The organism is Duganella sp. HH101 (genome assembly GCF_001758795.1).
GTDB lineage: Bacteria > Pseudomonadota > Gammaproteobacteria > Burkholderiales > Burkholderiaceae_D > Rugamonas > Rugamonas rivuli.
On sequence record NZ_LRON01000011.1, the window covers coordinates 55,124 to 166,483 of the forward strand.

The window sequence follows — 111,360 nt, forward strand, 5'->3', positions numbered from 1 at the left end:
CACGAGTCCAGCTGGACGGTGCGCGGGCCGCTGCGCTTCCTGCACGTCTACTTCCTGCCCGAGCATTTCACGCGGCGCGCGGTGGTGGAGCTGGACCGCGAGCCGCGCGAGATCACGCTGGCCGACCGCACCTACTTCGAGCATGAACGCATCGGCAAGCTGTGCGCCGGTCTGGCGGATATGTCGTGGGACGGCGCGGACGGCCAGCTGCGCGCCAACGAGGTGGCGCACGAGACCTTGAGCCACCTGCTGCTGTCGCAATCGATGCCCCAGCACCAGCAACGCGTGCGGGGCGGACTCGCGCCGGTGGTGCGGCGGCGGCTTGCCGACTACATCGAGGCGAACCTTGGACAGAATATCTCGCTGGGCATGCTGGCGCAGCTGGCGTGCATGTCGGAGTACCACCTGGCGCGGATGTTCAGGATCTCGTTCGGCATGCCGCCGTCGGCGTGGATCGCGGCGCGTCGCGTGGAGCATGCGCGGCTGCTGTTGAAGACCACCGACCAGCCCTTGCAGCAGATCGCCGACGCCTGCGGCTACGCGGACCTGAGCCACTTCAGCCACCGCTTCCGCGACAGCGTGGGTGCGCCGCCCAGCCGCTACCGCAGCATCGTCGCCTAGGCCAGCGCGTAGTCCGCGTAGCCATCCGGACGTATCAGCAATGCACGCGGCCCGGCCGCCATTAGCTCCGCTTGCGAAGCGCCCAAGTCCGGCGACGGCGCAAGCGCCGCGCTGGCGGTGCGCAGCCTGCCGGGGCAAGCCACCGCATGCGGGGCGTCTTCGCGCAGGCGCAGATACAGCCACTCGCCTTGATGCAGAAGACCATGCAGGCTGCCGCCGTCGGCCAGCGTCATCTCGGGGATGCGGCGGCCGCTCCACTCGGGCAGCACCGGCGCGGGCGGCTCGCTCAACGCGGCGCCGTAACCTATGCCCAGGCCGGAGATTTGCAGCGCCAGTTTCAGGTTGACCTCGGGCTGCGTCAGCAAACCGCTGATCTCCGCGCGCAGGGCCAGGCCGCGCTGGTCGAAAGACGTCAGCAGCGCCGTCTGCGCCATCGTGTTGCGGAACAATTGGGCGCCGAGCGGATGGCGTTCGTTGTGATAGCTGTCCAGCAGCCCTTGCGGCGCCTGGCCCCTCACCACGGCCGCCATTTTCCATCCGAGATTGAAGGCGTCCTGCATGCCGACGTTCATGCCCTGACCGCCGGCCGGCATGTGGATGTGCGCGGCGTCGCCGGCCAGGAAGATCCGGCCCTGGCGGTATTGCGCCGCGTGCCGCGTCTCGTCGGAGAAGCGCGACAGCCAGCGTGCTTGCGAGGGCAGGTAGTCGCAGCCGGCGATGCGCCGCGCGCCGTCGGCCAGTTCCTCCAGCGTTACCGGTTCGGCGACAGGCACGTCGCGGCGGCGCGCGTCCAGCACGATCAGGCGGTGATACACGCCGTCGCCCAACGGCACGATCATCAGCACACCCTCCTGGTTCACCTTCATCAGCGCGGGCGCCGGCAACGGCGCGCGCAGCTGCACGTCGCCCAGCATCGTGGTGGTGCCGGCTTCCACGCCGTCGAAGGCGATGCCGGCTTGCCGCCGCACCGCGCTGCGCGCGCCGTCGCAGCCGGCGAGGTAGGCGCCGCTGAAGGTGAAGCGCTGCCCGCCCGCGGTTCCGGATGCGTGGACACCCGCGTCGTCCTGCCACGTTTTGTCGACCGTGGCGTCGCGCTGCACGCGCACGCCCAGTTCGCGTGCGCGCTCCTCCAGCAGTTGTTCCGTCAGCGATTGCGGTATCACCAGCTGAAACGGATAGCCGCTATCGAGCGCGGAAAAATTCAGCATCGTCTCCAGCGCGCCGTAGTGGCCGACGCCGAAAGGCCGTCCGCGCTCAAGGAAGCGCGGGGCCAGGCCGCGCAGGCCCAGCGTCTCGATGGTGCGGGCGTGCATGCCGAGGGCCAGTGCCGAGGGCGCGCGAGTCGCGTACCGGTTCGCTGCGGCGTTCCAGCAGTACCACGTCCACCCCGACCAGCCGCAGTTCGCAGGCCAGCAGCAATCCCACCGGGCCGGCGCCCACGACGATGACATCGGTATCTGATTTCATTTTTTCTCCAATCTAACGGTGTTAGGTATAGTAAACTAACATCGTTAGACTTGAATGCAAAGGATTTTTTGATGGCCATACAAAAAGAGCAAGTCGTCGCCAAGGCGCTGGAACTGCTGGACGAGGCGGGGTTGGACGGCTTGACCATGCGTCGCCTGGCCGATGCGATGGAGATCAAGGCGGCCTCGCTGTACTGGCACTTCGCCAACAAGCAGGTGCTGCTCGATGCGATGGCCGATGCGCTGGTGGCGGAGGTGGCGCTTGATCCGGGCGGGCCGGGGCGGCCTTGGCGCGAGCGGGTGGCCGAGGTGGCCGGCGAAATGCGCGGCGCGCTGCTGGCGCGGCGCGACGGCGCCCGCGTGTACGCCGGCACCTATGTGACGACCGAGAATGTGCTGCGGGTTGGCGACGCGCTCATGGCGCCGCTGCGCGAGGCCGGCGCCGGCACGCGGCTGGCGTCGTGGGGCGCCTTCAGCGTGCTGTATTTTTTGCTGGGCTTTGTGATGGAGGAAAGCGGCCTGGCGCGGAACGCCATGCCGGCGGCCGAACTGGATCAACGCGCCGAGGCGTTCCAGGCGGCGGCGCTGGCCAGGTTTTCCCACCTGGCCGCGGCGCGCGAGGACATTTTCAATCCCGACTTCGAAGCGCGCTTCCGCTTCGGTTTGGATCTGCTGCTCGACGGTTTGGCGGTGCGCCTGGCGGCGGGGGAGTAGCCCCTAGCTTGCCGGACGTTCGAACGAGAAGCCGGGCGCGTACAGGTGGTAGCCGTCGAAGTCCTGCTTGCCGATGTCCGCGCCGTGGCTGCGCGCGATGGCGTAGGCCATGCTGAAGTGGAAGTAGAAATTGGGCAGGATGTAGAGGTTCAGATATTCGTCGGCGGGCAGTGCGATGTCGGCGAAGCCGGCGCGGTCGCGGCACAGGCGGTCGGCCGGGCCTTCGAACTGCTGCGGCGGGATCGCGGCGATGTAGGCGATGGTGTCGTCGATCTGCTGCGCCAGCGCGGCAAAGGACACCTCGGCGCCATCGAAACTGACCGGCGGCAGGCCCGCCAGCGGGCAGCAGCCGCGCAGCGCGAAATTGCAGGTGGCCCGTACCTGCGAGGCAAACGGCAGCATCTCCGCATGCAGTCGCGCGGTGAGGATTTCCGGCTTTACTTTCGCCTTGTCGATGATCGCCGCCAACTGGCCGAGATAGCGATTAAAAATAGTCGGTGCAAGCATGTTTTTCTCTTTCAGGTTCTTCACGGGAGCACGGGGATGGTATCCTAAAATCCGCCTGAGTCCACCCACGGAGCCTTTTCCATGCCTGTATTTACCCAAGATCAGCTTGTCGTCGAGGCCAGCCCGGTGCAGGGTTCTCCCGAACCGAATCAAACGCTGTGGATCAGCGAGACCGGGGAGCTGACGCAGTTCGGCGCGTTCATCGAAGTCCTGCAGCCTGGGTGCAGATCTTCTATCAAGCATTGGCACAGCGCTGAAGACGAGATAGTGTATGTGCTGGCCGGCGAGATCACCGTGGTCGAGGGCGCATCCGAGATACGCATGCGGGCTGGCGACGTCGCGACCTTCTGCGCGGGAGTCCCGGTTGGCCACTATCTGGAAAACCGGAGTTCCATCCCAACGCGTTGCCTGGTCGTCGGCACCCGGGCGGCGGTCGATCGGATCACTTACCCGGAGCACGATCGGGTTTGCCTGAGGGACCGTTCGCTGCCTGACGACATATGGACCGACCTGGATGGCCGGCCCTCATCCAGCCCGTACTAGTAGCTCTGCATGCGCAGCGGGCTAGGCATCAACAAACAAAAATCCTACGATAAGGATGCAGTGATGACAAAGCGATCCAGGAAATTTGCACAACTAGTTGGCGAAAAAATTTCCAGCGTCGAGCTGATCGGCGATTGTTTGATTTACTCTCCACCCCATCATATCGTCCGGGGTTTTTCGTTAGAGCGCACTTTGGATAAGGACGAATTCTATATGTGGAATATCGTTGTGCCATTATTTTGCGCGAGCATGACGAATATGACCCTCAACTACAGCAATCGATTTTCTTTAGCCGAAGATAGAAATCAGCAAAAAATTAATATCTGCACGGATGAAAAGGAACTTTCGGGTTTAGTTGCGCAAAGATTGAACGAGAAAATTATTCCTGCCTGGGCCGAAATGTTCAGCGTCAAGAACTTCTTACGCGAGTTCGATCCGCGAGGTGACTGTGGTCGCATAAACATGGCCCTCGATCTGGCGATTGCTCATTGTCTGGGCGGCAGTGCAAGAATTGGCAAAGAGAAGCTTGAGAAAGTTCTCGAATTCGAAACGGAGTCACCAATTGCGCCACAAGTGCGGGAAGAGGCCGCAGGCTTACTTAACGCCTTGGAAAAAGGTAACGGTCCTTTTCAGGATGCGATCACGGTGATTGAAAATGCAAACATAATGAAGCACTTTCCATCCCTGACGCGAATACACGCTATTCCATCTCGCTGATCATGGCGACGATCTCGTCGCCGTAGGACGCCAGCTTCTTCTCGCCGACGCCGGAGATGCCGCGCAGGTCCGACAGCGTGGTCGGACGCGCCTTGGCGATCTCGCGCAGCGTGGCGTCGTTGAAGATGATGTAGGCCGCCACGTCGTGCGCGCGCGCCGTCTCCACCCGCCACCAGCGCAGCTTGTCGAAGATGGCCTGCTCGCGCGGCGACAGGTCGCTCTCCACGTAACCCTTAGACGCCTTGCTCGGACTCTTCTGCTTGACCGGCTTCTGGTACTGGCGCAGCTGCACCTTCTGCCCGCCCTTCAGCACCGGACGCGCCGCATCGGTCAGCTTGAGCGAGCTGTATTGTTCATGGTCGACCGTCACCAGTCCCAGCGCGATCACCTGGCGCAGGATGGCGCGCCACTCGGCCTCGCTGCGGTCGGCGCCGATGCCGAACACCGACAGCGAATCGTGATGCCAGGTCTTGATGCGGTCCGTCTCCACCCCGCGCAGCACTTCGATCACATGGCCGGCCGCGAAGCGCTGGTCGACGCGGTACACCGCCGACAGCAGCTTCTGCACCGGCACCGTGCCGTCGAAGGACACCGGCGGGATCAAACAGGTGTCGCAGTTGCCGCAAGGGCCGGAGGCTTCGCCGAAATAGTCGAGCAGGCGCACGCGCCGGCAGCTCAGCGTTTCGCACAGGCCCAGCATCGCATCGAGCTTGTTGCCCAGCACCCGCTTGAAGGTCTCGTCGGCTTCCGATTCGTCGATCATCCGCCGCTGCAGCACCACGTCCTGCAGGCCGTAGGCCATCCAGGCGCTGGACGGCTCGCCGTCGCGGCCGGCGCGGCCGGTCTCCTGGTAGTAGCCCTCGATACTCTTGGGCAGGTCCAGGTGGCAGACGAAGCGCACATTCGGTTTGTCGATGCCCATGCCGAAGGCGATGGTGGCGCACATGACGATGTTCTCTTCGCGCAGGAACTTGGCCTGGTTGGCCGCGCGCTTGGCGTGGTCCATGCCGGCGTGGTAGGCCATGGCGCGCACGCCGTTCTCGTTGAGGAACTCCGCCGTCTCCTCGACCTTCTTGCGCGACAGGCAGTAGACGATGCCGCAGTCGCCGCCATGCTCGGTGGTGATGAAGTCCAGTAGCTGCTTGCGGCCGTTGGCCTTCTCGACGATCTGGTAGCGGATGTTGGGGCGGTCGAACGAGGACACGAACTGCATCGCATCGCCCAGCTGCAGGCGGTGGATGATCTCGGCGCGGGTCTGCGGATCGGCGGTCGCGGTCAGCGCGATGCGCGGCACGTTGGGGAACTGCTCGTGCAGCACCGACAGCTTGATGTACTCCGGCCGGAAGTCATGCCCCCATTGCGATACGCAGTGCGCCTCGTCGATGGCGAACAGCGCGATCTTCGACGCCTGGAACAGGTTCAGGCAGCGCTCCGTCATCAGGCGCTCGGGCGCCACGTAGACCAGGTCGATCTCGCCGGTGCGCACCAGGCGCTCGATGCGGCTGGCTTCTTCGTAAGTCTGGGTGGAGTTGAGGAAGGCGGCGCGCACGCCCACTTCGGCCAGCGCGTCCACCTGGTCCTGCATCAGCGCGATCAGCGGCGAGACCACCACGCCGACGCCGTCGCGCACCAGCGCGGGGATCTGATAGCACAGCGACTTGCCGCCGCCGGTGGGCATCAGGACCAGCGCGTCGCCGCCACCGCTGACATGGCCGACGATCTCCGCCTGCTGGCCGCGGAAGGCTGGGTAGCCGAACACGGTCTGCAGCAGTTGAAGGGCGCGCTCGTTATTTTCCTGATGATCCATTGCTACTACTCGATTCCGACGACAAAACTACAAAAAGGTTTAATCGGCCCAGACGATGACGCCGGAGTAACCGGTGACAAGCACCATCAGGCCGAAGGCGATGCGATACCACGCGAACGCGGTGAAGGTGTGCGAGCTGATGTAGCGCAGCAGCCAGCGCACGCACAGGAAGGCCGAGACGAAGGCCGCCACGGTGCCGATGGAGAACAGCGGCAGGTCGGAGGCCGACAGCAGCGCGCGTTCCTTGTACAGCGAATACACGGTGGCGCCCAGCAGCGTGGGGATCGCCAGGAAGAACGAGAACTCGGTCGCGACCTTGCGCGAGAAGCCGAAGATCATGCTGCCCATGATGGTGGCGCCGGAGCGGCTGGTGCCCGGGATCAGCGCGAACGCCTGGGCGATGCCGATCTTGAGCGCGTCCTTCGGCGTGATGTCGTCGACCGAATTGATGCGGGCCATGGCCGGATTGTCTTTTTCGCGCTTTTCCACCCACAGGATGACGAAGCCGCCGACGATGAAGGCCAGCGCCACCGGCACCGGCGCGAACAGCTTGGCCTTGATGGCTTTGCTGAACAGCACGCCCAGCACGGCGGCCGGCAGGAAGGCGATCAGCACGTTGAGCGCGAAGCGCTGCTGTTTCGGGTCGCCCAGGCCGGTCAGCACGGCGGCGATGCGCGCGCGGTACTCCCAGCAGACGGCGAAGATGGCGCCCGCCTGGATGACGATCTCGAACACTTTCATTTTTTCTTCCAGGCCATGGAAGCCCAGCAGGTGTTCCGCCAGAATCAGGTGGCCGGTCGAGGAGATCGGCAGAAATTCGGTGAAACCTTCTACCAGGCCCATGATCAGGGCTTTGAGTGCGAGAACGATATCCATGAGGTAAGTAATGAGTTGGTGGGAGTGGGGCCTCACGTGGAGCGCCGGGGTCGAAGCTTACCATGTTCGCGGCCTCCGATTCTGAATCTGACTCAAGGGTAATGGGCTTTTCCCCGCCGGGACAAAAAAAACGCCCCGGAACGGGGCGTTGGAAGAAGACCTGCGTACTGCGTCGGGTGCGATTACCAGCTGGCCTTGAGCGTGTACTTGCCGCTGGTGGCGCCGGTGCCGCCGCTGTAATAGATGACCTTGGCGTACAGCGTGCCGGCGGTGCCGTAGCTGACGCTGTCGGCCGAGCCCGTGCCGTTGGTGCTGGACGCCACCTTGGTGCCGGCGCTGTTGTACAGCTCCAGGTCGTAGTCCGAGCTGGCGTTCGGCGCCAGCGTGACGGTCAGCGTTTTGCCGGCCGGCAGCACGATCTTGTAGTAGTCGACGTCGGACGAGGCGCTGAACGTGCCGTTGACCGTGGTGCCGGCGGTGCTGACGGCCTGCGCGGTGGCGGTGGTGTTGTTGCTCTCCACTTCGTTGATGGTCGGGCCGCTGACCACCGACGACAGGATGTTCTGCGCCTCGAACTTGGCCTGGAAGGTGTTGGCGTAGCTCAGGTCCGACGGGTACAGCGCCTTGGCCGCGTTGACGATGGCGGTGGCCATGGCCGGCATCTTGATGTTGCTGCCCAGGCCGAAGTGCGCCTCCAGGATGATCTGGTCGATATTGGCGCGCGGCTTGCCGGCGGCGATCAGCTCCACCATGGACTGGTACAGCGGCGCCGACCACAGTTCGTCGGACTGGAAGGTGATGCCGTTCTCGGTCACGGACTGGTGCGCGCCGTAGGTCTTGGCGGCGTTGTACTTGACGTTGGTGCGGTTCAGCAGGCGGCCGCCCCAGCAGGCGCCGTGGCCGTCCCAGCTGAACGCCCATTCCGGATGGTAGATCTTGCCGTTCGGCGTGCTGTAGGAGTAGGACGCGGCCCAGTAGTCGCCGAAACCTTCGCCCATGGCGCCGGTGTCGCCGCCGCTCCAGCTCGAATTGATGTTGGCCTGGATGCCGTGGCCGTATTCGTGCAGGATGACGTCGGCGTCTTCGCTGTCGTTGACGCAGCCGTGGCCGAAGGCCAGGTAGTCCGAGCCGGCGGCGCCGCCGCTGTAGTGCGAGTTGTCGTCGCCGTTGACGCCGTCGGTGTCGACGTCCAGCGGACGGTTGATGATGGACTTGGTGCCGGTGAAGCCCAGCGACTGGATGTAGCGCTGGCTCTGGTCCAGGTGGAAGTAGACGTTGGTGTCGTCGAAGGCGTTGCTGCCGCGCTTGGCCGTCCACACGCCGTTGGTGGTGGTGCTGGGCGCGGTGGCCGGGGATTCGATGTTCTTGATGTTGACGAACGGGCCGCTCAGCTTGTACACGCCGCCGGTCACGGTCAGGTCGCGCAGCGTCTTGGTCGAGTAGGCGGCGTCGAAGGCGGAGGCGGGCGAGGTGTCGGTCAGCGCGTCGGTGTTGAGCACGGTGCGCGGATCGGGATCGAAGGCGTAGCCGGAACCGTTGATGCCGGACGGCGTGGCCAGCGCCACGGCGGCCGATTGCGCACTCAGCTGCGAGCGCGAGTTCTGGCTGCTGTTCACGGCCTTGGTGGCGGCGGTGCGGTCCAGCACGGGGCCGGCCGACGCGGCACGCGCGGCCAGCGAACGCTCGCCCTTGCGCGGCAGCGAGGTGGAGTAGGAATCGATGACCGCGCCGTCATGCGCGTTCAGGTATTGCACGAAGCCGCCGGTCGGCATTTGCGCCTCGATGCGCACCTTGCGGGCCAGTTGCACGCCGTCCTTGGTCGGCACCCACACCAGTTCGGTCGATGGCGTGGCCACCAGCGGATGCTGCACCTTCATATTGGTCCAGGCTTTGTCCAGTGCCTGGTCTTCGCTGATCTGGGCCTGGTTGTACAACTGGTTGACGGCGCTGGCGTCGACCTTGTCGGAGATGTAGCGGGTTTCGTTGAAGATCTTTTGCAGCTGGCCGTTCTTGCCGATCGAGATGATGATCTCGGCCCGGTCCACCGGCAGGCCGCGCAGCATTTGCTGGTAGTGGTAGTGCTTGCCGGTCAGGGATTCCTGCACCTTGACCAGGCCCAGGTTGCTCAGCGAGGCGGGCAGGCCGAAGCGGGCGGCGTTCTGGCGCAGCACGTCGTCGGCCGAGGTGGCCGCGGTGCCGGAGAATACCGTCAGGTTTTCAACCGAGTAGCTGCCGGCGTGCGCGGTACCCGCGTAGGCCAGGACGATCAGGGAAGCAAGTAGTGGGCGGGCAAATTGGCGCATGCTGCATGGACTCCTTTAAATGGGATGTAGTTTGGATGCGAGCCTTGTGGGTGCCAAACGAGTATAGCCACGCCTTTTTGCCATTTGTAAAATCAGGCGTTTTTAGACACTTTGTGTGATTCTGTTAAAAATGAGACATAGCGGCGGCGCGCGGGCGGCGCTAAGATGGAGCCCAAATACCCAACGAAAGGCAAGCGATGCAACGACTGTTTTCCCTGCTGCTGCCGCTCGCGCTGGCATCCGGCTGCGCGCTGGCGCAAGCGCCCAGGGCGATCGAGGATGTGGAGCCGGAGGTGACGCAGCAGGTGGCGGCGGCCGTCGCGAAGATGGCGGTCGATCCGGCGGCCGAGGGCGCGGCGCTGCTGCGCGCCTGCGCGGCCCAGGCCGCGCCGCCGCTGGAGCTGCTGCGGCGCACCGTCGACGGCGAAGAGCGCACCTATCTGTACCGCACCCAATGCGGCAAGCCGCTGCTGGTGTCGGCCACCTATGGCAAGAACGGCGCGATCAAGCGCCTGCAACTGAAAGCTGAATAAGCCGCCCCGTCGGGTAGAATCGATATCCAGGCAGCCACCAGGAGCGATCGCCGGAGGTTCTGCTGTTACCGCAAGAGCCCATCTATCAGCATAGGGAGTAGAGCTTGTTACAGCTTGACAGCCAAATCGTTTCGGATATCGCGGCGCTTGAAGCGATTTACGGAACGCCTGCCGCAGCGTCGATAAAAAAAGAAGTGGCATACATTCATCCGCACTATCGAAAATTCATCGAGGCGGCGCCGTTTGCCCTGCTGGCAACATGCGGATCGGACGGTCTCGATGTGTCTCCCCGAGGCGACCCCGCTGGTTTTGTCCGGGTCCACGACGAACATACCTTGCTCCTTCCCGATCGTCGCGGGAACAATCGAATAGACAGCCTGCGGAACGTCCTGCATGATTCCCGGGTCTCTCTCATCTTTTTGATCCCGGGGATTGGAGAAACGTTGCGGGTCAATGGTACTGCATCGATTCAAGTCGCTCCGGGTTTGCTGTCAGCCTTCAGTATCGACGGCAAATCGCCGCTTTCCGTATTGGTCGTGAAAGTCAACGCGGTGTTCTTCCAGTGCTCGCGCGCGATACTTCGTTCGCATCTCTGGGACCCGTCCAGGCATCGGGATCGTGGGGATTTGCCGAGCCCTGGAACGATCTTGGCGGATTTGAGCAGCGACGAAATTGATGGCCTAAAATATGATGCCGATTTGCCCCGGCGTTTATCAACAACTCTTTATTGATCTCAACCATAAAAAAGCCCTCCATCCGCGCGGGGAAGCCGCGTGGATGGAGGGCGTGAGAGCGACCTGATGGCAGGGTCGCGAGGGAGATGCGACTATTAGAACGTCATGTCCAGGCGCGCGCCGAAGTAGCGCTGATAGTCGCGCGGCGGCAGCCATTCGGTGGTGTTGACCACCAGCGGCGTATTGGGCGCCTTGCTGCTCCAGTTGCTGTTGGCATAGCCGTTGTTCAGCCCCGCCGCGTAGCGCTTGTCGAACAGGTTGTTGACCAGGAAGGTGAACTTGTAGCGGTCCTGCTTGTCCTTCACGCCGAAGCTCAGGTTGGTGATGCTGTAGGCGCCCTGTATCGTCATCGGATCCTGGCTCAGCGAGAACTGCGTGCGGCTCTGGTAGCGCGTGGTGGCCGCGACGAAGCCGTTGAAGCTCTGCGACGGCAACACCAGGTCGTATTGGCCGCCCAGGTTGACCTTGACCTTGGGCGCATTAGGCAAGGTCTTGCCCGCCAGATCCTGGACGTTGGTGTTGTTGTACTTCGGACTGTTGACGCAGCCGGGGCCGGGAATGGTGCCCGTTCCGGTGGCGTTCAGCACGTTGTAGCACGGGCCGTTCTCGAACGACTGCACGGTGGCCTTGGTGTAGGCGAAGCTGCCGTTCAGTTGCAGCTCGCGCGTCACGCGCACGCTGCCTTCCAGCTCCACGCCCTCCGTGCGCAGGCCGCCGATGCTGTTCAGGCCGGTGCGATAGGTGCCGTCGGCATCGAAGAAGCTCGACGATTGCTGGAAGTTCTTGAAGTTGGTGCGGAACAGCGCCAGGCTGAACATGGCGCGGTTGTCCAGCAGGCTTTGCTTCAGGCCGATCTCGTAGCTGCGCGCCGTCTCAGGCTTGACGGCCGGCAGCTTGGCGGTGGCCGACGTGAAGCCGGACGTCAGGTCGTAGGCCACGCCCTTGTGGCCGGTCGACGCCATGCCGTAGACCATGCTGTCCTTGTCGATGCGGTGCTCCAGGCCCAGCTTGCCGGTGAAGCTCTTGTCGTTGTCTTCCTTGTGATAGTACTCGGTCAGCGCGTGCGCCTGCGGCGGCACCGTGTAGCGGCGGAAGTTGTAGCCGGTGTCTTCATCGTTGTAGCGGCCGCCCACGATCAGGCTGGTGTTCGGCACGAAGTCCCACGAACCCTGTCCGTAGATGGCCTTGCTGATATTCCACGCGTCGGCGCCGTAGGACGTGCCGTAGGCCTGGATCAGCGGCGCCTTGGTCAGCTCGCGGTTCAGCCAGTTCTTGCCGTACCACAGGCCGGCCACGTAGCGTACCGCGCCCTTGTCCGGCGAGGTCAGGCGCAGCTCCTGCGTGGTCGAATGCACATCGAACGAGCCGTACTGGAACAGGCCGCCGTGCATGCCGGTCGGCTGGCCGTTCGGCAGCAGCAGGAAGGGCAGGATGTCGATGTCGGTGTTGTCGTTGTCCTGGTAATCGTCCATGTGGTAGCGGCCGTAGGACGAGATCGAGCTCAGCGTGTGGCCGGCCAGCGGGCCGTTCGGATCGAAGGCCCAGTCCAGCTTGACGCCGGTGCCGACGTCGTGGAACTTGCCGCCGGTCGGGTAATCGTTGCGCACGTCGCGGTTGCCCGGGCCGATGTTGATGCCGGCCAGTACCAGCGAGGCCGGCAGCTGCGGCGCGTTGCGGTAGATGCCGCCCGGCGACATATAGCTGTAGGCGTTGGAGCAGCAGAACTTCTCGGTGCGGTTGTAGTGCGGCGTCAGGGTGACGGTCAGCTGCTCGGTCGGGGTCCACTCCAGTTTTCCGCTGAGGTTGTCGCCCTTGCTGCCGTTCAGGTGGCCGCCGGTGGTCAGGTCGTTGAGCGTGCCCTGGTAGCTGGTCTTGCTGGCAGCCAGGCGCAGGCGCAGCGTGTCCGACACGGCGCCGCCGACGCTGAAGCCGGCCCGCCATTCATGGTCGTCGGTGAGATAGGTGCTGACGGTGGTCTTGAGCGGGCCGCCGATCGGCTTGGTGGTGATGTTGAGCGCGCCCGCGATGGAGCTCTTGCCGAACAGCGTGGACTGCGGCCCCTTCAGCACCTCGATGCGGTAGACGTCGGCCAGGTCCTTGAAGGCGCCCGCCTGCATGCCCTGCGGGATATCGTCGACGATGACCGAGACGTCGGCCTCGACGCCGATGCCCAGCGAGAAGGTGCCGATGCCGCGCATATTGATGCTGAAGTTGCCCGGCTGGCTGCCGTAGGACAGCGTCAGCGCCGGCGACAGCGAGGGGATATCCTCCAGGTCGCGCACGTTGGAGCGTTGCAGCACGGCGTCGCCGAGCACGGTGATCGAGGCCGGCACGTCCTGCAGGTTCTGGGCGCGCTTGTTGGCGGTGACGACCACCGATTCGAGCTTGCCGCTGTCTACCGGCGCGGCCTGCTGCGCAGAGGCTGCGCCCAGCCCGAACAGGGCGATGGCGACTGCGGCCGTGATGGGCCGCAGCGTGAGGTTGTGAGTGTTCATCGTGTCTCCAATTATTATTAAGTGCTTTGTGGAATCGCTTCCACTTATGATGAAAAAATACGCCGGCAATCGCGCGGATCGCCGGCGGTGCTGCGCCTACTTTGAACTGACCTTCAACGGCGCCTTCAGCTTCTGCGCGTAGTTGCGCACGTAGGCCTGCCACGCCGCGCCGTCGGCGAAATCGCCGCTCTTGTTCCAGCCCGCGCCGAAGTAGTAGACGAAGGGCTGGCCCGGTTGGTTGGGCTGCACTGTGCCCAGCGCCAGCTGCTGCTTGTCGGCGACGGTGAAGCCGCTGGCGCCGGCCGGCAGGATCACGCCGCAGCCGGTGATGCCGTCGTCGCCATGCTGCGGCTCCCAGTAGCTGGACCAGCCGCCGGCGGCGTCGGTCACGTAGTCGCCCTGGCCGTCGCGCTGCACGATGCCCACGCCCACCGTCAGCGGGCCTTTGCCGCTGGCGCTGTAGCGGCTCTCGACGCGGGTCATGTTGGAGCCGGCGTCGATGGAGAAGCGCTTCACTTCGGAGACCATGCGGCCATTGCCCGCATCCCATTTGCCGAATGTGAGTTCGAACACGGAGCGCAGCGGACCGTCGGCCAGCACCTTCCAGCTCTGGAAGTTGGATGAGTTGTGCAGGGCGTTGTCTGCGTAAATGGTGGTGCCGCCGCAGCCGCGGTTCTGGCCCACGTGGTAGTAGTCCAGGCCTTCGCCTGCGTCCTTGTGATAGGCGCCGTTCTTGTACCACTTGTCCACCACCGGGTAGCGCACCTTCTTGACCCACACGTCCACGCCGCTGCTGATCAGGTGCTCCTTCGGATCCTTGATGATGGCCGGACCGTAGACGCGGTGCACGGTGCGGTCGCTTTCCCACGCGAAGTCGTCCAGGCGTTCCGGCACGAAGCGCGCGTGCGTCTTGACGTCGGCCGGCGGCGTCGCCGCCAGGCGTTCGGCCGGCAGCACCAGGTAGCGGCGCGTGTCGCCGGCCGGCACGTTCACGGAGAACAGCAGCTGCTTGCCGCCGATGACTTGCGAATTCAGGATCGCCGATGTGGCGGCGTCCATCACCACCGGCGCCTTGATGCCGCCAGCGAGCTTGACTTCCACCAGCTCATCGCCGCGCAGGCCGTCGGTGCCGTTGGCCACGGCGACGGTCTGCGGCTTGGCCTTGTCCAGCACCGCCATGCGATACACCTCGCTGCCGGCCAGCAGGAAGCCGCCGACGCCATACACTTCGGTGGCGTCGTTGTCGAAGGATTTTGGATCCTGGCCGATAGGCTGCACGTGGGTCAGTTTGCCGTCCGCCTGCACGTTGGCCACCAGTGCGCTCCACACCTTTTGCACGGCGGGCTTGTAGGTCTTGGCGTCGAGCAGTCCCTGGTTGACGCCCCAGGCGAAGGCGTAGGCATACAGCGCCGAGCCGCTTGATTCCTTCAACGGATAGCTGGCCGGGTCCAGCAGGCTGGCGCGCCACAGGCCGTCCGGTTGTTGAAGCGTCAGCAGCTTGGCCGACATCTCCTTGTACTGCTGCTCGAAGCGCGGACGGGCAGGGTGATTGGCCGGCAGGTATTGCAGCATGCGTACCAGGCCGCCCATCACCCAGCCGTTGCCGCGTCCCCAGTAGACCTTCTCGCCGTTGGCTTCGCGCTTGTCGAAGTATTTGCTGTCTCTGAAGTAGAGGTGGGCTTCCTTGTCGTACAGGTAGTCCGACGTCACCCACCATTCGCTGACGGCGAAGTCCAGGTAGCGCTGGTCGCCGGTGACGGACCACAGGCGCAGCCAGGTCGGTGGACCCATGAACAGCGCGTCGCACCACGACCAGCGGTCCTGGTTGCCCTTGACGGTGAAGTCCAGCGTGCCGGTGCGGCGGTTGGCCAGGATGTCGTCGAAGCTGGCGCGCATGGCGGCGATCATCTTCGGATCGCGCAATTGCAGATACAGCTCGGCGTAGGTCTGGCCGATGATGTGATCGTCCGCGTGGTAGTGGTTGGGTCCCAGCTTCCATTCGTTCTTGTCGCCGACCGCAATCATGGCGTCGCGGTATTTGCGGTCGCCCGAGATGCCCACCAGCGCCATGAAGCCGGTATCGCCTACCGCCTGCGTCCAGTCGTCGGTGCGGTGCTTGCTTGGGTTGGCGAGCTGCCAGTCCGCCACGCGCTCCATTACGCTCAATACCGCTTTCGGATTGATGGCGGCCGATACTTCCGCGGCGAAGACTGATGATGCGGGCAGCGCCGCCGCGAAGGCGGCCAGCACGGCGGCGTGCAGATACGTTGGGTTCATGTGGGCGTCTCGTTTATATTTTTTGAGGTTGGGGCATTATTTGTACATCGGTCCTGCGGTGACGAACGGGCCGCCCTGGTAGATGGTGGGCGCATCGCCCGCCGCAGGGTAGGCCGCGCTGTCGGGGAAGTTGCCGGCGAACTGGCTGGAGCTGTGCTTCGGCACATAGCCCAGGTGCGAGGCGTGCTTGTTGTCCCACCATTTGGTCGGATTGTCCGAGGTGCCGAAGGTGATGGTATGGCCCACGCGCGGCGTGAACAGCGAGCAGCGGATCAGTTCCACCAGGTCGTCGTAGGCCAGGTAGGTGATCATCATGCGGCTGTTCTTCGGCTCCGGGAAGGAGGAGCCGATGCGCAGGCAGACGGTCTCCGTGCCGAAGCGGTCGTAGTAGTAGCGCGACAGCGCTTCGCCGAAGGCCTTGGAGACGCCGTAGAAACCGTCGGGACGCAGCGGCATGGTCGCGTCAACCAGCTCCGTGGTTTCGTAGTAGCCCACCACGTGGCTGGAGCTGGCGTAGATCACGCGCTTGACACCGCACTTGTGCACCGCTTCGTACAGGTGGTGCAGGCCGAGGATGTTGGCGTTCATGATGGGTTCGAATTTGTCTTCGACCGAGATGCCGCCAAAATGCAGTACGGCGTCCACGCCTTCCATCATGTTCAGCACGAAGTCGCGGTCGCCCAGGTCGCCGATGACGATCTCCTCGCCGTCGCGCGCCGGGCCGAGGTCCTTGACGTCGTTCAGGCGGACCACGTCGGCCCAGGCCTTGGCGCGTTCGCGCAGGATGGTGCCCAGGCCGCCGCCGGCGCCGGTCAGGAGGATGCGTTTGAAGGGTTTTGCGCTAGAAGTATTGGTCATTTGATGTTTTGTAGTTAAACGTTTAATCGCAAGTATAGCGAATATATTTTCGAGGTCAATCGCTTTCGCATCAATGTAGATATGGTGTGTGGCGGATTTGGCGTGCTAAGATCGACGCGGATGGCACGCTAAAATAAAAACCGATTGACTGGATTGATGAAAAAACCGATACCCACCATCCGCGATGTGGCCGCCGCCGCAGGCGTTTCCACCGCCACCGTGTCCAAGTTCGTCAACGGCGCCCAGCGTTTTTCGCCGGGTGTGGAGGCGACCATCACGCGGGTCATCGCGGACCTGGGCTATCGTTCCAATCCGCTGGCGGCGTCGATGATCACGGGCCGCACCAAGAGTATCGGCCTGTCGGTGCTGGATGTCGCCAATCCGCACTTCACCAGCGTGGTCAAGGGCGCCAACCGCGTGGCGCAGGAACACGGCTACACCCTGCTGCTGGTCGATACCGAGGAAAACCCGGACCGCGAACGCCCCCTGCTGGAGGCGCTGAGCCGCCGTGTGGACGGCTTGATCGTCATCTCGCGCATACCGGAATCGGAGATGGACTGGATGGTGGCGCTGGAGAAGCCGATGGTGTTCTTCGGCCGCCTGGCCGGCCACGACATCCCCTGGGTGGCGGGCGACGATCACCGGGGCGCCTGCATGCTGACGCGCCACCTCGTGGCGCTGGGCCACCGCAGGATCGCCTACCTGGGCTTTTCCAAATCGCGCCGCGATGAGGAGCGCCTGGCCGGCATCCGCGAGTGCCTGTCCGCGCATGGAGTGCCGCTGGTCGTGCATGATGCGGCCGCGCCGTCGGCGTTGGAAGGAGAGCGTGTGTGCTCGTCCATCATGCTCGGCTCCGAACCTCCCGATGCGCTGATCTGCTACAACGACCTGATGGCGCTGGGCTTCATGAAAGCCGCGCAGACGCTGGGCTTCCGGCTGCCGGCCGACATCTCCGTGGCGGGCTTCGACAACATCCAGTTCGGCGCCTACACCTCGCCGCCGCTCACCACGGTCGACCTGCAAAGCGAACGCCTGGGCGCGGCCGCGATGGAGCAGCTGATCGGGCAGGTCGAAGGCAAGCCGGCGCCCGCCTTCAGCATGATCGAGCCGCAGTTGATACTGCGCGGCTCCACAGCCGCCCGCAACCCCCGCAGCGTTTAGAGCGATTTTTTCACGCGAAGCTTTACGTCCAAAGAAAAATCACATAACATAGGTTAAACGTTTTCCAAAACAATTCAAGCCCGAGACCTCCGCCCCATGATTTCAACCCGATTCCGCCTGTCTGCGATCGCGCTGGCCGCCCTGCTGGCTGGCGGCGCTGCGGCGCAAACCGCCGCCACCGCGCCGATGAACCGCATCGTGCAGGACAACGCCTATCAGCAGCTGGACTACTTCTTCAAGAAGCTGGTCGCGGAAAAGGAAGCCATCGTCATCGACGGCTACGCGCCGTTCAAGGCGGGCGACAAATTCTTGCCGGGTAAAGTGGCGGCGGGCCTGGGCCATGTGCTGCTCAACAGCGCCAAGGATGATCCGGCGCTGCCGCAGCAGCTGCGCGACTATCGCGACATCGCCGATATGACGGTCGGCATGGACAACCACACCTGGGGCATTTACTACTACATCGGCACGCTGGTCAAACTGAAGGAAGCGGGCCTGCTGGAACAGGCGGTCAGTCCGGCCACGCTGGAGAAGCTGCGCAAGCAGCTGGACTGGCGCACCTTCGTCACGGTGCCGCAGTACGACTTGATCAACCTGCCGACCAACTACTACGGCGTGGCGTTCAGCATCGCGCGCCTGCGCATGCTGATGGGCTGGGAGGACGACAGCGGCAGCAAGATCCTGCTCGATAAAATGCTCACGCATTACAAGAAGTACTCGGGCAAGTTCGGCTTCTCCGACGAGACCGACGGCGAAGGGCGCTTCGACCGTTACAGCATCCTGCTGATCGCCGAAATCTGCGAGCGCTTCCTGGAGACCGGCCTGCAACCGACACCCGAGCTGAAAGGCTTGCTGCGCAAGGCGGCCGACATCGCGCTTAACGTCAGCAATACCGCCGGCGACGGCTTCAGTTTCGGCCGCAGTCTCGGCCCGTATGGCGAGACGGCGCTGGTCGAGATCCTGTCCGTGTCCGCCTATCTGGACGTGCTGACGGCGGAAGAGAAGCAGTACGCATATGCCTTCTCTTCGCGCGTGGCCGCACGCTACATGGACTTCTGGTACGACCCGGCGATGCACTCGCTGGACATGTGGGGCAAGGGCCGCCGCACCGACGCCTATCGCGGCAAGCACCGCATCCTGGGCGAGAACTTCTCGCTGCTGCACCAGCTGATCTACACCAATGACACCTGGAACAAGGCCGGCATGAAGGATGCGCCGCCCAAGGCCGACCTGCAAGCGTGGCTGGACAGGACGCGGCCGCAGTTCAGCACCACCACCTTCGCGCAGGGCGAGTACGACCGCGCGTTGACCGTTTTCCGCGACGGCAAGCACGTCGTCAGCCTGAACATCATCAACGGCGGCATCAGTCAGCATGACAACAGCCCGTACTACCCGCTGCCGTTCGCACCGGGCATCGTGTCCGGCATCGCCGACAGCGGCAGCGCGCATCCGCAGCTGCTGCCCAAGTTCACCATGGCCGACGGCGCGCAGCTGATCGGCACGGCGTGGATCAAGGACATCAAGACCAGCCAGGCCGGCCAGCGCTATACCGTCAGCTACCGGCAGGATGAACTGGACCGCCTGGGCAAGAAAGGGCCGGTCAAGGATGGCCGCATCAAGCTGCAGACCACCTACACGCTGGAGCACGGCCAGCTTACGCGCAACGACGTCTACACGCCGGTCGGCACGCAGGAGGTGGAGAAGATCACGCTGGAATTCGCATCCTTCTCGGAGCAGCCTTCCATCGACGGCGGCACCGTCACCTTCGCCAAGGGAGACGTGAACGAATACAGCGTCGCCGGCCTTCAGCAATGCCAGGTGGCGCCGACCAACGGCAGCAAGGACTACATGGCGCCGTATGGAGCGATGAAGACGCTTGTCACCTGCAGCACCGGCAAGCTGACGATGAAGGAACCGCTGACCATCAAGTGGATCATCAAGTACCACTAAGGACAACATGCCGCACTTAAAAATCGAATACACCGCCAATCTCGACACGCACGCCGACATCGGCGAATTGTGCAAGACGTTGTCGCACACGCTGGTGACGCTGAAGGACGACCAGGGCGCACCGGTGTTCCCTCTGCTGGGCACACGCGTGCTAGCCTATCCCGCAGCGTATTACGCGGTGGCGGACGGCGAGCAGGGGCGCGCTTTCGTCTACATGAACATGCGTATCACGCCGGGCCGCAGCGATGCACTGGTGAAGGCGGTCGGCGATGCCGTGCTGGCCGCCGCACAAGCGCATCTGGCGCAGGCGCTGGACAAGCTGCCGCTGCGCCTCACGCTGCAAATCGATGCGACACCGCCTGGATACGAAGGCAAATTCAGTAGTTAATAAAATCTTGGAGACCTGAATGCGTAGTGTGTTGAAGCTCTTATTGGTATCGGGCTGCCTGTCCGCCCTGGCGGCGGCGTGGGCGCAGGATGACCAGGCCCCGGGCCAGGCAATGGTGGTGCCAGCCGCAGGCGGCCGCGCCGCGCCGACGGTAATGACGAAGCAGCCGCCCACGCTGCACAACATCTACGGCCGTACGCATCTGCTGCTGGACGGCCGCTGGAACTACATCGTCGATCCCTATGAGGCGGGCTACTACAACTACCGCCACCAGCCGTTCGACCAATCCGCCACCGGCTCCGGCGGCTTCTACGACGACCGCAAACCCAAGGACAAGACCGAATCCGTCGAATACAGCTTCGACGGCTCGCCGACGCTGGCCATCCCCGGCGACTGGAATTCGCAGAACGCCAAGCTTGAGACCTACGAAGGCACGGTCTGGATGCGCCAGCAGTTCCGGGCCGCGCCCAAGGACGGCAAGCGCTACTTCCTCTACTTCGGCGCCGTCAACTACGAAGCCCACGTCTACCTGAACGGCAAGAAGGTCGGCAGCCATAAAGGCGGCTTCACGCCGTTCCAGTTCGAAGTCACGGGCCGCCTGCTGAACGGCCAGAACACGGTCATCGTCAAGGCCGACAACACCCGCCACCAGGACGACATCCCGACGCTGAACACCGACTGGTGGAACTACGGCGGCATCACCCGCGACGTGCTGCTGGCCGAAACGCCGGACACCTACATCGCCGACTACCAGATCCAGCTGGCCAAGGGCGACATGGGCCGCATCGAAGGCTATGTGCAGATGACCGGCGCGCAGCGCTCGCAGGACGTGACGATCACCATCCCCGAGGCGGGCGTCAAGGCCACCGTGCACACCGGCGCCGATGGCCGTGCAGCGGTCAGCATCCCGCTGGCGAAAACCAAGATGCGCTACTGGTCGCCGGAAGATCCCAAGCTTTACACCGTCACCATCGCCGCCGCCACCGACAAGCTCAATGACCGCATCGGCTTCCGCACCATCGAAACGCGCGGACAGGATCTGCTGTTGAATGGGAAGTCGGTGTTCCTGCGCGGGATCTCGCTGCACGACGAAAACCCATTGATACCGGGCCGCCTGCGCGGTGAGGGCGACATGCGCATGATGCTGCAATGGGCCAAGGACATGAACTGCAACTACGTCCGCCTGGCGCACTACCCGCACAGCGAAGAGATGATCAAGCTGGCCGACGAGATGGGCATCCTGGTCTGGGCCGAGGTGCCGGTGTACTGGACCATCTCGTGGGAGAAGCCGGAAGTCTACGCCAACGCCAGCCAGCAGCTGACCGATCTGGTGACGCGCGACCGGAACCGGGCCAGCGTCATCATCTGGTCGATCGGGAACGAGACGCCGGTCAGCGAGGCGCGCAATGTCTTCATGGGCAAGCTGGCCGATACCGTGCGCACGCTGGACCGCACACGCCTGGTCGGCGCCGCGCTGGAAGTGCACCGCAAGGGCGACGAGGTGACGGTGGAAGATCCGCTGGCCGACAAGATCGACCTCGCCAGCTTTAACGAGTATGCCGGCTGGTACTGGTCCAACAACAAGGAGATGATGAAGTTCTCCTTCAAGGTCAATTACAACAAGCCGGTGATCATTACCGAATTCGGCGCCGACGCGCTGGGCGGCCTGCACGCGGACGACGACACCCGCTGGAGCGAGGAGTATCAAGACCTGCTGTACAAGAACCAGTTCAAGCTGCTGGACGCGATCCCCGGCCTGCGCGGCATGACGCCCTGGGTGCTGACCGACTTCCGCTCGCCGCGCCGCCCGCACCCGTACTACCAGGACTTCTGGAACCGCAAGGGCCTGATCTCGGAGACCGGCAAGAAAAAACTGGCCTTCTACACGATGAAGGCTTACTACGACCAAAAACAGCAGCAATACAAATGACCATGAAGAAGACCACACTCGCCCTGGCAGCAGCCTTGCTGCTGCCATTGATGGCCCACGCACAGGACGCGCAGATCGACCGCAAGGTCGCCGCGTTGATGAAGCAGATGACGGTGGCCGAGAAGGTCGGCCAGCTGCACCAGCTGTCCGGCCGCCTGTTCACAGGTCCGACCAGCAGCGACTACGCCGCCAAGCTGGCCGATATCCGTCTCGGCAAGGTCGGCTCCATGCTCAACATTAAAGGCGTGGCCGACACGCGGGAGATCCAGGCGTTGGCGCTGCAATCGCGGCTGCACATTCCGCTGCTGTTCGGCCAGGACGTGATCCACGGCTACCACACCGTGTTCCCCGTTCCGCTGGGCGAGTCGGCATCGTGGGACATGGAGGCGATCGAGCAGTCGGCCCACATCGCCGCGCGCGAGGCCGCGGCAGCAGGCATCCACTGGACCTTCGCGCCGATGGTGGACATCGCCCGCGATCCGCGCTGGGGCCGCGTGATGGAAGGCGCGGGCGAGGACACCTTCCTCGGCTCCGCCATCGCGCGCGCGCGCGTGCACGGCTTCCAGGGCAAGCAGCTCGGCGCCACGGATTCCGTGATGGCCACCGCCAAGCACTTCGCCGCCTACGGTGCGGCCGTGGCGGGCCGCGACTACAACGCGGTCGACATGAGCAACCAGCAGCTGTTCGAAGTCTACCTGCCGCCGTTCAAGGCCGCGCTGGACGCGGGCGCCGCGACCTTCATGAACTCCTTCAACACGCTGAACGGCATACCCGCCACCGGCAATCTGTTCTTGCAGCGCGATATCCTGAAGGGCAGTTGGAACTTCAAGGGCTTCGTCGTCAGCGACTGGGGTTCGGTGCGCGAGATGGTCCCGCATGGCTATGCCGCCGACCTGGCCGACGCGTCGGTCAAGGCCATCAACGCCGGCAGCGACATGGACATGGAGAGCTACGCCCACATCAAGCACCTTGAGGATGCCGTCAAATCCGGCAAGGTGAAAATGAAGACGCTGGACGATGCCGTCTACCGCATCCTGTACAAGAAGTTCGAGCTTGGCCTGTTCGACGATCCATACCGCTACTCGGTCGCCGCGCGCGAGAAGGCCGTGCTGGCCGACCCGTCGCACCGCGCCGCCGCCTTGGATGTGGCGCAGAAATCCCTGGTGCTGCTGAAGAATGCCGCCAAGACTTTGCCTCTGTCGCGCGCCGCGCAGAAGATCGCCGTCATCGGGCCGCTGGCCGATGCTAAGCGCGACCTTGAAGGCGGCTGGGTAGTGGAGGGCGACCGCGCCCCCGTGGTCAGCATCCTTGAAGGCATACGCAGCCACGCCGGCAAGGCGGAGGTCAGCTATGCCGAGGCTTGCGGCGCCGGTTGCACCGGCACCGAAGGCTTTGACGACGCCGTCGCCGCAGCAACCCGCGCGGACGTGGTGGTGCTGGTCGTCGGCGAGACCTGGGACTTGAGCGGCGAAGCCAAGTCGCGCACCGACATCACGCTGCCCGGCCATCAGGAACAGCTGTTCGCGGCGCTGAAGGCGACCGGCAAGCCGGTCGTGGTGGTGATGCTGGCCGGCCGTCCGCTGGTGTTCAACACCATCGCCGACCAGGCGGACGCCATCGTCTATGCATGGTTCCCCGGCAGCGAGGGCGGCAACGCGGTCGCCAACGTGCTGTTCGGCGACTACAACCCGTCGGGCAAGCTGCCGATCACCTTCCCGCGCAGCGTCGGCCAGATTCCGCTGTCCTATGCGCAGTACAGCACCGGCCGGCCAGTCACCGACGAGAAGAACGTGGTCTACAAATCGGCCTACATCGATTCCGTTAACACGCCGCGCTACGCCTTCGGCCATGGCCTCAGCTACACCGATTTCAAGTACTCCGGCCTGACGATCAGCAGCAAGGCGATGGCGCCGTCGCAACAGGTAACGCTGTCGTTCGACCTGGCCAACACCGGCAAGGCCGAGGGCACCGAGATCGTGCAGCTCTACCTGCGGGACCTGGTCGCCTCGGTGGTGCGGCCGGTGAAGGAGCTGAAGGGTTTTCAGAAAGTCCACTTGCTGCCGGGCGAGCAGCGCCGCGTGAGCTTCACGATAGACCGCGAACTGCTGTCGTTCTTTAACAGCCAGCTGGTCTGGGGCGCGGAGGCCGGCGACTTCAAACTGATGGTCGGCAGCGCCTCCGACGATATCCGCCTTGAGGGCGCAGTCACGCTGCTGCCATCCAAATAACCAGAACCACCGGACACCGAACCATGACCACCACTCGTCAATCCAGCGCCACGCCCGTCGTCACCGCCATGCGCGTGATCCCGGTCGCAGGGCAGGACAGCATGCTGCTCAACCTGAGCGGGGCACACGCGCCTTACTTCACCCGCAACCTGCTGATCCTGACCGACAGCGCAGGCAACCAGGGCGTGGGTGAAGTGCCCGGCGGCGAAGCGATACGCGCCACGCTGGAGGATGCGCAACAGCTGATCGTCGGCCAGCCGGTCGGCCGGTACAACGCGGTGCTGAACAAGGTGCGCACGGCTTTCGCGGACCGCGACAGCGGCGGGCGCGGTTTGCAGACCTTCGACCTGCGCATCGCGATCCACGCTGTTACCGCTATCGAGTGCGCGCTGCTGGACCTGCTGGGCCAGTACCTGGACGTGCCGCTGGCCGCGCTATTGGGCGACGGTCAGCAGCGCGCGCAGGTGCCGATGCTGGGCTACCTGTTCTTCATCGGCGACCGCACCCGTACCAATCTGCCCTACGCCAGCGACCCGGGCGCGGCGGACAAGTGGTCGCGCCTGCGCCATGAGCCGGCGATGGATGCGGCGGCCGTGGTGGCGCTGGCCGAAGCGGCCTATGAACGCTATGGCTTCAAGGACTTCAAGCTGAAAGGCGGCGTGCTGCGCGGCGAGGATGAAATCGAGGCCGTCACCGCGCTGGCCGAACGCTTTCCCGACGCGCGCGTGACGCTCGATCCGAACGGCGGCTGGCTGCTCAAGGACGCCATCCGCCTGTGCCGCGACCAGGGCCACGTGCTGGCCTACGCCGAAGACCCATGCGGCGCGGAGAACGGCTACTCGGGCCGCGAGGTGATGGCGGAATTCCGCCGCGCCACCGGCCTGCCCACCGCCACCAATATGATCGCCACCGACTGGCGCGAGCTGGGTCACGCGATTCAGTTGCAGTCGGTGGATATTCCGCTGGCCGATCCGCATTTCTGGACCATGCAGGGTTCGGTGCGCGTGGCGCAGCTGTGCCATGAGTGGGGCCTGACCTGGGGCTCGCATTCGAACAACCACTTCGACGTGTCGCTGGCGATGTTCACGCACGTCGCCGCCGCCGCGCCGGGCAAGATCACCGCCATCGATACGCACTGGATCTGGCAGGACGGCCAGCGGCTGACCAAGGCGCCGTTGCAGATCAAGGGCGGCATGGTCGAGGTGCCGGCCAAGGCCGGCCTGGGCGTGGAGCTGGACATGGACGAAGTCGAGGCGGCGCATCAGCGCTACCTCGACATGGGCCTGGGCGCGCGTAACGACGCGGTGGCGATGCAGTTCCTTGTTCCCGGCTGGAGCTTCGACGCCAAGCGTCCTTGCCTGGTGCGTTAAAGCCGTCACTCCAGCGAGCGCTGCATCTCCTCGATCTCGTCCTTCAGCCAGGCGCGCAGGCGGGCGATCTTGGTCGTGCCTTCCTTGCCTGGGCTGACCACCAGCCGGTAGCCGCGCTTGTAAGGCGCGCTGAAGCAGACGATCCGTTTCAAGGCGCCGGTACGCAGGTCTTCGTAGGCGATCGCGTACGAAACAAGGCTGATGCCCTGTCCCGCCAGCGCCGCCTGCGCCAGCACGGCGAAATTGCTGTAGCTGCGCGAGAAATCGTACTGGCCTTTCAGGGCGCTGTTCTGCCGCAGCAGCTGTATCCATTCCTCGTTGCTGTGCTCATGCAGCAGCGGGAAGCGCTGCAAATCGGCCAGCGTCAGCGCCTCCTGGCCGGGCGCCAGCAACGACGGGCTGTACACCGCCACCAGCCGTTCGCGGAACAGCACTTCCGGATCGCCGTCCTCGATGGGGTGGAAGCGCAGCGCGGCGTCCGTGCTGCCGTCTTCCAGGTTGGCCAGGCGGTCGCTGGAATCGATGCGGATATCCAGCTCGGGGTACAGCTTGGTGAAGCGGTGGATGCGCGGCACCAGCCATTTGATCGCCAGCGAATGGGTGGTGGAGATGCGCAGGATTTTTTCCTCGTCGCCGTCCTGCAGCGCCGCCACCTTGGTGCGCAGATCGCCCAGCGCGCGGGCCACCGTCGCCGCCAGTTCCTGTCCCTTGTCGGTCAGCGTGATGTGGCGCGGGTGGCGCACGAACAGTTCGAAACCGACCGTCTCCTCCAGCTGCTTGACCTGCAGGCTGATCGCCGCCGGCGTTTTGTGCAGCTCCTGCGCGGCCAGTTTGAAACTGCCCCAGCGGGCGGCGCAATCGAAGTCGATCAGACCGGAAAGTGAGCGCAGCGGTTTGTTCATGTCTGGCTTAGGCTAAGTTTTTCTTATGCATTAATCGAATATTACTCGTTTGATCACGAGCGCATGCGGGAGGAAAATATACCTCATACGCTGATAAAACTCCATGAGCAAGAATTTATCGATATCGGCGCCACATTCGACAGGGGGTAGCCATGATCCAGATTCAGACCGTTCTTCAGCCATGCGTTGGCAAACCGGCGGCGCCATGCCCGGCGCCGGCGCCCAAGTTTTCGGCGGAGTTGATGCGCATGCTGGCGCAGCTGGTGATGTTGCGCTGAGCCGGCGGCGCAGTGGTGCAACGGCTACGCAACAGCTGTCAAAGACGGCAGCAGGTTTGTACAAGTTGCTCCGCATTCGGCATTTACGCGGGCGGCGGCGGCGTGACAATCGGTGTTCCACATAAAAAAATCGGGAGACACCATGACCTTGTTACGCATCTCGGCGGCGCTCGCAGCGCTGCTGGCTACCGGCGCCGCCAGCGCCGACAATATCTCGCTGCGCCTGGCTTATGCCGACGGCCGCAGCGGCGCCGTGTTCAGCGCGCGCCATGCTGAAATCGGCGACTTCGCCCTGACGCCCGACGTGCGCGGCGAGTCGGCGGGCGCGCAGTGGCGGGTGGTGGCGCGCGATGCGCAGGGCGCCATCCTGCACCAGGTCACGGTGGCTGGTGCGCAGCAGCGCCATGTCGAGGCATTCAATCCGGCGACCGGCGCCATCGACATATCCGCAACCGTGCGCCAGGCCAGTGGCACCTTCGAAGTGTCGCTGCCCTTCGACAGCGCCACCGCCAGCGTCGAGGTGGTGCCGGTGCAGGCAGCGTCGGCGCGGGGCGGCAAGAGCGCCACCGTCGCCGCCGCCGCCATCGCCCCCGCGGCGCTGGCGCGCTTCGACCGCGCCACGCTGGTCAAGCTGGCGGCCTCCTCGCGCAGCGCGCGTGCCGCCGCGGTGGCATCGACCACCAACGCGACCACCATCCTCAGTACCGGCCCGGCCGCCACGCGCATGGATTATGTGTTCATCGGCGACGGCTACACCGCTGCGGAGATGGGCAAGTGGCACACGGACGCGAAAAAAGTCATCGACGGCTTCCTGGCTGATCCGCTGTTCGCGGCCAACCGCAACGCCTTGAACATACGGCGGGTGGACGTGGTGAGCAACCAGTCCGGCGTGGATGAACCGGACAAGGGCATCTACCGTGACACCGCGCTGGACGCCGCCTTCAACTGCTACAACATCGACCGCCTGCTGTGCGTGGATACGGACAAGGTGCACGACGTGGTCGGCTCGGTGCTGGCGCCGGACGAGCGCGACGTGATCGTCGTCGTCGCCAACTCCACCCGCTACGGCGGTTCGGGCGGCGAGGTCGCCACGCTGTCGATGGCGACGCAGTCGATCGAGATCGCGCTGCACGAGATCGGACACACGGCGTTTTCGCTGGCCGACGAATACGACTACGGCACCTGCAGCCTGGATGGCGAGCCGGGCGAACCCGATGTGACGATGAACGCCACGCGCACTGTCAAATGGCGCGGCCTGATCTCGGGCAGCACGCCAGTGCCGACCGCCGCCGGCGTTTATCCGAACGGCACGGTGGGCGTGTTCCAGGGCGCGCAGTACTGCACCAGCGGCAAGTACCGGCCGACGGAGAACTCGCGCATGCGCACGCTGGGCTATCCGTGGCATGCGGTCAACGAGGGCGCGGCGCGCAAGGTGTTCGCGCAGTACAGCGGCGGCGGATCGGGCGTGACGCAAACCGGCACCGTCGCGGCGGGCGGCAGCATCAACATACCGAATGTGAACCCAGGCTGGATACGGGCGGCGGCGGGCAATATCAGCCTGCAGTTGAACGGCAAGGCCGGCACCAGTTATCAGCTCTACCTGTATCAGTACGGCGATAGCGGCTGGGTGCAGGTGGCGTCCAGCGCGGGCGGGACATCGAGCCCGGCTATCTCGTACAGCGCCGACGCCGGCTACTATTACGCGATGGCCACGGCAGTCTCCGGCGGCGCGTACACGCTGACCTACAGCTATACCAGGCCTTAGCCGGGAGCGGTGGCGCGTTCCAGGTCGGCCAGCCACACCATGGCCGACTCGCGGCTCGTGCCGCACATCTCGGCCGATGGTTGCAGGCCGCCGCAGAAGGCCGGGCGCTCGGGGCGGCCAAAGATCTTGCAGCGCATGTCGTCGGCCAGCTGGATGCAGCGCACGCCCGCCGGTTTTCCGTCGGGCATACCGGGTATCGGGCTGGTGATGGAGGGCGCCGTGCAGCATGCGCCACAGTTCGGACGGCAGTCCAGGGCTGGGATGGTTTTCATAGGGGCGTTATTTTACGCCCCTTTTTCTCCACCCAGCCATTTTGCGATCGACGCCGCCACCCATGGGCCGTCGTCCAGCGGCAGGTCGTGGCCGGCGTCGGGATGCAGCGCCAGCGGCGCCTCCCACGCCTGCGCCAGCCGCAGAGAGCAACGGTGGTCGACCAGCTGGTCGCCGGCGCTGGCCAGTATCAGCAGCGGCACGGCCGGCCGCGCCGCCGGTGCGCGGAAGCGGGCGGCGGACCACAGCTGGCGCAGCGCGTTGGCGCGCGTGACGGGATACTCGCGCTGGTAATCCTGCCAGCGCTGCAGCAGGCCCGCGCGTTCGGCGGCGTCGCCGGCGCGGCTGGTCAGGCGCAGGATCAGGCGCTCCTGGTTTTCCATGCCGCCGCACAGTATCTGCTTGACGATGGACGGATAGTTCTGCCAGCGCAGCCGCTGGTGGAAGCGGCTGTACGGCCGCATGCTGGTATTGATCAGCGCGCAGCGCTCCACCTCGTCCGGATAGCGGCTGCACCATTCCACCGCCGCCATGCCGCCCAGCGACAACGCCAGCAGCGAGTAGGGCGGCTCGATGCCGCGCGCGCGCAGCTCGCGCCGGCAGTACTCCACCATCTGCGCGACCTGCGTGGCGCTGCGCACGGCGTGGCGTTCGCCGTTGCCCGGCAGGTCGGGCGTGACGATGGCGGCTCCGCACGCGCGGCGCGGCCGGGCAGGACGCCCCAGCTGACGCTGTTCGCGCATCAGGCCGCGCAGCAGTATCCAGTTGCTCATGCGTCGTACCACTGCGCCAGCGCGCGGCGGTGGTGGACCTTGCGCGCCATCCCTTCCGGCATCCAGCGTCCGTGGCTGCTGGCCGCGCGCATCAGGAAGTCGAACCAGATCAGGTGGCGCCGCAGCACCCGTTGCAGGCGGTGCTTGGCGGTCGGGTTGAAGATGGCGATACGGTCGAAGATCTGGCGCGGATTCTTCTTCACCCACAGCCACGAGCCCATCTCCAGCGTCAGCGGCAGGAACACGCGCTCGCTGTAGCTGGTGCCGTTCAAGTACAGGTAGTCCCACAGGTCGCCGTGGGTGCGGTACTGGCGGCTCTGCGGCTCGAACACATAGTTGTGGTTGGGGTAGCTCTGGCTGAACAGCTGCTCCAGCGCGCCGATGTCGGCCAGGTGCGGTATCGGCGCCGTGGTGTGCGCGTGCGGGAACCAGATGCGGTCGCGCAGGCCGAAGCCCGAGTGGCAGTCGAGCGCCATGCTGAACTGGCGCGTCAGCAGCTCGCGTTCGACCAGCTCGCATACCGCCTGGCTTTCCGCTTCCATCGGCGCGCCGGCGCGGCCGCGGTACCAGGGCAGGTGGTGGCTGAAGCGCTGGCCGCCCAGCATGAACGGCACCTTGTCGACGGCGCTCAGCGGCGCGTTGCGCATCAGGTCCACGCCCTGCGGGTTGCAGCGCGTGGCCTGCCACATGCCGCCCGGATTCACCAAGGGCATGAACACCAGCCGCATCGATTCGAGCTGCTGGTGCAGCGTGCTGTCCCAGCGCAGCCGCGCCAGCAGGCTTTCCATGAAGGACAGGATGACCTGGGTGCCGATGCGCTCCAGGCCGTGGATGCCGCCGAAGAAGCCCAGCGCCGGCACGTCCGGGCTGGGGTTGCCGAGCGCGATGGAGTACACCGGGAATTCGCGGCCGTCCATCGCCACCGTGCAGGAGGTGCCCACTTCCAGATGCCGCCCGCCTTCGTCGATCAGGCGTTTCAGGGTGATCAGTTCGGGCAGGTTCTTCTCGGGCATGGAGGCGGACGCAGAAAGAGGTGATCGACAGTGTAGCCCACTCGCTGCCGCTTGGCGATTCGTATCAGTGTTAAGTATCTGTTAATGTTATGCTTCGGGCACTTCATCGTAAGAACCCAAGGGAGACAGAGTTGAAAGCAGCTGCAGTTATTCGCCACACCATCTTCGGCGCCGCGCTGGCGCTGAGCGTCGCCGCCGCGATGGCGCAGAACGGCGTATCCAACCACACGCCGTCCGAGAAGATCTCGGTCGGCACCATGTCCATCCTGGCCGCGCCGGTGGTCAGCGTGGCCGCTTCGGGCAACGGCGATTCCGGCCCGGTCGCCGGTTCGGCGGCGGTGGTCATCGGCGGCGCCTACGTCGTCAGCGGCGTGGCGCAGAGCGTGGCGGGCGGGGTCGAGATCGTGCTGACGTCGGTCGGCTCGGCGGCCAAGCTGTCGGTCAAGCTGGCCGGCAAGACGGTCGATGCGATCGGCCTGTCGGTGGGCACGACGGTGCAGGTGGTGTCGGAAACCACCGGCACGCTGCTGGTCGCCTCCGGCAAGGTGCTGGCCTTCATTCCCAACGCACTGGGCGAGGCGCTGTTGTCGCAAAAACGCCTGCCGCCGCAATGAGCGTGCGGGCGCTATTGGGCGCGGCGGGCCTGGTCGCCACGCTGGCCGCCGCGCCGGCGCATGCCGGCCGCTCCTGCGAAGAGCATCCGCTGACGCAGGCGTCGCTGAGCGAGGCGCTGACCACCGGCCAGGCCTTGCAGACAGCGCTGGACGCCAGCGGCAGCGATGTGGTGCTGATCGCGCGCCAGGGACAGGATTTGTCGAAGTACGGCTTGAAGTACAGCCACGCCGGCCTGGCGTTCCGCAGCGCGCCGGAGCAGCCGTGGCGCGTATATGAATTGCTCAACGAGTGCGGCAGCGCCGATTCCGCGCTGTGGGTCGACGGCCTGGCGAACTTCTTCCTGGAGAAACCGTTCACGCTCGATGCGCTGATGATCGTGCCGCCGCCGAAGGTGGCCGCCAAGCTGGGCGAGGTGCTGCGCGATCCGGCCGCGCTGCACGGCTTGCACGGCAGCCGCTACAGCATGGTCGCCTATCCATTCTCGACCAAGTACCAGAACTCCAACCAGTGGGTGCTGGAGCTGCTGGCGTCGGCCGAGGCCAGCGACTTCCGCATCCGCACGCGCGAGCAGGCGCAGTCGTGGCTGAAGATGGCCGGCTACACGCCGACCGAGATGCACATCGGCCCGCTGACGCGCTTGGGCGGGCGCGTGTTCAAGGCCAATATCGCCTTCGACGACCATCCGAGCGCGCTGCGTTTTTCCGACCGCATCAACGCCGTCACGGTCGATTCGATGCTGGCCTTCTTGCGCGCGCGCGACGAGGGCTGGAAAGTGCAGGAGCTCAAAGGGCGCCGCTGACCCCATACAGCTCGCGGCACACCAGCACGATCTGCTCGCGCAGCCAGCGCTGGGCCGGATGGGCGTCGTTGCGGCGGTGCCAGTGCAGCACGAACGGCACCGGCGCCAGTTCCAGCTCCGGCAGCGGCAGCACCGCCAGCGCGCCAGCCAGGCCGCTGGCCCGCACCACGCCCTCCATCAGCGTGGCCAGCAGGTCGCTGCCGGCGACGATGGCCGGCGCCGCGTACATCTGCGGCAGCGTGACGGCGATCTTGCGCCGGCGCTGCCACTGCGCCAGCTTGACATCGACATGGCCGACGCCATCGCCCTCCGGCGACACCAGCAGGTGCTGGCAGCTCAGGAAGCGCTCCAGCGTCATCTTTTTCCTGGCCAGCGGATGGCCTTTGCGGGCCACGCAGACAAAGCGCTCCTCGAACAGCGGCAAGGTGGGAATGCGCGGCGTGCTGCCGCCCGGCACGCCGACGGCCGCATCGGCCTCGCCGGCGTCGAGCAGCGCCAGCGCATCCTCGCGCGCGGCATAGGCCTTGATGCGCAGCGTGACGCCGGGAGCCTGCCGCGCCAGCCGCGCCAGCAAGGCTGGCAGCACGGAGAAGGCCGGATGATCGGACAGCGCCAGCGTGAAGCGCACCGTGGCGCGCGCCGGATCGAAGCCCTGCGTGAACTCCAGCGTGCGCTGGATGCTGGCCAGCGCCTCGCCCAGCGGCGCCGCCAGTTCCAGCGCGCGCGGCGTCGGCTGCAGGCCGGCCGCGCTGCGCACGAACAGCTCGTCCTTTAGCAGCAGGCGCAGCCGCGCCAGTGCCGCGCTCATCGCGGGCTGGGTGCGGCCGATGCGCACGCCTGCGCGCGTGACGTTGCGCTCGCAGATCAGAGCGTCGAAGGCCACCAGCAGGTTGAGGTCTATGCCATGTAAATCCATGCCGTGGATGATACTGTATATCCATTATCGATTGGACTTGCGTTGCGGGGGATTGCTACAGTGGCCGCGTCACTCACCGAAATAGAAAGCCCATCATGACCATGCAGGACAACGGCCTGACCCAGGCCCAGCAGCAAGCCATCGAAACGCTGTACCGCGCCTTCAATGAGCGCAACCCCGACCTGCTCGACCAGGCACTGGCGCCGGACTGGCAGGACACTCCACTGGGGCCGGATCAGCAGCCCGGCCTGGCCGGCATGAAGCCGGTCGTCGCGATGTTCGGCGCCGCCTTCCCGGACGTGCATATCGCCATCCAGGACATCTTCGGCCGCGACGGCCGCGCCGCCGTGCGCGCGCAGATCACCGGCACCCATCGCGGCGAGTTTTTCGGCATCGCCCCTACCAATCAGCCTATTGCAATTGCCATCCATGAGTTTCATTATCTGGGGGCGGACCGCATTACCCACACCTGGCACCTGGAAGACTGGTTTGGCATGCTGAACCAGGTGGGCGCCTGGCCACCTGCTCATTAACTTTTTCAAGGAATTTCATGACCACTATTGCGATCGTTTATTTCAGCGGCTACGGCCACACCGTCAAACAGGCCGAGGCCGTGCAACAGGGCGCGGCTGGCGTCGCCGGCGCCGAGGTGCAGGTCTACCGCATCGACCAGAACGGCGACCTGCCCGACGATGCGCTGGCCGCCATCGGCAAGGCCGACGCCATCATCTACGGCAGCCCGACCTATATGGGCGGCCCGGCCTGGCAGTTCAAGAAATTCGCCGACAAGTCGTCCGCCGTCTGGTTCGGCCAGGGCTGGAAGAACAAGGTCGCCGCCGGCTTCACCAATTCGGCCTCGGTCAACGGCGACAAGTTCTCGACCATCCAGTACTTCTGGACGCTGGCCATGCAGCACAGCCAGGTCTGGGTAGGTACCGGCCTGATGCCGTCGAATAAAAAGGAACACGGCCCGTCCGACGTCAACTGGACCGCGGGCTTTGCCGGCGCGCTGTCGATCTCGCCGTCCGACGCCTCGGCCGACGAAGCCCCGCGCAGCGGCGACCTGGAAACCGCCCGCCTGCTGGGCAAGCGGGTGGCGGAGATGGCTGCGCGCCTGGCCTGATCAATCCGACGCGTTGCCTTTCTTGGCTGGCGCCTGCTGGCCAAGCTTGCTGGCGCGATTTTGTTCCTCGCGGGCGACCATGATGGCCGCTGCGCGGGCAATCTTGCCCGTTTGCTCCAAGGCATGACGCAAGGTCTGCTTGGACCGCTGGGCGTAAAGCTGCGCCAGTTGCTGAGGGTTTTTTTCAGGAAGAGGCATCTGGCGCTCCATCTCGTTGGAAATCGAATAAATCAAATATAACAGATTAAATAATTGAAGCGGGCTATTTTCCCCATTGTTGTATAGCTGCATCTTGCGTTCATCCTGCTCGTCCTCGGGCGGATGCTTTCCCCTTGATTTGAATTAATCAAATTATTCAAATATCCTTTAAATTCGGTATAATTGTTTAAATCCCGTCTGGTACGGGCGCTAGGCAGCTGAATGGGAGGATTCCATGCAATCACTTCACTACGGGGCGGACACTGCGGACATTTCGCCGGGATGGCTGGGGCAGCTGCGCTGCCGCTGTGCGGCCGCCAAGGAGGCTTTCATGCATGGCTGGCGTGCGCAATTGCCACCACCTGCGCCGCCGCCCGCGGCGATGGCGATGGCTGTGGCCGGTCCGGCGGGGGCGGGCGGGCAGGAGAGTCGCCGCGCTCCTCCCGCCGATGATTATCTGACGCGCTGCTATCCGAAGGACGAGGCGGCACGACTGCTGGGGCGGATGGTCGAGCGCGCGCGCCGCCATCGGCAGCTGCTATCGGTCGTCGTGCTGCAAGTGGTGGCGCCGGCCGTGCCCAACGGCGCTGATGGCGGCCTGCTCAATGATATCTCCGGCTTCATGTTGCAGCGGCTGCGCTGCATCGATGTGGTGGCGCGCTGGGAAAAGACGACCTTTGCCGTTTTTCTGCCCGGCTTGCCCGCCGACCTGGCCTGCCAGGTCGCGCATCGCCTGCAGCATTATCTGGAAGCCGGCGACCGCGCTGTTTCCTGCACGATAGGCGTGGGCGACACCTCGGGCGCCATCAGTGCCACCGAACTGGCGCCGATGGCGCGCCAGATCCTGTTCCAGGCGGGCCGGCGTCGGCCGCCTTTGGCTTGACGCTGGCCCGGCTTGCGCTTATATTAATGACTTATAAGTAAGTTAAATTGAGTACGCCCATGCAAGCCCCTCAAGATACCAAGCCACGCTGGGAGCGGCGCAAGGATGCGCGGCCGCAGGAATTGCTGGCGGCGGCGCTGGACCAGTTCGTCGAGCGCGGCTATGCCGCCACGCGCCTGGAAGACGTGGCCAGGCGCGCCGGCGTGTCCAAGGGCACGCTGTACCTTTATTTCGCCAACAAGGAAGAACTGTTCAAGGCCGTGGTGCGCGAGAACATCGTGCACGCCATCGGCGAGGCCGAACAGGACGCGGCCGTGTTCGACGGCCCCAGCGCCGTGCTGCTGCGCACCATCCTGATGAAGTGGTGGAACCAGATTTGCGCCACCCAGCTGGCCGGCATCACCAAGCTGATGCTCGCCGAAGGCAACAATTTCCCGGAGTTGGCGCAGTTTTACAACGAGGAGGTGGTCGCGCGCGGCAACGGCCTGATCGCCAGCGTGGTGGTGCGCGGCATCGGGCGCGGCGAGTTCCGCCCGGTCGATCCGGCCGTGATGACCCAGGTGCTGGTGGCCCCGGTGCTGATGCTGATGATGTGGACCCACTCCTTCATGCCGACCTGCGAGATGCCGCCCATCGACCCGCAAGCCTTCATGGAGACGCTGATCGGCGTCACGCTGAGCGGCCTGGAAGTGGCCCAGCCGTGAGCCGCCGGCCGCGCCGTTTGCGTCAAACTTGCCAATTTGGTAGGTTCATCCCCCTTAAACTGCAGACTGTCGCAATTTCCCGCGAACCCACCGTCATATCGTTAATATGTGCCTCGATGCCAGTTCAACGATAAAATGACGGATTATTTAATCCGACCAGAGTCATAAGATGAATATCGAACAAGCCCGCTTCAACATGATCGAACAGCAAATCCGCCCTTGGGACGTCCTGGACACGAGTGTGCTGGATCTGCTGATGGTGGTGAAACGTGAGAATTTCGTGCCGGCCGTGCACAAGGCGCTGGCGTTTGCGGATACCGAAATCCCGCTGCCGGGCGGCGTTTCCATGCTGAACCCGAAGGTGGAGGCCCGCCTGCTGCAAGACGTCAACGTCAAGAAGCATGAGAGCGTGCTGGAAATCGGCGTCGGCTCCGGCTACCTGGCGGCGCTGCTGGCGCACAAGGGCCGTCACGTGACGGCGGTGGAAGTGTCGGCGGAGCTGAAAGCGCTGGCTGAAAAGAATTTCGCCGACAACGGCATCACCAACGTGACCGTGGAACTGGGCGATGGCGCCCAAGGCTGGAGCAACGGCGCGCCATTCGACGTGATCGTGGTGACGGGTTCGCTGCCGGAACTGCCGCCGGCGCTGTTGCAACAATTGAAAGTGGGCGGCCGTCTGGCGGTCATCATCGGCCAGTCGCCGGCGATGAAGGCGCAGCTGATCACCCGCACCGGCGAAGCCGGCTACGATACGCGCACCTTGTTCGAGACCGACGTCAAGCCGCTGTCCTCGGCCGTGCAGCCGTCGCAGTTCAAGTTTTAAGCGGGGCGGACCAGCATGCAGCAGATCACCGCTCTGGAACTGGCCGACTGGCTGGCGGACGATGCACGGCCCAGCCCGATGTTGCTGGACGTGCGGGAAAACTGGGAATTCGAGACCTGCCGTATCGAGGGCTCGGTGCAGATCCCGATGAATACCATACCGGCGCGCATCGACGACCTGGATGAGGATGCGGCCATCGTCTGCATCTGCCATCACGGCGCGCGCAGCCTGCAGGTGGCGGCCTTCCTGGAGCGTAACGGCTTCGGCAAGATGGTCAACCTGACCGGCGGCATCCACGCCTGGGCGCTGCAAGTCGACAGCACGATGGCCAAGTATTAAGTGCCGCGGCGCTAGAAACGAGCGCGGCGCTAAGGTAGTGTGTTTTTGATTTGATCAACTTTTTTGATGACTCCAACGGAGAATGCAATGCAGAGACCCCTTATCGCCGTGCTGATCACCAGCGCCTTCTTGACGCTCAACGCACAGGCGGCCGACCTGATCCAGGTATATCAGCAAGCGCTGGCCAACGACGCCACGTACGCCAGCGCCCGCTCGTCGCTGGCCGCCGGTCAGGAACGGATTACCCAGGGGCGCTCCGGCCTGCTGCCTGTCATTGCCGCCAGCGGCAGTAGTGTCCTCAACAGAGGCGACTCGACGACGACGGTTGGTGGCACCTACCTGCCCAAGGCGGATGTCGACACCAACGTCAATTCCTACTCCGTGCAACTGACCCAGCCGCTGTTCAACTGGGCCAGCTGGCAGACCTACCAGCAGAGCAAGCTGGCGCAGGCCACCGCCGAAGCCACCTTCGCCCAGGCCCAGCAAGACCTGATCACCCGCGTGGCGCAAGCCTATTTCGATGTGCTGACGGCGCAGGACAACCTGACCTCGACCCAGGCGCAGAAAGTGGCGACCACCGAACAGCTGGCCTCGGCCAAGCGCAACTTCGAAGTCGGCACCCAGACCATCACCGACACCCACGAAGCCCAGGCCGCCTACGACCTGGTGGTGGCGCAGGAATTCGCCGCGATCAACGACCTGGACAACAAGCGCACCGCGCTGCAAGTGATCGTCGGCCAGGCGCCTGGCGAACTGGCGCCGCTGCGCACCGGCGTGACGATCAGCGCGCCGTCGCCGGCCGCCGTCGAGCCGTGGGTCAGCTCGGCCGAGAGCCAGAACTACGCCGTGGTCGCCGCCAAGCTGAACGTGGAAATCGCCAAGCGTGAAATCGAACGCAACCGCGCCAACCATATGCCGACCGCCAACCTGACCGCGACCTCCTCGCACCAGACGACGACCAGCACCCAGCGCGCCAACAACAATGCCATCGGCATCAGCTTGAACGTGCCTATCTTCAACGGCTTTGCCGTCACCAGCAAGGTGCGCGAAACCATCGCCCTGGAAGACAAGGCCCGCAACGACCTGGAAGCGACCAAGCGCGCCGCCTCGCAGAACGCCCGTTCGGCCTACCTGGGCATGAACAGCGGCCTGGCGCAGGTCAAGGCGCTGGAAGCGGCCGAGGTGTCGAGCAAGTCCTCGCTGGATTCGAACAAGCTGGGCTACCAGGTCGGCGTACGTATCAACATCGACGTGCTCAATGCCCAGAAGCTGCTGTACTCGACCCAGAAAGACCTGTCGAAAGCGCGCTACGACACCATCATGAACGGCCTGCGCCTGAAGTCGGCGGCCGGTTCGCTGAAGGAAGAAGACCTGGCGCCGATCAACGCGCTGCTGGTGCACTGATACAGCAAGCCATCAAAAAACGCCGGCTGGTCCGGCGTTTTTTTTCGTCTCATCGGCGGCCTCGTGCGGGGCCGTCGCCGCTGTTACAGGCCGGCGCCCTGGCCGTCGAAGCTGCGTTCGATCAGCTCGATCTTGTAGCCGTCCGGGTCGGTGACGAAGGCGATCACCGTCGAACCGCCCTTGACCGGGCCCGGCTCGCGCGTGACGGCGCCGCCGTTGGCCTTGACGGCCGCGCAGGCGCTATGGATGTCGTCGGCGGAAATGGCGATGTGGCCGTAGGCCGTGCCCAGCTCGTAGCTGGTCTGGCCGTAGTTGTAGGTCAGCTCCAGCTCGGCGTGCTCCGGGTTGGAGCCGTAGCCGAGGAAAGCCAGCGTGTACTGGTACTCGGGGTTGTCGCTGGTGCGCAGCAACTTCATGCCGAGTACCTTGGTGTAGAAATCGATCGAGCGCTGGAGGTCGCCGACCCGCAGCATGGTGTGCAGAATACGCATCGTGGTCTTTCGTGGGAACGGATAAACCAGAATTCTATGCGTTTTGCCGCAACCCTGCTCAGCTCTCCAGCCGCGCGTCCAGCGTGATGTGGGTGTTGAGCAGCTTGGAGACGGGGCAGTTGTCCTTGGCCTTGCGGGCCGCCTCCTCGAACTTCTGCTGGTCGGCGCCGGCGATCCTGGCCACCAGGTTCAGGTGCACCTCGGTGATGGCGAAGCTGCCGTCCACCTTGTCCAGCGTGACGGTGGCCGTGGTGCTGAGGTTTTGCGCCGTCAGGCCTGCCTCGGCCAGGATGCCGGACAGCGCCATCGTGAAGCAGCCCGCGTGGGCCGCGCCGATCAGTTCTTCCGGATTGGTGCCGGGGCCGTCTTCAAAGCGCGAATGAAAGCCGTACTCGACCCCGTCGAGCACGCCGCTTTGCGTGGATATCTTGCCGCCGCCGTCTTTCAGACCGCCGCTCCATACTGCCGAACCTGTGTGTTTGCTGCTCATGATGGTCACTCCTTATTTGCTTGCGGTTGTGGTAGCGGAAGGCGCCACGCGCCAGATGATGTTGCCGACGTCGTCCGCCACCAGCAGCGCGCCTTGTCGATCGACCGCCACGCCGACCGGACGCCCATGCGCCTTGCCGGAGTTGTCGAGGAAGCCGAACAGGAAATCTTGCGGCGGGCCGGACGGCTTGCCGCCGGCGAAAGGCACGAACACCACCTTGTAGCCGCTGTGCGGCTTGCGGTTCCACGAACCGTGCTGGCCGATGAACGCGCCGCCCTGGTAAGCCTGCGGGAACAGCCGGCCGTCGTAGAACGCCAGCCCCAGCGAGGCGGTGTGGCCGCCCAGCGCGTAGTCGGGCGCGATCGCTGTGGCCACCAGTTCCGGCTTTTGCGGCGAGACGCGGCTGTCGACATGCTGGCCGTAGTAGCTGTACGGCCAGCCGTAGAAGCCGCCTTCCTTCACCGAGGTCATGTAGTCCGGCACCAGGTCGTTGCCCAGCTCGTCCCGCTCATTGACCGTGGTCCACAGGGTTTTGCTGTGCGGCTCCCAGCCCATGCCGTTGGCGTTGCGCAGGCCGGTCGCGTACAAACGCGACTTGCTGGTGGCGAGCTCCAGCTGCCAGATCGCGGCGCGGCCGGTTTCGGCGTCGAGGCCGTTCTCGCCGACGTTGCTGTTGGAGCCGACCGTGACATACAGGTACTTGCCGTCCGGGCTGGCGATGACGTTCTTGGTCCAGTGGTGGTTGATGGTGCCGGCCGGCAGGTCCATCACCTTGACGCCGGGCGCGCTGATCGTGGTCGCGCCCTCCTGGTAGGGGAAGCGCAGGATGGCGTCGGTGTCGGCCACATACAGGTTGTTGCCGACCAGCGCCATGCCGAACGGCGAATTCAGCCCCTTGATGAAGACGGTCTGGCTTTGCGCCGCGCCGTTGGCGTCCAGCCCGCGCAGCAGCGTGATGCGATTGGCCGACGGCGTGACGGCGCCGGCCTTCTTCATCTCGTACTGCATGATCTTGCCCTTGATGCCCTTGCTGTCGTCCGGCTTGGGCGGGGCGTTGGTCTCGGCCACCAGCACGTCGCCGTTGGGCAGCGGGTACACCCAGCGTGGATGGTCGAGGCCGCGCGCATAGGCGGTGACGTGGAAGCCGGGCGCGGCGCGCGGCTGGTCCTGGCCTTTCCAGGCTTCGGCCGGCGCCACATTGACGGTCGGGATCAGCGTGCGCTGCGGTTCCGGCAGCGCGGCGCTGGGGCCGTAGCCGGCCGGATAGGTCTGGGCGTATACCGTTGGCGAGGCCAGCAGGGCGGCGATGGCCGCGTGGATGGGTTTCATGGTGGCCCGGTCAGTCGCGTTTGTTGCCGGGTTGCGGCTGGGCGGTGGCGGGCGCGGACCCCGGGGCGCGGGTTTTTTCCACGCCGGGCTGGTTGTGCAGGTCGGTGTCGACCAAGCCCCGCTCGATGTCGCTGGCGGCCTGCTTCATGACGTTGCGCGGCTTGGCATCCTGTGCGTCCGGCGCTTCGTCGCGCTCGTGCGGCATGCGCTTGACGCCGTCGTTCTCCACCTTGGCGTCCGTATTGACGTGCGCGTCTTTCATGGCGTTCTCCTGATGCTGTGGTTGAAAGCCATCTTAACCAGTTGTTTTTTACTCGGTCGCCACATTGAATTTTGACAACTATCAGCTGAAGTCGTTTATCATTTCCACACTTTTTCCACGCCTTAAACGATCAGGAAGTTTGCATGAGCACTGCTGTGAATCTGGAACACGACGCCCACGCGGCGCCGGCCAATTGCCCGAACTGCGAGGCGGTGGTCAGTGGCCACTTCTGCTCGAACTGCGGCCAGGAAGCCATCCTGCACCATGCCAGCACGCGCGAGTTCCTGCACGAGTTCGTCGGCCACTACGTGGCGCTGGAAGGCAAGCTGTGGGGCACGGTGATGCGCCTGCTGTTCCGCCCCGGCGCGCTGACGCTGGAATACATCCGCGGCCGCCGCGTGCGTTTCGTGCAGCCGCTGCGCCTGTACCTCACGCTGAGTTTGCTGTTCTTCGCGATCATGAAGTTCAGCGGCGGCTTCTCGCTCAATACCCAGGACAACGACAAGCCCGAGACGGCGGTCGCCTCGTCGGCGGCCGACATCGCCCGCAACGCCGCCAAGGTGCAGGAGAAAGCCAGCGAAAAAATCAAGCCGCTGACGCCGGAGGAGGTGCGCGGCAAGACCGCCGCCGAAGCGGCGATCGACGACATGCAAAAGGATTTCAAGCTGGAGGAATCGTCCGCCGCCATCGGCGAAGCCGAGCGCAAAATCAAGCGCAACGAGAAGCGCAAGGAAAAGGCCGGAGAAAAGGCCGATGGCACGGAGGATGGCGACAATAGTAACTTCGACTTCAACGTGCTGGGCAAGGATAGCGACATCCTCAACCGCTGGCCGGCGCTTAAACACAAATGGCAGGCTTTCGAAGACCTGCCGGGCAGCGAGAAGGGCAAGGTCTTCACCGAAGGCTTCTACCACTACGCGCCGTACGCGATCTTCTGCCTTATGCCGGTGTTCGCGCTGTTCCTCAAGGTGTTGTACCTGGGTTCGGGCAAGCGCTTCGGCGAGCACCTGCTGTTCGCGCTGCACACCAATGCCTTCGCCTTCTTCATCTACAGCGTGATCCTGCTGGTGCCGTCCGCCTTCGCCGGTTTCGTGCTGTGGTGCTGGCTGCTGGGCTACCTGCCGTGGGCGATGCGGCGCGTGTACGGCGGCAGCCGCTGGGGCGTGTTCTTCCGCTGGGGCACGCTGATGACCTTCTACTCGATGGCGGTCGGCCTGGCGATCCTGCTGTCGATGCTGGGCGGGATCATGAGCGTCGGCGCCCACTGAGGTCCTTGCAGTCTGGCCGCCCGCACACTATACTGCGCAAAATACTGTTTAAATGTACAGTTGTGAGGCGGACGGGTGATAGCAGAAGCCTGCGTTATGGGTTACTCTGCTGCGTGTCGCCGACCTCACCCTTTTGCCGAGATTTTTATGACCGCCACGCACGCCGTTTATCAAACCATCGCACTGGTCGTGCGCCAGAATACCGACGGCATCGCCGAATCGGTGCGCAGCGTGGTCGATTTCCTGCAGCAGGACGGCTACACGGCGGTGTTTGAAGAGCAGACCGCCGCCCATCTCGGCTTCGAGATGGACCATGTGCGGGTGATGAGCGCCACCGAAATCGGCGCCCACTGCGACGCCGCCATCGTCATGGGCGGCGACGGCACCATGCTGGGCATCGCGCGCCAGCTGGCGCCGTTCGACGTGCCGCTGATCGGCATCAACCAGGGCCGCCTGGGCTTCATGACCGACATCCCGCTCGACGCCATGCTCGACGTGCTGCCCAAGATCCTGGCGGGCCGCTACAAGGCCGAGCGCCGCACGCTGCTCGAAGGGCGCGTGATGCGCAACGACGAAACCATCCACGTCGGCCTGGCCGTCAACGATGTCGTGGTCTCGCGCGGCGCCGGCGCCGGCATGGCCGAGCTGCGCGTCGACGTCGACGGCCACTTCATGTACAACCAGCGCTCCGACGGCTTGATCATCTCGACGCCCACCGGCTCCACCGCCTACGCGCTGTCGGCCGGCGGGCCGCTGCTGCACCCCAGCCTGGGCGGCGTGGTGCTGGTGCCGATCGCGCCGCACGCGCTGTCGAACCGGCCCATTGTGCTGCCCGAGTCCAGCGAGATCGTGGTGGAGATCGTGCGCGGGCGCGACATCAGCGTCAACTTCGACATGCAGACCTTCGCCAGCCTGCAGGCGCAGGACCGCATCGTCATCCAGCGCTCGCCGCACTCGATCACCTTCCTGCATCCGGAAGGCTGGAGCTACTACAACACGCTGCGCGAAAAGCTGCACTGGAATGAATATCCTTCCGGCGAAGGCAAACTCAATTAACCTCACCAGGCCTCCATGCTCCGTACTCTGTCCATCCGCGATTTCGTCATCGTCGACACCATCGAACTGGAATTCTCCGCAGGCTTCACCGTCTTCACCGGCGAGACCGGCGCCGGCAAATCGATCCTGATCGACGCGCTGACGCTGGCGCTGGGCGGCCGGGGCGACGCCAGCGTGGTGCGCGAGGGCGCGGCCAAGGCCGACATCACGGCCGATTTCGCGCTCAGCGAGCAGGCGCGCGACTGGCTGGCCGCCAACGAGTTCGCGGTGGAGGAGGGCGGCGCGCTGCTGCGCCGCGTGATCGACAACGCCGGCCGCAGCAAGGCCTACATCAACGGCATCGCGGCGACGGCGGCGCAGCTGCGCGAGCTCGGCGACATGCTGGTCGACATCCACGGCCAGCACGCGCACCAGTCGCTGATGAAGACCGAGGCGCAGCGCGTGCTGCTCGACGGCCAGGCCGGCGCGGGCGGCGATGTCAAGGCGGTGTCGCTGGCATACAAGGCCTGGCGCGCGCTGGCGCGGCAGCTGGAGGAGTTCGAGACCAACGCCGCCAACGTGCTGTACGAGCGCGAGCGCCTGGAGTGGCAGGTCAACGAGCTGGAAAAGCTGGCCGTCAAGCCGGGCGAGTGGGCCGAGATCACCAATGAGCAGAGCCGCCTGTCGCACGCCGCCAGTTTGCTGGAGGGCGCGCAGGAGGCGCTGGCCGTGATCTCGGAGGCGGAGGACCATCCCATCCTGTCGCAGCTGTCGTCGCTCAACCAGAAGCTGGGCAAGCTGGCCGGCATCGACACCGGCCTGCAGGCCATCGTCGACCTGATCGAACCGGCGCGCATCCAGCTGCAGGAGGCGGTGTATGCGCTCAACGATTACCTCGACCGCGTCGACCTCGACCCGGCGCGCCTGCGCACGGTCGAGGCGCGCATGGACGCGATCCACTCGGCGGCGCGCAAGTTCCGCATCACCGAGGAGCAGCTGCCGGAGGAGCATGCGAAGCTGGCCGAACGCCTGTCGCAGATCGCCGACGCCAGCGACATCGAAGGCTTGCGCAAGCAGGAGGCAAAGCTCAAGGCGGCGTACATGGAGCAGGCGCAGCGCCTGTCCGCCACGCGCGCCGTCGCGGCTCGCCAGCTGAGCGACGCCGTCACCCGCGCGATGCAGGAACTGAACATGACGGGCGGCCGTTTCGAGGTCGCGCTCAACGCCGGCGAGCCGGGCGCGCATGGCCTGGAGCAGGTGGAGTTCCTGGTGGCCGGCCACGCGGGCGTGGTGCCGCGCTCGCTGGCCAAGGTGGCATCCGGCGGCGAGCTGGCGCGCATCTCGCTGGCGATCTCGGTGATCACATCGAACGCCACCACCACGCCGACGCTGATCTTCGATGAAGTGGACAGCGGCATCGGCGGCGGCGTGGCCGAAGTCGTGGGGCGTTTGCTGCGCCGCCTGGGCCAGGAGCGCCAGGTGCTGTGCGTGACGCACTTGCCGCAGGTGGCCAGCCAGGCCGGCCAGCACTTCCAGGTGGCCAAGGGCACGCTGGACAACGGCAAGACCGCCTCGCGCATCGACGTGCTCGACGCCAAGGCCCGCGTCGAAGAAGTGGCGCGCATGCTGGGCGGCCTGGAAATCACCGCCACCACGCGCAAGCACGCTCGCGAACTGCTGGCCTCCTGATACTTTGCAGACGATGCAAGCATCCTCATGGCAGCGATTCTGGTTGTGGATACGGAACGCTGGCGTGTCTGAAACGCATCCTCAGCGGGTTGCGGCGAAATCCCGTGCAATTGCGCAGTTCAAGAATTTTCGTAGTGCGGCTTTGTCGGGGCCGGTGTTCCTGAACGGGGAGACCGCTGAGATTCTTCATCAAGAGGAGTCGTACAGTGTTGATGAAGGCGAGCTCGTGGGCTATGTCTTGACGCTATTCCTTCTGACGCCGGAAGGGCATCATTTTCTGTTTATGTCCAATGAGGCAGACCGTCCCTTTTTAAAGTACTTGGCTCCTGACCGGGCTCGGTTGGTTTTAAAGGACAAATACAAAGCAGGAGGGGCAACTGATGCTTGATTGGCTATGCCGCGTGGCCAGCCACTGAACGCTGGTCGCCGCAAACATGCGTGGGAGCTGCTCGCCTCTTGATACGTCTCAGCCGAGGTGTGGGCTGGCCGGCATAAAAAAGCGCTATGATATCCATCGCATGCCGAAAGGGTGGATATATGCCAGCCATTACTGTTCTTGATGTGCCTGAAGAAACGCACCGTGCGCTGACAGCGCGCGCGTCGCAGCATGGGCGCAGCACCGAAGCGGAGCTGCTCGACATTCTTGAGCAAGCATTGCATCCCGGCGCACCCTTGAAAATCGGCGCGCAACTGGCGGCTTTTGGAAAATCATTTGGTGGGATTGAACTGATCATAGTTCGTGACCAGGCTCCGCTCAAACCGGCGGATTATGAATGATTATTCTCGATACCAATGTCGTATCGGAGCCGATGAAGCTAAGCGGCAGTCCAGCTGTGCAGGCGTGGCTAGATCGGCAGGCCCCACAAAACCTCTATTTGACCGCAACGAGTCTGGCCGAGCTACTGGTCGGAATTGAAATTCTTCATGATGGAAAGCGCAAGAGACAGCTTGCTGCAGCACTGATTGCATTGATGGACAAATTATTTGGTGCACGAATATTGCCCTTCGATCAGGCAGCAGCCGTTACTTACGCCTCGCTGATCACGCGCGCTCGTGTAGCGGGGCGAGTCATGTCTTTCGCTGACGGCCAAATAGCCGCGATTGCTGTGTCGAGGCACTTTGCGGTGGCGACGCGGGATACGGCGCCGTTTGCCAGCGTCGGTCTTGCAGTAACTAACCCTTGGACAGCCTGAGTGACACGCGCGGTGCCGCATCCGGCGATTTCCAAGCATCGCCGCGCCAGGCTAACTATAATGGCATGTTGTCCTATCCACACTGCCATCGGCCTCCATGACCTTCTTAAAAGAACCTCCCCACAAGCACGGCACCGTCGGCCGTAGCGCCATCGTGCTGGTCAACCTGGGCACGCCCGACGCGCCCACCCGCTCGGCGGTGCGCCGCTATCTGAAGGAGTTCCTGTCCGATCCGCGCGTGGTGGAAATTCCGCGCGCCGTCTGGTGGTTCATCCTCAACCTGATCATCCTGCCGTTCCGCTCCGGCCAGTCGGCGAAGAAATACGCGTCGATCTGGACCCGCGAAGGCTCGCCGCTGAAGGTGCACACGGCCGCCCAGGCCCAGCTGCTGCGCGGCGCGCTCGGCGAACGCGGCCACCACAACTTCACCGTCGCCATGGCGATGCGCTACGGCTCGCCGTCGCTGCCCGAGGTGCTGAGCAAGCTCAAGGCCGACGGCGTCGAACGCATCGCCGTGCTGCCCGCCTATCCGCAGTATTCCGGCACCACCACCGGCTCGATCTACGACGCCGTGTTCGACCACTACGGCACGGTGCGCAACATTCCCGAGCTGCGCTTCGTGCGCAACTACCACGACCACGAAGCCTACATCCGCGCGCTGCGCCTGTCGGTGCAGGCGCACTGGGACGCCCACGGCCGCCCGGACAAGCTGGTGCTGAGCTTCCACGGCGTGCCCAAGCGCACCCTGATGCTGGGCGACCCCTACCACTGCGAATGCCTGAAAACCGCGCGCCTGCTGGCCGCCGCCCTGAAGCTGACGCCGGATCAATACATCGTCACCTTCCAGTCGCGCTTCGGCAAGGCCGAGTGGCTGCAGCCGTACACGGCGCCCACGGTGGCCCAGCTGGCCCGCGACGGCGTCAAGCGGGTGGACGTGCTGTGCCCCGGCTTCATCAGCGATTGCCTGGAAACGCTGGAAGAGATCTCGATGGAGGTCCGCCACGACTTCGAACAGGCCGGCGGCCGGGAGTTCCACTACATCCCTTGCCTGAACGAATCGCCAGCCTGGATCGCCGCGATGGCGGAAATTGCGGAGCAGCACATGATCGGCTGGCCGACCCAGATGCCTGCCGCCCAGCACGAGGAAGTGAAGGCCGATGCGGAAATCGGCCGCGCAGCCGCCCTCAAACTCGGCGCCGCCGACTGAAAAGAGACAAGCGCGCCACACTTACCGTAATCAGCACTTGCGGGTGACGAGTGCCAGCCTGTTAAAATAGCCGGCTGATGGGATCGGCGGCATAGCATATCCATGCCGTCGCCAAGACGATATACACCAGGATGGATGCTGCGATCAGTGGCAACTTCATGATGAATGCGCTCCCTGAAACGGTTGTCTTTAATACAGCTTAGACGCTGCCGCGCCAAATAGTAGAGCCTGCACACACGAAGTTTTGTAACGCGTGTTACATGAGCTCGCTTGTGGGGCGGCGCACGGCAGGGCTGATTAAATGATGGGCAGAATACCCCTTGAAAACGTAGGTTATCGCCCCATTTGCAACCGGTGCAGTAAGAAAGTAATGTCAAACAAACACGATAGTAGGAGTCTATAGATGCAAGATCAGGAAAACCAAGCCGTACCTAATCCAGAGACGGACGCAGCGCCGGCCGCGCCATCGACTCCTGACCAGCAGCCATCCCTGGAGGAGCAGCTGTCGGCCACCGAAGCGAAACTGGCCGAGATGCACGACGCTTTCATGCGCGCCAAAGCCGACGGTGAAAACATCCGCCGCCGCGCCCAGGAAGACGTGGCCAAGGCCCACAAGTTCGCCGTTGAAAGCTTCGCCGAAGCCATGGTGCCGGTCAAGGACAGCCTGGAAATGGCCCTGAAGGTCGAAACGCCATCGATCGAATCGCTGAAAGAAGGCGTGGAAATGACGCTCAAGCAGCTGTCGTCGGCCTTCGAGAAAAACCGCCTGCTGGAAATCCTGCCGGCCCAGGGCGAGAAGCTGGACCCGAACAAGCACCAGGCTGTCGCCGTCGTGCCTGCCGACCAGGAAGCCAATACGGTTGTTTCCGTATTGCAAAAAGGCTATATGATCGCGGACCGCCTGCTGCGTCCCGCCATCGTGACCGCAGCGCAAGCGAAGTAGTGAGTCGCGGCAGTGCCGCGACGAACAACGGTAAATTTCGTCGAACTAAGCACTTGAAAACATACAGCTTTTCCACATATTAGTACCATCTGAACTTTAGCAAATAAGGAAGAAAAATCATGGGTAGAATTATCGGTATCGATCTGGGAACCACGAATTCCTGCGTTTCCATCATGGAAAACGGTCAGCCAAAGGTAATCGAAAACGCCGAAGGCGCACGCACGACGCCATCGATCATTGCTTACCAAGAAGATGGTGAAATTCTGGTCGGCTCGCCGGCAAAACGCCAGGCTGTTACCAATCCGAAGAACACGCTGTTCGCCGTCAAACGTCTGATCGGCCGCAAGTTCGACGAAAAAGAAGTGCAGAAGGACATCGGCCTGATGCCTTACTCGATCATGAAAGCCGACAATGGCGATGCATGGATCGGCGTACGCGACAAAAAACTGGCTCCGCCGCAAATCTCGGCTGAAGTGCTGCGCAAGATGAAGAAAACGGCAGAAGACTACCTCGGTGAAGAAGTCACCGAAGCCGTCATCACCGTGCCTGCGTACTTCAACGACTCGCAGCGCCAGGCAACCAAGGATGCCGGCCGTATCGCGGGCCTGGACGTCAAGCGCATCATCAACGAACCAACCGCAGCCGCGCTGGCTTTCGGCCTGGACAAGACCGACAAGGGCGACCGCAAGATCGCCGTGTATGACTTGGGCGGCGGTACCTTCGACGTGTCGATCATCGAGATCGCCGACGTCGACGGCGAAAAACAATTCGAAGTGCTGTCGACCAACGGCGACACCTTCCTGGGCGGCGAAGACTTCGACCAGCGCATCATCGATTACATCATCGACGAGTTCAAGAAGATCAACGGCCTGGACCTGAAAAAAGATCCGATCGCCCTGCAGCGCATCAAGGCTTCGGCCGAGCGCGCGAAGATCGAACTGTCGTCGTCGCAGCAGACCGAAATCAACGAGCCTTACATCGCCATGGCGAACGGCGCGCCGGTCCACCTGACCCTGAAGATGACCCGCGCCAAGCTGGAATCGCTGGTCGAGGAACTGATCAACGCGACCATGGAACCATGCCGCATCGCGATCAAGGATGCCGGCGTCAAGGTTTCGGACATCGACGACATCATCCTGGTCGGCGGTATGACCCGTATGCCTAAGGTGCAGGAAAAAGTCAAAGAGTTCTTCGGCAAAGATCCGCGCAAGGACGTGAACCCGGACGAAGCCGTCGCTGTCGGCGCCGCCATCCAGGGCTCCGTGCTGTCGGGCGAGCGCAAGGACTTGCTGCTGCTGGACGTGACGCCTCTGTCGCTGGGTATCGAAACCCTGGGCGGCGTGATGACCAAGATGATCCACAAGAACACCACGATTCCTACCAAGTTCTCGCAAGTGTTCTCGACCGCCGACGACAACCAGCCTGCCGTGACCATCAAGGTCTACCAGGGCGAGCGTGAAATCGCGGCCGGCAACAAGGGCCTGGGCGAATTCAATCTGGAAGGCATCCCGCCGGCAGCACGCGGCACGCCACAGATCGAAGTGACCTTCGACATCGACGCCAACGGTATTCTGCACGTCGGCGCGAAAGACAAGGCCACCGGCAAAGAAAACAAGATCACGATCAAGGCCAACTCCGGCCTGACCGAAGCTGAGATCCAGAAGATGGTGAAGGATGCCGAAGTCAACGCCGAAGAAGACAAGAAAGTGAAAGAGCTGGCCGAATCGCGCAACCAGGCCGACGCGCTGGTGCACTCGACCCGCAAATCGCTGACCGAATACGGCGACAAGCTGGAAGCGGGCGAGAAGGAAAAAATCGAAGCCGCGATCACCGACCTGGAAGGTTCGATCAAGGCCGGCGACAAGGCCGAGATCGACGCCAAAGTGGCGGCGCTGTCGACCGCTTCGCAGAAGCTGGGCGAGAAGATGTACGCCGACATGCAGGCGCAGCAAGCTGCAGCCGGCGGCGCTGAAGGCGGCGCAGGTGCTGGACAAGGCGCAGGCGCCGAGCAGGCCAAGCCGCAGGACGACGTGGTCGACGCCGACTTCAAAGAAGTCAAAGACAGCAAGTAATATCGCCATCCCCGCATAGGGGAGGACGAGCGCCGAGTCGTGTGGTCGTGTAAACGGCACCGGCTCGGCTTTTTAGCATAAACAGTACATCAGTATAAATACAGCAAGGTGCCGACAATATGGCAAAGCGAGATTTCTACGAGACACTTGGTGTCGCAAAAAATGCGTCGGAAGACGAGATCAAGAAGTCTTATCGCAAACTGGCGATGAAGTACCATCCGGACCGCAATCCGGATAGCAAAGAGTCGGAAGAAAAATTCAAGGAAGTCAAAGAAGCCTACGAGATGCTGACCAATCCGGAGAAGCGCGAAGCGTATGACCGTTACGGTCACGCCGGCGTCGATCCGAACATGGGCGGCGGCGGCGGCTTCGGCGGCGGCGCCGGCGGTTTCGGCGACGCCTTCGGCGACATCTTCGGCGACATCTTCGGCGGTGGCCGCGGCCGCGGCCAAGGCCCGCAGGTGTACCGCGGCGCCGACCTGCGCTACAACCTGGAGATCACGCTGGAGCAGGCCGCCCACGGCTTCGACACCACGATCCGCGTACCGTCCTGGGACAAGTGCGACACCTGCCACGGTTCGGGCGCCAAGCCCGGCACCTCGCCGGTCACGTGCTCGACCTGCGCCGGCCACGGCCAGGTGCGCATGCAGCAGGGCTTCTTCAGCATCCAGCAGACCTGCCCGAAATGCCACGGCACCGGCAAGATCATCCCCGAGCCATGCGCAGCCTGCGCCGGCCAGGGCCGCATCAAGCGCAACAAGACGCTGGAAGTGAAGATCCCGGTCGGCATCGACAACGGCATGCGTATCCGCTCGTCCGGCAACGGCGAACCGGGCACCAACGGCGGGCCGTCGGGCGACCTGTATGTGGAGATCCACATCAAGCCGCATACGGTGTTCCAGCGCGAAGGCGACGACCTGCACTGCGAAATGCCGATCTCCTTCGCCAAGGCGGCGCTGGGCGGCGATATCGAGGTGCCGACTTTGTCTGGTAAAGTATCGTTCACGATCCCGGAAGGCACCCAGTCGGGCAAGACCTTCCGCCTCAAGGGCAAGGGCATCAAGGGCGTGCGTTCCGGCTTCGCGGGCGATCTGTTCTGCCACGTGGCGGTCGAGACGCCGGTCAAGCTGACCGAGAAGCAGAAAGACATGCTGCGCGATTTCGAAAAACTGACCACCGAGGGCGGCGCCAAGCACAGCCCGCAAAGCAAGACCTGGCGCGACAAGGTAAAAGACTTTTTTGAGTAAAGTTTTTTAAGTAACTGCGACGTCATGCAGTCTTGGTAATATCGGACCGCCGGTCCACCCTTTTCGGGTGGGCCGGCGGTCTTCTTATGTACGAGAGGAGCATCATGAGTGATCTGGACAACAGTAGTTCCCCGTTGCGCGACCTGCTGGAAAACAACCGTCGCTGGGCCGAATCCGAAGTCGAGCGCGATCCCGACTTCTTCAACCGCCTGGCGCAGCAAGCCTCGCCGGAATACCTGTGGATAGGCTGCTCCGACAGCCGCGTGCCGGCGAACGAGCTGCTGGGCCTGGCCCCGGGCGACGTTTTCGTCCACCGCAACATCGCCAACGTGGTGGTGCACTCGGACTTGAACGCGCTGTCGGTGCTGCAGTTCGCCATCGATGTGCTGAAGGTCAAGCACGTCATCATCGTCGGCCACTACGGCTGCAAGGGCGTGCACGCGGCCATGACCGGCACCCGCGTCGGCCTGGCCGACAACTGGCTGCGCCACGTGCAGGACGTGCACCAGAAGCACGAGCGCTACCTGGGCGATGTCCTGACCAGCAAGCTGCGCGCGGAACGCATGTGCGAGCTGAACGTGGTCGAGCAGGTGTCCAACGTCTGCCAGACCACCATCGTGCAGGACGCATGGGACCGCGGCCAGAACGTCACGGTGCACGGCTGGGTCTACGGCCTGAAGGACGGCAAGCTGCACGATCTGGAAATGACCGTCACCGCCGCCCACGAACTGGCGCCACGCGTGGCCAAGCGCCTGAGCGAGTACGAAGCGGAGCAGGGCTGATAAAGATTCCATATATCGATATCAGGTAAGCTTCGTTTTCTAAATAAGGGAAGCGGCATAGACTGGGCACATACTCATTCACTGGGCGTGTGCCATGTCTGCCGTTCTCCAACCCGCTTTTGACATCGAATTGTTCGACGCGCCGCTCGGCGCGGAGATCCTGGGACTGGACCTCAACCATCCTTTGTCCCCGCGGGCGTTCGACCGCATCCACAAGGCGCACCTGGAGCACCACCTGCTGGTGTTCCGCGACCAGCGCATCACCCCGCGCCAGCAGGTGGATTTCAGCCGCCGTTTCGGGCCGCTGCAAATCCACGTGCTGCGCAACTTCCAGCTGCCTTCGCATCCGGAGGTGCTGGTCATCTCCAACATCATCGAAGACGGCAAGCCGATCGGCCTTGGCGACGCCGGCCACTTCTGGCATTCCGATTTGTCGTACAAGGAAACGCCCAGCCTGGGCTCGATGCTGCACGCGCAGGAGCTGCCGGCCGAAGGCGGCGATACGCTGTTCGCCAATATGCACCTGGCCTGGGACACCTTGCCTGCGGCCTTGCGCTTCGCGGTGCAGGGCGCGCGCGCGGAGCACAGCTACCTGGCGCAATACGAGGAACTACGCCGCCGCAATCCCTACCGCCCGCCATTGACGCCGGAGCAGATCGCCGAGGTGCGCCCGGTCATGCATCCGGTGGTGCGCACGCACCCGGAGACGGGCCGCAAGGCGCTGTTCGTCAGCGAGCACTTCACCACGCGCATCGTCGGCATCCCGCCGGACGAAAGCCGCGCGCTGCTGGCCGAGCTGTTTGCGCACAGCGTGCGTCCCGAGCATGTGTACCGTCACCGCTGGGCGCCGCACGACCTAGTGTTCTGGGATAACCGCTCGCTGATGCACCTGGCCGGCGGCACGCCGGATCATCTGCGCCGCAAGCTGTATCGCACCACCATCGAAGGCGATACGCCTTTCTAATTTCAAGGAAACCCATGTCCAGATTGACTTCCCGCGTGATCGCCGCCGCCCTCGCGCTCAGCTTCGCCACCGCCGCGCAGGCCGAAGGGCGCATCCGCATCGCCGAGCAGTTCGGCGTGGTCTACCTGCTGCTGAACATCGCGCAGGACCAGCAGCTGATCGAAAAGCAGGGCCGCAAGAACGGTGTGGATGTGAAGGTCGAGTGGACGCAGTTGTCCGGCGGCTCGGCCGTCAACGACGCGCTGCTGTCCGGCGCCATCGACATCGCCGGCGCCGGCGTCGGCCCGCTGCTGACGATCTGGGACCGCACCTCGGGCAGGCAGAACGTGAAAGGCGTGGCGTCGCTGGGCAGCTTCCCCTACTACCTGGTCAGCAACAACCCGAAAGTGAAGTCTATCGCCGACCTGACCGAGAAGGACCGCATCGCGCTGCCGGCGGTGACGGTGTCGGTGCAGTCGCGCATCCTGCAATATGCGGCGGCCAGGCAGTGGGGCGAGAAGGATTTTGCGCGGCTCGATAAATTCACCCAGACCTTGCCGCATCCTGATGCAACGGCGGCCGTCATTGCAGGCGGTACGGAGATCAACGCCCACTTCGGCAACCCGCCGTTCCAGGAGCAGGAGCTGGCCGGCAATCCGAATGCGCACATCATTTTGAATTCCTACGATGTGCTGGGCGGCCCGAGTTCGGCCACCGTGCTGTATGCGACCGAGAAGTTCCGCAACGAGAATCCCAAGACTTATCGCGCCTTCACCGCCGCGCTGGCGGAGGCGGCCAAATACGCCAGCGGCAATCCGGAGGGCGCGGCCGACGCGTACATCCGCATCAGCAAGAGCAAGGTGGATCGCAACCTGCTGCTGAAGATCATCAAGAACCCGCAGGTGCAGTTCAGCGTGGAGCCGCAGAACACCTACGGCCTCTCGCAGTTCCTGTACCGCGTGGGCGCGATCAAGAGGCAGCCGGCCAGCTGGCGCGACTACTTCTTCGACGACCCTGTCATTACGCAGGGCGGGTGAGACCATGACACTGCAAGTCGTGCGCCCCGCCGGTGCGGTTGCGCCTTTGTTGAAAGCCAGCGGCGTGAGCCTCGAATACGGCGGCACGCGGGCGACGCATGACGTCAGCTTCGACGTGTACCGGGGCGACCGCTTTGTGCTGCTGGGGCCCTCCGGCTGCGGCAAGTCCTCGCTGCTGAAGGCTGCCGCGGGCTTTCTCGCGCCCAGCGCCGGCGGCATCAGCATCGATGGCGCTGCCGTGACGGGGCCGGGGCCTGACCGCATCGTGGTGTTCCAGGAGTTCGACCAGCTGCCGCCATGGAAGACGCTGAAGGAGAACGTGATGTTCCCGCTGCTGATGACCAGGCGCCTGCGCCGTCACGAGGCGGAGGAGCGGGCGATGCACTGGATCGCCAAGGTGGGCCTGGGCGGCTTTGAAAACGCCCATCCGCATACCCTGTCCGGCGGGATGAAGCAGCGCGTTGCGATCGCGCGTGCGCTCGCCATGCAGCCGGAAGTGCTGCTGATGGATGAACCCTTTGCCGCGCTCGATGCGCTCACGCGGCGCAATATGCAGCAGGAGCTGGGGCGCTTGTGGGAAGAGTTGCGCTTCACGCTGCTGTTCGTCACGCACTCGATCGAGGAGGCGCTGGTGGTGGGGAATCGCATCCTGCTGCTGTCGCCGCATCCGGGGCGGGTGAGGGCGGAATTGAACAGCCACCAGTTCGACCTGCACAGCGCCGGCAGCGCGGAGTTCCAGGCCGCCGCACAACGCATCCACAGCCTGTTGTTCGATGCGCCGGTCGTCGCACCGCCACTGGACCGGAGCATCGCGCTATGAGCTTGTCCTTCGATCCACCGATCCGCCAGGAATACGAATACATCCCCGCCGACTACGCACCGCGCACGGCGGCCGCCGCCGCGCCGCCGCTTCAGCGTGCATGGCAGCAGGCCTGGCTGCGCAAGTCCTTTATCCTGCTCCTGCTGGCCGCCGTGTGGCAAGCCGCCGCCATCTGGACCGACAACGACCTGCTGCTGCCAACCTTCCTGCAAACCGCGCAAGCCTTCATCGCCGGCATCGCCAGCGGCGAACTGCTCGACCGCGTGCGCACCTCGCTGGCCGTCCTGCTGCAAGGCTACGCGGTGGGCGTGTTGGCCGCCTTCGTCCTCACCGCGCTGGCCGCGTCCACCCGCATTGGCCGCGACCTGCTGGAAACGCTGACCTCCATGTTCAACCCCTTGCCAGCCATCGCGCTGCTGCCATTGGCGCTGCTGTGGTTCGGCCTGGGCCGCGCCAGCCTGATATTCGTCATCGTGCACGCCGTACTGTGGCCGCTGGCGCTGGGCGCCTACGCCGGCTTCCAGGGCGTGCCCGAGACCCTGCGCATGGCGGGCCGCAACTACGGCCTGCGCGGCCTGCGCCTGGTGCTGCACATCCTGGTGCCGGCCGCGCTGCCGTCCATCCTCGCCGGCTTGAAGATAGGCTGGGCCTTCGCCTGGCGCACGCTGATCGCCGCCGAACTGGTATTCGGCACCACGGCCGGCCAGGGCGGACTGGGCTGGTACATCTTCCAGAACCGCAACGAGCTCTATACCGACAAGGTATTCGCCGGCCTGGCCGCCGTCGTCCTGATCGGCCTGCTGGTGGAGAACGTGGTTTTCCGTCCACTGGAAACGTTGACTATCCGTCGCTGGGGCATGCAGCGCTAGAGGCATGTTGGCCGATCGTTGGCCGTGTGCCGTAGAATGGTTTGATTCTTGCTTGCAGAAGAGTCATGAAACATTTACGCATAGTGGTCGTCAACACCATCATCCACGCCGGCGACGAGGACGACGCCTCCCTGCTCGCGCAGGCCGAACGCGCGCGCGCGTTGCGCATCGGCCTGCTGGAAGCGGGCTACGACATCATCGCCTCGCTGCCGCCGGACATGTACCTGCCCGAGCGCATCGCCCAGCTGCAGCCCGACATGATCATCGTCGACGCCGAATCCGACGCGCGCGATGTGCTGGAGCACATCGTCATCGCCACCCGCGACGAGCGCCGTCCCATCGTCATGTTCACCGAGAGCGATGACACCGAGAGCATGGAGGCCGCCATGGCGGCCGGCGTGTCGGCCTACATCGTGGCCGGCCTGCAGAGCGACCGCATCAAGCCGGTGCTGCAGGTGGCGCTGGCGCGCTTCAAGCGCGAGCAGAAGCTGCTGGACGAACTGTCCGACACCAAGAGCAAGCTGGCCGAGCGCAAGATCATCGAGCGCGCCAAGGGCCTGTTAATGGAGCGCCAACGTTTCAGCGAAGAGCAGGCCTACCAAAAGCTGCGCAGCATGGCCATGAGCAAAAACCTCAAGCTGTCCGAGGTGGCCCAGCGCATCATCGATGTAGAAGACCTGCTCGGCTAAATCCCGTCCAAAATGATGCACTGCGCAATCGCGGTGCGTTTTCTGCGCCATCGCATGGCGCTGCCGCCCTCCGGATTTCTGCCTTTTCCCCCTGAAGACTTGCTGGCATGGTCATTGCATAGCCTTTAGGCAAGCGCAACGATGCGCTTGCTGTACCTCGCCAACGGCGGCGAGGTCCACCAGACAACGACGTCTACACACGCGAATCCGTTCGCGCTGGGTAGACTTTTTTTTTGGAGATTTGCGATGGAATACAAAGAACAACAAGCCGGCGTCGATACCAAGCGCCGTCAAATCATTCAAAGCGCAGGTCTTGTGGCGGGAGGAAGCATGCTGGGTTTGTCTACGGGTGGGGTATGGGCGGCGGGTTCGGACAAGCCGGAGAAGGAAGAAATCAAGATCGGCTTCATTCCGCTGACCGATTGCGCATCGGTGGTGATGGCGTCGGTGCTGGGCTTCGATAAAAAATACGGCGTCAAATTCGTGCTGAGCAAAGAGGCCTCCTGGGCCGGCGTGCGCGACAAGCTGGCCAATGGCGATCTCGATGCAGCCCATGTTCTATATGGCTTGCTTTACGGCGTGCAGATGGGCATAGGCGGCCAGAAAAAAGACATGGCGGTGCTCATGAGCCTTAACAACAACGGCCAGGCCATCACGTTGTCGAAGAAGCTGGCCGACAAGGGCGCGGTCGACGGTCCGTCGCTGGCCAAGCTGATGCAGACCGACAAGCGCGAATACACCTTCGCCCAGACCTTCCCGACCGGCACCCACGCGATGTGGCTGTACTACTGGCTGGCCGCCAACGGCATCAATCCGATGAAGGACGCCAAGGTCATCACGGTGCCGCCGCCGCAGATGGTGGCCAATATGCGGGTCGGGAACATGGACGGCTTCTGCGTGGGCGAGCCGTGGGGACACCGCGCCATCATGGACGGCGTCGGCATCACCGCCACCACCACCCAGGACATCTGGAAAGACCATCCGGAGAAGGTGCTCGGCTCGACGCTGGAATTCGCCAAGAAGTATCCGAACACCTGCCGCGCGATGATGGCCGCCATCCTCGACGCCGGCAAATGGATCGATTCCTCGCTGGCCAACAAGAACAAGATGGCCGAGGTCATCGCCGACAAGTCCTACGTCAACACCAGCAAGGACGCCATCGACCAGCGCATCATGGGCCGCTATCAGAATGGCCTGGGCAAGACCTGGGACGACCAGAACTACATGAAGTTCTACAACGACGGCGCGGTCAACTTCCCTTACCTGTCGGACGGCATGTGGTTCATGACGCAGCACCGCCGCTGGGGCCTGCTGAAGGAAGACCCGGATTACCTGGCCGTCGCCACCTCGGTCAACCAGATCGACTTGTACAAGGATGCGGCGGCGATGACCAAGACGCCGGTGCCTAAAAGCCCGCTGCGCACGTCGAAGATGATGGATGGTTCCGTTTGGGACGGCAAGAACCCGAAAGCGTTCGCCGCCTCTTTCAAGATCAAAGCCTGATAAAGGAATGCCATGAACGCCATGCTCAAACCCGATAGCGCCGAACCGGTAGCAGCGGCGCCGATCCGTCGTCCACGCCGTCCGCTCGCCGCCAACTCCACGGCGCGCACGCGGCAGCGGGTATCCGCCACCGCGATGAAGATCATCGCGCCCTTGCTGGGGGCTGCGCTGCTGGTGCTGGTCTGGCAGATCATCACCATCAAGAACAGCGCCTTCCCGACGCCGCTGGCGACTTTGCAGGAAGCGGTCAAGCTGTTCTCCGATCCGTTCTACAGCAAAAGCCCGAACGACCAGGGCATAGGCTGGAACATCCTCGCGTCCTTGCAGCGCGTGGCGGTGGGTTTTGGACTGGCGGCGCTGGTGGGTATTCCGCTGGGCTTCCTGATCGGCCGCGTGCACTTCATCGGCAGCATGTTCGGGCCGATTATCAGCCTGCTCAAGCCTGTGTCGCCGCTGGCCTGGCTGCCAATCGGGCTGCTGGTGTTCAAGTCAGCCAACCCTGCGGCGATATGGTCGATCTTCATCTGTTCGATCTGGCCGATGATCATCAACACCGCCGTCGGCGTGCAGCGCGTGCCGCAGGATTACATGAACGTGGCCAAGGTGCTGAACCTGTCGGAGTGGAAGGTGCTGGCCAAGATCCTGCTGCCGTCGGCGCTACCCTACATCCTGACCGGCGTGCGGCTGTCGATCGGCACCGCATGGCTGGTGATCGTCGCGGCGGAGATGCTGACCGGCGGCGTGGGTATCGGCTTCTGGGTGTGGGACGAGTGGAACAACCTCAATGTCCCGCACATCATCATCGCCATCGTCGCCATCGGCGTGGTCGGGCTGCTGCTGGAACAGGCGCTGATGGCGCTGGCCCGTGCCTTCACCTACGAACAAGTATCCAACTAAAGGACTGCGATCATGGACGAGCCAAAATTCATCGATATCGAAGGCGTGGAGATGGTGTTCCATACCCGGAAGGGCGTGTTCCACGCGCTGCGCGAGATCGACCTGACGGTGCGCAAGGGCGAATTCATCACGCTGATCGGCCACTCCGGCTGCGGCAAGTCGACGCTGCTGAACCTGATCGCCGGTTTGCTCAAGCCGACGGACGGCGTGCTGTTATGCGCCAACCGCGAGATCGCTGGGCCGTCGCCGGAGCGCTCGGTGGTGTTCCAGAATCACTCGCTGCTGCCGTGGCTGACCTGCTATGAAAACATCTTCCTCGGCGTGGAGCGGGTGTTCGGCAAGACCGAATCGCGTAATCAGCTGCGGGAGCGCACCATGCAGGCATTGGCGCTGGTTGGCCTGACTGCGGCGGAGGCCAAGCGTCCGCATGAAATCTCGGGCGGCATGAAGCAGCGCGTCGGCATCGCCCGTGCCTTGGCGATGGAGCCGAAAGTGCTGCTGATGGACGAACCCTTCGGCGCACTGGACGCGCTGACCCGGGCACACTTGCAGGACGAGCTGCTCAAGATCGTCGCCGCAACCAGTTCGACGGTGGTGATGGTGACGCACGATGTGGACGAAGCGGTGCTGCTGTCGGACCGCATCGTCATGATGACCAACGGCCCGGCTGCCACGATAGGCGAGATCGTCGACGTGAGGCTGGATCGTCCGCGTGACCGCGTGGCGCTGGCGCAGGATGCGCGCTACATGGAATACCGCACGGCGGTGCTGGAGTTCTTGTACCGCAAACAGGCGCATCCCGCGAAGGAAGCCGCCTGATGGACATGACCACGCCACCCATGGCGCCGGAGGGCGCCTCAAAGAAGCCGCTGACCGGCGAAGTGTTCGGGGCGTTGATCAATCTGTCGGGCCGTCGCCGCTTCACATCGCAGCGCATCGTGCTGTATGCGCTGCTAGCGTCGCAAGGGCATGCGGATGGAGCGGCCACCGCGCAGGAGGCGCTGGCGCTGTTCCGTGGCGCGCACAAGTCCCTGCTGGCCGAGGCGGACGGTTTACCGGGCGTGTTCTGCCCCGAACTGCATGACGCCTACTTCGGCAAGCGGGATGGCGACCGGCAGATCGTCGCCTTCGCCGACCTGGGCGAGCGTACCTTGAAGGCGATCGAGCAGGGCTCGTCGCAGGCCGGCGAGCTGCTGGCGGAGCTGGTGCGCATCACCACGCCGACGCTGGCGATCCTCAACACCATCACCGGCATCTATGAAGAGCAGGCGAAGAAGAATGCGCGCCTGATGCGCAAGCAGCTGCGCGGCGTAATCACCGATATCGATACGATCAACCGCCAGGCGCGCATGGTGGCCTTCAATGCGCGCATCGTCGCGGCGCGGGCCGGGCACGCGGGCAAGGAGTTTTCGGTGGTGGCGGGGGTGCTGTCCAACATCACCGGCGAAATCGACGAAATGGTCAGCGCGGCGCTGGCCGCCGCAGGTTAAGGAGAACATGATGAGCAGCGTAACCCTGGTAGGCGCGGGTCCCGGCGACCCGGAACTGTTGACGTTAAAGGCCGTCCGCGCCATCGAGCGTGCAGACGTGGTGCTGATCGACGACCTGGTCAACCCGGAGATACTCTCCTTCGCGCCATCGACGGCGCGGGTGATCCAGGTTGGCAAGCGTGGCGGCTGCGCATCCACGCCGCAGGAATTCATCGAGCGGCTGATGATCGCTGAGGCGAGGGCGGGGCATCGCGTGGTTCGGCTCAAGGGCGGCGATCCGTACATGTTCGGCCGGGGGGGCGAGGAACGCGCATCGCTGCGCGCGCACGGCATCGAGGTGGATGTGGTGCCGGGCATCAGCAGCGGCCTGGCCGCGCCGTCGAGCATCGGCATACCGCTGACGCATCGTTCGTGGAGCCAGGGCGTCACCTTCGTCACCGGGCATGGCAAGGATGCGGAGTCCGAGCCGGAATGGAAGGCGCTGGCGCAGAGCGGCCTGACGCTGGTGATCTACATGGGCGTTGCGCGGGTGGACGCGATCCAGGCCGGCCTGCTGGCAGGTGGCGCTGCGGCCGATACGCCGGTGGCGGTAGTGCAGTCGGCCACGCGCGACAACCAGCGGCAGCTGCTTACCACGCTGGGCCAGCTGCCGCAGGCACTGCGCGACAGCGGCCTAGGCAGCCCAAGCATCATCGTCGTCGGCGACGTGGTGCGCTGCGCGGATGACTGGCAGGCGCTGATCGAGCCTGTTCGCGCTAGCGCTTGACGCCAGACTTGAACCACGCCGCCAGGCCGGCGATGAAGTCCTGCAGATTGGCCTTGTCCGGCGCTTGCAGCGCATGGCCTGCGTTGGGGTATTCGATGAAGGTGAAGTTCTTTTCCGGATGGCCTGCGAAGTAGTCGCGCAAGGCTCGTCCGGATTCGATCGCCTCGCTGTCGTCCTTCTCGCCCATGGCGGCGATGATCGGGATATCCAATTTGGCGTAGGTGGTCAGCGGATCGTAGAACAGGTGCGAGCTCCAGTAGCGATATGGATGCCCGAAAAATTCCTTGTCCAGGCTTTGCGGATCGGCCTTGATCGCGGCATAGGTCTTCAGGAAGATCTCGCGTGAAAACGGCTTGGCATAGGGCTCCACGCCACGGTCGGCGAAGATCAGGAATATTTCGCTCTGCGGCAGGCCACCGCTGCCGCCGGTGGCGAGCCAGCCTATCTTCGGGCTGCGCGCGGCGACCAGCGGCGCCACTGTCCCGCCTTCTGAGAAGCCCAGTATCGCCAGGCTGCGTGCGCCGAGCGCCTTCAAGGCCGGCTCCTGGCCGATGAACGCCAGGGTGTCGCTGACCCTGCGTTCCAGCGTGTCCGCCTGATTGTAAGCCTCGGAACAGACCTGGCCATCCGCACCTTTCTGAATGCCGATCTTTTCGAGGAAGTAGACATCCACCGGCGCCGGGTAGCGTTCGAAGAAGAACGGTACGCGGCTGCCGAAGTCTTTGCAGCCCGATCCGCTGAGCAGCACGATGGGCGCCGCGCGCCCGCTGTCCTGGGCATCGTGCAGATGATAGTAACGGCGCGCTTGTCCGTCGATATGGATCGTCGCCTCATCCAGTACGCGTGCGGCAAACGCGGATGTGGCCAGCAGGGCGGCGCCGGCTGACAGCGCAGCGACGCAGAGAGAATGGCGTAAGGTCATGGCCGCCAGCATAAGTCAGCATTAAGATATCGTCAACAAACCGGCGGCCTACGGGTCGCACTGCGTGTATGAAGTATCGAACCAGCCGGCAGGCTTGCACTTCCCCGATATCAGCGCCTGTATGCGTGCCGCGCGCAGATGGTGGAGCGATGGGTTTTTAAGAGGGTGATACAAATTCGGCGCCTTGATCATCGCTACTAGGCCGATGAACTCCGATTCCGACGCCTGCTCCAGCGGCTTGCTCAGATAGCTCTCGGCCGCGGACGCCAATCCTATGACCGCCGTTCCTTGGTGGCTGCCCATGTAGACCTCCGACACGTACTGGGCCAACTGCCTGTCCTTGGGTAGCCTGGCGTTCAACACCAGCGCCATGACGTCGCGTCCGAGATCGACACGCTTGCAGCACCTGAACACGCCGCGATACAGCGCCTGAAACGCACCCTCGACGCCATCCAGCTTGCGATCCGACAGAAAGACCTGGCTCGCCACCGCCGATGAGATGGTGGCGAAACCTTGGCCCTCGGCGAGGCTCAGGCCGGGGTGCTCGTAAAAATTCGGATCTTCCACCCGGAGCAGAATGTCTATCTGCCGCTGCGACAAATTGACCGATGCAACCGGTACCTTCGATATGGCGTCGTTGAACGATACCTGCGCCCACGAGGCTGCGATGACGAGATACGCCAGCAAACAGGCCATGAACGCGAGCAGCCCTTTGCCGATTTTCTTGAGTGGCATGGCTTTCCCTTTCGATGCAAAGAAGCCGATTCTGGACCGGACGAAGCGCCTTCCATACCCCTGAGTGATGAAATCCCGCTACCGTGTGACAGCATCCCCCGGCGCTCCCGCCGTCCGCATATGCGCCTGATATACTCGCTGCCGATGAATACAGCGCCCCTGCCAGCCGTTCTACGTGCTCACTTTCCGAACGCCACAAGGATCGTCCTTGTCAATGCGCTGGCCTGGGCTGCGATCGGCGGCGTGGGAGCATTCGGACATTACAACGGCGACGCCGCGCATGGCGGCCTCTCGGGCTTTGCAGCGCTCTGGGCGAAATGGTGCATCGAGTATGCGCCCATGATGGTGCTGAGCTCCAGCCTGTGCCTGGCGCTGGAGCGATGGCCTGCGCTGTTCGAACGCCGCCGCAACATGGTGGGACTGTTCGTCTTGGTGATGCTGGTGTTCCAGCCGCTGCAATGGTTTTACCTGGACTGGCTGCGTAGCGGAAGCATCGATGACGCGCGCCAGGTTTTCCTGAGGATGCGCCGCTACGGCTGGTTCATGAGCAGCGCAACCTTTGCCATCATCGTCGCCATCGGCAATTGGCGCCTGGCCAAGGCACGCGAGCACGCCTGGCGGCAGGCTCACACGGAGAACCTGCAATTGTCGTTGGCCCTGGAGCAGCAACGCATGCTAGCCCTGCGCGCACAGCTCGAACCGCATTTCATTTTTAACGCGCTCAACGCGATCAGCGCCCTGGTCCGTGGCGGCGACAAGGCGGTCTCGCTGAACGGTATCAACCGCCTCAGCGACCTGCTGCGCTACGCCCTGTCGGCGAGCCTGCGCGACGACGTCAGCCTGGGTGAAGAGCTGCAGTTCGTGCAGGATTACATGGAGCTGCAGCGGCTGCGCTATGGCGGCCGTTTGCAAATCAGTATCGGCTGCCACGACGAGCGGCTTCACGCCGTGCCATGTCCGCCGCTGCTGTTGCAGCCATTGATCGAGAACGCCTTGCGCCATGATCTCGATTGCCATGAGGGCGACAGCGATATCCGCGTCCGGTTCGAGCGGCAGGCCGGGGATATGCTGATCACCGTCTCGAATCCGGTCAACCTTCACGCGCCACCCAATCCCGGCACCGGCCTGGGACTGGCAAACACGCGCGACCGCCTGCTCATGTGGAATCCGCGCGCATCGCTGCGCGCAGAGCGGCGCGGGGAGCGCTTCTTCGCGGAGATTCGGCTGCCGCTGGCGGAGCAGGATTAGATGCCCATCACCTATCTCATCGTGGACGACGAACCGCCAGGGCGCGCGAATCTGCGGATGGCCATGGAGTCGCATCCGGACTGGCAACTGGTGGCCGAGTGCGAAAGCGCCGCCGCCGCCCGCGACGTGCTGGCGACGACCACCATCGATACCATATTCCTGGACATCCAGATGCCGCGCGAGAGCGGCCTTGCGTTGGCGCGGGAGCTGAGCCGCATGCCGGCGCCGCCGCTGATCATTTTCGTCACCGCCTACAACGCCTACGCGGTCGATGCGTTTGAAGTCCACGCGCTGGACTACCTGCTCAAGCCGATCGACGACCGCAGGCTGGCGCAGACCGTCGAGCGGGCGTCGCAAATGCTGCGCTATCGCCAGTCGGATGGATATGGCAATGCCCTGCGCGGCTACGTGGACTTTGCGCCCGAGCGGCATATCGATGCGGTCAGTGTGCGCTCGGTCGGCTATATTGAACAGATCCGGGTGTGCGATGTATTGTGGCTGCAAGCGGCAGGCAATTACGTCGAGCTGCATCTGGCGTCGCGCAAGGTGCTGCACCGCATACCGCTCAGCCGCCTCGAACCGCTGCTGAACCCCGACGACTTCCTGCGCGTCCACCGCGCTGCGATAGTCCGGCGCGACCAGGTCATGCGTTTGTCGGTGGTCGGCGATGGCCGCTATCTGCTTACGCTGCGCTGTGGAGCCCAGGTCGCGGTGAGCGAACGCCATATCGATGCACTGAAAGCTTGCATGTAATGCACCGCCGGCGCGCACCGATAGCGTGCAATCGTGCACCGCAACATGGCATCGCGGCGGCTCGGCCCATGCGCTTGACGCCACTCTCCCTCTGTGGACCGCCTCAATCCGCTCTGGCACGCCTCTTGCAATACAGAGGCTAAGGGATCAACGGCGATCCCCCCGAATACATACGCCGACCCAAAGACGGGTTGGCAGGACAACGGCGTCCGCCCAACCCGGTCTTAGATGATCGTGGCTGCGCGGACGCCTTTTTGTTTTCTGAACGGGATAAAAAATGGCCACCAAAGCTACCAGCATCAAGCTCTTCTCGATCTCAACGCCTCAGATGCGGGCGTTCCACTTGACCTGGATGGCGTTCTTCGTCTGCTTCTTCGCCTGGTTCGCCTGCGCGCCGCTGATGCCGGTGATTAAAGGTGAATTCGGCCTGAGCGTCGCGCAGATCGCCAATATCAACATCGCGGCCGTCGCCATCACCATCCTCGTGCGGCTGGTGGTCGGCCCGCTGTGCGACCACTTCGGCCCGCGCAAAACCTATACGGGCTTGCTGCTGCTGGGTTCCATCCCGGTGATCGGCGTCGCCTTTGCGCAGAGCTACGAGAGCTTCCTGTTCTTCCGCCTTGGGATCGGCGCGGCCGGCGCCAGCTTCGTCATCACGCAGTACCACACCTCGGTGATGTTCGCGCCTAAGGTCGTGGGCACCGCCAACGCGGCAGCCGCAGGCTGGGGCAATGCGGGCGGCGGCGTGGCGCAAGCCGTGATGCCGCTGCTGATGACCGCCATGGTCATGCTGGGCGTGAGCGAGGGTTTCGGCTGGCGCGCGGCGCTGATCGTGCCGGGCGTGCTGATGATCGTCATGGCCGGCGTGTACTACCGCTTTACGCAGGACTGCCCGCAAGGGAACTTCAGCGAACTGCGCGCAGCAGGCATCGCCATCGACGGCGGCAAGAAAGGGGGCTGGGATTCGTTCAAACTGGCCTCCGCCAACTATCGCGTATGGCTGCTGTTCATCACCTACGGCGCCTGCTTCGGCATCGAGATCTTCATCCACAACATCGCCGCCATCTACTACGTCGACCACTTCAAGCTGACGCTGGCGCAGGCAGGCATGGCGGCGGGCAGCTTCGGCTTGTTGGCGTTGTTCGCCCGTGCGCTGGGCGGCTGGGTGTCGGACAAATTCGCCGCCACCGGCAACCTGAATAACCGCGTCACGCTGCTGTTCGTGCTGATGCTGGGCGAAGGCGCCGGCCTGCTGATGTTCGCCAACGCCGGCACCGCCGCGCTTGCCATAGCCGCCATGCTGGTATTCGGCCTGTTCACCCACATGGCCTGCGGCGCGACCTACGCCATCGTGCCCTTCGTCGACAAACGCGCCCTGGGCGGCGTGGCCGGCATCATCGGCGCCGGCGGCAACGTCGGCGCCGTCGCTGCGGGCTTCCTGATGAAAGGCCTGGGCAACACGCAGCAGACGCTGAGCATCCTGGGCATCGTCGTCGCCGCATCCGCGCTGTGCGCGCTGGCGGCCCGCTTCAGCAGCAGCGCCGTCGAAGAAACCGCCATCGCATCCAAGCTGGCAGCCTAAGAGGACATCATGAAAATTATCGTTATCGGTCATGGCATGGTCGGCCACAAGTTCCTGGAAAGCCTGGCCAACAGCGGCGCCGCCCATCTGCAAGTGACGGTGCTGTGCGAAGAGCCTCGTCCCGCGTATGACCGCGTGCACCTGTCTGAATTCTTCTCCGGTAAATCGGCGGAAGACCTGTCGCTGGTGAAGCCTGGCTTCTTCGACCGCGACGACATGGTGCTGCGCCTTAATACCCGGGCCACCGGCATCGACACCGCCCGCAAGACCGTCACCACCGCCGACGGCAATGTGCTGGACTACGACAAGCTGGTGATCGCCACCGGCTCCTTCCCCTTCGTGCCGCCGCTGCCGGGCAGGGAGCGCAAGGACTGCTTCGTCTACCGCACCATTGAAGACCTGGAAGCGATGCTCGAATGCGGCAAGCGCTCGAAGACCGGTGTGGTCATCGGCGGCGGCCTGCTGGGCCTCGAATGCGCCAAGGCCTTGCGTGACATGAAGCTCGACACCCACGTAGTCGAATTCTCGCCGCGCCTCATGGCGGTGCAGGTGGACGACGGCGGCGCGCGCGTGCTGCGCCGTAAGATCGAAGAACTGGGCGTGACCGTCCACACGGGTAAGAACACCACCGCCATCGTCGATGGCGTCGACGGCAAGGAAGGTGGACGTCAGCGCCTGGAGTTCGCCGACGGCGGCTATCTGGACGCCGACATGATCGTGTTCTCGGCCGGCATCCGCCCACGCGACATGCTGGCCCGCGAGAGCGGCCTGACGATCGGCCCACGCGGTGGTATCGAGATCAACAACAACTGCGTCACCTCCGACCCGGACGTCTACGCCATCGGCGAATGCGCGCTGTGGGGCGGCTTGATCTTCGGCCTGGTGGCGCCGGGCTATGAGATGGCGCGCGTCGCGGCCAAGCATATGCTGGGCGAAGCGGCGGAATTCGCCGGCGCCGACATGAGCACCAAGCTGAAACTGATGGGCGTGGACGTGGCCAGCATCGGCGACCCGCACGGCAAGGTCGAAGGCAGCCGTTCCTACCAGTTCACCGACGAGCGCAAACAGATCTACAAGAAAATCGTCGTCTCCGATTGCGGCAAGTACCTGCTGGGAGGCGTGATGGTGGGCGACGCCAGCGAGTACGGCACGCTGCTGCAAATGATGTTGAACAAAATCGAACTGCCGGAGTCGCCGGAGTTCCTGATCCTGCCGCAATCGGATGGCGCGGCCAAACCAGGCCTGGGCGTGGATGCTCTGCCGGATGGCGCGCAGATCTGCTCCTGCAACGACGTGTCGAAAGGTTCGTTGTGTGCAGCGGTGGCGGGCGGCGCCACCACCATCGGCGAACTGAAAAGCTGCACCAACGCCGGCACCTCCTGCGGCGGCTGCGTGCCGCTGGTGACGCAGGTGATGAAGGCCGAGATGAAAAAGCTCGGCATGGCCGTCAACAACCACGTCTGCGAGCACTTCGCGTATTCGCGCCAGGAGCTGTTCCACCTGATTAAAGTCGGCCAGATCAAGAGCTTCGGCGACCTGCTGTCCAAGCACGGCAAGGGCCTCGGTTGCGACGTCTGCAAACCGCTGGCGGCCAGTATCCTGGCGTCGGTGTGGAACGACTTCGTGCTGAAGAAGGAACACGCCAGCCTGCAGGACACCAACGACTACTTCCTCGGCAATATCCAGAAGGACGGCACCTACTCGGTGGTGCCGCGCATGCCGGGCGGCGAAGTGACGGCCGATGGCCTGATCGCGGTCGGCATGGTCGCCAAGAAGTACCAGCTGTACACCAAGATCACCGGTGGCGCCCGCGTCGACCTGTTCGGCGCCCGCGTCGAGCAGCTGCCGCTGATCTGGGAAGAGCTGATCGCCGCCGGCTTCGAATCCGGCCACGCCTACGGCAAGTCGCTGCGCACGGTGAAATCCTGCGTCGGCTCGACCTGGTGCCGCTATGGCGTCGACGATTCCATCGGCCTGGCGATCGAACTGGAAAACCGCTACAAGGGCCTGCGCACGCCGCACAAGATCAAGTTCGGCGTATCCGGCTGCACCCGCGAGTGCGCCGAAGCGCAGGGCAAGGACGTGGGCGTCATCGCCACCGAAAAAGGCTGGAACCTGTACGTATGCGGCAACGGCGGCATGAAGCCGCGCCACGCCGAGCTGTTGGCGACGGACCTGGACAAGGCCACGCTGGTCCAGTACATCGACCGCTTTCTGATGTTCTACACCCGCACCGGCGACCGCCTGCAACGCACCAGCGTATGGCGCGAGAACCTGGAAGGCGGCCTGGATTACCTGAAGCAGGTCGTCGTCAACGACAAGCTGGGCATAGCCGCCGAGCTGGAAGCAGACATGCAGCACCTGGTCGACACCTACGCGTGCGAGTGGAAGGAAGCTGTCGAGAACCCGGAAACCCGCAAGCGTTTCCGCCACTTCGTCAACAGCGAAAAGGGCGACGAGAACGTGCTGTTCATGGAAGAACGCGGCCAGATTCGTCCGGCCACCGTGGAAGAGCGCAAGCGCGTGATTCCCATCGCAGTCAAGGCAGCTTGAGGAGAAGATTATGCATCGCGATATTCAAACCGATAACTGGATCGCCGTCTGCAACCTGGACGACATCGTGCCCAACACCGGCGTGTGCGCCTTGCTGAACAAACAGCAGGTCGCCGTGTTCCATGTGGACGACGGCAGCGCGCGCGTGTTCGCCATCGATAACTACGATCCGAATTCCGAGGCGTCCGTGCTGTCGCGTGGACTGGTGGGCAACCTGGGCGAGCGCATCGTGGTCGCCTCGCCGATCTACAAGCAGCACTTCGACCTGCAAACGGGCGAGTGCCTGGAAGCGCCGGAACATTCGGTCGCCACCTATCCTGCCCGCATCGACGGCGGCAAAGTGTGGGTAGGCCTGTGAAACCCGCGCTGGTCGTGATCGGTAACGGCATGGCCGGCATGCGCACGGTCGAGGAGCTGCACAAGCTGGCGCCGGACATGTACGACATCACCGTGTTCGGCGCCGAGCCGCACGGTAACTACAATCGCATCCTGCTGTCGCCTGTACTGGCGGGCGAGAAGAGCATGGAAGACATCATGCTCAACACCCGCGAATGGTACGTCCAGCATGGCATCACGCTGCATGCTGGCGATCCGGTCGAACACATCGACCGCCGCAAGCGCATCGTGCGCGCCCGCTCCGGTCTGGAAGTCCGCTACGACCGCCTGCTGATCGCCACCGGTTCCAAGCCCTTCATCATCCCCGTGCCCGGCCACCAGTTGCCCGGCGTGCTGGCCTTCCGCGATATCCAGGACGTGGAGAGCATGCTGGCGATGGCACGCGATCACCGTCACGCAGTGGTGATCGGCGGTGGACTGCTGGGCCTTGAGGCGGCTAACGGCCTGCAACGGCAAGGCATGTCCGTCACCGTGGTCCATGTGACCGACGCGCTGATGAACCAGCAGCTCGATAAACCGGCAGCGCTGCTGCTGCAAAAAGCGCTGGAAGCGAAGGGCCTGAAGTTCATGATGAGCGCGCAGACCGCCGAAATCGTCGGCCCTGACCGCGTGCGCGCGGTGCGCTTCAAGGACAACAGCGAAATTCCTGCGGACCTGGTGGTGATGACCGCCGGCGTGCGTCCCAACATCGACCTGGCCAAGTCGGCCGGCCTGCATTGCGAACGCGCCATCGTTGTCGACGACACGCTGCAAACCTACGACCCACGCGTGTACGCCGTCGGTGAATGCGTGCAGCACCGCAGCGCCACCTTTGGCCTGGTGGCGCCGATCTGGGATCAGGCGCGTGTCTGCGGCGCACACCTGGCCGGCGCCGGCGTGCGCCGCTACGTGCAGCAGACATCGCCGACACGCCTGAAAGTGACCGGCGTGGACCTGTATTCGGTCGGCGACTTCGTCGGCGGCGAAGGCAGCGAAGACCTGGTGCTGCGCGATGCGCGGCGCGGCGTCTACAAACGTCTTGTACTGAAGGACGGCCGCGTCACCGGCGCCGTGCTGTATGGCGACGTCAAGGACGGCCCCTGGTACTTCAACCTGATCCAGAACCGCACCGACATTACGCCGATCCGGCAAAACCTGTTGTTTGGCGAGGCGCTTTCCGCGCGCGCCGCATGATTTGAGCGAGCAAGCATCTTGAACCTGTCCACCGACCATCTGGCAGTACGCACCACATGCGCCTATTGCGGCGTAGGCTGCGGCGTGCAGGCGACGCCCAAGACCGACGGCACGATAGCCATCGCCGGCGACAAACTGCACCCGGCTAACAAGGGCCGCCTGTGCGTCAAGGGTTCCGCCCTGGGCGAGACTGTGGGCCTGGAAGGGCGCCTGCTGTATCCGCAGGTGCGCGATGCCGGCGGCCTGCGGCGCGTATCGTGGGACGATGCGCTGGACAAGGTGGCCGGTACATGGCGCTCCATCATCGCCGAGCATGGGCCGGACGCGGTGGCGCTGTACGTATCCGGCCAGCTGCTGACCGAGGATTACTATGTCGCCAACAAACTGATGAAGGGTTATGTCGGCAGCGCCAACATCGACACCAACTCGCGGCTGTGCATGTCGTCGGCGGTGGCCGGCTACAAGCGCGCCTTCGGTGAAGACCTGGTGCCGCTGTGCTACGACGACCTGGAACTGGCCGACATGGTGGTGCTGGTCGGTTCCAACACCGCGTGGTGCCATCCCATCCTGTTCCAGCGCATCCTCAAGGCCAAGGAGAGCCGGCCGGAGATGAAGATCGTCGTCATCGATCCGCGCCGCACCGCCACCTGCGAGCTGGCCGACCTGCACCTGCCGGTCAAGGCGGGGACGGACGTGTGGCTGTTCAATGGCTTGCTGAGCTATCTGGCGCGCATCGGCGCGGTCGATCCGTCCTTCGTCGGCGAGCACACCAACGGTCTTGACGCGGCGCTGGAAACGGCCAACATCGATTGCAGCGATCCCGCCGCCGTGGCCAAGATCTGCCGCATCGAGCTGCCGGTGCTGATGGAGTTCTACGAATCCTTCGCCGCCACGCGCAAGACCATCACCGCGTTTTCGATGGGCGTCAATCAATCGTCGGCCGGCACCGACAAGGTCAACGCCATCATCAACTGCCACCTGATCGGCGGCCGTATCGGCAAGCCGGGCATGGGGCCGTTCTCGATCACCGGCCAGCCCAACGCCATGGGCGGCCGCGAAGTGGGCGGCCTGGCCAATATGCTGGCCGCGCACATGGACCTGGACCGCGCCGACCATCGCGACGTGGTGCAGACTTTCTGGGACTCTCCATCCATCGCCGCCAGGCCTGGCCTGAAGGCGGTCGATCTGTTCCGCGCCATCGAGGCGGGGACCGTCAAGGCAGTGTGGGTGATCGCCACCAATCCCCTGGTCAGCCTGCCGGACGCGGACCAGGTGCGCCGCGCGCTGGAGAAGTGCAAGCTGGTGGTCGCCACCGACATCATGCAGAACACCGACACCAACGCCTATGCCGACGTGCTGCTGCCCGCGCTGGGCTGGGGCGAGAAGGACGGCACCGTCACCAATTCCGAGCGCCGCATATCGCGCCAACGTGCCTTCCTGCCCGCGCCCGGCGAGGCGCTGCCGGATTGGAAGATCCTGTCGCTGTTCGCGCAGCGCATGGGTTATGGCGGCTTCGATTTCTGCGGCGCCCACGGCGTGTTCGACGAGCATGCGCGGTTGAGCGGCTTCCGCAACGCCGTCGGCGACGTGCCGCGCGCGTTCGACATGTCCGGCCTGGCCGGACTGAATCAGCGCGAGTACGATGAACTGGAGCCGACCCAATGGCCGGTGCGCCGCACCGCCTCCGGCGAACTGCAAACGGAAGCCCGCCTGTTCAAGGACAACGTGTACGCCCACGCAGACGGCAAGGCGCGCTTCATCGCCACCGCCACGCGCGCGCCGGCCAACGCCGTCAGCGAGGACTTCCCGCTGTCGCTCAACACCGGCCGCGTGCGCGACCAGTGGCACACGATGACGCGCACCGGTAAATCCGCCACGCTGGCCGACCACATCGCCGAGTCCTTCGTCGACATCCACCCGCAGGACGCGCTGCTGCACGGCGTGCGCGAGGGCGAACTGGCGCGCGTCAGTTCGGAGTGGGGTGCGATGGTGGCGCGCGTGCAGCACGGCGGCGGCATTCCGCGCGGCAGCGTGTTCATTCCCATCCACTGGTCGGGCCAGACCTCGTCCGACGCCCGCGTCGGCGCGCTGGTCAATCCAGTGGTCGATCCGGTCTCCGGCGAGCCGGAATTCAAGCACACGCCGGTGCGCATCGAGCAGTTCCGCGTGAACTGGCACGGCTTCATCCTCAGCCGCACCGAGATGAGCCTGGACAGCGTGGCCCACTGGACGCGGATACAGGGCCGCGAATTCGCCCGCTACGAGCTGGCCGGCCGCAACACCATCATGGACTTCAGCGACTGGGCGCGCACGCTGCTGGGCGTGCAGGACCTGGATGCGGACTGGCTCGAGTACGAAGACCGCACCGCCGGCGTGTATCGCGCCGTGCATGTGGTGAACGACCGCATCGAGCAGTGCATCTTCCTGTCGCCGCGCCAGGACATGCCGTCGCGCGCGTGGCTGGCCAGCCTGTTCGTCAAGCAGGAGCTCAGCGAAATCGACCGCGTCGGCCTGCTGGTCGGCATGCCGGTCGAGAAGGGCGCCGATACCGGGCCTACCGTGTGCTCCTGCTTCGGCGTGGGCCGCAACACCATCTGCAACGCCATCATCGAAAAAGACCTGAAGACGGTGCCGGAAGTGACGGCCTGCCTCAAGGCGGGCGGCAACTGCGGTTCCTGCGTCCCGGAGATCAAGAAAATTCTTGTGCAAACCCGTGTGGAGGCTGCGGAAGAAAGGTTGTAAACATGGTAAATTAGACTATCGATCGCTTGATCACGACCACAGAGAGCGAACATGTCTATCCGTGAAAATTTCTCCGATGCCGATATGGACCAGTGGCTCAACGAGAATCGCGTCACTGAAATCGAATGCCTGGTGCCCGATCTGACGGGCGTGGCGCGCGGGAAGATCCTGCCGCGGGCCAAATTCACCCAGGAGCGCGGCATGCGCATCCCCGAGGCGGTGCTGGGCATGACCGTCACCGGCAACTACCCGACCGAGGACGCGGCCTACGACCGCGCCATCTCATCCACCGACCGCGACATGATTCTGCGCGCGGACCCCGGCAGCATCACCAAAGTCCCGTGGGCCATCGATCCGACCGCGCAAGTCATCCACGATTGCTACTTCGCCGACGGCACGCTGGTCGATTTCGCCCCGCGTTCGGTGTTGCGGCGTGTGCTCAAGCTGTACGCCGACAAAGGCTGGACGCCGGTGGTGGGGCCGGAGCTGGAGTTCTACCTGACCGAGAAGAACATCGATCCCGACCTGCCGCTGAAGGCGCCGGTGGGCCGCAGCGGCCGCGCCGAGACCAGCCGCCAGGTCTACAGCATCGACGCCGTCAACGAGTTCGATCCGCTGTTCGAGGACATCTACGACTACTGCGCGCTGATGAATCTCGATGTCGACACGCTGATCCACGAAACCGGCGCCGGCCAGATGGGCCTGAACTTCCAGCACGGCGACCCGCTGGCCCTGGCCGACAACGTCTTCTACTTCAAGCGCACCTTGCGCGAGGCGGCGCTCAAGCACGATATGTACGCGACCTTCATGGCCAAGCCGATGGCGGGCGAGCCGGGATCGGCGATGCATGTGCACCAGAGCGTAAGCGACGCCGCCACCGGCCGCAATATCTTCAGCGCGGCGGACGGTTCGCCGTCGGCCCACTTCCGCCACTACATCGGCGGCCTGCAGCGCTACACGCCGTCGGCGATGGCGATCATGGCGCCGTATGTGAACTCCTACCGCCGCATCGTGCGCCACACGGCCGCGCCGATCAACATCCAGTGGGGCATCGACAACCGCACCGTGGGCTTCCGCATTCCGATCTCGGGCGTCGAGCAGCGCCGGGTGGAAAACCGCATCATCGGCGCCGACGCCAATCCCTACCTGGCGATGGCGGTGACGCTGGCCTGCGGCTATCTCGGCCTGGTGGACCAGCTGGAGCCGACCGCCATGACCACCGGCAGCGCCTACGACCATCTGTACGAGCTGCCGCAAGGGCTGCCGCAGGCGCTGGAGCTGCTGCGGCGCGAGGACCGGCTGCGCGACGTGCTGGGCGAGCGCTTCATCGACGTCTACACGGCGATCAAGGAGCTGGAGCACCAGGAGTTCATGACCGTCATCAGCCCGTGGGAGCGGGAACACCTGCTGTTGCATGTGTGATTGCGTCATTTATAATGACGGGTTCGACAAAGCGCGCGGCCTGCGGTCGGCCTGCTATTCACGGGTTTTCCCGTAATATTATTAATATCATTTATATTTTAATAACATGACCCAAGAGCGAGAACCCTTCCTGCTGATCCGCAACCTGGTTAAGGAATTCGACGGCGTCCGCGCCGTCAACGATGTGTCGGTGGCGATCAACAAGGGCGAGATCTTTGCGCTGCTGGGTAGTTCCGGCTGCGGCAAGTCCACGCTGCTGCGCATGCTGGCCGGTTTCGAAACGCCGACCCAGGGCCAGATCACGCTGGGCGGCAAGGACATCGTCGGCGTGCCGCCATACGAGCGCCCGATCAATATGATGTTCCAGTCGTACGCGCTGTTCCCGCACCTGACGGTGTGGGACAACATCGCCTTCGGCCTGCGCCGCGACGGTCTGCCGAAGGACGAAATCGCCGCCCGCGTGGAGCAGATGCTGGCGCTGGTGCAGCTGACCGCCTACGGCAAGCGCAAGCCGCACCAGCTGTCAGGCGGCCAGCAGCAGCGCGTGGCGCTGGCGCGCAGCCTGGCCAAGCGTCCGCAGTTGCTGCTGCTGGACGAGCCGCTGGGCGCCCTGGACAAGAAGCTGCGCGAACGCACGCAGATGGAACTGGTCGGCATCATCGAGGAAGTGGGCGTGACCTGCGTGATGGTGACGCACGACCAGGACGAAGCCATGAGCATGGCGACCCGCATCGCGGTGATGAGCGAAGGCCGCATCCTGCAGGTGGGCGCGCCGGGCGAAATCTACGAAACGCCGAACTGCCGCTTCGTCGCGGACTTCATCGGCAGCGTCAATATGTTCAACGGCAGCGTGGCGGTCGATGAGCCGGACCACGTCATCATCGAAACGCCGGAAGGCCGCCACTACGTCACCCACGGCATCACCGGCACGATGGGCATGGCGGTGTCGGTGGCCGTGCGTCCCGAGAAGATCGCCGTGCAGGCCGAGGCGCCGACCGCGGCGCAGCGCGCCAACGCCAGCGAGGATGGCTACAACTGCGTGCAGGGCACGATCACGGCCATGGCCTACTTCGGCAACGAGACGCTGTACCACGTGCGCCTCGACAGCGGCATGCAGCTCAAGGTTTCGCGCACCAACGCGGCCCGCCATGACGATTCGGCGCTCAAGCGCGACCAGCGCGTCTACGCCTGGTGGGACGGCGCCGACGTCGTCGTGCTGACCAGCTAAGGCGGAGCGCAGCCATGAAATTTCTCAAGAACCTGCTGACCGGGCGCTGGCTCACCGGCCGCAACGTGGTGATCGCCGTGCCTTTCCTGTGGCTGACGTTCGCCTTCCTGGTGCCGTTCCTGATCGTGATGCGCATCAGTTTCACCGAGGCGGACGCCGGCGGCAATCCCTTCGGCACGCTGATGACGCTGGCCGACGGCGTCATCACGCTCAAGGTCAAGGTCTCCAACTACCTGTTCATCGCGCAGGATGAGCTGTATGCGATCACCTACCTGAACTCCATCAAGTTCGCCGCCATCACGGCCTCGCTGTGCCTGATCATCGGCTATCCGTTCGCCTACTTCATGGCGCGCGCCAAGCCTACCGTTCGCCCGGTGCTGCTGATGATGGTGATGATGCCGTTCTGGACCTCCTTCCTGCTGCGCATCTACGCATGGAAGGGCATCCTGGCCAACAACGGCATCCTGAACCACTTCCTGATCAGCATGGGCTTCATCAGCGAGCCGCTGCATCTGATGAACACGCAGTTCTCGCTCATCATCGGCATGGTGTACGCCTACCTGCCGTTCATGATCCTGCCGCTGTACGCCAACCTGGTGAAGATGGACCTGCGCTTCCTGGAAGCGGCGGCCGACCTGGGCGCGACGCCGATGCAGGCGTTCTGGCGCATCACGGTGCCGCTGTCGAAGTCGGGCATCATCGCCGGCACCATGCTGGTGTTCATCCCGGCAGTGGGCGAGTACGTGATCCCCGAGCTGCTGGGCGGCCCGGAAACGCTGATGATCGGCCGCCAGCTGTGGGACGAGTTCTTCACCAATAACGACTGGCCGCTGGCGTCCTCGGTGACGGTGGTGGTGATCCTGCTGATCCTGGTGCCGATGGCGATCTTCAATAAATACACGGCAGAGCAGGAGGCCCGCCCATGAAAGGACATTCCAATTTCGTGCAGCGCTGGTTCGGGCGCGGCTGGCTGTCGCTGGGTTATCTGTTCCTCTACCTGCCCATCGTGGTGCTGGTGGTGTTCTCGTTTAACAGCTCGCGCCAGGACATGATCTGGAGCGGTTTTTCGACGCAGTGGTATGCGGAGCTGATGAACGACTCGGAAATCATCAGCGGTTTCGGCCTGTCGTTGCGCATCGCGCTGCTGACGGCTTGCGCTTCGGTGGTGCTGGGGACGTTCGCGGCGTTTGTGCTGAACCGCTACCAGCGCTTCGCTGGCCGCACGCTGTTCTCGGGCATGGTCAGCGCGCCGCTGGTGATGCCGGAGGTGATCATCGGCTTGTCGCTGCTGCTGATGCTGGTGTCGGTGCAGAAGGCCTTCGGCTTCCCGGAGCGCGGCCTGGTGACGATCTGGCTCGGCCACACCCTGCTGGGCATGGCCTATGCGGCGGTGGTGGTGCAGTCTCGCCTTCAGGAGATGAACAAGTCGCTGGAGGAAGCTGCGATGGACCTGGGCTGCCGTCCGTACCAGGTGTTCTTCCTGGTGACGCTGCCGAACATCACGCAGGCGCTGGGTTCCGCGTGGCTGCTGACGTTCACGCTGTCGCTGGATGACGTGGTGCTGTCGGCCTTCCTGTCCGGCCCCGGCTCGTCGACGATGCCTATCGTGATCTTTTCGCGTGCGCGTCTTGGCCTCGATCCGCGCGTGAACGCCGTGGCGGCGCTGACCATCCTGGTGGTGTCGATCGGCGTGATCGCATCGAGCCTGTACATCGCCCGCAACGAACGCCTGCGCCAGAAGCAGGTCGCTGCGGCAGCTAAAGGCTAATCCACGTAGCCCTGTTTGTACTCCCACCAGGCGCAGGCGACGAAGATTGCCGCGCCGCACCACAGCACCGCCGGTAGCGCATTGATGCCGGTGGTCTGCATCAACAGCCCTGTCACCAGCGGCCCGCCGCTGCTGGTGATACCCCAACTGGCATTGACCACGGCGCTGGCCGCGACCAGCGATTGGCCCTGGAAGCGCGCGCCGCACGCCACCAGCGACAGCATGTAGATCGCCCCCGCCGTCGCACCCAGCATCAGCAGCAGTATCCACCACAGCCATGGCGTGCCCGCAGCGAAGGGCAGCAGCGGCAGCAGCACGCACACCGCGATGCCGCAGCCGGTGTGCACGCGCCGCCGCCCCACGTGGTCGGCAAGCCAGCCGAAGGCGAATTGCAGCGCGGTGTCGCCGACCAGCACCACCGTGGCCGACAGCAGCGCCAGTTCGGTAACGATGCCCTGGCGGATCGCGTACAGCGGCAGCAGGCTCAGTGCCAGCGTGTCGAACAGCGCGAAGAAGGCCGCACCGACGGCGATCATCGGCATGCGTGGCAGCACCGCGCGCCATGAGACGTGCGGCTCGTTCTCGTCGTGATGAGCGTCGTCGGCGATCAGCGCCATGCCGGGAAGGGCGAGCAGGAACAGCGTACCGCAGGCGGCGAACGGCCACGCTACCTTGCCCTCCAGGCCCGCCACAAGGGCAGGGCCTATCAGCTGGAACAGTGTGAACGCCGTGGTGTACATGGCCACCACGCGGCCTCGCGAGTTGACCGGCGCAAGATGGTTGACCCAAGCCTCGCCGATGGTAAACAGCACACCCATGCAGGCGCCGAACACAAAACGCAGAAGGCCCCACAGCAGCAGGTTGTCGCTCGCTTCCATCAACGCGGTCGAAAGCGCGCTTGCAGCGATAGCGCCTAGCATGCAGCCTCGCGGCCCGTAGCGCGCCACCCAGCGCGAGACGAAAGGCGTGGCGGCCAGGATGCCGAAGGCGCTGGCGGCGGTGATGATGCCGATGATGTCGGTGCCGATGCCACGCTGGTCCAGCCGCAGCGCCGTCAATGGAATGGTCGCGCCCAGACCCAGTCCGACTACGCCGATGCTGCTGACCAGCGCGCAGAAGTCTCGCCAAGGCATGGTCTTCATGCTTGCACCCTGTCTGCAATCAGATCCGCCAGGATACGGCCGTAGTGGGCGATCTTCTCCGGCGTGCAGTAGGCGTAGCCGACCAGCAGGCCACGCCGCGTCGGCTGTGCGAGGTAGTAGGTCGATAGCGCCTTGACGCGGATGTCCGCAGCGGCGGCAGCCGCCTCCAGCGCCACATCGTCGGCGTCGTCGGGCAGCTGTACCACCAGGTGCAGGCCGGATTCTTCGCTGGAGATCGTCACCTTGCCGCCGAGGCGAGGCGTGAGCTGCTGCACCAGCGTGCGGCGCAGCAGCTCGCGGCGGGCGCCGTAGGTCTGGCGTATCTTGCGGATGTGGGTGGTGAAGTGGCCCAGCGCGATAAAGTCCGCCAGCACCGCCTGCACCGTCAGCTGGCCGGGGCGCTGAAGGTCGTACAGCGCGCTCTTGAAGCCATCGACCAGCGCGGGCGGCACCACCAGGTAGCCGACCTTGATGCCGGGGTAGAGCACCTTGGAGAAGGTGCCCATGTAGAGCACGCGGTCGTCGATGTCCAGGCCTTGCAGGGCGGCCAGCGGGCGGCCGGTGTAGCGGAATTCGCTGTCGTAGTCGTCTTCCAGTATCCACGCGTCCTTGCGCACGGCGATGTTCAGCAGCTCGCGCCGGCGGGCCAGGCTCATGACGGAGCCGGTCGGATATTGATGCGACGGCGTGGCGTAGATCAGGCGCGGCTTGGTGGCGAGGTCCGATTCCGTGAGCACCATGCCGTCGTCGTCGACCGCGATCGGATGCAGTTTCAGTTCGCGTGACTGGAACACGCGGCGCGCCCCCCAGTAGCCTGGATCTTCGACCCAGGCGGTGTCGCCGGCATCGGCCAGCAGCTGCGCGCACAGGTCCAGCGATTGCTGCGTGCCAGCCGTGATCATCACCTGGTCCACCGTCACCTTGACGGAGCGCGACAGCCGCAGATATTCGGTGATGGCCTGGCGCAGCGGCAGGTGGCCGCCGGACTGGCCGTAGTCCAGCAGGTCGGTGCGCGCCTCGCGCCAGATGCGGTTCTGCAGCCGTTGCCACAGCTTGAAGGGGAAGGATGAGAAATCGTCCTCGCCCGGCGCGAAGGGCTGGATCTCGAAGCGCGGGCCCGCTGCAAAGCTGGTCAATTCGCGGCCCCGTTTGGACAGGCGCGCGGCGCGGCCCTGCGACGATCCACGCGGCGCCGGCCCGGAGCCGCGCATGCTGGCGCGTTGCGCCTGGAGGTCCGCCACGTAGGTGCCGCTGCCCATCGCGCTGGTGACGTAGCCCTCGGCCGCCAGCTGCTCGAACGCCGCGATCACCGTGTTGCGAGAGATGCCGAGGTCACGCGCCAGGTCGCGGCTGGACGGCAGTTTGCTGCCCGCGCCCAGCAACTGACGGTGGATGGCGCTCTTGGCCGCCTCATACAAACGGCGCTGCTGCGGCAGGCGCGGATGGAAGCCGGATAGGGCCAGCGTTTGGGCCAGCAGATCGGAAGTGGGCGACAGGGGATGCGGCATGATACTCAAAGTGGTTCCATCAATTTTAAACAAGTGGCACTCACAATGATACCAAAATAGGCATATGATGAAGACATGCGTAGCCCAATTGTCATTGTCCCCGCCTGTGTGAACCAGATCGGCGCCCATGCCAACCACACGGCCCAGTTCAAATATGTCGCCGCAGTGGCCGACGGGGCGGGCTGCACGCCGCTCATCATGCCGGCCCTGGGCGCGGCCACGGATTTCGAAGCGCTGCTGGCGCTGGCCGACGGCGTCATGCTGACCGGTTCACCCTCCAACGTACACGCCGGCCTGTATGGGCAGGAAGTGCTGGAACCATCGCTGCCGCAGGACGCGGCGCGCGACGCCACCACGCTGCCTTTCATTCGGGCGGCGCTTAAGCGCGGCATACCGCTGCTGGCGATATGCCGCGGCTTCCAGGAAGTGAACGTGGCGCTGGGCGGCACGCTGCACCAGGCGGTGCACAACGTGGCCGGCATGGCCGACCACCGCGAGCGCAAGGACCAGCCTTTGGCACAGCAATACGCAGCGTCGCATCGCGTGCTGCTGGAGCCGGACGGCCAACTGGCGCGCATCCTGGGTGGCGCTGCCGAGATCATGGTCAATTCGCTGCATGGCCAGGGCATCGCCCAACTGGCGCCATCGCTGGCCGTGGAAGCACGCGCCGACGACGGCCTGGTGGAAGCCTACCGCGTAGCAGACGCCAGGAGTTTCGCGCTCGCGGTACAGTGGCACCCAGAGTGGCGCCTGACGGAGAACCCCGATTCCGTCAAATTATTCAAGGCCTTCGGCGAGGCCTGCCGCAACTATAAAAATCAACGCTAAAAAAGAGAGAGAACCATGGCAATCCGCGAAAATTTTACTTATACCGACATGGACCTGTGGCTCAACGAGAAGCACGTCACCGAAATCGAATGCCTGGTCCCCGACTTGACCGGCGTGGCACGCGGGAAGATCCTCCCGCGCGGTAAGTTCACCCAGGAGCGCGGCATGCGCATCCCCGAAGCGGTGCTGGGCATGACCGTGACCGGCAATTACCCGGTGGAAGACGCAGGCTACGACCGCGCCATCTCCACCACCGACCGCGACATGATACTGAAGGCCGATCCGACCACCATCACCATGGTGCCGTGGGCCACCGATCCGACCGCGCAAGTCATCCACGACTGCTACTTCTCCGACGGTCGCCTGGTCGATTTCGCGCCGCGCTCCGTGCTGCGCCGCGTATTGAAGCTGTATGCGGACAAGGGGTGGAAGCCAGTGGTGGCGCCGGAACTGGAGTTCTACCTGACCGCCAAGAACAGCGATCCCGATCTGCCTTTGAAACCGCCTATCGGCCGCAGCGGCCGTGCGGAAACCAGCCGCCAGGTCTACAGCATCGACGCGGTGAACGAATTCGATCCGCTGTTCGAAGACATCTACGACTACTGCGACCTGATGAACCTCGACGTCGACACGCTGATTCACGAAATCGGCGCCGGCCAGATGGAGATCAACTTCCTGCACGGCGATCCGCTCGGCCTGGCCGACAAGGTGTTCTTCTTCAAGCGCACCTTGCGCGAGGCGGCGCTCAAGCACGATATGTATGCGACCTTCATGGCCAAGCCGATGGCGGGCGAGCCGGGTTCCGCGATGCACGTGCACCAGAGCGTGGTCGATCTCAAGACCGGCAAGAACATCTTCAGCGCCGAAGACGGTTCGGCCGCGCCGATCTTCAAGCACTACATCGGCGGCCTGCAACGCTACATGCCGTCGGCGATGGCGATCGTCGCGCCGTATGTGAACTCCTACCGCCGCATCGTGCGCCACACGGCGGCGCCGATCAACATCCAGTGGGGCATGGACAACCGCACCGTCGGTTTCCGCGTGCCGGAATCGGGCGTGCAGGATCGCCGCGTGGAGAACCGCATCATCGGCGCCGACGCCAACCCGTACCTGGCGCTGGCCGTCACGCTGGCCTGCGGCTATCTCGGCATGACCGAGCAGCTGGAACCGACGCCGATGACCGTAGGCAGCGCCTACGATTTGATGGTCGAACTGCCGCAAGGCTTGCCGGAAGCGCTGCAACTGCTGCGCGGCGAGGACAAGCTGCGCAGCGTTCTGGGAGACCGCTTCATCGATGTCTACTCCGCCATCAAGGATCTGGAACATCAGGAATTCATGACCGTCATCAGCCCGTGGGAGCGCGAGCACCTGCTGCTGCACGTCTAATTTGATAGGAGCCATCATGTCGAACAGTTCATTGGCGCCAAGCGCCGCATTAGTCGCGTCGGTAAAGGCCGCCGCGCGCCCGGAAGTGTATGACACCGCCGCCATCCAGAAGCTGGACACGGCCCACTACATGCATCCCTTCACCGACCACAAGGCGCTGGGCGAAAAAGGCGCGCGCGTGATGGTGCGCGGCGAGGGCATCTACTTGTGGGATTCGCAAGGCAAGAAGGTATTGGACGGCATGTCCGGCCTGTGGTGCGTCAACGTCGGCTACGGCCGCACCAGCATTTCGGAAGCGGTGTACAAGCAGATGGAGACGCTGCCGTTCTATAACAGCTTCTTCAACACCACCAATATCCCGGCGGTGGAGCTGGCGGCCAAGCTGGTGAAGATATCGCCGCCGCAGTTCAACCACGTCTACTTCACCGGCTCCGGCTCGGAAGGCAACGACACCAATCTGCGCATGGTGCGCCGCTATTGGGACGTGTTGGGCTACAAGGACCGCCACACCATCATCAGCCGCCACAACGCCTATCACGGCAGCACCGTGGCCGGCGCGTCGCTGGGCGGCATGGACGGCATGCATGCGCAGGGTGGCTTGCCGATCCCCGGCATCGTGCATATCGGCCAGCCGAACTATCTGGAATCCGGGCGCGGCATGACGGAGGACGAATTCGGCATCGAAGCGGCGTCGTGGCTGGAGAAGAAAATCCTGGAGGTGGGCGCGGACAAGGTCGCGGCTTTCATCGGCGAGCCGATACAGGGCGCGGGCGGTGTGGTGATTCCACCTGCCACCTACTGGCCGGAGATCCAGCGCATCTGCGACAAGTACGGCATCCTGTTGATCGCCGATGAGGTGATCTGCGGCTTCGGCCGGCTGGGCAAGTGGTTCGCGTCCGAACTGTTCGGCATCAAGCCGGACCTGATCACCTTCGCCAAGGGCGTCACGTCGGGCTATGTGCCGCTGGGTGGTGTGCTGGTTGGCGACCGCGTGGCCAATGTGCTGATCGAGAAGGGCGGCGAGTTCAATCACGGCTTTACCTACTCCGGCCATCCGGTGGCTTGTGCTGCGGCACTGGAGAATATCCGCATCATCGAAGATGAGAAGCTGGTCGAGCGCGTCGGCAGCGAGACCGGTCCGTATCTGAAAAAGCGTTTTGCCGAGCTGGCGGATCATCCGCTGGTTGGCTATGCTGACAGCTGCGGCTTCGTCGCCGGGCTCAATTTGGTGCGCGTTAAAGGTGCGACGGTGCATGAGAATGTGCCGTTCGACGAGGGGCTGGCGGTGGGCATGGTCTGCCGTGGCTACATGTTCGGCAACGGCATGATCATGCGCGCAGTCGGCGACCGCATGATTATCGCGCCGCCGCTGGTGATGACCTGTGCGCAGATCGACGAAATGATCGCGCTGATCCGCCACTGCCTGGACCTGACCTACGCGGACGTCCAGCAGCGCGGCTGGCTGTAATCTGAGATTGGAGACCAATATGACTACAACATCGTGGCACGAGCGGGCGAGCAGCCTGCAAATTGATGGCCGCGCCTTCATCGGCGGCGAGCGCGTCTCGGCAAAATCCGAACAGCAGTTTGAGAACCTGTCGCCGATTGATGGCCGCAAGCTGGGCATGGTGGCGCGCTGCGCCGGCGCAGATGTCGACGTGGCGGTGGCATCCGCACGCGCTGCGTTCGAAGACCGCCGCTGGGCCGGCAAGTCGCCTGCGCAGCGCAAGCGCACCCTGATCAAGTTTGCGGACCTGGTGCAGAAGTACGGTCCGGAGCTGGCGCTGCTTGAAACGCTGGACATGGGCAAGCCGATCAAATACAGCCAGAGCGTGGACGTCGGCGCGACCGCCAACTGCCTGCGCTGGTACGGCGAGGCGATCGACAAGATCTACGACGAGATCGCGCCGACGGCGGCCAACAGCCTGGCGCTGATCACGCGCGAGGCGGTCGGCGTCGTGGCGGCCATCGTGCCGTGGAATTATCCGATGATCATGGCCGCATGGAAGATCGCGCCGGCGCTGGCCGCCGGGAACAGCGTGGTACTCAAGCCGTCCGAGAAATCGCCGTTGACGGCGCTGCGGCTGGCGGAAATCGCACTGGAGGCGGGTATTCCGCCGGGCGTGTTCAATGTGCTGCCGGGTTACGGCCACGAGGCCGGAGCGGCGCTGGCGCTGCACATGGACGTGGACTGCATCGGTTTCACCGGCTCCACACGCGTCGGCAAGCAGATTTTGCAGATGGCCGGTCAATCCAATTTGAAGCGGGCGTGGACTGAGCTGGGCGGCAAGTCCGCCAACATCGTCTGCGCCGATTGCCCGGACCTGGACAAGGCGGTGCAGGCAGCGATTGGCTCCATTTACTTCAACCAGGGCGAGAGCTGCAACGCGCCTTCGCGGCTGTTTGTCGAAGCGTCGATCAAGGACCAGTTCCTCGAAAAGGCGCTGGCGATGATGCCGAGCTTCCAGCCGGGCGATCCGCTGGACGAGAACACCGTCATGGGCGCCATTGTCGATGCGACGCAGTTGAAGACGGTGATGGGCTATATCGAAGCCGGCCAGTCGGGCGGCGCCAAGCTGCTCTCTGGTGGCCGCCAGGCGCGCACCGACACCGGCGGCTTCTACGTCGAACCGACGCTGTTCGACCAGGTCGACAGTGGCATGACCATCGCGCGCGAGGAGATTTTCGGGCCGGTGCTGTCGGTGCTGAGCTTCACCGACGTGAAGGACGCCGTCAAACAGGCCAACTCCACGCCGTACGGCTTGCAGGCCGCTGTGTGGACGGCCGATATCAGCAAGGCGATCCAGACCGCGCGTGCGCTGCGTGCGGGCACTGTGCACGTGAACCAGTACGATGGCGATGACATCACCGTGCCGTTCGGCGGCTACAAACAGTCCGGCAATGGCCGCGACAAATCGCTGCACGCTTTCGACAAATATACCGAACTGAAAACTACATGGATACAAATCGGCTAGACGCTTCGGCACCCCGTTCGACGGAGGAATCGCAGCGCGAGCTTGCTGCGAAAGGCGTGCGCTTCGTGTTCGCGCAGTTCACGGACATCCACGGCGCGGCCAAGGGCAAGCTGATACCGCTGGCCCACCTGGACGATATCGTCTCGCCGGGTGCTGGATTTTCAGGGCCGTCGATCTGGGGTACGGGCTTGCCGCGTACCGGTCCGCGTTCGGAATACTATGGCCGCGCCGATCTCTCCACCTTGAAGATGATGCCTTGGCTGCCGGGCTACGCGCGCGTGGTGCTGGACGGCCATGTGGCGGGCGTGCCGTTCGATGCTTGCCCGCGCCAGGTATTGCGCAAGCAGGTCGAGCGACTGGCGCAGCGCGGCTGGACCCTGAACGCGGGTCTGGAGCCGGAGTTCTTCCTGCTGCAAAAAGGCGCTGATGGCTACGACGCCGAGGCGGCCGACACGCTGGAAAAACCATCTTACGACACCAAGAGCCTGCTGCGCCGGCGCGGCTTCATCGAGAAGCTGACTACGTCGCTGGACCAGTGCGGACTGGGCGTGTTCCAAATCGACCACGAGGATGCGACCGGCCAGTTTGAAGTCAACTACAAGTATGCCGACGCGCTCAAGGCTGGGGACAATTTCATGCTCTTCAAGATGGCGGCGCAGCATATCGCTGAAGAGGAGGGCATGCTGTTCTCGATGATGCCCAAGCCGTTTGCCGACCGTCCGGGCAGCGGGCTGCATTTCCACCTGTCGCTGGCGAACGTCGCCGGCAAGCCGCTGTTCGCACTGGGTGAAGAGACGGAACCGGGCGGGCGCGATCTCGGCCTGTCGTCGCTGGCCTATCACTTCATGGCAGGCCTGCTGCACCACGCCCCGGCGTTGACGGCGCTTTGCGCGCCGACGGTCAATTCGTATAAACGATTAATGTGCGGGCAGTCGCTGTCCGGTACCAGCTGGGCGCCTGCCTTTATCGGCTATGGCGACAACAACCGCACCACGGTGGCGCGGGTGATTTATCAGCGCATCGAGTGGCGGCTGCCGGACAGTTCGGCCAATCCCTATCTGGCGTTGGCGGGCGTGATCGCTGCGGGGCTGGATGGCATCGACCGTGCGCTGGCCGCCGGTGAACCGGTCAATCTGGATGTGTACGAAATGTCCGATGCGGCGCGGGCGGAGCTGGGGTTGAAGCTGCTGCCGCAGAATCTCGGCGAGGCCGCCGCCGCGCTGAAGGCCGACACGGTGCTGGCCGCCGCGCTGGGCGCGGATATCGTCAACGAGTTTGTGGCGCTGAAGAGCGCCGAATGGATCGAATACAGCCAACACGTCAGCGCCTGGGAGACCAAGCGCTATCTAGACCGCTTTTAGGAGCAAGCGATGAGCCAGGCCATGAAGGACTTTCTACGCGACCGCAACATCCACGAAGTGGAATGCGTGATCGCCGACATGACTGGTATCGCTCGCGGCAAGATACTGCCCAAGGATCTGTTCCTCAGCGAGGGCGAGATGCGCTTGCCCAAGAGTGTGCTGCTCAACACCGTCAACGGCGAGCAGCCCAACAATCTTCCCTACACCGGCGCTACTGATCCGGACATGATCTGCGTGCCGGACCTGGCCACGCTGCGGCAGGTGCCGTGGGCGGCGGAGAACGTCGCGCTCGTGATTCACGATTGCCAGAACTTCGATGGCTCGCCGGTCGGCCTGTCGCCGCGCGCCGTGCTGCGCAAGGTGCTCAAGCTGTATGCGGAGCGCGGCTGGCAGCCGGTGGTGGCGCCGGAGATGGAGTTCTATCTGGTCGCGCGCAGCAGCAATCCGCACGAGCCGCTGACGCCACCGCTGGGCCGCAGCGGCAAGACGGAATCCGGCCGTCAGTCGTATTCCATCGACGCCGTCAACGATTTCGATCCTTTCTTCCTGGAGCTTTCCACCTTCTGCAAGCAGCATGAGCTGGGTGTGGAGACGCTGATTCACGAAGCGGGGGCGGGCCAGATGGAGATCAACTTCACGCACGGCGAGGCGCTGGAGCTGGCCGACCGTGTCTTCCTCTTCAAGCGCGCGGTGCGGGAGACGGCGCTGCGGCACGGGATCTTCGCCACCTTTATGGCCAAGCCGATGGAGACGGAGCCCGGAAGTGCGATGCACATCCACCAGAGCGTGCTCGATACTGCGACCGGCGCGAACATCTTCAGCCGCGCCGACGGCGAGGCCAGCGCCTTGTTCTTCAACTATATCGCGGGGCTGGAGCAGTACGCTGCGGCGGCCACGCTGCTGTTTGCGCCGCACGTGAATTCGTATCGCCGCCTGTCGCGTTTCATGTCTGCGCCGACCAATGTGCATTGGGGTTACGACAACCGCACCTGCGGCATCCGCATTCCGAACTCCGCGCCGCTGAACCGCCGCGTGGAGAATCGCGTGCCTGGCGTGGACGTCAATCCCTACCTGGCGATGGCCGCCACGCTGGCCTGCGGCTACCTCGGCATGACGCAGGGCTTGACGCCATCGCCGCCGACGGCCGACAGCGCCGAGCATGTGCACGACCAGCTGCCGCGCAATCTGGAGGACGCCATTCTGCGCCTGCGCGATTGCAAGCCGTTGAGCGACATCCTGGGAGAGCTGTTCGTACAGGCTTTCTGCGAAGTGAAGGAACTGGAGTTCGCCACTTACAGCCGCGTGATCAGCTCCTGGGAGCGCGAGCATTTGATGCTGCTGGTGTGACCATGGCCGGCACCCGCGACGGATTGAACTGGCCACGCGCGCAGGCGCTGGCCGCCGCCGAACGCGCCAGCTACATCGCGCGCAATCCCGAATCGGCTCGGTTGGCGGGGCAGGCCGCGCAGCATCTGCTGTTTGGCGTGCCGATGCACTGGATGAACGACTGGTCCACCCCATTCCCGCTGACGGTGCGCGAAGCATCCGGAGCCCGCTTCCGCGACGCCGACGGCCACGAATACATCGACTTCTGCCTCGGCGACACCGGCGCCATGTTCGGCCACGCGCCGCAGCCGGTTGCGCAGGCCATCGCGCGCCAGGCTGCACGCGGGTACACCGCCATGCTGCCGTCGGAGGATGCCGCGCCGGTGGCTGCCGAACTGGCGCGGCGTTTCGGCCTGCCGTACTGGCAGTTCGCCTTGTCCGCGTCGGACGCCAACCGCTTCGTGCTGCGCTGGCTGCGCGCCGCGACAGGCCGCAGCAAGGTGCTGGTCTTCAACGGCTGCTACCACGGTACGGTGGACGACGTGTTTGTCGATCTGGTGGACGGTGTGCCGGTTCAGCGCGACAGCCTGCTGGGACAGGTGCACCAGCTCACGGATCACACGGTGGTGGTGGAGTTCAACGACCTGCCGGCACTGGAAGCGGCGTTAAAGCAGGGCGACATCGCCTGCGTGCTGGCCGAGCCGGTGATGACCAACATCGGCATGGTGCTGCCGCTGCCAGGCTATTGGGACGCCGCGCAGCAGCTCATCAAGCGCCATGGCAGCCTGTTGGTGATCGACGAAACCCACACCATCAGCAGCGGACCCGGAGGCTACGCGCAAGCGCACGGCATGCAGCCGGACGCGCTGGTGGTCGGCAAGCCGATTGGCGGCGGCATCCCTTGTGCGGCCTATGGCTTTACCGAGGAGCTGGCGCGACGGGTGGAGAAGGCCAAGCGGGATGCGCCGCCCGGCCACTCCGGCATCGGCACCACGCTGAGTGCCAACATGTTCGCCATGGCCGCGATGCGGGCCAATCTGGAGCAGGTGATGACGGAGCAAGCCTACCAGCACATGTTCGCGCTGGCGGCCCAACTGGCGGAAGGCCTGCGCGCCGTCATCGCGCGCCATAAACTGCCATGGTGCGTCACCCAAATCGGCGCCCGCACCGAGTTCCAGTTCGCGCCGACGCCGCCGCAAAACGGCACGCAAGCGCAGGCGATACTGGACAGCGACCTCGAACAGATCATCCACCTCTACCTCCTCAACCGTGGCCTGCTGATTACCCCGTTCCACAACATGCTGTTGGTATGTCCCGATACCAGCGATATCGATATCCAGCGGCTGCTGGCTGTGTTCGAGGAATGCGTCAAGGAGCTATTGTTTACTTGATTCTGCCTCAGAAAAACCAATCGTTGAAGGGAAATTTGACTGGTTTATGGTCGCGTCGGATCGACCTTGAACACCGTCTGGTCTATGCGGTGATGGACGACACGATACATGTCGTAGGCTGCCGTTTTCACTACTAGAACGAATCTGGCGCAGCTTTAAGGCTGCGCCTTTTTTACTTCTCTTAGAAGCAGTGCTCCAACGCCGGGAAGCTGCCGTCCTTGACGGCGGTGACGTAAGCGGTGACGGCGGCGTCGATGCTGGTCTGGCCTTCCATGAAGTTCTTCACGAAGCGCGCTTTGCGGCCCGGGAAGACGCCCAGCAGATCGTGCATCACCAGCACCTGGCCCGAGCAGTCCGGACCCGCGCCGATGCCGATCGTCGGCATCGCCAGCATGTCGGTCACTTCCTTGCCCAGCTGCGTGGGTATCGCTTCAAGCACCAGCAGCGAGGCGCCGGCCGCTTGCAGTTTCAGCGCGTCCGCTTTCAGCATGTCGGCGCTTTCGATGGTCTTGCCCTGCACCTTGTAGCCGCCCAGCTGGTGCACCGATTGCGGCGTCAGGCCGAGGTGGGCGCAGACCGGCACCGAGCGCTCGGTCAGGAAGCGTACCGTGTCGGCCAGCCATGCGCCGCCTTCCAGCTTGACCATGTGCGCGCCAGCCTGGATCAGCTGCACCGCGTTGTTGAACGCGCTCTCCGGCGTGGCGTAGGCGCCGAACGGCAGGTCGGCGACGATCATCGCCGACTTGCTGCCGCGCGCGACGGCGGCCGTGTGGTAGGCCACTTCGGCCACCGTCACCGGCAGCGTCGACTGGTGGCCGTTGCAGACCATGCCCAGCGAATCGCCGATCAGCAGGATCTCGACGCCGCAGCGGTCCATCAGCGAGGCGAAGCTGGCGTCGTAGCAGGTCAGCATGGTGATCTTTTCACCGGCCGCGCGCAGGTTCGCCAGCGTGGGGATGGTGACTGCCTTGTTGGCGACCGCTTTGGCCGGTGCAGGTGCGGTGGTGGCGGCAGGCTTTTGGCTCGCGGCCATTTCGTTTCCTTGCAAATAACCAGACATGGGAAATCCTTTAAAGATGTGATGACACGGCGATAGTGTAGTCCTGAATGCTATCGCGTGCAGGGGAGTCAAATAATGGGGCTGATGCCCTGATCGGCTACCGAGGCGGCATAGTCCTGCGCCGCGCCGCGACCAGGGATGTGGATGGCCGGCGCCAGTTCCAGCAGCGGCACCAGCACGAAGGCGCGCTCGGTCATGCGCGGATGCGGCACCGTCAGCGTGGCGCTGGCGATCTGCCGGTCGCCGTACAGCAGCAGGTCCAGGTCCAGCGTGCGCGGGGCGTTGCGGTAGGGCCGCTCGCGGCCATGCGCCTGCTCGATGCCGTGCAGCGCTTGCAGCAGCGCCTCGGCGTCCAGCGTGGTGGCGATGCGGGCCACGGCGTTGATGTAGTCGTCGCCGCTCGAATCGATAGGCGCGGTGCGGTACAGGCCCGACGCCGCCATCAGCGTGCAGCCGGGCAGGCGTTGCAGGCGCTCCAGCGCGTCGGCCACGTTGCCGCGCGCGTCGCCCAGGTTGGCGCCGATGCCGATGTAGGCGATGGTGAAGGCGAAGCCGTCTTCACCTGTTTTGCCGATGATGCTCATGACGCGTCAGGGTGCAGCTTATTCCGCGCCGCCGCCGTCGCCGCCGCCGGAACCGCCGGCATTGCCGCCGGCGTTGCCGCCTTCAGCGCCGCCCTTGCTGCGGCCACCGCGGCGCGGTGCGCGTTTGCGCTTGGCGCCGCCGGAACCGGCCGGCTGGTTGGCCGATGCGATCAGGTCTTCGCGGGTGGCTTCGTCGCCTTCATAGAACGCGGTCCACCACTCGCCCAATTCGGCGTCGATCTCGCCCGATGCGCAGCGCAGCAGCAGGAAGTCGTAGCCGGCGCGGAAGCGCAGGTGTTCCAGCAGCTTGTGCGGCGACTTGCCGGTGCGGCGCTCGAAGCGCGGCTGCATCGACCAGATGTCGCGCATGTCGGAGCCGATCTTGCGCTGCAAGGCCAGCTTCTCGGTCTGCGAATCGAGCACGTCGTCGGCCGCCAGGTGCAGCGCGGGGATGGTTTGCTCGCCCGAGGCGCGGTAGGCGGTCCACTTCTCCAGCACCTGGTGCCACAGCAGCGACGCAAACAGGAAGCCCGGCGATACGGTCTTGCCGGCGTGGATGCGGGCGTCGGTCGAATCGAGCGCCAGCGTCACGAACTTGGCGCCCAGCGGCTGTTCCAGCACCACGTCCAGCAACGGCAGCAGGCCGTGATGCAGGCCTTCCTTGCGCAGCTGCTGCAGGCAGGCCAGCGCCTGGCCGCTCATCAGCAGCTTGAGCATTTCGTCGAACACGCGCGCGGCGGGCACGTTGTCGATCAAGGACGCCATCACGGCGATAGGCGCGCCGGTGTTCGGTTCGATGGTGAATTTGAGCTTGGCGGCGAAGCGCACCACGCGCAGCATGCGCACCGGGTCTTCGCGGTAGCGCGCTTCCGGCTGGCCGATGATGCGCAGCGTCTTGGCGCGGATGTCTTCGATGCCGCCGTGGTAGTCCAGCACCTGCTGGTTGGCCGGGTTGTAGTACATGGCGTTGATGGTGAAGTCGCGGCGCACCGCGTCCTCCGCCTGCGAGCCGAAGGTGTTGTCGCGCAGGACGCGGCCATGTTCGTCCTTCGGCGCGTTGTCCAGCGTGGTGCCACGGAAGGTGGTCACTTCCAGCAGATCCTGGCCGAACATCACATGCACGATCTGGAAGCGCTTGCCGATGATGAAGGCGCGGCGGAACAGGCGCTTGACCTGCTCCGGCGTGGCGTTGGTGGCGATGTCGAAGTCTTTCGGCTTCACGCCCAGCAGCAGGTCGCGCACGGCGCCGCCGACGACGAAGGCTTCGTAGCCGGCTTCCTGCAGGGTGCTGGTGACGCGCACCGCGTTCGACGACAGCAGGCGCGGGTCGATGCCGTGGGCGTCGGGGCCGAGGACCACCGGCGTGCTGGTGTCGCGCGCCTTGCTTTTGGAGCCGAGGATTTTGCGGATCAGTTTCTTAATCATTGAATAGGTCAATTAATGGCCAGCCTTGGGCTGTGGCGTGCGTTTTCAGTGCGGCGTTGGGGTTGGTCGCCACCGGATGGCTGACGATGGACATCAGCGGCAGGTCGTTGTGCGAGTCGCTGTAGAAGTGGACGGTGTCGAAGTCTTCCAGCGTCTTGTCCATCTTCGCCAGCCAGGCCTTGGTGTGGGTGATCTTGCCCGCGCCCTGGGTCGGCGTGCCGACCAGTTTTCCGGTCAGCTTGCCGTCGGCGTCCACTTCCGGCATGGCCGCGATCAGGTGCTCCACGCCCAGCGCCTTGGCGATCGGCGCGGTGACGAAGTGGTTGGTGGCGGTGACGATGGCCACCAGGTCGCCGGCGTCGATGTGCTTTTGCAGCAGCGCGCGGGCGGCCGGGCGGATCGCCGGCTGCACCACTTCGGCCATGTACTGCTGCTGCATGGCCTTCAGGCGGTCCTGCGGGAACGAGGCCAGGGTGCCGAGCGAGAACTCCAGGTATTCCACCGGGTCCAGCGTGCCGGCCTGGTATTGGGCGAAGAACTCGTCGTTGCGGCGGGCGAATTCGGCGGCGTCCACGGCGCCGATGCGCACCAGGAACTGCCCCCACTCGTAGTCGGAGTCGATCGGCAGCAGCGTGTGGTCGAGGTCAAATAAGGCTAAGTTCATGCAGGATTCGTCATTCTTTAGCTTCCGCCTGCAACCACTCGCGCAGCAGCGGCAAGGTGATCGGGCGTTGGGTTTCGAGGGAATATTGGTCCAGCGAGTCCAGCATGGTCGACAGCGACCGCATGTCGCGCTGAAAATGGGACAGCAAGTAGGGTATCACGCCGGGCGACAGCGTCAAGCCGCGTGCGGTGGCGGCGGCGCTCAGCGCGGCCACCTTTTCATCGTCGGTCAGGCCGTGGATCTGGTAGATCAGGCCCCAGCCCATGCGGGTGCGCAGGTCTTCGCGCACCGGCAGCACGGCCGGCGCGACGGCGCCGCTGCACACCATGAAGGCGTTGTTGGCGCGGATTTCATTGAACAGCGCGAAGGCGTCGATCTGCGCCAGCGGCGACAGCTTTTCGCAGTCGTCGAGCAGGTACAGGTCCACCTCCGGCGAGTAGACGAATTCGGACTCGATGGAGAACGGCGAGATGTAGCGCGCGCGCAGCTGCTCGGCCTCGCCGCCGGCGCTGGCCAGGGCCTTGAGCAGATGGGTCTTGCCGACGCCGCCCGCGCCCCACAGGTAGGCGAAGTGCTCGCGCGACGTGCGGTCGGCGAACTGCGCCATCAGCGCTGCCGCTTCGGCATTCTGTCCCACCTCGAACGATGCGAGGCTGTGCGCCTGGTCTGCGCCTAAATCGAGCACCAGTTGTTTCATGGCGTACGCCTGATTATGATCTTTTGCATAACGTTTTTCTGTTCCACGTCACGCATTATAGAAGCTGCTGCTCAGGTAGTGGCGGCGCAGATGCTTAAATGCCACCATTAGCACGGCCGAAGCGGGCAATGCCAGCAGCACGCCGACAAAGCCGAACAGCTGGCCGAAGGCCAATAAGGCGAAGATCACGGCCAGCGGATTGAGGCCGATGCGCTCGCCCACCAGGCGCGGCGTGAGGAAAAAGCCCTCGATCACCTGGCCGGCGCCGTAGATGACGGCCACCGCGATCACGCCGCTCCAGTCGGCAAATTGCAGCACCGCCGAGATCAGCGCCAGCACCAGGCCCAGGCCGAAGCCCAGGTAGGGGATGAACACCAGCAGGCCGGTGATGATACCGACCGGCAGCGCGACGTCGAAGCCGGCGATGGCCAGCGCCGCCGAGTAGTACACGGCCAGCACGAACATCACCAGCAACTGGCCGCGCAGGTACTGGGCCAGCAGGGTGTCGACCTCGTTGGCCATGTCCATGGTGGCGCCTATCCAGCGGCGCGGCACGCAGCCGGCGATACGCGCCAGCATCGGGTGCCAGTCCAGTAGCAGGTAGAACAGCACCACCGGGATCAGCACCAGCGTGGCGATCCAGCCCAGCACCGCGGTGCCGCCGACGCGCGCCGAATTGAGCACGGCGCTCCAGATCTCGTCGCCGCTGGTGGCCATCTGCTGCGATACCAGCTTCTTGATGCCGTCGCTGTCGAGGCGCACCTTGACGCCCATTTCCTGCAGCTTGGGGCCCAGCAGGTCGTTGGCCTTGGCCAGGAAGGCGGGGATTTGCGCCTGCAGCATCGGGATTTCCTTTTGCAGCACCGGCACCACGATCAGCACCAGCGCGGCGATGGCGGCGAAGAACAGCACCACCACCAGCAGCACGGCCAGCGGGCGCGGCACGCGCAGCTTCAGGCGGCCGACGCGCAGATGGTCGAGGAAATCGACGCCCGGGTTCAGCGCGTAGGCCAGGATGGCGGCGGCCAGGAAGGGCGTCAGCACCGGTCCCAGCGTGACCAACAAGAGGAAGAATGCTGCCCAAACCGCCACCCAGAATGCCGTTTGCTTTTGCTCTACCGAGAGGGGAAATGGCATGGAGTGTGATTTAGATGGTTAAAAACGGCTGTTGGACGGGGCATTTTGATAAAATAGCGGATTGACCGGGTTGTTGTGCTGCTTTTTCCGCATTTTCGTGGCTTTTTGCTACGAAACAGGTCTCCGCCTTCTATTTTACCGCCTCCGCTGCGAAATACACCATGAGCCAAACTTCTAATGTTTCCCTGTCCTACCGTGACGCCGGCGTCGATATCGACGCGGGCGACGCTTTAGTCGAAGCGATCAAGCCTTTTGCCAAGCGCACCATGCGCGAAGGCGTGATGGGCGGCTTGGGCGGTTTCGGCGCGATGTTCGAGATCAGCAAGAAGTACAAGGAGCCCGTCCTGGTCTCCGGTACCGACGGCGTGGGCACCAAGCTGAAACTGGCGTTCGAGCTGAACCGCCACGACACGGTCGGGATCGACCTGGTCGCGATGAGCGTCAACGACATCCTGGTGCAGGGCGCCGAGCCGCTGTTCTTCCTCGACTACTTCGCCTGCGGCAAGCTGGACGTGGCCACCGCGACCGACGTCATCAAGGGCATCGCCCAGGGCTGCGAACAGGCCGGTTGCGCGCTGATCGGCGGCGAAACGGCGGAAATGCCATCCATGTACCCGGCCGGTGAATACGACCTGGCCGGTTTCGCGGTCGGCGCCGTGGAAAAATCGAAAATCATCGACGGCACCAAGATCGTGCCGGGCGACGTGATCCTGGGCCTGGCCTCGTCGGGCGTGCACTCCAACGGTTACTCGCTGGTGCGCAAGATCATCGAAGTTGCCAAGCCGGACCTGGAAGGCGACTTCCACGGCCGCAAGCTGTCGGACGTGCTGATGCAGCCGACCCGCATCTACGTCAAGCCATTGCTGGCGCTGATGGCTTCGATGGAAGTCAAAGGCATGGTGCACATCACCGGCGGCGGCCTGGTCGAGAACATCCCGCGCGTGCTGCAGCCTGGCCTGGTGGCCGAGCTGGACGGCAAATCGTGGACCATGCCTCCGCTGTTCACCTGGCTGCAACAGCACGGCGGCGTGGCCGACGCTGAAATGCACCGCGTGTTCAACTGCGGCATCGGCATGACCGTCATCGTTTCGAAAGAAAACGCGGCAGCCGCCATCGCCCAGCTGGAAGCGGCCGGCGAGACCGTCTACACCATCGGCGCGATCCGCGCCCGCGTGGGCGACGAGCACCAGACCGTCGTCGTTTAAACGATAAGCACTCTTCAAAAAGCGGACCACGCCCCGGCGTCGTCCGCTTTTTTTATGCCTGGACCCTGAACAATGACATCAAGCCTGAAAAAACTGGCCGGCCTGCTGGTGCTGGCCGCGAGCTGCTGCGCCATGGCGCAGGCGGCGCCGCTGACCATCCTGGTCTCGATAGACGGCATGCGTCCCGATTACCTGGAACGCGGCGTCACGCCCCATCTGAACCGGCTGGCGGCGCGGGGCGCGCGGGCGCTGGCGATGCGGCCATCGTTCCCGTCGCTGACTTTCCCCAACCACTACAAGCTGGTGACGGGGCTGCGGCCCGACCGTCACGGCGTGGTGGGCAACAATATGGACGACGCCGCCATCCCCGGCGTGCGCTTCAGCCTGGACAACGAGGCCGCTGTCACCGACCGCCGCTGGTGGGACCAGGCCGAGCCGGTGTGGGTGACGGCCGAGTTGCACCGCATCCGCGCCGGCACGCTGTTCTGGCCGGGGTCCGAGGCGGCGATACACGGCGTGCGGCCGACGGCGGCGCCGCCGTTCGACGGCAAGCAGCCGGCCTTGGTGCGGGTCGACCGGCTGCTGTCGTGGCTGGGGCGCTCGGATGCGAAGGCACTCGGCTTCGCCACGCTGTACCTCGACGACGTCGACCACGCGGGCCACACTTTCGGCCCGGACGCCGGACAAACCACGCGGGCGGTGGCGCGTGTTGACGAGAGCATCGGACGCCTGCTCGATGGCTTGGCCAAGCGCCGTCTGGACTTCAACATCGTCATCGTTTCCGATCACGGCATGGCGCAGACCAGCGCCGAACGCGTGGTGCGCATGGACCGGCTGCTGCCGGAGGGCAGCTACAACAAGGTGGCCAGCGGCTCATACGCGGGGCTGGAGCCGGTGGCGGGACACGAAGATGAGCTCGCGGCCGCGTTGCTCAAGCCGCACGCGCATATGCAGTGCTGGCGCAAGGGCGAGATCCCGGCGCGGCTGGCGTATGGACGCAACGCGCGCGTGCCGGCTTTCATCTGCCTGGCCGAAACCGGCTGGTTGCTTGCGTTCAATGACAAGGCGATGCCGAGGGGCGGCGCGCACGGCTACGACAACGCGGCGCCGGAGATGGGGGCCATCTTCATCGCCGCCGGCCCGGCCATCAAGCCGGGCGTGGTGCTGCCGGTGTTCGACAATGTCGACGTCTACCCGCTGCTGATGCGCTTGTTGCAGCTGACACCCCTGCCATCCGACGGCGACATCGCGCCGCTGCTGCCGGCGCTCGCGCCATAGTGTAAGCTTTAGCCACACACTGAATGCAGGAGTGGCAATGGGAGCGAATATTTCTGAGCAGGAGATCGTGTCCGCATTGCGCCTGCGCTTGCCCGGGCTGCTGGCCGTCTACCTGTTCGGCAGTCGGGCAACGGGGCAGGCGGGCGGCGACAGCGACCTTGATCTTGCAGTGCTGGTTGAGGGCAAGCTGGAGCCGTTGGCGACCTGGGAGCTGGCGCAATCGCTGGCCGGGTTGGTCGGCTGCGACGTTGATTTGATCGACCTCCGCGCCGCATCGACGGTCTTGCAATACCAGGTGATTACCACCGGCGTTCGTCTGTGGAACAAGGACGTGCAGGCACCTTTGTACGAATGCGCGATCCTGAGCCAAAAGACGGATCTCGATACGGCCCGCGCCGGTCTGCTGGAAGACATTGAGCGTGAGGGGCGCATATATGGCCGATGACGTCATCCTGAACAAGGCGGCCACGATAGAGCGCTGCGTGGCCCGCGCTCGCGAGGAGTATCTCAAAAATCCTGCCACGTTCGGTGCGGATCACACGCGGCAGGACCCCGCGATCTTGAATATTCAGCGAGCGTGCGAAGCCGCGCTGGATATGGGCCAGCATCTGATACGCCGCGAGCGGCTGGGCGTTCCGCAAAGCGCTCGGGACGTGTTCAGTTTGTTGGCGGGCGCCGCATGGATAGACTCGGCGCTCGCGGATGTCATGAAACGCATGGTCGGCTTTCCCAATATCGCCGTGCACAACTATCAGGCGCTACAGTTACCGATCACGGTCGCCATCATTGAAATGCATCTGGACGACTTTCTCGACTTTAGCCGGAAGATCATTCTGCACGACGTTTAGGCGAACGGCCTGGCATCGATTGGAGGTGAACATGATGACTATGCACCCAGGGGAATATCTTCTTCTGTCCTATGTCGAACCCCACAAAATTAGTCCTCAAGAGCTAGCTGACCGCCTGGGGCTGCCATTGAAGGCAGTGCAAGGATTGCTTGCTGAAGAAATCGAGCTGACGGCGGAAATGGCGGTGCGGCTTGAACTGGTGTTCGATCGGTCGGCAATGTCGTGGATGGACATGCAGGTTGCGCATAGTCTGATGCAGGCAAGAAAAAAGGTCGACACTGCAACAGTGCGACCTTTCGTTTTTCCTGTCAAAGCAGATGCGGCCTGAGTGGCTGCAGCCTAGTTATCCGCGCGGTTTCTTCAGGATCTTCTCCACCGGCGCCGGCCTTAAGCGGAAGGCGTCGGGCATGCCGGAACCCAGGAGCGGCCGCAGGTACATGCGGAAGGCGTCGGTCACATCGGTGCCGCTGGCGCTGATGAACTCGTCCTCCATCACGCGCGTCTTGCCGGCCACGTCGGACAAGGCCATCAACTCGTAGTCGACCGAATAGAAACCGGTGCGCTTGATCGCCACCGAGCCGTCGCGCCCGCCCCACATGGCGAACTGCACCGCCTTCTCGCCGACTTCGCGCGCCTCGCGCTGGTCCACGTCCGACACGCAGCCGATAAACGACCGTTGCAGATAGCCGAAGGTGTCGCCGCGCACGCGCTTGATGCCCAGCTTGGCCTTGATCTCGTCGCACAGCAAATCGGCCAGCGCGCCGGTGCCCGACAGCTGCACATTGCCGTGCGCGTCGCGCTCGACTTCCTTGGCCAGCAGGCTGGCGATAGGCTCGCCCGACGCGTCATGGATGCCCTCGGACACGGCGATCACGCAGCGGCCATAGCGCGCATAGGTGGCTTTGACGTCGACCAGGAACTGCTCCAGCGAGAACACCCGCTCCGGCAGGTAGATCAGGTGCGGGCCGTCGTCCGGGAACTTCTTGCCCAGCGCGGCGGCGGCCGTCAGGAAGCCGGCGTGGCGGCCCATCACCACGCCCACGTACACGCCCGGCAGCGCGGCGTTGTCCAGGTTGGCGCCGGCGAACGCTTGCGCGACAAAGCGCGCGGCCGAGGGGAAGCCCGGTGTGTGGTCGCTGCCGACCAGGTCGTTGTCTATGGTCTTGGGGATGTGGATGCAGCGCAGCGGGTAGCCGGCCTGCTGCGCCTGCTCGCTGACGATGCGCACCGTGTCCGATGAATCGTTGCCGCCGATGTAGTAGAACTGCTCGATCTCATGCGCCCGCAGCACCTTGAAGATCTCTTCGCAATACGGCAGGTCCGGCTTGTCGCGCGTGGAGCCCAGCGCCGACGATGGCGTGGCCGCCACCAGCTCTAGGTTGTGGCTGGTCTCGCGGGTCAGGTCGACCAGGTCTTCGTTGATGATGCCGCGCACGCCGTGCAGCGCGCCGTAGACGCGGCTGACGTCGCGGAAGCGGCGCGCTTCCAACACCACGCCCGCCAGCGACTGGTTGATGACGGCGGTCGGACCGCCTCCCTGTGCGACCAGAATTTTTCCCGACGACATGCGCGCTCCTCCGTGTTGGTTGTACCGGTTTGCTGCAACGAGACTATAGCGCGACTTTCAGCGCGCACCGATATTCTTGTCGAGGAATTTCTCGACCCGGTTCCAGAAGTCGTAGCGGGTCTTGGGCAGCGCCCAGCCGTGGCCTTCGTCCGGATACTCTATCCATTCGACGTTGGGATTGGTCTGCTTGACCGCCTTGTAGAACTTGGTGCCATGCGGCAGCGGCACGCGCATGTCGGCGCCGCCGTAGGCCAGCAGCAGCGGCTGCTTGATGCGCGCCGCCTGCAGCAGCGGCGAGGTGGCTTTCAGCTGCTCCGCATCCTTGACCGGATCGCCGACCATCTCCGCCATGCCGTACTGGCGCCAGCCGTCCGACATGTCCGATGTATAGGCCCAGTGGCCGTCGTGCAGCAGGTTGATGTCGGTGACGCCCAGCCAGTCGATGCCGCACTGGTACAGGCCCGGATCGTTGATCAAGCCCATCAGCGTGGCATAGCCGCCGTAGCTGGCGCCGGCGATGCAGATGCGCTTGGGATCGGCCGTGCCCTGCGCGATGGCCCAGCGCGTGCCGTCGGCGATATCGTCCTGCATCTTCAAGCCCCATTGCTTCCAGCCGGCCAGGTAGTGGCGCGCGCCGAAGCCCTTGCTGCCGCGGTATTCCGGTTCCAGCACGGCGTAGCCGCGCGAGGCCAGGAACTGCGCCTCCGGATCCCACGCCAGGTTGCCGCCGCGGACGTAGGGGCCGCCGTGCACCAGCACCACCATCGGCAGGTTCTTGCCGCCGCCTTGCGGCACGGTCAGCCAGGCCGGGATCTCCAGGCCGTCGCGCGCCTTGTAGCGCACCATGGTCCTGTGCGCCATCTGCGTCGGGTTGATGGTCGGGTGGCTGGCGCCGACCGCGCTCAGCTGCATGGTGTCGCGGTTGTACAGGAAGGTGCGCGACGGCCACACGTCGCTGAAGGACGTGACCAGCACCCACGGCGCTTCCGGCCGCGTCGGCGGCGTCAGCAGGTTGATGGTGTTGGGCAGCATGCCGTCTATCTTGTCCTGCATCGCCTTCATCGCCGCGTCGAACCAGACGGTGCCGGCGGCGTCGGTCAGGTAGCGCACGCCGAGTATCTTGTGCTGGTCCATGATCAGGTGGCCGTTGAAGTCGTAGCCGTCCAGCGTCACCACCGGATCGTCGGAAATCTTGTTGGTGGCGAAATCGTAGCTGTGCACCGAGGCGATGTTGCTCTTGCGGTTGATGACGATGTACAGCGTGCCGTCCGGGCCGAACGCCAGCGGCGTGAAGGCGCCCTTGCCGCCGGTGTAGCTGTCGAACGCGGTCAGCCGGCGCCATTCATTGTTGGCCGGATCGCGGTAGTGGATCTCGCTGGTGCGGTCTTTCGAGGTCATCGTCAGGCGCGGCTCGCCCTTGTTATCCAGCAGCCAGCCCATGCTCGCGCCGGGGCGGGCGATGGTGGCCGCCACGCGGCCGGTCACGGTGTTGATGCGCTGCAGGTCGACATAGTCCACCTGGCCGGGGCCGCTGATGCTGCTGTTGAGCACATACATGGATTCGGAATCCTGCGCTCCATCCTGGTCCAGCATATACGTGTGCCACGGCAGCAGGTCGCGTGTCTGTATGCCGCTGAAGCCGCTGGTGATGAAGGGCGTGCCGTTGCGCATCGCCAGCTGGCGGAAGCCGGTGCCGTCGCGGTTGATCGCGTACAGGCCGGGCGCGTAGCGCTGGTCGCCCTGGGCCAGCGTGCGGTCGGCGGCGGTGAAGGCCAGGCGCTGGTCGCTGATCCACTGGAACTTGCCGATGTCGGCGTCGCTGAAGTTGCCCACCACCTTGACCGTGTTCGGGCCCAGCTCGACCACGGCCAGGCGGTCGCGCTGGTCCTTGGCGCCGACTTTGACGGCCAGGTATTTGCCGCTGGGCGACAGCAACGCCCCGCTGAACTCGGGGTTGCTGAAGAAGTCTTCGACCTTGGGCCGGGCCGGCGGCGCGTCGGCCGCCTGGGCGGTGGAGCATGCCTGGCCGAGGGCGCAGGCCAGTAGCAGGAGGGTGCGGAGTGTCATAGGTGGAGTCGGAGTGGCGTGTCACCGGACAATAGCATCAAGTTGTTAAATCCGCCACACTCGCTGTGTATCTTAAAGTTCCGGCGCGCGGATGTAGTCGACCATCGCGCCGGTCTGCTGGTCCGGCGCCGGCGTCAGCAGGCTGACCGCGATCATCGTCAGCAGCCCGGCCGGCACGCCGAAGATGCCGGCCGACATGGGCGCGATGTGCAGCCATTGCCCGGCCGCGCTGCCGCCCAGGATGGGATTGGTGTGCAGCATGTAGTACAGGCAGACGGTGAAGCCGGCCGTCATGCCGGCCAGCGCGCCCTGGTAGTTGGCGCGCTTCCAGAACACGCCCAGCACCAGCGCCGGGAACAGCGTCGAGGCCGCCAGCGAGAAGGCCGCGCCCACCAGCGACAGGATGTCGCCCGGCTTTTGCGAGGCCGCGTAGGCGGCGATGAAGGCCACGCCCAGCAGCAGCAGCTTGGAGATCGTCACCCGCTTCTGGGTCGAGGCGGCGCGGTCGACGATCTTGTAGTAGACGTCGTGCGACAGCGCGTTGGAGATCGCCAGCAGCAGGCCGTCCGCGGTCGACAGCGCGGCGGCCAGGCCGCCCGCCGCCACCAGGCCGGACACCACGTAGGGCAGGCCGGCGATCTCCGGCGTGGCCAGCACCAGCACGTCGGCGTCGATGGTGATCTCGGCCAGCTGCACCACGCCGTCGTGGTTGATGTCGCTGATGCTGAACAGCGGATTGAGCTTGTCCACATTGGCCCAGTACGACACCCAGTTGGGCAGGTGGGCATAGTCGCTGCCGACCAGCGCGCTGTAGATGTCGTATTTGACCAGCACCGCCAGCGCCGGAATGGTCAGGTAGATCAGCAGGATGAAGAACAGCGTCCAGAACACCGACACGCGGGTCTCGTGCACCGACGGCGTGGTGTAGGAGCGCATCAGGATGTGCGGCAGCGCGGCCGTGCCCAGCATCAGGCAGAACACCAGCGCCAGGAAGTTGTTGCGCTTGATGTCCGAGCTTTCCTGGTCGCCCGGGTAGGGCGTGGCGTGCGGCGTGATCGGCTCGGCCCGCGCCAGGTTTTGCGCGCGCGCCTCGGCCCAGCTGCGCGCCGCCTCGTCGGCGTTTTTCGGATAGGCGATCAATGCCCGCTCGGCGTTGCGGATGTCGAGCAGCGAGGCGTTGCGCAGCTTGACGCTGTCGAGCTTGCGCTGGACCTCGATGCGGCCTGCCTCCCACGACGCCGGCAGCTGGCGGATGCGCACCTCATAGTCGGCGGCGCGCTGACGGAAGATGGCGCGCACCTCGGCCTCGCGCGGATCGTTTTGCAGCACCTGCTCGCGCGCGCTGAGCTTGGGCAGCAGCTTGCCGTAGGCGACCTGCGGGATGGGGTTGTCGCTGTGCTTGCCGGACAGCCAGACCGCCGGCATCAGGAAGGCCACCAGGATGATGATGTATTGCGCGACCTGGGTCCAGGTGATGGCGCGCATGCCGCCGAGGAAGGAGCACACCAGGATGCTGGCCAGGCCGAGGAAGATGCCGACCGAGAAATCGACGCCGGTGAAGCGCGAGGCGATCAGGCCGACCGCATAGATCTGCGCCACCACGTAGGTGAAGGAGACGATGATGGTGGCGGCCACCGCCAGGATGCGCACGGCGCGACCGCCGCGGTTGTCGCCGTGGCCGCCGCCGTAGCGGGCGGCCAGGAAGTCGGGGATGGTGTACTGGCTGAACTTGCGCAGATACGGCGCGATCAGCAGCGCCACCAGGCAGTAGCCGCCGGTCCAGCCCATGATGTAGGCCAGGCCGTCGAAGCCGTGCAGGTAGAGTCCGCCGGCCAGGCTGATGAAGCTGGCGGCGGAGATCCAGTCGGCGGCGGTGGCCATGCCGTTGAACATGGCCGGCACCCGCCGTCCGGCGATATAGTATTCGAGCACGTTGGAGGTGCGGCCCAGCACGCCGATCGACGCGTACAGCACGATGGTGGCGAACATGAACAGGTAGCCGATCCACACGCGCGACATGCCTTCCTGCTCCAGCACGGCAAGCGCGACCAGGAAGCAGGCGAAGCCGGCCGTGAACAGCAGGTAGTAGCTGCTCAGGCGGCGGAAGAAGCTGCGCTGGATGGTCATGCGCGCCGCTCCGGCGGGCCTGGAGTGGCGGGCGCGGCGGCGCGGTCGAGCCGCCGCATGCGCCACGCATAGATGGCCAGGATGGCGAGGTAGACCAGCGACGCCCCCTGCGCCGCCAGGTAGAACGACAGCGGCCAGCCGAACACGCTCAAGCCGGTCAGCTCGCGCGCGAAGAAGGCGGCGCAGAAGCCGGTGGCCAGCCAGGCCAGCAGCAGGATGGCGGTCAGGCGGCGCGTCTTTTGCCAGTGTTGGGCGCGGGTGAGCGGAGGCTTAGCCATAGTGGGGCGGTTCGCTTTCGTCTTCCGGTGCTGGCGGCGGCAGCGGGAAGCTGAGCCGGAACAGCGCGCCCGGCAGCTTGGCCTGCTGCGCGCGCGGGTTGTTGTAGATGTCGACCTCGGCGCCGTGCTGCTGGGCGATCTCGCGCACGATGGCAAGGCCCAGGCCGCTGCCTTCGGCGCTGTTGCCGAGGATGCGGTAGAAGCGCTCGAACACCCGGGTGCGCTCGGCCGGCGCGATGCCCGGCCCGGTGTCCTCGACTTCCAGCAGGCTGTGCTCGTCGCCGGCGCGCACCCGCACGGTCACGCTGCCGCCGGCCGGCGTGTAGCGCAGCGCATTGTCGATCAGGTTCGACAGCAGCTCGCGCAACATGGTCGGATTGCCGACGATCTGCACCGGCATGGCCGGCGCCTCGTAGCCGAGGTCGATGCGCTGGGCGAACGAGGCCGGCACCCAGTCCTGCACCGCGCTGCGCGCCAGTTCCGACAGGTCCAGCGGCAGCATGGCGGTGCCGGCCTGCGGCTGGTTCTCGGCGCGGGCCAGGGCCAGCAATTGATTGACCAGGCGGGTGGCCGCTTCCGAACTCTTGGCCAGCTGTTCCAGCGAGCGGTGGATCTCGCCGCTGTCGGTCTGGCGCAGCGCCAGTTCGGACTGCATGCGCATGCCCGCCAGCGGCGTGCGCATCTGGTGCGCGGCGTCGGCGATGAAGCGCTTCTGCATGTCGATCGACAGCGACAGCCGCGCCAGCATGTCGTTGAGCGAATTGACCAGTGGCGAGATTTCCTCCGGCACCTGGTTGGAGGCGATCGGGCTCAGGTCGTCCGAGCTGCGCGCGCGTATCCGCTCCTGCAATTGCGCCAGCGGCGACAGTCCGCGCGCCAGCGCGAACCACACCAGGGCCAGCACGATGGGCAGGATGATGAACTGCGGCAGGATCACGCCCTTGATGATGGCGTTGGCCAGCTGGCCGCGCTTTTCCAGCGTCTCGGCCACCTGCACCAGCGCCAGCTGCGGCTCGTCGCCGCCGGCGCGCTCCAGCCGCACGTAGGCGTAGGCCACGCGCACCGGCGTGCCGTGCATGGTGTCGTTGCGGAAGCGCACGCTGGCGCGCGGCTTGTCGTCCTCGTCGATGACGGGCGGCGGCAGGTCGCGGTCGCCGTCCACGTGTTCGCCGCGCGGGCCCTGGATCTGGAAGTAGACGCTGTCGACATCGTCGGCGCGCAGGATGTCCCGGGCCGGGCCGGACAGGCCCTTGATGACCTTGCCGTCCACTGCATGCACCTGCTGCGCCAGCACGGTGACGCTGTCTTCCAGCGCGTGGTCGAAGGGCTGGTTGGCGATGGACTTGGCGACCAGGTAGGTGATGGCGATGCTCATCGGCCACAGCAGCAGCAGCGGCGCCAGCATCCAGTCGAGGATTTCGCCGAACAGCGAGTGCTGGATATCGTCGTCCGCCTCGGCCGCCGGCGGCTGGTAGTCCAGCGCCAGTTCCGGCGGCGGTTGCGGTGCGGCCGGCGGTATCACTTGGCGGCGTCCGCGTATTTCTCCAGGCAGTAGCCCAGTCCGCGCACGGTGGCGATGCGGATGCCGCCGACCTCGATCTTCTTGCGCAGCCGGTGCACATAGACCTCGATCGCGTTGTTGCTCACTTCCTCGCCCCATTCGCACAGGTGGTCGACCAGCTGTTCCTTGGAGACCAGGCGGCCGGTCCGGGCCAGCAGTATTTCCAGCAGGCCCAGCTCGCGCGCCGACAAGTCCAGCATCTGCTCGTTGATGTAGGCGCTGCGGCCGACCTGGTCGTAGCTGAGCGGGCCGTGCTTGACCACGGTGGCGCCGCCGCCGGCGCCGCGCCGGGTCAGCGCCCGCACCCGCGCCTCCAGCTCGGACAGCGCGAAGGGCTTGGCCATGTAGTCGTCGGCGCCGAGGTCGAGGCCGTTGACGCGCTGCTCGATCGAATCGGCCGCCGTCAGTATCAGCACCGGCAGCAGCGAGGCGCGGGCGCGCAGCCGGCGCAGCACTTCCAGCCCGGACAGCTTGGGCAGGCCCAGGTCCAGGATCAGCAGGTCGAATTCCTGGGTCGAGAGGGCGGTATCGGCCTCCTGGCCGTTGCTGACGCAATCGATGGCATAACCGGACTGGCGCAGCGAGCGGGTCAGGCCATCGGCCAGAACGCTGTCATCCTCGGCAAGTAAAATACGCATGTAAGACACTCCGGCTGCAGAAGCTTGTATTGTGTTTCATTTCCTTTAAGGTGGCGAGTTTTTGTGCAATCTCAAAATTGTTTAAAAATCGTGCTTGCATTAAGCACTGTTTTTTTATACAGTGCTGCCTGTACCGACGAATTTGCACCCACCTACTGGTTGAAAGAACATTATGGACGATAAAAAAGCTGTTGTACCTGCATCTGAAAAGGCTAAGGCGCTGGCTGCCGCGCTGGCCCAGATTGAAAAGCAATTCGGCAAAGGCTCCGTAATGCGCATGGACGCCAACACGCCGATCGAGGACGTACAGGTCGTGTCGACCGGTTCGCTGGGTCTGGATATCGCCCTGGGCGTCGGCGGCCTGCCGCGCGGCCGTGTGGTGGAAATCTACGGTCCGGAATCGTCGGGTAAAACCACGCTGACGCTGCAAACCATCGCGGAAATGCAAAAACTGGGCGGTACCTGCGCCTTCATCGACGCCGAACACGCGCTGGACGTCGGCTACGCGCAGAAACTGGGCGTCAACCTGCACGAGCTGCTGATCTCGCAGCCGGACACCGGCGAACAGGCACTGGAAATCTGCGACGCGCTGGTGCGCTCCGGTTCGGTGGACATGGTCGTGGTCGACTCCGTCGCCGCGCTGACGCCACGCGCCGAGATCGAAGGCGACATGGGCGATTCGCTGCCGGGCCTGCAAGCCCGCCTGATGTCCCAGGCGCTGCGCAAGCTGACCGGTTCGATCAACCGCACCAACACCCTGGTCATCTTCATCAACCAGATCCGCATGAAGATCGGCGTCATGTTCGGCAGCCCGGAAACCACCACCGGCGGCAACGCGCTGAAGTTCTACGCCTCCGTGCGCCTGGACATCCGCCGCACCGGCTCGATCAAGTCGGGCGACGAGGTGATCGGCAACGAAACCAAGGTCAAGGTCGTCAAGAACAAGATCGCGCCGCCGTTCAAGGAAGCGCACTTCGACATCCTGTACGGCGCCGGCACCTCGCGCGAAGGCGAGATCCTGGACCTGGGCGTGGAAGCGAAGATCGTCGAGAAATCCGGTTCCTGGTACAGCTACAACGGCGAGCGCGTCGGCCAGGGCAAGGACAACGCCCGTATCTTCCTGCAAGAGCGTCCTGAGCTGGCATGGGAAATCGAAAACAAGGTCCGCGAATCGCTGGGCGTGCGCGCACTGCCGCCGCTCAACAGCGACAAGGGCGACACCGTCGTCAAGCTGAAATCGGTCGACAAGGCTGATAAAGCGGACAAGGGCGACAAGGCCGACGCCGCGTAATCGGCGCGTCCGCTGGCTCCCGAACCACCGCCTTGCCTGTGCAAGCGGTGGTTTTCTCATTGTGCAGAGGTTTCTTATGGCAGCACCACAACTCAGCCTGAAGGGACGCGCGCTGCGCTTTTTGTCGATGCGCGAGCACAGCCGCATGGAGCTGGCCCGCAAGCTGGCGCGCTACGCGGAAGAGGGCGACGACGTCGAAGCCCTGCTCGACCTGCTGGAAAAGAACAACTGGCTGTCGCAGGAGCGTTTCTCCGAAGCGCTGATCCACCGCCGTTCGGCCCGCTTCGGCAACAGCCGCATCGTCGCCGAGCTGCAAAGCCACGGCATCAAGGGCGAGGAACTGCAGGAATTGAAGGCCGGCCTGGCCGAAGGCGAGACCGAGCGCTGCGTCGAAGTCTGGAACCGCAAGTTCGGCACCGTGGCCGCCGATCCACAGGAGCGCAACAAGCAGATGCGCTTCCTGCTGCAACGGGGATTTTCCCAGCGCGCCGTGCAGACCGCGCTCAAGGGCGCCCCGGAAGACGACTGAAACCTTGCCGCGCCGCACCATGCAATGTTTCCATGACTGAAATAAGACTGGTGAATTTCTTGCCAAAAAACTCATAAAGCCGCCATTTTCAGCGCTCAAAGTTATGTTCTGACGCAACTTGAGGCACCGATGTGCTACACTTTTGGGGTTTTTGCAGCGCCGCAGGTGCGGTAGTTGTCCGTAGAAGCTGCGGACACGTGCGATCAGCACATGGCTGCTTACTAAATTTCTGCCGCGAGAGCGGCATCGGTCTTATGTCCCTGTCAACTCCAGTTACCCGACGTGCGCTCCGGCACACGCGCGCAATTGCCGTCCAAGCGTACGCACGCGATGACGGGCTGTGGGATCTTGACGCCCATATCACCGATATCAAAGTCATCGACACCATGCTGGCCTCCGGCCCGCGTGCCGCCGGCACCCCCCTGCATGACCTGCACCTGCGTTTGACCGTCGATCTGCAACTGACCATCGTCGATGCCGAAGCCGCATCCGATGCCGTTCCCTATCCCGGCCACTGCGACACCATCGCCCCCGATTACAAAAAACAGCTGGTCGGCCTGAACCTGATGAAGGGGTTCCGCCACGAGCTCAAGCAACGCCTGGCCGGTATTTCCGGCTGCACCCATTTGACCGAACTGGCGCAGATCCTGCCCACGGCTGCGGTGCAGGCGTTCGCCAACGATGTCTGGTCGACCAACGACGCGGCGACCGAAAACGACGGCGTGCCGCGCCACAAGCCGTTTCAACTCGACAAATGCCATGCCCTGCGCACCGACGGTGCGGCAGTGGCGCAGTTTTACCCGCGCTGGGTGGCCAAAGCAGCACCAGGTGGCGCGTAGCAATCTCTGCTTACTAGATTCACACATTTCGCAGTATCAACCGATTTTTACACATCAGCATCAGAAGGGAAGCCAGCATGAAAATCCATGAGTATCAAGGCAAAGAAATCCTCCGAAAATTCGGAGTGACGGTTCCGCGCGGTATTCCGTGCATGTCCGTTGAAGAAGCAGTCAAAGCTGCTGAAACCTTGGGCGGTCCGGTCTGGGTTGTGAAAGCACAAATCCACGCCGGTGGCCGTGGTAAAGGCGGCGGCGTTAAAGTCGCCAAATCGCTGGAACAAGTTAAAGAATTCTCCGAGCAGATCCTGGGCATGCAGCTGGTCACGCACCAGACCGGCCCTGAAGGCCAGAAAGTACGCCGCCTGCTGATCGAAGAAGGCGCGGACATCAAGAAAGAACTGTACGTATCGCTGGTAACGGACCGCGTATCGCAGCGCGTTGTGCTGATGGCTTCCTCCGAAGGCGGTATGGACATCGAAGAAGTTGCCGAGTCCCACCCAGAACTGCTGCACTCGATCGCCATCGATCCATCGATCGGCCTGACCGACGCTGAAGCCGCTGGCATCGCCGCCAAGATCGGTGTGCCGGAAGCTTCGATCGCCGACGCCGTCGCCAACCTGCAAGGCCTGTACAAAGCCTACTGGGAAACCGACTCGTCGCTGGCCGAAATCAACCCGCTGATCCTGACCGGTTCGGGCAAGGTCATCGCTCTGGACGCCAAGTTCAACTTCGACGCCAACTCGCTGTTCCGTCAACCTGAAATCGTTGCTTACCGCGATCTGGACGAAGAAGATCCAGCCGAAGTCGAAGCATCGAAATTCGACCTGGCCTACATCTCCCTGGACGGCAACATCGGCTGCCTGGTGAACGGCGCCGGCCTGGCCATGGCCACCATGGACACCATCAAGCTGTTCGGCGGCGAGCCAGCCAACTTCCTGGACGTAGGCGGCGGCGCCACGGCTGAGAAAGTGACCGAAGCGTTCAAGATCATGCTGAAAAACCCAGGCCTGAAAGCCATCCTGGTGAACATCTTCGGCGGCATCATGCGCTGCGACGTGATCGCCGAAGGCGTGATCACCGCGGTCAAAGCCGTGTCGCTGAACGTGCCACTGGTGGTGCGCATGAAGGGCACCAACGAAGACCTGGGCAAGAAGATGCTGGCCGATTCCGGTCTGCCTATCATCGCAGCCGACACCATGGAAGATGCAGCGAAGAGCGTCGTCGCCGCCGCTGCCGGTCAAGCTTAATTAAGGAATCAACATGTCCATTCTGATCAATAAAGATACCAAAGTTGTCACCCAAGGTATTACCGGCAAAACCGGTCAATTCCACACCCGCGGTTGCCGCGACTACGCGAACGGCAAAGCTGCTTTCGTTGCAGGCGTGAACCCGAAGAAAGCCGGCGAAGATTTCGAAGGCATTCCTATTTTCGCTAACGTTACCGAAGCGAAAAAAGAAACCGGCGCCAACGTGTCGGTCATCTACGTACCGCCAGCAGGCGCGGCCGCCGCGATCTGGGAAGCTGTCGAAGCTGAAATGGATCTGGCTATTTGCATCACCGAAGGCATCCCTGTCCGCGACATGATGGCTTTGAAAGATCGCATGGCTAAAGCGGGTTCGAAAACCCTGCTGCTGGGCCCTAACTGCCCAGGCCTGATCACCCCTGACGAAATCAAGATCGGCATCATGCCAGGCCACATCCACAAGAAGGGCCGTATCGGCGTGGTGTCCCGTTCGGGCACCCTGACCTATGAAGCAGTCGGTCAGCTGACCGCACTGGGCCTGGGCCAATCGTCGGCAGTCGGCATCGGCGGCGACCCGATC

Annotated in this window: 108 protein-coding genes (2 of these 108 only partly in view); 73 read left to right on the plus strand and 35 right to left on the minus strand. The window is 64.2% G+C overall.

Translation table 11 applies throughout. The annotated features are described in order from the left end of the window. Positions 1–621, plus strand: partial view of a helix-turn-helix domain-containing protein gene (locus DUGA2_RS18260; protein ID WP_070270914.1) — the 3' portion only. Its footprint begins 303 nt before the window's first position; 621 of the gene's 924 nt are visible here — the last part of the coding sequence; its start codon lies off the left edge, out of view; the stop codon is at positions 619–621. Here DUGA2_RS18260 and DUGA2_RS18265 read toward each other — a convergent pair. Together DUGA2_RS18265 and DUGA2_RS34260 are read right to left on the minus strand one after the other, a co-directional pair. After that, positions 618–1,934, minus strand: coding sequence for an FAD-dependent monooxygenase (locus DUGA2_RS18265; protein WP_210402582.1), 1,317 nt, complete (start codon positions 1,932–1,934; stop codon positions 618–620). The genes DUGA2_RS18260 and DUGA2_RS18265 overlap by 4 nt on opposite strands. Continuing rightward, on the minus strand, positions 1,876–2,088 hold the full coding sequence (locus DUGA2_RS34260) for an FAD-dependent oxidoreductase (RefSeq protein ID WP_210402579.1): 213 nt from the start codon (positions 2,086–2,088) through the stop codon (positions 1,876–1,878). Before DUGA2_RS34260 ends, DUGA2_RS18265 begins: the two co-directional genes overlap by 59 nt. Positions 2,089–2,159: 71 nt before the next feature. Here DUGA2_RS34260 and DUGA2_RS18270 point away from each other — a divergent pair, with 71 nt between their 5' ends. After that, complete coding sequence (locus DUGA2_RS18270) at positions 2,160–2,801, plus strand: TetR/AcrR family transcriptional regulator C-terminal domain-containing protein (protein ID WP_070270915.1); 642 nt, start codon at positions 2,160–2,162, stop codon at positions 2,799–2,801. 3 nt (positions 2,802–2,804) lie between these two features. Here DUGA2_RS18270 and DUGA2_RS18275 read toward each other — a convergent pair whose 3' ends face one another. Beyond that, positions 2,805–3,308, minus strand: a complete 504-nt coding sequence (locus DUGA2_RS18275; protein ID WP_070271070.1) for a DUF1993 domain-containing protein — start codon at positions 3,306–3,308, stop codon at positions 2,805–2,807. 81 nt (positions 3,309–3,389) lie between these two features. On the opposite strand from DUGA2_RS18275, the gene DUGA2_RS18280 reads away from it, so the two are divergent. After that, the gene (locus tag DUGA2_RS18280) at positions 3,390–3,851 is read left to right on the plus strand and encodes a cupin domain-containing protein (RefSeq protein ID WP_070270916.1); all 462 of its coding nucleotides are present in this window, start codon (positions 3,390–3,392) and stop codon (positions 3,849–3,851) included. A gap of 9 nt (positions 3,852–3,860) precedes the next feature. Then, a complete protein-coding gene (locus DUGA2_RS18285; RefSeq protein ID WP_070270917.1) occupies positions 3,861–4,568 on the plus strand; it encodes a hypothetical protein in 708 nt (235 codons plus the stop codon). Here DUGA2_RS18285 and recQ read toward each other — a convergent pair. The 3 genes from recQ to DUGA2_RS18300 all read right to left on the minus strand — a co-directional run bounded on the left by recQ (position 4,552) and on the right by DUGA2_RS18300 (position 9,554). Further along, the gene (gene recQ / locus DUGA2_RS18290) at positions 4,552–6,375 is read right to left on the minus strand and encodes a DNA helicase RecQ (protein WP_070270918.1); all 1,824 of its coding nucleotides are present in this window, start codon (positions 6,373–6,375) and stop codon (positions 4,552–4,554) included. The two genes, DUGA2_RS18285 and recQ, sit on opposite strands and share 17 nt — an antisense overlap. Before the next feature lie 39 nt (positions 6,376–6,414). Further along, entirely contained in the window at positions 6,415–7,251 is an 837-nt protein-coding gene (locus DUGA2_RS18295) for an undecaprenyl-diphosphate phosphatase (RefSeq protein ID WP_070270919.1), read from the minus strand. Positions 7,252–7,433: 182 nt separating this feature from the next. Continuing rightward, entirely contained in the window at positions 7,434–9,554 is a 2,121-nt protein-coding gene (locus tag DUGA2_RS18300; protein WP_070270920.1) for a M36 family metallopeptidase, read from the minus strand. A 197-nt stretch (positions 9,555–9,751) separates the two neighbouring features. Here DUGA2_RS18300 and DUGA2_RS18305 point away from each other — a divergent pair, with 197 nt between their 5' ends. Together DUGA2_RS18305 and DUGA2_RS32790 are read left to right on the plus strand one after the other, a co-directional pair. Next, positions 9,752–10,087, plus strand: a complete 336-nt coding sequence (locus DUGA2_RS18305; protein ID WP_070270921.1) for a hypothetical protein — start codon at positions 9,752–9,754, stop codon at positions 10,085–10,087. Positions 10,088–10,191: 104 nt separating this feature from the next. After that, complete coding sequence (locus DUGA2_RS32790; protein ID WP_071658944.1) at positions 10,192–10,818, plus strand: pyridoxamine 5'-phosphate oxidase family protein; 627 nt, start codon at positions 10,192–10,194, stop codon at positions 10,816–10,818. A 98-nt stretch (positions 10,819–10,916) separates the two neighbouring features. Here the strand turns inward: DUGA2_RS32790 and DUGA2_RS18315 are convergent, their stop codons facing one another. From DUGA2_RS18315 to DUGA2_RS18325, 3 genes are all read right to left on the minus strand, one after another. Beyond that, positions 10,917–13,316 carry a TonB-dependent receptor gene (locus tag DUGA2_RS18315; RefSeq protein ID WP_070270923.1) on the minus strand — a complete coding sequence of 800 codons (2,400 nt, stop codon included), beginning with the start codon at positions 13,314–13,316 and terminating at the stop codon, positions 10,917–10,919. A gap of 96 nt (positions 13,317–13,412) precedes the next feature. Then, complete coding sequence (locus DUGA2_RS18320; protein ID WP_070270924.1) at positions 13,413–15,593, minus strand: glycoside hydrolase family 88 protein; 2,181 nt, start codon at positions 15,591–15,593, stop codon at positions 13,413–13,415. A 36-nt stretch (positions 15,594–15,629) separates the two neighbouring features. Beyond that, positions 15,630–16,451: an NAD(P)-dependent oxidoreductase gene (locus tag DUGA2_RS18325; protein WP_070270925.1), complete on the minus strand. Its 822-nt coding sequence runs from the start codon at positions 16,449–16,451 to the stop codon at positions 15,630–15,632. A 156-nt stretch (positions 16,452–16,607) separates the two neighbouring features. Here DUGA2_RS18325 and DUGA2_RS18330 point away from each other — a divergent pair, with 156 nt between their 5' ends. The 6 genes from DUGA2_RS18330 (at position 16,608) to gudD (ending at position 25,475) form a co-directional block, all read left to right on the plus strand. Beyond that, positions 16,608–17,612: a LacI family DNA-binding transcriptional regulator gene (locus tag DUGA2_RS18330; RefSeq protein ID WP_070270926.1), complete on the plus strand. Its 1,005-nt coding sequence runs from the start codon at positions 16,608–16,610 to the stop codon at positions 17,610–17,612. A gap of 96 nt (positions 17,613–17,708) precedes the next feature. Next, on the plus strand, positions 17,709–19,559 hold the full coding sequence (locus tag DUGA2_RS18335; protein ID WP_070270927.1) for a hypothetical protein: 1,851 nt from the start codon (positions 17,709–17,711) through the stop codon (positions 19,557–19,559). A gap of 7 nt (positions 19,560–19,566) precedes the next feature. Continuing rightward, positions 19,567–19,947: a 5-carboxymethyl-2-hydroxymuconate isomerase gene (locus DUGA2_RS18340; protein WP_070270928.1), complete on the plus strand. Its 381-nt coding sequence runs from the start codon at positions 19,567–19,569 to the stop codon at positions 19,945–19,947. Between the two features lie 19 nt (positions 19,948–19,966). Then, positions 19,967–21,877 carry a glycoside hydrolase family 2 protein gene (locus DUGA2_RS18345; protein ID WP_070270929.1) on the plus strand — a complete coding sequence of 637 codons (1,911 nt, stop codon included), beginning with the start codon at positions 19,967–19,969 and terminating at the stop codon, positions 21,875–21,877. 2 nt (positions 21,878–21,879) lie between these two features. Further along, on the plus strand, positions 21,880–24,105 hold the full coding sequence (locus tag DUGA2_RS18350; RefSeq protein WP_070271072.1) for a glycoside hydrolase family 3 N-terminal domain-containing protein: 2,226 nt from the start codon (positions 21,880–21,882) through the stop codon (positions 24,103–24,105). A 23-nt stretch (positions 24,106–24,128) separates the two neighbouring features. Beyond that, the gene (gudD, locus tag DUGA2_RS18355; RefSeq protein WP_070270930.1) at positions 24,129–25,475 is read left to right on the plus strand and encodes a glucarate dehydratase; all 1,347 of its coding nucleotides are present in this window, start codon (positions 24,129–24,131) and stop codon (positions 25,473–25,475) included. Positions 25,476–25,480: 5 nt separating this feature from the next. Here the strand turns inward: gudD and DUGA2_RS18360 are convergent, their stop codons facing one another. Continuing rightward, positions 25,481–26,377 (minus strand): LysR substrate-binding domain-containing protein, encoded by an 897-nt coding sequence (locus DUGA2_RS18360; RefSeq protein WP_070270931.1) that lies wholly within the window; start codon positions 26,375–26,377, stop codon positions 25,481–25,483. A gap of 152 nt (positions 26,378–26,529) precedes the next feature. On the opposite strand from DUGA2_RS18360, the gene DUGA2_RS34815 reads away from it, so the two are divergent. Together DUGA2_RS34815 and DUGA2_RS18365 are read left to right on the plus strand one after the other, a co-directional pair. Next, complete coding sequence (locus DUGA2_RS34815) at positions 26,530–26,655, plus strand: hypothetical protein (protein WP_286162314.1); 126 nt, start codon at positions 26,530–26,532, stop codon at positions 26,653–26,655. A 142-nt stretch (positions 26,656–26,797) separates the two neighbouring features. Continuing rightward, entirely contained in the window at positions 26,798–28,420 is a 1,623-nt protein-coding gene (locus tag DUGA2_RS18365; protein ID WP_070270932.1) for a M64 family metallopeptidase, read from the plus strand. Here the strand turns inward: DUGA2_RS18365 and DUGA2_RS18370 are convergent. The 3 genes from DUGA2_RS18370 to DUGA2_RS18380 are packed head-to-tail and all read right to left on the minus strand — an operon-like array spanning position 28,417 to position 30,476. Beyond that, positions 28,417–28,692 (minus strand): YkgJ family cysteine cluster protein, encoded by a 276-nt coding sequence (locus DUGA2_RS18370; protein ID WP_070270933.1) that lies wholly within the window; start codon positions 28,690–28,692, stop codon positions 28,417–28,419. The genes DUGA2_RS18365 and DUGA2_RS18370 overlap by 4 nt on opposite strands. A 12-nt stretch (positions 28,693–28,704) precedes the next feature. After that, positions 28,705–29,463 (minus strand): alpha/beta fold hydrolase, encoded by a 759-nt coding sequence (locus tag DUGA2_RS18375; RefSeq protein ID WP_070270934.1) that lies wholly within the window; start codon positions 29,461–29,463, stop codon positions 28,705–28,707. Then, positions 29,460–30,476 (minus strand): M14 family zinc carboxypeptidase, encoded by a 1,017-nt coding sequence (locus DUGA2_RS18380; protein WP_070270935.1) that lies wholly within the window; start codon positions 30,474–30,476, stop codon positions 29,460–29,462. The genes DUGA2_RS18375 and DUGA2_RS18380 overlap by 4 nt, the downstream gene beginning before the upstream one ends. A gap of 131 nt (positions 30,477–30,607) precedes the next feature. On the opposite strand from DUGA2_RS18380, the gene DUGA2_RS18385 reads away from it, so the two are divergent. Both DUGA2_RS18385 and DUGA2_RS18390 read left to right on the plus strand, forming a co-directional pair. Beyond that, entirely contained in the window at positions 30,608–31,090 is a 483-nt protein-coding gene (locus tag DUGA2_RS18385; RefSeq protein ID WP_070270936.1) for a hypothetical protein, read from the plus strand. Further along, positions 31,087–31,890, plus strand: coding sequence for a DUF2145 domain-containing protein (locus DUGA2_RS18390; RefSeq protein WP_070270937.1), 804 nt, complete (start codon positions 31,087–31,089; stop codon positions 31,888–31,890). The genes DUGA2_RS18385 and DUGA2_RS18390 overlap by 4 nt, the downstream gene beginning before the upstream one ends. On the opposite strand, the gene DUGA2_RS18395 is transcribed toward DUGA2_RS18390, so the two are convergent. Beyond that, positions 31,874–32,806 carry a LysR family transcriptional regulator gene (locus DUGA2_RS18395; RefSeq protein WP_070270938.1) on the minus strand — a complete coding sequence of 311 codons (933 nt, stop codon included), beginning with the start codon at positions 32,804–32,806 and terminating at the stop codon, positions 31,874–31,876. The genes DUGA2_RS18390 and DUGA2_RS18395 overlap by 17 nt on opposite strands. Positions 32,807–32,901: 95 nt before the next feature. Between DUGA2_RS18395 and DUGA2_RS18400 the strand changes: the two genes are divergently transcribed. Both DUGA2_RS18400 and DUGA2_RS18405 read left to right on the plus strand, forming a co-directional pair. Next, entirely contained in the window at positions 32,902–33,339 is a 438-nt protein-coding gene (locus DUGA2_RS18400) for an ester cyclase (RefSeq protein WP_070270939.1), read from the plus strand. Between the two features lie 17 nt (positions 33,340–33,356). Beyond that, positions 33,357–33,929, plus strand: a complete 573-nt coding sequence (locus DUGA2_RS18405; protein WP_070270940.1) for a flavodoxin family protein — start codon at positions 33,357–33,359, stop codon at positions 33,927–33,929. Here DUGA2_RS18405 and DUGA2_RS18410 read toward each other — a convergent pair whose 3' ends face one another. Further along, the gene (locus tag DUGA2_RS18410) at positions 33,930–34,220 is read right to left on the minus strand and encodes a hypothetical protein (RefSeq protein WP_070270941.1); all 291 of its coding nucleotides are present in this window, start codon (positions 34,218–34,220) and stop codon (positions 33,930–33,932) included. It lies immediately after the preceding gene. Positions 34,221–34,362: 142 nt separating this feature from the next. Between DUGA2_RS18410 and DUGA2_RS33620 the strand changes: the two genes are divergently transcribed. The 5 genes from DUGA2_RS33620 (at position 34,363) to DUGA2_RS18435 (ending at position 38,280) form a co-directional block, all read left to right on the plus strand. Beyond that, on the plus strand, positions 34,363–35,010 hold the full coding sequence (locus DUGA2_RS33620; protein WP_141753313.1) for a hypothetical protein: 648 nt from the start codon (positions 34,363–34,365) through the stop codon (positions 35,008–35,010). Between the two features lie 59 nt (positions 35,011–35,069). Beyond that, positions 35,070–35,714 (plus strand): TetR/AcrR family transcriptional regulator, encoded by a 645-nt coding sequence (locus DUGA2_RS18420; RefSeq protein WP_070270943.1) that lies wholly within the window; start codon positions 35,070–35,072, stop codon positions 35,712–35,714. Positions 35,715–35,883: 169 nt separating this feature from the next. After that, positions 35,884–36,537, plus strand: coding sequence for a protein-L-isoaspartate O-methyltransferase (locus DUGA2_RS18425; RefSeq protein WP_070270944.1), 654 nt, complete (start codon positions 35,884–35,886; stop codon positions 36,535–36,537). A 15-nt stretch (positions 36,538–36,552) separates the two neighbouring features. Further along, entirely contained in the window at positions 36,553–36,876 is a 324-nt protein-coding gene (locus DUGA2_RS18430) for a rhodanese-like domain-containing protein (protein ID WP_070270945.1), read from the plus strand. Positions 36,877–36,963: 87 nt separating this feature from the next. Then, positions 36,964–38,280 (plus strand): TolC family outer membrane protein, encoded by a 1,317-nt coding sequence (locus DUGA2_RS18435; protein WP_070270946.1) that lies wholly within the window; start codon positions 36,964–36,966, stop codon positions 38,278–38,280. A gap of 83 nt (positions 38,281–38,363) precedes the next feature. On the opposite strand, the gene gloA is transcribed toward DUGA2_RS18435, so the two are convergent. Genes gloA through DUGA2_RS18455 form a run of 4 tightly spaced genes read right to left on the minus strand, consistent with a single transcriptional unit; the run spans position 38,364 to position 40,852 of the window. Then, positions 38,364–38,771, minus strand: a complete 408-nt coding sequence (gloA, locus tag DUGA2_RS18440; RefSeq protein WP_071658945.1) for a lactoylglutathione lyase — start codon at positions 38,769–38,771, stop codon at positions 38,364–38,366. Between the two features lie 58 nt (positions 38,772–38,829). After that, positions 38,830–39,261, minus strand: coding sequence for an OsmC family protein (locus DUGA2_RS18445; protein ID WP_070271074.1), 432 nt, complete (start codon positions 39,259–39,261; stop codon positions 38,830–38,832). Between the two features lie 12 nt (positions 39,262–39,273). After that, on the minus strand, positions 39,274–40,590 hold the full coding sequence (locus DUGA2_RS18450; protein ID WP_070270948.1) for a sorbosone dehydrogenase family protein: 1,317 nt from the start codon (positions 40,588–40,590) through the stop codon (positions 39,274–39,276). Between the two features lie 10 nt (positions 40,591–40,600). Further along, the gene (locus tag DUGA2_RS18455; protein ID WP_070270949.1) at positions 40,601–40,852 is read right to left on the minus strand and encodes a hypothetical protein; all 252 of its coding nucleotides are present in this window, start codon (positions 40,850–40,852) and stop codon (positions 40,601–40,603) included. A gap of 143 nt (positions 40,853–40,995) precedes the next feature. Between DUGA2_RS18455 and DUGA2_RS18460 the strand changes: the two genes are divergently transcribed. The 21 genes from DUGA2_RS18460 (at position 40,996) to cobA (ending at position 61,302) form a co-directional block, all read left to right on the plus strand. Continuing rightward, a complete protein-coding gene (locus DUGA2_RS18460; RefSeq protein ID WP_070270950.1) occupies positions 40,996–42,120 on the plus strand; it encodes a DUF3667 domain-containing protein in 1,125 nt (374 codons plus the stop codon). 147 nt (positions 42,121–42,267) lie between these two features. Continuing rightward, positions 42,268–43,176, plus strand: coding sequence for an NAD kinase (locus tag DUGA2_RS18465; protein ID WP_070270951.1), 909 nt, complete (start codon positions 42,268–42,270; stop codon positions 43,174–43,176). A 15-nt stretch (positions 43,177–43,191) separates the two neighbouring features. Further along, positions 43,192–44,844: a DNA repair protein RecN gene (gene recN / locus DUGA2_RS18470; RefSeq protein ID WP_070270952.1), complete on the plus strand. Its 1,653-nt coding sequence runs from the start codon at positions 43,192–43,194 to the stop codon at positions 44,842–44,844. 64 nt (positions 44,845–44,908) lie between these two features. Next, on the plus strand, positions 44,909–45,232 hold the full coding sequence (locus tag DUGA2_RS18475; protein WP_141753314.1) for a hypothetical protein: 324 nt from the start codon (positions 44,909–44,911) through the stop codon (positions 45,230–45,232). A 149-nt stretch (positions 45,233–45,381) separates the two neighbouring features. Then, complete coding sequence (locus tag DUGA2_RS32795; protein WP_071658946.1) at positions 45,382–45,621, plus strand: Arc family DNA-binding protein; 240 nt, start codon at positions 45,382–45,384, stop codon at positions 45,619–45,621. Then, a complete protein-coding gene (locus DUGA2_RS18480) occupies positions 45,618–46,037 on the plus strand; it encodes a type II toxin-antitoxin system VapC family toxin (RefSeq protein ID WP_070270954.1) in 420 nt (139 codons plus the stop codon). Before DUGA2_RS32795 ends, DUGA2_RS18480 begins: the two co-directional genes overlap by 4 nt. Before the next feature lie 97 nt (positions 46,038–46,134). Next, complete coding sequence (gene hemH / locus DUGA2_RS18485; RefSeq protein WP_070270955.1) at positions 46,135–47,244, plus strand: ferrochelatase; 1,110 nt, start codon at positions 46,135–46,137, stop codon at positions 47,242–47,244. A gap of 403 nt (positions 47,245–47,647) precedes the next feature. After that, positions 47,648–48,187 (plus strand): nucleotide exchange factor GrpE, encoded by a 540-nt coding sequence (gene grpE / locus DUGA2_RS18490; protein WP_070270956.1) that lies wholly within the window; start codon positions 47,648–47,650, stop codon positions 48,185–48,187. Positions 48,188–48,306: 119 nt separating this feature from the next. Beyond that, on the plus strand, positions 48,307–50,259 hold the full coding sequence (gene dnaK / locus DUGA2_RS18495; RefSeq protein ID WP_070270957.1) for a molecular chaperone DnaK: 1,953 nt from the start codon (positions 48,307–48,309) through the stop codon (positions 50,257–50,259). A gap of 119 nt (positions 50,260–50,378) precedes the next feature. Next, positions 50,379–51,506: a molecular chaperone DnaJ gene (gene dnaJ, locus DUGA2_RS18500; protein ID WP_070270958.1), complete on the plus strand. Its 1,128-nt coding sequence runs from the start codon at positions 50,379–50,381 to the stop codon at positions 51,504–51,506. 104 nt (positions 51,507–51,610) lie between these two features. Next, the gene (gene can, locus DUGA2_RS18505; protein WP_070270959.1) at positions 51,611–52,288 is read left to right on the plus strand and encodes a carbonate dehydratase; all 678 of its coding nucleotides are present in this window, start codon (positions 51,611–51,613) and stop codon (positions 52,286–52,288) included. 94 nt (positions 52,289–52,382) lie between these two features. Further along, the gene (locus DUGA2_RS18510) at positions 52,383–53,252 is read left to right on the plus strand and encodes a TauD/TfdA family dioxygenase (protein ID WP_070270960.1); all 870 of its coding nucleotides are present in this window, start codon (positions 52,383–52,385) and stop codon (positions 53,250–53,252) included. A gap of 14 nt (positions 53,253–53,266) precedes the next feature. Further along, positions 53,267–54,268: an ABC transporter substrate-binding protein gene (locus DUGA2_RS18515; RefSeq protein ID WP_070270961.1), complete on the plus strand. Its 1,002-nt coding sequence runs from the start codon at positions 53,267–53,269 to the stop codon at positions 54,266–54,268. A gap of 4 nt (positions 54,269–54,272) precedes the next feature. Beyond that, positions 54,273–55,088 carry an ABC transporter ATP-binding protein gene (locus DUGA2_RS18520; protein ID WP_070270962.1) on the plus strand — a complete coding sequence of 272 codons (816 nt, stop codon included), beginning with the start codon at positions 54,273–54,275 and terminating at the stop codon, positions 55,086–55,088. Beyond that, on the plus strand, positions 55,085–55,957 hold the full coding sequence (locus DUGA2_RS18525; RefSeq protein ID WP_070270963.1) for an ABC transporter permease: 873 nt from the start codon (positions 55,085–55,087) through the stop codon (positions 55,955–55,957). Before DUGA2_RS18520 ends, DUGA2_RS18525 begins: the two co-directional genes overlap by 4 nt. A 65-nt stretch (positions 55,958–56,022) precedes the next feature. Continuing rightward, positions 56,023–56,646, plus strand: a complete 624-nt coding sequence (locus DUGA2_RS18530; protein ID WP_008452630.1) for an ANTAR domain-containing response regulator — start codon at positions 56,023–56,025, stop codon at positions 56,644–56,646. Between the two features lie 330 nt (positions 56,647–56,976). Further along, positions 56,977–58,149, plus strand: a complete 1,173-nt coding sequence (locus DUGA2_RS18535) for a CmpA/NrtA family ABC transporter substrate-binding protein (protein WP_070270964.1) — start codon at positions 56,977–56,979, stop codon at positions 58,147–58,149. 12 nt (positions 58,150–58,161) lie between these two features. Next, entirely contained in the window at positions 58,162–59,046 is an 885-nt protein-coding gene (ntrB, locus tag DUGA2_RS18540; RefSeq protein WP_070270965.1) for a nitrate ABC transporter permease, read from the plus strand. A gap of 12 nt (positions 59,047–59,058) precedes the next feature. Then, entirely contained in the window at positions 59,059–59,865 is an 807-nt protein-coding gene (locus tag DUGA2_RS18545) for an ABC transporter ATP-binding protein (RefSeq protein WP_070270966.1), read from the plus strand. Beyond that, entirely contained in the window at positions 59,865–60,536 is a 672-nt protein-coding gene (locus DUGA2_RS18550; protein WP_070270967.1) for a type IV pili methyl-accepting chemotaxis transducer N-terminal domain-containing protein, read from the plus strand. Before DUGA2_RS18545 ends, DUGA2_RS18550 begins: the two co-directional genes overlap by 1 nt. A gap of 10 nt (positions 60,537–60,546) precedes the next feature. Further along, complete coding sequence (gene cobA / locus DUGA2_RS18555; RefSeq protein WP_070358272.1) at positions 60,547–61,302, plus strand: uroporphyrinogen-III C-methyltransferase; 756 nt, start codon at positions 60,547–60,549, stop codon at positions 61,300–61,302. Here cobA and DUGA2_RS18560 read toward each other — a convergent pair. Together DUGA2_RS18560 and DUGA2_RS18565 are read right to left on the minus strand one after the other, a co-directional pair. After that, complete coding sequence (locus tag DUGA2_RS18560) at positions 61,292–62,224, minus strand: alpha/beta fold hydrolase (RefSeq protein WP_168167801.1); 933 nt, start codon at positions 62,222–62,224, stop codon at positions 61,292–61,294. The two genes, cobA and DUGA2_RS18560, sit on opposite strands and share 11 nt — an antisense overlap. 48 nt (positions 62,225–62,272) lie before the next feature. After that, positions 62,273–62,959 carry a transglycosylase domain-containing protein gene (locus DUGA2_RS18565; RefSeq protein ID WP_070270970.1) on the minus strand — a complete coding sequence of 229 codons (687 nt, stop codon included), beginning with the start codon at positions 62,957–62,959 and terminating at the stop codon, positions 62,273–62,275. 120 nt (positions 62,960–63,079) lie between these two features. On the opposite strand from DUGA2_RS18565, the gene DUGA2_RS18570 reads away from it, so the two are divergent. The 11 genes from DUGA2_RS18570 (at position 63,080) to DUGA2_RS18620 (ending at position 77,824) form a co-directional block, all read left to right on the plus strand. Then, positions 63,080–64,207 (plus strand): sensor histidine kinase, encoded by a 1,128-nt coding sequence (locus tag DUGA2_RS18570; protein ID WP_229214719.1) that lies wholly within the window; start codon positions 63,080–63,082, stop codon positions 64,205–64,207. After that, positions 64,208–64,960 carry a LytTR family DNA-binding domain-containing protein gene (locus DUGA2_RS18575; RefSeq protein ID WP_070270971.1) on the plus strand — a complete coding sequence of 251 codons (753 nt, stop codon included), beginning with the start codon at positions 64,208–64,210 and terminating at the stop codon, positions 64,958–64,960. A 277-nt stretch (positions 64,961–65,237) separates the two neighbouring features. Further along, positions 65,238–66,542, plus strand: coding sequence for an MFS transporter (locus DUGA2_RS18580; protein WP_070270972.1), 1,305 nt, complete (start codon positions 65,238–65,240; stop codon positions 66,540–66,542). Between the two features lie 9 nt (positions 66,543–66,551). Beyond that, positions 66,552–69,095 (plus strand): nitrite reductase large subunit NirB, encoded by a 2,544-nt coding sequence (gene nirB, locus DUGA2_RS18585; protein ID WP_070270973.1) that lies wholly within the window; start codon positions 66,552–66,554, stop codon positions 69,093–69,095. 10 nt (positions 69,096–69,105) lie between these two features. After that, positions 69,106–69,453 carry a nitrite reductase small subunit NirD gene (gene nirD, locus DUGA2_RS18590; RefSeq protein WP_070270974.1) on the plus strand — a complete coding sequence of 116 codons (348 nt, stop codon included), beginning with the start codon at positions 69,106–69,108 and terminating at the stop codon, positions 69,451–69,453. After that, on the plus strand, positions 69,450–70,664 hold the full coding sequence (locus DUGA2_RS18595; RefSeq protein WP_070270975.1) for an NAD(P)/FAD-dependent oxidoreductase: 1,215 nt from the start codon (positions 69,450–69,452) through the stop codon (positions 70,662–70,664). Before nirD ends, DUGA2_RS18595 begins: the two co-directional genes overlap by 4 nt. An 18-nt stretch (positions 70,665–70,682) precedes the next feature. Then, positions 70,683–73,406 (plus strand): nitrate reductase, encoded by a 2,724-nt coding sequence (locus tag DUGA2_RS18600; RefSeq protein ID WP_070270976.1) that lies wholly within the window; start codon positions 70,683–70,685, stop codon positions 73,404–73,406. Between the two features lie 51 nt (positions 73,407–73,457). After that, on the plus strand, positions 73,458–74,828 hold the full coding sequence (locus DUGA2_RS18605) for a glutamine synthetase family protein (RefSeq protein ID WP_070270977.1): 1,371 nt from the start codon (positions 73,458–73,460) through the stop codon (positions 74,826–74,828). A gap of 106 nt (positions 74,829–74,934) precedes the next feature. Next, positions 74,935–76,056 (plus strand): ABC transporter ATP-binding protein, encoded by a 1,122-nt coding sequence (locus DUGA2_RS18610; RefSeq protein ID WP_070270978.1) that lies wholly within the window; start codon positions 74,935–74,937, stop codon positions 76,054–76,056. A 14-nt stretch (positions 76,057–76,070) separates the two neighbouring features. Then, positions 76,071–76,982 (plus strand): ABC transporter permease subunit, encoded by a 912-nt coding sequence (locus tag DUGA2_RS18615; RefSeq protein ID WP_070270979.1) that lies wholly within the window; start codon positions 76,071–76,073, stop codon positions 76,980–76,982. Further along, positions 76,979–77,824: an ABC transporter permease gene (locus DUGA2_RS18620; protein WP_070270980.1), complete on the plus strand. Its 846-nt coding sequence runs from the start codon at positions 76,979–76,981 to the stop codon at positions 77,822–77,824. Before DUGA2_RS18615 ends, DUGA2_RS18620 begins: the two co-directional genes overlap by 4 nt. Here DUGA2_RS18620 and DUGA2_RS18625 read toward each other — a convergent pair. Together DUGA2_RS18625 and DUGA2_RS18630 are read right to left on the minus strand one after the other, a co-directional pair. Beyond that, on the minus strand, positions 77,821–78,966 hold the full coding sequence (locus tag DUGA2_RS18625; protein WP_070270981.1) for an MFS transporter: 1,146 nt from the start codon (positions 78,964–78,966) through the stop codon (positions 77,821–77,823). The two genes, DUGA2_RS18620 and DUGA2_RS18625, sit on opposite strands and share 4 nt — an antisense overlap. Beyond that, the gene (locus DUGA2_RS18630; RefSeq protein ID WP_070270982.1) at positions 78,963–80,474 is read right to left on the minus strand and encodes a PLP-dependent aminotransferase family protein; all 1,512 of its coding nucleotides are present in this window, start codon (positions 80,472–80,474) and stop codon (positions 78,963–78,965) included. The genes DUGA2_RS18625 and DUGA2_RS18630 overlap by 4 nt, the downstream gene beginning before the upstream one ends. A gap of 75 nt (positions 80,475–80,549) precedes the next feature. Here DUGA2_RS18630 and DUGA2_RS18635 point away from each other — a divergent pair, with 75 nt between their 5' ends. Genes DUGA2_RS18635 through DUGA2_RS32800 form a run of 8 tightly spaced genes read left to right on the plus strand, consistent with a single transcriptional unit; the run spans position 80,550 to position 89,878 of the window. Continuing rightward, positions 80,550–81,302: a gamma-glutamyl-gamma-aminobutyrate hydrolase family protein gene (locus DUGA2_RS18635; protein WP_070270983.1), complete on the plus strand. Its 753-nt coding sequence runs from the start codon at positions 80,550–80,552 to the stop codon at positions 81,300–81,302. Positions 81,303–81,317: 15 nt separating this feature from the next. Continuing rightward, the gene (locus tag DUGA2_RS18640) at positions 81,318–82,688 is read left to right on the plus strand and encodes a glutamine synthetase family protein (protein WP_070270984.1); all 1,371 of its coding nucleotides are present in this window, start codon (positions 81,318–81,320) and stop codon (positions 82,686–82,688) included. A gap of 16 nt (positions 82,689–82,704) precedes the next feature. Next, positions 82,705–84,156: an aspartate aminotransferase family protein gene (locus tag DUGA2_RS18645; protein ID WP_070270985.1), complete on the plus strand. Its 1,452-nt coding sequence runs from the start codon at positions 82,705–82,707 to the stop codon at positions 84,154–84,156. Positions 84,157–84,175: 19 nt separating this feature from the next. Beyond that, a complete protein-coding gene (locus tag DUGA2_RS18650) occupies positions 84,176–85,663 on the plus strand; it encodes an aldehyde dehydrogenase (RefSeq protein ID WP_070270986.1) in 1,488 nt (495 codons plus the stop codon). Beyond that, positions 85,645–87,024 (plus strand): type III glutamate--ammonia ligase, encoded by a 1,380-nt coding sequence (gene glnT / locus DUGA2_RS18655; protein WP_070270987.1) that lies wholly within the window; start codon positions 85,645–85,647, stop codon positions 87,022–87,024. Before DUGA2_RS18650 ends, glnT begins: the two co-directional genes overlap by 19 nt. 9 nt (positions 87,025–87,033) lie before the next feature. Beyond that, positions 87,034–88,371, plus strand: a complete 1,338-nt coding sequence (locus DUGA2_RS18660; protein WP_070270988.1) for a glutamine synthetase family protein — start codon at positions 87,034–87,036, stop codon at positions 88,369–88,371. 2 nt (positions 88,372–88,373) lie between these two features. Then, positions 88,374–89,741, plus strand: coding sequence for an aspartate aminotransferase family protein (locus tag DUGA2_RS18665; protein WP_070270989.1), 1,368 nt, complete (start codon positions 88,374–88,376; stop codon positions 89,739–89,741). Further along, entirely contained in the window at positions 89,714–89,878 is a 165-nt protein-coding gene (locus tag DUGA2_RS32800; protein ID WP_083296370.1) for a Txe/YoeB family addiction module toxin, read from the plus strand. The genes DUGA2_RS18665 and DUGA2_RS32800 overlap by 28 nt, the downstream gene beginning before the upstream one ends. 44 nt (positions 89,879–89,922) lie before the next feature. Here DUGA2_RS32800 and panB read toward each other — a convergent pair whose 3' ends face one another. The 6 genes from panB to DUGA2_RS18695 form a co-directional block, all read right to left on the minus strand. After that, entirely contained in the window at positions 89,923–90,774 is an 852-nt protein-coding gene (gene panB, locus DUGA2_RS18670; protein WP_070270990.1) for a 3-methyl-2-oxobutanoate hydroxymethyltransferase, read from the minus strand. Between the two features lie 95 nt (positions 90,775–90,869). Beyond that, positions 90,870–91,385: a 2-amino-4-hydroxy-6-hydroxymethyldihydropteridine diphosphokinase gene (folK, locus tag DUGA2_RS18675; RefSeq protein ID WP_070270991.1), complete on the minus strand. Its 516-nt coding sequence runs from the start codon at positions 91,383–91,385 to the stop codon at positions 90,870–90,872. An 18-nt stretch (positions 91,386–91,403) separates the two neighbouring features. Then, a complete protein-coding gene (pcnB, locus tag DUGA2_RS18680) occupies positions 91,404–92,810 on the minus strand; it encodes a polynucleotide adenylyltransferase PcnB (protein ID WP_070270992.1) in 1,407 nt (468 codons plus the stop codon). Beyond that, positions 92,803–93,474, minus strand: a complete 672-nt coding sequence (locus DUGA2_RS18685) for an HAD family phosphatase (RefSeq protein ID WP_070270993.1) — start codon at positions 93,472–93,474, stop codon at positions 92,803–92,805. The genes pcnB and DUGA2_RS18685 overlap by 8 nt, the downstream gene beginning before the upstream one ends. Positions 93,475–93,484: 10 nt before the next feature. Beyond that, on the minus strand, positions 93,485–94,171 hold the full coding sequence (hda, locus tag DUGA2_RS18690) for a DnaA regulatory inactivator Hda (protein WP_008452571.1): 687 nt from the start codon (positions 94,169–94,171) through the stop codon (positions 93,485–93,487). A gap of 48 nt (positions 94,172–94,219) precedes the next feature. Beyond that, complete coding sequence (locus DUGA2_RS18695; RefSeq protein ID WP_070270994.1) at positions 94,220–95,308, minus strand: AI-2E family transporter; 1,089 nt, start codon at positions 95,306–95,308, stop codon at positions 94,220–94,222. 161 nt (positions 95,309–95,469) lie between these two features. Here DUGA2_RS18695 and purM point away from each other — a divergent pair, with 161 nt between their 5' ends. The 5 genes from purM (at position 95,470) to DUGA2_RS18720 (ending at position 98,967) form a co-directional block, all read left to right on the plus strand. Further along, complete coding sequence (gene purM / locus DUGA2_RS18700) at positions 95,470–96,513, plus strand: phosphoribosylformylglycinamidine cyclo-ligase (RefSeq protein WP_070270995.1); 1,044 nt, start codon at positions 95,470–95,472, stop codon at positions 96,511–96,513. Between the two features lie 72 nt (positions 96,514–96,585). Next, positions 96,586–97,791, plus strand: coding sequence for an ectonucleotide pyrophosphatase/phosphodiesterase (locus tag DUGA2_RS18705; protein WP_070270996.1), 1,206 nt, complete (start codon positions 96,586–96,588; stop codon positions 97,789–97,791). 37 nt (positions 97,792–97,828) lie between these two features. Further along, complete coding sequence (locus tag DUGA2_RS18710) at positions 97,829–98,236, plus strand: nucleotidyltransferase domain-containing protein (RefSeq protein WP_083296371.1); 408 nt, start codon at positions 97,829–97,831, stop codon at positions 98,234–98,236. Then, positions 98,226–98,639, plus strand: a complete 414-nt coding sequence (locus tag DUGA2_RS18715) for a DUF86 domain-containing protein (protein ID WP_070270997.1) — start codon at positions 98,226–98,228, stop codon at positions 98,637–98,639. The genes DUGA2_RS18710 and DUGA2_RS18715 overlap by 11 nt, the downstream gene beginning before the upstream one ends. Before the next feature lie 31 nt (positions 98,640–98,670). Further along, positions 98,671–98,967 (plus strand): HigA family addiction module antitoxin, encoded by a 297-nt coding sequence (locus DUGA2_RS18720; protein ID WP_141753315.1) that lies wholly within the window; start codon positions 98,671–98,673, stop codon positions 98,965–98,967. A 15-nt stretch (positions 98,968–98,982) separates the two neighbouring features. Here DUGA2_RS18720 and DUGA2_RS18725 read toward each other — a convergent pair whose 3' ends face one another. The 6 genes from DUGA2_RS18725 to DUGA2_RS18750 all read right to left on the minus strand — a co-directional run bounded on the left by DUGA2_RS18725 (position 98,983) and on the right by DUGA2_RS18750 (position 106,877). Next, the gene (locus tag DUGA2_RS18725) at positions 98,983–100,206 is read right to left on the minus strand and encodes a 6-phosphofructokinase (protein ID WP_070270998.1); all 1,224 of its coding nucleotides are present in this window, start codon (positions 100,204–100,206) and stop codon (positions 98,983–98,985) included. 57 nt (positions 100,207–100,263) lie between these two features. Further along, positions 100,264–102,273, minus strand: coding sequence for a S9 family peptidase (locus DUGA2_RS18730; protein ID WP_070270999.1), 2,010 nt, complete (start codon positions 102,271–102,273; stop codon positions 100,264–100,266). Positions 102,274–102,345: 72 nt separating this feature from the next. Further along, a complete protein-coding gene (locus DUGA2_RS18735; protein WP_070271000.1) occupies positions 102,346–104,400 on the minus strand; it encodes a sodium:solute symporter family protein in 2,055 nt (684 codons plus the stop codon). Then, complete coding sequence (locus DUGA2_RS18740; protein ID WP_070271001.1) at positions 104,397–104,678, minus strand: DUF4212 domain-containing protein; 282 nt, start codon at positions 104,676–104,678, stop codon at positions 104,397–104,399. Before DUGA2_RS18740 ends, DUGA2_RS18735 begins: the two co-directional genes overlap by 4 nt. After that, complete coding sequence (locus tag DUGA2_RS18745; protein ID WP_070271002.1) at positions 104,671–106,200, minus strand: sensor histidine kinase; 1,530 nt, start codon at positions 106,198–106,200, stop codon at positions 104,671–104,673. The genes DUGA2_RS18740 and DUGA2_RS18745 overlap by 8 nt, the downstream gene beginning before the upstream one ends. Beyond that, the gene (locus DUGA2_RS18750) at positions 106,197–106,877 is read right to left on the minus strand and encodes a response regulator transcription factor (RefSeq protein WP_070271003.1); all 681 of its coding nucleotides are present in this window, start codon (positions 106,875–106,877) and stop codon (positions 106,197–106,199) included. Before DUGA2_RS18750 ends, DUGA2_RS18745 begins: the two co-directional genes overlap by 4 nt. Before the next feature lie 172 nt (positions 106,878–107,049). Between DUGA2_RS18750 and recA the strand changes: the two genes are divergently transcribed. The 5 genes from recA to sucD form a co-directional block, all read left to right on the plus strand. After that, a complete protein-coding gene (recA, locus tag DUGA2_RS18755; protein ID WP_070271004.1) occupies positions 107,050–108,168 on the plus strand; it encodes a recombinase RecA in 1,119 nt (372 codons plus the stop codon). Between the two features lie 76 nt (positions 108,169–108,244). Then, the gene (recX, locus tag DUGA2_RS18760; protein ID WP_070271005.1) at positions 108,245–108,697 is read left to right on the plus strand and encodes a recombination regulator RecX; all 453 of its coding nucleotides are present in this window, start codon (positions 108,245–108,247) and stop codon (positions 108,695–108,697) included. A 254-nt stretch (positions 108,698–108,951) separates the two neighbouring features. Beyond that, positions 108,952–109,536, plus strand: a complete 585-nt coding sequence (locus tag DUGA2_RS18765; RefSeq protein WP_070271006.1) for a DUF2889 domain-containing protein — start codon at positions 108,952–108,954, stop codon at positions 109,534–109,536. 77 nt (positions 109,537–109,613) lie between these two features. After that, positions 109,614–110,783, plus strand: a complete 1,170-nt coding sequence (sucC, locus tag DUGA2_RS18770) for an ADP-forming succinate--CoA ligase subunit beta (protein WP_070271007.1) — start codon at positions 109,614–109,616, stop codon at positions 110,781–110,783. A gap of 13 nt (positions 110,784–110,796) precedes the next feature. After that, positions 110,797–111,360 carry the 5' portion of a succinate--CoA ligase subunit alpha gene (gene sucD / locus DUGA2_RS18775; RefSeq protein WP_008452531.1) on the plus strand. Its footprint extends 318 nt past the window's final position, so the window shows 564 of its 882 coding nt (coding positions 1–564); its start codon is at positions 110,797–110,799; its stop codon lies off the right edge, out of view.

What these genes read in the sequence shown, in the direction of transcription:
- DUGA2_RS32795 (WP_071658946.1), top strand. Translation starts at nt 45,382, where the DNA reads ATGCCAGCCATTACTGTTCTTGATGTGCCTGAAGAAACGCACCGTGCG.
- DUGA2_RS18515 (WP_070270961.1), top strand. Translation starts at nt 53,267, where the DNA reads ATGTCCAGATTGACTTCCCGCGTGATCGCCGCCGCCCTCGCGCTCAGC.
- gudD (WP_070270930.1), top strand. Translation starts at nt 24,129, where the DNA reads ATGACCACCACTCGTCAATCCAGCGCCACGCCCGTCGTCACCGCCATG.
- dnaK (WP_070270957.1), top strand. Translation starts at nt 48,307, where the DNA reads ATGGGTAGAATTATCGGTATCGATCTGGGAACCACGAATTCCTGCGTT.
- DUGA2_RS18375 (WP_070270934.1), bottom strand. Translation starts at nt 29,463, where the DNA reads ATGAGCAACTGGATACTGCTGCGCGGCCTGATGCGCGAACAGCGTCAG.
- DUGA2_RS18725 (WP_070270998.1), bottom strand. Translation starts at nt 100,206, where the DNA reads ATGTCGTCGGGAAAAATTCTGGTCGCACAGGGAGGCGGTCCGACCGCC.
- DUGA2_RS18405 (WP_070270940.1), top strand. Translation starts at nt 33,357, where the DNA reads ATGACCACTATTGCGATCGTTTATTTCAGCGGCTACGGCCACACCGTC.
- panB (WP_070270990.1), bottom strand. Translation starts at nt 90,774, where the DNA reads ATGGCCGCGAGCCAAAAGCCTGCCGCCACCACCGCACCTGCACCGGCC.
- DUGA2_RS18295 (WP_070270919.1), bottom strand. Translation starts at nt 7,251, where the DNA reads ATGGATATCGTTCTCGCACTCAAAGCCCTGATCATGGGCCTGGTAGAA.
- DUGA2_RS18625 (WP_070270981.1), bottom strand. Translation starts at nt 78,966, where the DNA reads ATGAAGACCATGCCTTGGCGAGACTTCTGCGCGCTGGTCAGCAGCATC.
- recA (WP_070271004.1), top strand. Translation starts at nt 107,050, where the DNA reads ATGGACGATAAAAAAGCTGTTGTACCTGCATCTGAAAAGGCTAAGGCG.
- DUGA2_RS18530 (WP_008452630.1), top strand. Translation starts at nt 56,023, where the DNA reads ATGAAACATTTACGCATAGTGGTCGTCAACACCATCATCCACGCCGGC.
- DUGA2_RS18410 (WP_070270941.1), bottom strand. Translation starts at nt 34,220, where the DNA reads ATGCAGCTATACAACAATGGGGAAAATAGCCCGCTTCAATTATTTAAT.
- DUGA2_RS18460 (WP_070270950.1), top strand. Translation starts at nt 40,996, where the DNA reads ATGAGCACTGCTGTGAATCTGGAACACGACGCCCACGCGGCGCCGGCC.
- sucC (WP_070271007.1), top strand. Translation starts at nt 109,614, where the DNA reads ATGAAAATCCATGAGTATCAAGGCAAAGAAATCCTCCGAAAATTCGGA.
- dnaJ (WP_070270958.1), top strand. Translation starts at nt 50,379, where the DNA reads ATGGCAAAGCGAGATTTCTACGAGACACTTGGTGTCGCAAAAAATGCG.
- DUGA2_RS18605 (WP_070270977.1), top strand. Translation starts at nt 73,458, where the DNA reads ATGTCTATCCGTGAAAATTTCTCCGATGCCGATATGGACCAGTGGCTC.
- DUGA2_RS18395 (WP_070270938.1), bottom strand. Translation starts at nt 32,806, where the DNA reads ATGGATTTACATGGCATAGACCTCAACCTGCTGGTGGCCTTCGACGCT.
- nirD (WP_070270974.1), top strand. Translation starts at nt 69,106, where the DNA reads ATGCATCGCGATATTCAAACCGATAACTGGATCGCCGTCTGCAACCTG.
- ntrB (WP_070270965.1), top strand. Translation starts at nt 58,162, where the DNA reads ATGAACGCCATGCTCAAACCCGATAGCGCCGAACCGGTAGCAGCGGCG.
- DUGA2_RS32800 (WP_083296370.1), top strand. Translation starts at nt 89,714, where the DNA reads ATGCGTCAAGGAGCTATTGTTTACTTGATTCTGCCTCAGAAAAACCAA.
- gloA (WP_071658945.1), bottom strand. Translation starts at nt 38,771, where the DNA reads ATGCGTATTCTGCACACCATGCTGCGGGTCGGCGACCTCCAGCGCTCG.
- DUGA2_RS18695 (WP_070270994.1), bottom strand. Translation starts at nt 95,308, where the DNA reads ATGCCATTTCCCCTCTCGGTAGAGCAAAAGCAAACGGCATTCTGGGTG.
- DUGA2_RS18400 (WP_070270939.1), top strand. Translation starts at nt 32,902, where the DNA reads ATGACCATGCAGGACAACGGCCTGACCCAGGCCCAGCAGCAAGCCATC.
- DUGA2_RS18535 (WP_070270964.1), top strand. Translation starts at nt 56,977, where the DNA reads ATGCTGGGTTTGTCTACGGGTGGGGTATGGGCGGCGGGTTCGGACAAG.
- grpE (WP_070270956.1), top strand. Translation starts at nt 47,648, where the DNA reads ATGCAAGATCAGGAAAACCAAGCCGTACCTAATCCAGAGACGGACGCA.
- DUGA2_RS18715 (WP_070270997.1), top strand. Translation starts at nt 98,226, where the DNA reads ATGGCCGATGACGTCATCCTGAACAAGGCGGCCACGATAGAGCGCTGC.
- can (WP_070270959.1), top strand. Translation starts at nt 51,611, where the DNA reads ATGAGTGATCTGGACAACAGTAGTTCCCCGTTGCGCGACCTGCTGGAA.
- DUGA2_RS18340 (WP_070270928.1), top strand. Translation starts at nt 19,567, where the DNA reads ATGCCGCACTTAAAAATCGAATACACCGCCAATCTCGACACGCACGCC.
- pcnB (WP_070270992.1), bottom strand. Translation starts at nt 92,810, where the DNA reads ATGATTAAGAAACTGATCCGCAAAATCCTCGGCTCCAAAAGCAAGGCG.
- DUGA2_RS18445 (WP_070271074.1), bottom strand. Translation starts at nt 39,261, where the DNA reads ATGAGCAGCAAACACACAGGTTCGGCAGTATGGAGCGGCGGTCTGAAA.
- DUGA2_RS18280 (WP_070270916.1), top strand. Translation starts at nt 3,390, where the DNA reads ATGCCTGTATTTACCCAAGATCAGCTTGTCGTCGAGGCCAGCCCGGTG.
- DUGA2_RS18275 (WP_070271070.1), bottom strand. Translation starts at nt 3,308, where the DNA reads ATGCTTGCACCGACTATTTTTAATCGCTATCTCGGCCAGTTGGCGGCG.
- glnT (WP_070270987.1), top strand. Translation starts at nt 85,645, where the DNA reads ATGGATACAAATCGGCTAGACGCTTCGGCACCCCGTTCGACGGAGGAA.
- DUGA2_RS18665 (WP_070270989.1), top strand. Translation starts at nt 88,374, where the DNA reads ATGGCCGGCACCCGCGACGGATTGAACTGGCCACGCGCGCAGGCGCTG.
- DUGA2_RS18480 (WP_070270954.1), top strand. Translation starts at nt 45,618, where the DNA reads ATGATTATTCTCGATACCAATGTCGTATCGGAGCCGATGAAGCTAAGC.
- DUGA2_RS18380 (WP_070270935.1), bottom strand. Translation starts at nt 30,476, where the DNA reads ATGCCCGAGAAGAACCTGCCCGAACTGATCACCCTGAAACGCCTGATC.
- nirB (WP_070270973.1), top strand. Translation starts at nt 66,552, where the DNA reads ATGAAAATTATCGTTATCGGTCATGGCATGGTCGGCCACAAGTTCCTG.
- DUGA2_RS18645 (WP_070270985.1), top strand. Translation starts at nt 82,705, where the DNA reads ATGTCGAACAGTTCATTGGCGCCAAGCGCCGCATTAGTCGCGTCGGTA.
- DUGA2_RS18550 (WP_070270967.1), top strand. Translation starts at nt 59,865, where the DNA reads ATGGACATGACCACGCCACCCATGGCGCCGGAGGGCGCCTCAAAGAAG.
- recN (WP_070270952.1), top strand. Translation starts at nt 43,192, where the DNA reads ATGCTCCGTACTCTGTCCATCCGCGATTTCGTCATCGTCGACACCATC.
- DUGA2_RS18720 (WP_141753315.1), top strand. Translation starts at nt 98,671, where the DNA reads ATGATGACTATGCACCCAGGGGAATATCTTCTTCTGTCCTATGTCGAA.
- DUGA2_RS18685 (WP_070270993.1), bottom strand. Translation starts at nt 93,474, where the DNA reads ATGAACTTAGCCTTATTTGACCTCGACCACACGCTGCTGCCGATCGAC.
- DUGA2_RS18660 (WP_070270988.1), top strand. Translation starts at nt 87,034, where the DNA reads ATGAGCCAGGCCATGAAGGACTTTCTACGCGACCGCAACATCCACGAA.
- DUGA2_RS18710 (WP_083296371.1), top strand. Translation starts at nt 97,829, where the DNA reads ATGGGAGCGAATATTTCTGAGCAGGAGATCGTGTCCGCATTGCGCCTG.
- DUGA2_RS18560 (WP_168167801.1), bottom strand. Translation starts at nt 62,224, where the DNA reads ATGACCTTACGCCATTCTCTCTGCGTCGCTGCGCTGTCAGCCGGCGCC.
- DUGA2_RS18705 (WP_070270996.1), top strand. Translation starts at nt 96,586, where the DNA reads ATGACATCAAGCCTGAAAAAACTGGCCGGCCTGCTGGTGCTGGCCGCG.
- DUGA2_RS18420 (WP_070270943.1), top strand. Translation starts at nt 35,070, where the DNA reads ATGCAAGCCCCTCAAGATACCAAGCCACGCTGGGAGCGGCGCAAGGAT.
- recX (WP_070271005.1), top strand. Translation starts at nt 108,245, where the DNA reads ATGGCAGCACCACAACTCAGCCTGAAGGGACGCGCGCTGCGCTTTTTG.
- DUGA2_RS18360 (WP_070270931.1), bottom strand. Translation starts at nt 26,377, where the DNA reads ATGAACAAACCGCTGCGCTCACTTTCCGGTCTGATCGACTTCGATTGC.
- DUGA2_RS18765 (WP_070271006.1), top strand. Translation starts at nt 108,952, where the DNA reads ATGTCCCTGTCAACTCCAGTTACCCGACGTGCGCTCCGGCACACGCGC.
- DUGA2_RS18620 (WP_070270980.1), top strand. Translation starts at nt 76,979, where the DNA reads ATGAAAGGACATTCCAATTTCGTGCAGCGCTGGTTCGGGCGCGGCTGG.
- DUGA2_RS18640 (WP_070270984.1), top strand. Translation starts at nt 81,318, where the DNA reads ATGGCAATCCGCGAAAATTTTACTTATACCGACATGGACCTGTGGCTC.
- DUGA2_RS18335 (WP_070270927.1), top strand. Translation starts at nt 17,709, where the DNA reads ATGATTTCAACCCGATTCCGCCTGTCTGCGATCGCGCTGGCCGCCCTG.
- DUGA2_RS18265 (WP_210402582.1), bottom strand. Translation starts at nt 1,934, where the DNA reads ATGCACGCCCGCACCATCGAGACGCTGGGCCTGCGCGGCCTGGCCCCG.
- DUGA2_RS18570 (WP_229214719.1), top strand. Translation starts at nt 63,080, where the DNA reads ATGCGCCTGATATACTCGCTGCCGATGAATACAGCGCCCCTGCCAGCC.
- DUGA2_RS18345 (WP_070270929.1), top strand. Translation starts at nt 19,967, where the DNA reads ATGCGTAGTGTGTTGAAGCTCTTATTGGTATCGGGCTGCCTGTCCGCC.
- DUGA2_RS18610 (WP_070270978.1), top strand. Translation starts at nt 74,935, where the DNA reads ATGACCCAAGAGCGAGAACCCTTCCTGCTGATCCGCAACCTGGTTAAG.
- cobA (WP_070358272.1), top strand. Translation starts at nt 60,547, where the DNA reads ATGAGCAGCGTAACCCTGGTAGGCGCGGGTCCCGGCGACCCGGAACTG.
- DUGA2_RS18365 (WP_070270932.1), top strand. Translation starts at nt 26,798, where the DNA reads ATGACCTTGTTACGCATCTCGGCGGCGCTCGCAGCGCTGCTGGCTACC.
- purM (WP_070270995.1), top strand. Translation starts at nt 95,470, where the DNA reads ATGAGCCAAACTTCTAATGTTTCCCTGTCCTACCGTGACGCCGGCGTC.
- DUGA2_RS18465 (WP_070270951.1), top strand. Translation starts at nt 42,268, where the DNA reads ATGACCGCCACGCACGCCGTTTATCAAACCATCGCACTGGTCGTGCGC.
- DUGA2_RS18545 (WP_070270966.1), top strand. Translation starts at nt 59,059, where the DNA reads ATGGACGAGCCAAAATTCATCGATATCGAAGGCGTGGAGATGGTGTTC.
- DUGA2_RS18635 (WP_070270983.1), top strand. Translation starts at nt 80,550, where the DNA reads ATGCGTAGCCCAATTGTCATTGTCCCCGCCTGTGTGAACCAGATCGGC.
- DUGA2_RS18575 (WP_070270971.1), top strand. Translation starts at nt 64,208, where the DNA reads ATGCCCATCACCTATCTCATCGTGGACGACGAACCGCCAGGGCGCGCG.
- DUGA2_RS18455 (WP_070270949.1), bottom strand. Translation starts at nt 40,852, where the DNA reads ATGAAAGACGCGCACGTCAATACGGACGCCAAGGTGGAGAACGACGGC.
- DUGA2_RS18285 (WP_070270917.1), top strand. Translation starts at nt 3,861, where the DNA reads ATGCGCAGCGGGCTAGGCATCAACAAACAAAAATCCTACGATAAGGAT.
- DUGA2_RS18430 (WP_070270945.1), top strand. Translation starts at nt 36,553, where the DNA reads ATGCAGCAGATCACCGCTCTGGAACTGGCCGACTGGCTGGCGGACGAT.
- DUGA2_RS18565 (WP_070270970.1), bottom strand. Translation starts at nt 62,959, where the DNA reads ATGCCACTCAAGAAAATCGGCAAAGGGCTGCTCGCGTTCATGGCCTGT.
- DUGA2_RS34260 (WP_210402579.1), bottom strand. Translation starts at nt 2,088, where the DNA reads ATGAAATCAGATACCGATGTCATCGTCGTGGGCGCCGGCCCGGTGGGA.
- DUGA2_RS18520 (WP_070270962.1), top strand. Translation starts at nt 54,273, where the DNA reads ATGACACTGCAAGTCGTGCGCCCCGCCGGTGCGGTTGCGCCTTTGTTG.
- DUGA2_RS18615 (WP_070270979.1), top strand. Translation starts at nt 76,071, where the DNA reads ATGAAATTTCTCAAGAACCTGCTGACCGGGCGCTGGCTCACCGGCCGC.
- DUGA2_RS18630 (WP_070270982.1), bottom strand. Translation starts at nt 80,474, where the DNA reads ATGCCGCATCCCCTGTCGCCCACTTCCGATCTGCTGGCCCAAACGCTG.
- DUGA2_RS18330 (WP_070270926.1), top strand. Translation starts at nt 16,608, where the DNA reads ATGAAAAAACCGATACCCACCATCCGCGATGTGGCCGCCGCCGCAGGC.
- DUGA2_RS18300 (WP_070270920.1), bottom strand. Translation starts at nt 9,554, where the DNA reads ATGCGCCAATTTGCCCGCCCACTACTTGCTTCCCTGATCGTCCTGGCC.
- DUGA2_RS18510 (WP_070270960.1), top strand. Translation starts at nt 52,383, where the DNA reads ATGTCTGCCGTTCTCCAACCCGCTTTTGACATCGAATTGTTCGACGCG.
- DUGA2_RS18425 (WP_070270944.1), top strand. Translation starts at nt 35,884, where the DNA reads ATGAATATCGAACAAGCCCGCTTCAACATGATCGAACAGCAAATCCGC.
- DUGA2_RS18750 (WP_070271003.1), bottom strand. Translation starts at nt 106,877, where the DNA reads ATGCGTATTTTACTTGCCGAGGATGACAGCGTTCTGGCCGATGGCCTG.
- DUGA2_RS18270 (WP_070270915.1), top strand. Translation starts at nt 2,160, where the DNA reads ATGGCCATACAAAAAGAGCAAGTCGTCGCCAAGGCGCTGGAACTGCTG.
- DUGA2_RS18435 (WP_070270946.1), top strand. Translation starts at nt 36,964, where the DNA reads ATGCAGAGACCCCTTATCGCCGTGCTGATCACCAGCGCCTTCTTGACG.
- DUGA2_RS18740 (WP_070271001.1), bottom strand. Translation starts at nt 104,678, where the DNA reads ATGGCTAAGCCTCCGCTCACCCGCGCCCAACACTGGCAAAAGACGCGC.
- DUGA2_RS18730 (WP_070270999.1), bottom strand. Translation starts at nt 102,273, where the DNA reads ATGACACTCCGCACCCTCCTGCTACTGGCCTGCGCCCTCGGCCAGGCA.
- DUGA2_RS18390 (WP_070270937.1), top strand. Translation starts at nt 31,087, where the DNA reads ATGAGCGTGCGGGCGCTATTGGGCGCGGCGGGCCTGGTCGCCACGCTG.
- folK (WP_070270991.1), bottom strand. Translation starts at nt 91,385, where the DNA reads ATGAGCATCATCGGCAAAACAGGTGAAGACGGCTTCGCCTTCACCATC.
- DUGA2_RS18525 (WP_070270963.1), top strand. Translation starts at nt 55,085, where the DNA reads ATGAGCTTGTCCTTCGATCCACCGATCCGCCAGGAATACGAATACATC.
- DUGA2_RS34815 (WP_286162314.1), top strand. Translation starts at nt 26,530, where the DNA reads ATGATCCAGATTCAGACCGTTCTTCAGCCATGCGTTGGCAAACCGGCG.
- recQ (WP_070270918.1), bottom strand. Translation starts at nt 6,375, where the DNA reads ATGGATCATCAGGAAAATAACGAGCGCGCCCTTCAACTGCTGCAGACC.
- DUGA2_RS18305 (WP_070270921.1), top strand. Translation starts at nt 9,752, where the DNA reads ATGCAACGACTGTTTTCCCTGCTGCTGCCGCTCGCGCTGGCATCCGGC.
- DUGA2_RS18325 (WP_070270925.1), bottom strand. Translation starts at nt 16,451, where the DNA reads ATGACCAATACTTCTAGCGCAAAACCCTTCAAACGCATCCTCCTGACC.
- DUGA2_RS18450 (WP_070270948.1), bottom strand. Translation starts at nt 40,590, where the DNA reads ATGAAACCCATCCACGCGGCCATCGCCGCCCTGCTGGCCTCGCCAACG.
- DUGA2_RS18320 (WP_070270924.1), bottom strand. Translation starts at nt 15,593, where the DNA reads ATGAACCCAACGTATCTGCACGCCGCCGTGCTGGCCGCCTTCGCGGCG.
- DUGA2_RS18735 (WP_070271000.1), bottom strand. Translation starts at nt 104,400, where the DNA reads ATGACCATCCAGCGCAGCTTCTTCCGCCGCCTGAGCAGCTACTACCTG.
- DUGA2_RS18315 (WP_070270923.1), bottom strand. Translation starts at nt 13,316, where the DNA reads ATGAACACTCACAACCTCACGCTGCGGCCCATCACGGCCGCAGTCGCC.
- hda (WP_008452571.1), bottom strand. Translation starts at nt 94,171, where the DNA reads ATGAAACAACTGGTGCTCGATTTAGGCGCAGACCAGGCGCACAGCCTC.
- hemH (WP_070270955.1), top strand. Translation starts at nt 46,135, where the DNA reads ATGACCTTCTTAAAAGAACCTCCCCACAAGCACGGCACCGTCGGCCGT.
- DUGA2_RS18650 (WP_070270986.1), top strand. Translation starts at nt 84,176, where the DNA reads ATGACTACAACATCGTGGCACGAGCGGGCGAGCAGCCTGCAAATTGAT.
- DUGA2_RS18580 (WP_070270972.1), top strand. Translation starts at nt 65,238, where the DNA reads ATGGCCACCAAAGCTACCAGCATCAAGCTCTTCTCGATCTCAACGCCT.
- DUGA2_RS18370 (WP_070270933.1), bottom strand. Translation starts at nt 28,692, where the DNA reads ATGAAAACCATCCCAGCCCTGGACTGCCGTCCGAACTGTGGCGCATGC.
- DUGA2_RS18350 (WP_070271072.1), top strand. Translation starts at nt 21,880, where the DNA reads ATGAAGAAGACCACACTCGCCCTGGCAGCAGCCTTGCTGCTGCCATTG.
- DUGA2_RS33620 (WP_141753313.1), top strand. Translation starts at nt 34,363, where the DNA reads ATGCAATCACTTCACTACGGGGCGGACACTGCGGACATTTCGCCGGGA.